The following is a 100,612-nucleotide window of genomic DNA, read 5'->3' as shown; positions in this document are numbered from 1 at the left end:
TCAGTACCCGAATTTCTTGACGACCATAGAGCATTGGAACCACCTGATCCCATCCCGAACTCAGCAGTGAAACGATGCATCGCCGATGGTAGTGTGGGGTTTCCCCATGTGAGAGTAGGTCATCGTCAAGATTAAATTCCGAAACCCCATTTGCGAAAGCAGATGGGGTTTTGTTTTGGGCGCGTGAAAAGCGCGAAGCCTGCACACAAATTTGCACAGTTATTTCTGAACCAGACCACTAGAATAGGCACCTAACCTTTTTTAGAGTCCGAGCCCTAACTATGCCCGATCCGGTTGATGCCCTTGAGGTGTCGGATTTACCGCTGGACGACCTGGTGGCCTGCCATGAGTGTGATTTGCTGATGCGCAAACCTGCGCTCGCCGTCGGCGAAAAAGCGCAATGCCCGCGCTGCGGTTATGAGCTGTACGCTCACCGCCATAACGTCGTAGAGCGCAGCCTGGCCTTGGTGCTCGCCGCGCTGTTGCTGTATATCCCAGCGAACTTTTTGCCCATCATGCAGCTCAATCTACTCGGACAGACCTCCGAAGATACGGTGTGGAGCGGGGTGGTCGGCCTGTTCGACACCGGCATGCAGGGCGTCGCTGCCGTCGTGTTCCTGTGCAGCATGGGCATCCCTCTGCTCAAGCTGCTTTGCCAGTTGGCTGTACTGCTCAGTATCCGCTGGAAGATCGGCCGCAGTTATGGACTGTTGCTCTACCGGATTTACCACCACATGAAAGACTGGGGAATGCTGGAGGTCTACCTGATGGGCGTACTGGTTGCGATCGTGAAACTCGCCGACATGGCCTCCATCAACATCGGCCTCGGTCTGGTCTGCTTTATCAGCCTATTGATGGTTCAGGTGCTGCTTGAGGTGGTGATGTCGCCCCACCAGATCTGGCAGGCGCTGTCGGGGGAGGATGAGCATGCGGGCGATTGATGCGGGCATTCTGATCTGTACTGAATGCCACGAGTTGAACAAACAGGAACCGGATACCGACGAGCAACTCTGCACCCGTTGTGGCGCGCTGATCCATGCACGTCGTCCCAACAGCCTCATCCGCACCTGGGCGTTGTTGATCACTGCTGCCATTTTGTACATCCCGGCGAACATGTTGCCGATCATGACGATCAATTCCCTGGGGCAAGGCGATCCCAGCACCATCATGGCCGGCGTGATCCAGCTTGTTCAGCACGGCATGTACCCCATCGCGGCGGTGGTGTTTATCGCAAGTATCCTGGTGCCGACATTCAAGCTGGTCGGCATCGGTCTGCTACTGTTCTCGGTGCAACGTCACCAACCACTGTCTGCGCGACAACGTATCGTGATGTACCGTTTTATCGAATTCATTGGCCGCTGGTCCATGCTGGATATCTTCGTGATCGCCATCCTGGTCGCGGTTGTAAACTTTGGGCGACTTGCCAGTGTCGAGGCCAATCTCGGCGCTGCGGCGTTCGCCAGTGTGGTGATCTTGACGATGCTTGCCGCAGTAACTTTCGATCCCCGACTGATTTGGGATAACACGGAGTCGGACGACGACCATGAGTGATTTGCCTAAAGCTAAAACCCGCCCGGCCTCCAATTGGTCGGCCATTTGGGTGCTCCCCCTGATTGCCCTGATCATCGGCGGCTGGTTGGGCTGGCGCGCCTATTCCCAGCAGGGCATCGAGATCCAGGTACGCTTCGAAAGCGGCGAAGGCATCCAGGTCAACAAGACCGAAGTGGTCTACAAAGGCATGCCCGTGGGCAAGGTCAAGGCCTTGGCCCTGGACGACGAAGGCAATAACCGTGGGGTGATCGCCACCATCGAGATGAACAAGGATGTTGATCAATACCTCAAGACCAATACGCGCTTCTGGTTGGTCAAGCCGAGTGTCAGCCTGGCCGGTATCACTGGTCTGGAGACCTTGGTGTCCGGCAATTACATTGCCGCCAGCCCTGGCGATGGCGAGCCCACACGCAAGTTCAAGGCGCTCTCCGAAGAGCCGCCCCTATCCGACGCCAAGCCCGGCCTGCACCTGACGATCAAGGCTGACCGTCTCGGCTCGCTGAATCGCGGGAGCCCGGTGTTCTACAAGCAGATTCAGGTCGGTCAGGTCAAAAGCTACCTGCTCTCCGAGGACCAAAGTACCGTCGAGATCAAGGTCTACATTGAGCCGACCTATGCCAGCCTGGTGCGCAAACACACACGTTTCTGGAACGCCAGCGGCATCAGTATCGACGCCAACCTCTCTGGCGTGAAAGTGCGCAGCGAATCCCTCTCCAGCATCGTCGCGGGCGGTATCGCCTTCGCCACCCCGGAGAATCGCAAGGACAGCCCACCCACTGATCCAAGCCTGCCTTTCCGGCTATACGAAGATTTCGACGCCGCTGCGGCCGGTATCCGGATCAAGGTCAAGCTGACGGACTTCGAAGGCCTGCAGGCCGGGCGGACCCCGGTCATGTACAAAGGCATCCAGGTCGGCAGTCTGAAAACCCTGAAGATCGACCCGGACCTGTCCAGTGCCAACGCCGAGTTGACCCTCGACCCGCTGGCCGAAGACTACCTGGTGCAGGATACCCAGTTCTGGGTGGTCAAGCCGTCCATTTCCCTGGCAGGTATCACCGGCCTCGAGGCGTTGGTCAAAGGTAACTACATCGCGATCCGCCCGGGTGACAAAGGCAGCACCCCACAGCGCGAGTTTTTCGCACGGGCCAAGGCCCCGCCTCTGGACTTGCGCTCGCCAGGCCTGCACATGGTGCTGTTTACCGACAACCTCGGCTCGCTCGATGTCGGCAGCCCGGTGTTGTACAAACAGGTCAAGGTCGGCTCGGTGCAGAGCTACCAGTTCTCGCGCAAGAACAAGCAATTGGTGATTGGCGTCCACATCGAGAAGGAATACGAAAACCTGGTCAACGGCTCGACGCGGTTCTGGAACGCCAGTGGCGTCACGCTGACCGGCGGCCTCACGGGCGGCATTCAGGTGAAGAGCGAATCCCTCGCCAGCCTGATGGCCGGGGGTATCGCATTCGAAACCCCGGAGCCCAATGTACCGCTGAAAAAACGTATTCCACGTTTCCGCCTGTTCGCCGACCGAGACGCCGCCAACCAACATGGCACCCTGGTCACCATCAAGGTAGACCGTGCCGACGGCATGCGACCTGGCACACCCATCCGTTTCAAAGGCCTGGATGTGGGCAAGATCGAGAGCGTCGACCTCAGCGCCGACATGCAGTCGGTGCTGCTCAGTGCGCGCATCACTCAGGTGGCTGACCGCGTTGCGCGCGTCGGCAGCCAGTTCTGGGTGGTCAAGCCTGAGTTGGGCCTGATGAAAACCGCCAATCTGGAAACCCTGGTTACAGGGCAGTACATCGAAGTGCAACCGGCGGCGAAAAACGCCGGCCCACAAAAGAACTTCGTCGCCCTGGACCAGCCCCCTGAAGCCGCCCATCGTGAGGAGGGACTGAGGCTGACACTCAGCGCAGCCCGTCGCGGCTCGTTGAAGGAAGGCGTGCCGGTCACCTACCGTGAAGTCACTGTGGGCAAAGTCACCGGCTACGAATTGGGCCAGACCGCCGACCGCGTCCTGATCCATATCCTGATCGAGCCCAAGTATGCGCCGCTGGTTCGCGGTGGCAGTCGTTTCTGGAACACCAGCGGTTTCGGCCTCGACTTCGGCCTGTTCAAAGGCGCGACAGTCCGTACAGAGTCCCTGGAAACCCTGGTAGCCGGTGGTATCGCCTTCGCCACGCCAGACGGCGAACGCATGGGCAATGCCGCGCGGCCACAGCAAACCTTCCCGCTGTTCGACAAGTTCGAGGATGAATGGCTGACCTGGGCGCCTAAAATCCCACTCGGCAAATAGACCGAGGCGCCTTCATCGCGGGCAAGCCCGGCTCCCACATTGGCATGCATGTGCCCGTGGGAGCCGGGCTTGCCCGCGATGGGGCCTTTGGAATCACTCCCCATTCCAAGCCCAAAAAAAGGCCGCGATCCAGAAGATCGCGGCCTTTTGCATTTCAGTCGAAAAAATCAGACCTCATCCAACTCCGGCTCATCGGCCTGCACATTCACCGTCGCCTTCACCACATCGTGCCGACGGATGTACTTCCAATCCGCCTCATCGATGTAGATCCCGTTCGGCCCACTGCCACCTTCCAGGTCGATCGCCACCTGGGCCGACACCTGAGGTTTCACACTGGCCAGGATCGGTACAAAACCCAGCTGCAAGCTGGTTTCCAGCAGCGCGGCCTGGTTTTTCTCGTCGATGTCCGCGGCCTCGTCGAGGTAGTACGGCAAACGCACGCGCCCTGCCTGGTCGCGGTCCATCAGGTGCAGCAACAAATACATGTTGGTCAGCGCCTTGATGGTCATGGTGGTGCCATTGGAGGCGGCGCCGTCGATGTCGGTGTGGATCACCGGTTGGCCGTTCACTTTGGTGATCTCGAACGCCAGCTCGAACAAGTCCTTAAGGCCCAACTGGTTATGGTTGGCGGCCACGAGGCGGGCCAGGTATTCCTTGGCCTCTTCGTTCTTGTTGTCTTGCTCGGCGCTGTGGCTGAGATCGAACACCGACAGGGTTTCGCCTTCTTCATACTGGCCAGCGCTGTGGATGATCTGGTCGATATGCTTGAGGGCTTCCTTGTTCGGTGCCAGCACAATGCGGAAGCTCTGCAGGTTGGACACCTGACGCTTGTTGATCTCCCGGTTGAACAACGCCAGCTGATGCTCAAGGCTGTCATAGTCGCTGCGAATATTGCGCAAGGTCCGCGCGATATCGGTGACCGCCGCACGGCGGGCCTTGCCCAGCGTCAGCGCTTCGTCGGTACGGTGCGCGTAGGCGTTGATCAGCAGTTGCAGGCGACGCTCGACGTCATCCTCGCTGTCGAACTTGGCCACGCCCTTGAGTCGTACCTGTGCGTACAGTGCCTCGATCTGGCCATCGGCGCGCAACAGTCCCTGCCAGCTGTCCTGATAGTCGTTGAGCAGCGGCAGCAGGTTGTCCATCGAGTCGTCCACCGGGTCCATGAACGGCGTACCGAACGGCAAGTCCGCCGGCAGCAGCTGGCGACGGCGCAACGCGTCATCCAGCGTGCGTTGCTTGGCTTCCATGTCACCAATCTGGCGACCCACCAATTGCAGCTTGGCCGACAGTTGCTGCACGCGTTCGGTAAATGCATCACTGGAGCGCTTGAGCTCATCCTGGGCCGCTTCCATCTGCGCCAGGTTTTCCAGTTTCTCGCCTTCTTCCGCACTCAGGGTCTGCGCACGGCGGAAGTCTTCCAACGCTTTTTGCGCGTCCAGCACCTGCTGGTACAACGCTTCGGTCTGGGTCTTGCTCGCCGCACGGTCAGCCGCTACCGCCTGCTGGGTCTTGAGCTGCTTGAGTTCTTTTTCCAGGCGTTCTTTCTGGTCGCGCAACGCGGCGCGATCCGCCAAGGCCTGAAGTGCAGGTGGCTCGATGTGGGAAATGTCGATGGACAACCCCGGCACTTCAAAACGTTCGCCCTTGAAGCCATCGAGGATCTGCTCCAGCGATTTGACCCACTGGCCGTCCTCGTCCAGGGTGATGCCATGCTCGCCCAATGGCAGGCTGAACAACGTACTGTTGAACAGGCGCATCAGACGCTCGACATCCTGCTGTGAGAATTCTTCCCGCAGCTTGGCGTAGCTGTTGTTGTCCGCGTGATCCAGCTGCTGTCGGACCGACTTCAAGCGTTTTTCCAGGTCGCGCAGGCGCTCGTCCAGGTCCTCGGCGCTGAACTGCCGCGACTGCGCCAAAGCGCCCGCCAGTTCATCGTGGGCGTCCTTGGCCGCGAGCAGTTGCTGCTCCAGTACCTTCACGTCGTCCACCAGCGCAAAGCGATGCTTGAGCACCGACAACTCGCCCAGCCAACGCTGGATTCCGCTGATCTCACGCTCCAGGCGCATCAGTTCCTGGGTGCCGCCACGCTGGTCGTTCTGCAGCGCGTCCTGCTCATTGCGGTAGTGCTCAGCCTGGATGGTCAGCTCTTCCTTGCGTGCACTGGCGTAGTCCGACCAGGTGCCGAGCAACGAGTCCAGCAGAGGCGACAGGCGATGCAACTTGCCGCGCAACACGTCGCGCATGCGCACGCCGTTGGCCAACGCTTCGACCAATGGCCCGGCAGCCACCAGCGAGTTGTAGTCCTGCTCCATGCGCCGCACATCGCGGAAGGCTTCTTCGCACGCAGCAATGTAGTCCACGCTGCCTGAACGCAGGCTGTGTTCGAACGCATCAAGGAACAGCTGCTTGAGCTTGGCGGCAGTGATTTCGCGCATGTGCAGCAGGTTGATAAACAGTGCGCGGAAGGTCTTCAGGCTCTGCTCGCTGGTGGAGCGCAGCGGAATCAACGTCAGGTCCAGCGGGATCGACGTGTGGCCGCCCACGAGCAAACGGCGCAGCTCATCCGGCTTGAGTTCGTAGGCCTTGAGGCCTTCGCGCTCAAGGTTGGTGAACAGCTCTTTCTGCCGCAGGCAGGTGTCGTTCTTCTGATAGTGGGCCAGGTCCAGCTTGCCGGCATAGGCAAAGAACTGGTGACCAAAGCCACCGCCCGGACCGCGACCGACCACGCCGATAACGTGTGGGCCGTGGGGCAGGGAAACTTCCACGAGGATATAGCTGGTGTCGCTGGCAAAGTAGAAGCGCCGCGATTGTTCCAGGGTGTACTTGCCGAAACTCATGTCCGACATGCGCGCCAGAATCGGAAACTGCAAGGCGTTGATCGACGCCGATTTGCCCAGGTTGTTCGCGCCGTACACCGACAGCGGCTCTTCCAGCGGAAACAACCCCAGGCTGTAGCCGGCGGTATTCAATAGGGCGAAGCGGCGGATGCCGTAGCGTTCCTTACTCATGCGTCGGTCTCCTGTTCTTCGGCAATGGCGCGGGCCAGGGCGTCTTCTTCGCTTTCTTCATCGAAGTCGCTCAAGTCCAGCGGGTCATCGGTCTTCAGTAATTTTTCATCGCTGTCTTCATCGATGATCACCGGCGCCGGCAGTGGCAACACGCTGTGCACGCTGGCCGCCAGATCGCGGTCCTGCTGCACCGACAGGCACACGTCGAGGAAGCGGTGCATCGGCGGCAGGAAGCGGTAGACGCCATTGTCTTCGCTGGCAAACCCCAACTGGGTCATGCGGCGCATGATCTTTTCTTCGAGTTCTTCCTGGGTCTGCACTTCGGCCTGGATAAACAGGTCGCGGTACTTCTCCAGCAGCGACGGCAATTCATCCCGGCCCAGGCTGCCACCGTCGAGCACGGCGATCGGGTCGCGGCCCTGGTCGGCCAAATGCTCGACGATGATGAAGGTGAACAATGCCAGGCGCTGCGCGGTCTTGTTCACCTGCGCAGCGGCCACGGCGGTGTCCGGCACGAAGTAGTAGAAGCCTCGCGTGTCGCACACCAGCTCGAAGCCCAGGGCCTTGAACAGGGTGCGGTACTGGTCCTGGAAGTTCGACAATTGCGCGTACAGCTCCGGGTCGCGGCGGCTGACGTGGTAACCCTTGAACAGCTCGCGGAAGATCGGCGCCAGCTGGGACAGTTCGGATAGATCAAGATGCATGAGGTGTACTCGCAGAATGCTCGGCGGCATCAGGCGCAGCCGGGAGCAGGGCGAAGGAGCGCAGGCTGACCTGGTGCTCGGTGGTGTGGTAATCGCGGCGTTCCAGGCGTTCGCGCTTGAAGCGCTTCTCGCGGGACAGGCGCGAGAACCAGTACAGCAATTCGTCGGTGGCGCCTTCCGGTTCCTGCTCCAGCAGCCAGGTCATCAGGTCCGGCATCGGCAGCGCCTCTTCGCAGCGTTCGAGCATTTCCTTGACCGTGCGCGGGGCGCGCTGGGCTTCGCCTTTGTGGGATTTGTGCGCCTTGGGGAATTTCGCCGGTTTCGGCTCGAAATTCGCCAAGGCGTACACATAGGCTTCCACCTGGCTGGCACTGCCGAGGAAGGTGCTCTGCGGGCGGGTGAACATCGGCATCGCGGCTTGCGGCACGGCGTCCAGGCCCTTGCGGCGGATCGCCGACAAAGCCAGCGCTGCGCCACGGGTCACGGCATTGTGCCGGCGCGCTTCTTCACGCAGCGGCAACAGCAGCTCCCGTGCATGACGCAGGGTCAACTGGGCGCTGGTCTGCATTTCGAGGATGCGCGCGTGGGTGCGCAGCAGCATGTCGTCGTCCACCAGGTGGCCGAGGCGCTGTTGCTCGGTGAGCAGGCGCAGCAGCACGTTTTCCACCTTGCGCACGCCCTGTTCGAAGGCACCGTCGGCGTTCACCAGTTGGATCATCGGTTCGACGTATTCGTCCCAGGTTGCCAGTACTTCGGCATAACGCTGGCGCAACGGAATCTGCCGGTCGCTGGTCTTGGCGCGATCGGCCACGGCGGCGAGGGCCTGTTCGTCGTTGGCGAGTTTTTTCAGCACGTCCCGCACGCGCATGTCGAGCAGGCGCAGTTGGCGGGCGAGGTCGTGGCCATCACGGATGTCGAAGGCGTCCTGGATGTAACCAGCCAGGCGCTCGAGGTGGCGCAGGTAGGCTTCGATTTCCAGGCACAGGCCAAGCCGGTGCTCCTTGCGAAGATAGGCCAGGAAGTCGTGGATCTGCGCGTTGAGCTCGAAACGGTTCGGGCTCTTGGCGACAGGCACCAGGATGTCCAGGCGAATCCACACGTCCAACAGGCTGGTGATGTCCTGTGGCGTGCTGTCCAGTTGTTGGGCGGCCAATTGCGCGCGCAGCTCGCCAAGGCTCAGGGTGCCTTGGTCGAAGTGTTCGCACAGTGGCTCAAGCAGTGCCCAGTGTTCGGCGAGGGCGCGTAGGACGCGCTTGGGTTCGATCATGGGAATGGCCGGCTGGTTGGCGATGAAAAGTCGCGATTGTACTGCATCAGGCAGGGGATTTATCCACAGCCGGTCAGTACGCAGTGGGCGATTGTTGCCGAACAACGGTAGAATCGCCGCTCTTTAGTTATCCACAAGTGGCCGAGCTGTGCTTATCGAGTCCCGACGTCGCGCTTACTTGACCGCCATGCAGGTGGTCAACTGGCTGCCCCGCACCGAACTGCCGTTTGCCGCGCCGTCGCGGCCTGAGCTGCTGGAAGCGCTTGAGCCGTATGAGGCCTTCGAGGTTTCGGGTGAGGAAGCGGCTGCGCCGGTTGCCGTGGTCAAGCCGGCGGTGCCCGTGCGCCCCGTGGTGGAGCGGGCGAAGATCGAGGTCCCACGCCCATCGGCGGTGACCAAGGCCGCCGTGGTGGCCGAAGAGGCTGCCGCGGTGGTCAAGGCCCCGGTGGTGCCGCCGCCACGCTTTGCCCTGCAATTGCTGCGCGCCGGTCGCTGCTTGTTGCTGGTGGAATTGCCCACCGGCGAACGCTTCCAGGCCCGCGACCCGGCTTATCTTTTGCTCAAGGACATGCTGCGCGCCGCCGGCCTGCCCGACAGCCCGCAAATCATCGGCGATCCGGTGCGCTGGCCGCTGCTGGTGCGCGGCACCATGGACCAGGGCCCGGAAGCTGCACGGGATTTTGTGCAAGGTTTTGTGTCAGCGCGCCTGGAAGACGAGCCCTGCGTGTGCCTGTGGCTGATTGGCCTCCCCGCCGTGCGTTTTGCCGGCGAGGCCAATGCCGAAGCCTGGTACCGCGAGTTGCAGGTCGACAGCCTGGGCTCGGTGTGGGCCCTGCCGGGCCTGGAATTATTAATGGAAGAGCCACAGCGTAAGGCTGATGTCTGGCAAGCCATGCGCCGGCTGATGGCGCGCTGGAAAACAACCGATGAGTGAGGCTTTATCCTTCCGCCCGATGACCGAGGCCGACCTCGACGCCGTGCTGAAAATTGAATATGCGGCGTTCAGCCATCCGTGGACCCGTGGGATTTTTCTCGATGGGCTGGGCAAGTATCAGATTTGGTTGATGTTCGAAGGCGAGCAACAGGTCGGCCACGGCGTGGTACAGATCATCCTCGACGAAGCGCACCTGTTGAACATCACCGTAAAGCCGGAAAACCAGGGCCGTGGATTGGGCTTGGCGTTGCTCGAGCACTTGATGTCCCGGGCGTATGCCGCCAGCGCGCGGGAGTGTTTTCTGGAAGTTCGCGACAGCAATGCCGGCGCGTTTCGCCTGTATGAGCGTTATGGCTTCAACGAAATCGGGCGCCGCCGGGATTACTACCCCGCCGTGGGTGGTCGTGAAGATGCCGTCGTCATGGCCTGCACCTTGGTGGATTAACCTTGGATCCAGGTGAGAGAGCGGGCTTGCCCGCTCTCTCATGTTGAACCGCGCTTTTTCAGCGCTTTTGGTCTAAAGGATCAATATCCGCCAGTTCCGCCTCATCCAGGCCATTGCCGCCGCCAATCTCATCCTCGTCCACGATGCTCAGATCGTAGTCCGCCGGATTATCCTCGCCTTCTTCCCGTGCATCCCGGGCTCCGTCTTCGTGAATCAAGGTTTCCGGGCTCAAATCATCATCGGTCGGCTCATGATCAGCCGTTGAGGCACCCGTGAATCCCGCTTCACGCACCCGTTCGTCGGGCATCAGGTGTTCACGCTCGCGAGACGGGATCTCATCGCCGATTTCAGCGGTTTGATCGGGCTCGTCAAAATCCAGCTCGCGCATCGAACCCATGCGGTCTTCGTTATCATCGATCGGTTCGGGTTGCGTGGCACCGTAGGGGCGTCGTGATTCAGTCATGGCCAATCCTCATACTGTGGGGCTTATAGTGTGTGGACAGGCTCGGCGCTCCAAAGATTCAAGCTAATTTGCGCGCGGCGTGACCCGGACGCGGGGTTGTCAGTCACAAAACTGCGCATCATTCCTGAGGTTTTCCCTGATGAACGAACTACAAGACCTGCTTGATAACAACGAACGCTGGGCGGATGCGATCAAACAGGAAGATCCTGAATTTTTCGCCAAGCTCGCTCGCCAGCAAACACCGGAATACTTGTGGATCGGCTGTTCCGACGCCCGTGTTCCGGCCAACGAAATCGTCGGCATGTTGCCGGGTGATCTGTTCGTCCACCGCAACGTGGCCAACGTGGTGCTGCACACTGACCTCAATTGCCTGTCGGTGATCCAGTACGCCGTCGACGTGCTCAAGGTCAAACACATTCTCGTCACTGGCCATTACGGTTGCGGTGGTGTGCGTGCCTCGATGCAGGACCGTCAGTTCGGCCTGATCGACGGCTGGCTGCGCACCATCCGCGATCTCTATTACGAGAACCGCGATGTGCTGGCGCAACTGCCGACTGAAGAGGAGCGCGTCGACCGCATGTGCGAATTGAACGTGATCCAGCAAGTGGCCAACGTCGGCCATACCAGCATTGTTCAAAACGCCTGGCACCGGGGCCAGAGCCTGTCGATCCACGGTTGCATCTACGGGATCAAGGACGGTCGCTGGAAGAGCCTGAACACCACCATCAGTGGTTTTGAGCAATTGCCGCCGCAATATCGCTTGCGTCCGCTGGGCGAAGCCTAAGGTCGCTGGAGGTTGCAGCCCTTGGCCATGAACGCCAGCCCTTCGGCGTTCAAGTGCTCGTTGCTCCCGGTGATCCAGCGTCGACAGTTCGGGGCGCCGCACGTGCATTCGAACTGACGGAACAACTGTTCCTCGACGCTGGCGTGATCCACGGTCAGCCAGTCACCCGCAGCAATCCTGTGCAGGGTCCAGAGCTCCAGATACTGAAGGTCGAGAAAGACGTTCGGTTGACACGAGTGTGAGAGCCGGCCGCTGAACCAGCTGTCGTACAGATGAATGCGCGACGACAACTGCAAGGTATACCGGCGACGCTCGCTCAGGGCGTACCCGGAGATCTTGGCGATGCACACGCGACCGTCAAAGGCCACGCGCGCCTTGATGCCCGCGCCGGTACTCTTTTCGCCGTGTACCACTTCGAATTGCCGGCTCGTGGGGTAACCCGTCCCAAGCTGGGACTTGAAGGGATACAGGCACTCACTCACAGCGGTTTTAGCCTTATCCATGGCCTGAGTTTTCATGACTCTCCTGGGTAGGCTGCATCGACCTGCGGGTGGTGCCTGACTACCAGTCTTGCAGCTGATGGGCGCTGCTCAAGACTTACTGATGTTGACGCCGAATTCTACTGTCAAAGTTGACAGTAGAAGCGCCGGATTTTCTGTGCGAGCTACAGCGCTGGCGGGGTGCTCTTCAATCGTTTGAGCTGCGTCCTGACCGACGGTGTCGCGCACTTGGCTTTGGCCTGCTCCACCGGCTGCTCGCGCACTGAGGTGTAGAACAACTCACAGGTTTTTTCCCGGCGGGTGCCTTGCCAGGTATTCATGCACGCCTTGAGCAACACATTCGGGTCGCTCGCGGGGTTTTGTCCCATCCCTGCCTGCCAGCACGCGGCGCTCAGGTCCTGGCCCATGACATTCAAACCGACCTCGTCGGCTTTATCCTCGTTGCCGTCATAGGTCTCGGGGTCGGCGGCGTACCAGATGTAACTGGGATGATTGGCGCCCAGCAACGGTACGGTCTTGCCCTCGGCCGGACTGATCCGGACCAGGCCCAGTACGTTGACGGTTTGCCCGTATTGCTGCTTGATCCAGCTGCGCACCGGCGCGCCGAACGCCACCAACGGCAGGGGGCCGTCAGGGCGCAGGCTCAGTTCGTTGACCATGCGTCGCTGGTAGGGCGAGAAGTAGTCATATACGCCTTCCAGGTCTTTGCCTGCGCTGGCAGGCGCGGCGATGGGGGCGATATCGATGATCGTCTGGTAGGCCGGCGTTTCGCTGGCTGCCACGCCATTGTCGATGAGCAGACTGGCCCAGCGATCGGTGGTGGCGGATTCCAGGTAGTCCTGCGCCTGGGTCAGTGAGTAATCCGGCGGGAAGTGCATCAGCTCGATGCTTTTGCGGTTTTCCAGGGCCATGCCCAGTGGCAGGAACAGGTACCAGTTGTAAGCCCACTTACCGTCGCGGTTGAGCTGGCTGGCGGCTTGCCAGGCGAGATCGGCCGTATCGAGCAGGCGGGTCAGGGGTTGTCCGTAGCTGTCTGGCACGCCACTGAACGTCGCCGTGACCTGCCCGTCGCGGGTCTTGACGCTGACTTTCGCACGGCTGTAGCCATCGCGCTGCAGGCTCTGGGCCAGGTAGTGCTCGGCGGTCTGCTCCAGCGTCCATGGCCGGAAACAGATCACGTTGCAATTATTGGGGTATGCGAACAGCTGAGTGACACGCTGCGTGCTCCCCAACGGCACCTCGATGTCAGCCTGTACGACCGCACTGGCGAGCAGTGCGGTCAGGGTGAAGGACAACCTGGTCGGTTTGGACATCCTGGATTCCTTGTCAGCGAACGCCCGTCTGCGCGGGTTGAAAGGCCACTTTGAAACAGTAGCGGCTGACCAGGGGACACGCGTGTTAAATCGCCAGGTGTGTCGTGATTGGATATGTCCCTCAGGCGTTGAACTGCAACGCGTTGCTCAGATCACCCATGGGCTTCTGGCCGCGAGCGATCATTGCGTCATCACGCTGCTTGAGGCCGTCCAGGGTTTCCAATTGGAACACACGGGTGATCAGGCGCAGGATCGACGCGGTGTCGTAGACCGTATGGTCAACCGTGCCCTTGCGTGCAAACGGCGACACCACAATCGCCGGAATCCGCGTGCCAGGGCCCCAGCGGTCGCCCTTGGGCGGCGCTACATGGTCCCACCAGCCGCCGTTTTCATCGACGGTCACCACCACCACCATGTTTTTCCACTGCGGGCTTTCCTGCAGCACCTTCAAGACCCTTGCGATGTGACGGTCGCCCGAGGCCACGTCGGCGTAACCGGCGTGCATGTTCAGGTTGCCCTGGGGCTTATAGAAACTCACCGCGGGCAAGATGCCGGCCTGGGCGTCGGCGAGGAATCGGTTGGTGCTGGACTCGTCGCCCAGGCCGCCGTCGCGCAAGCGTTTTTCACGCTCGGCACGGTTTTCGGGGCCTTGTTTCTTGAAGTAGTTGAAGGGCTGGTGGTGATACTGGAAATTCGGAATCTTCGGGATCCCGCCAGAGTCCTTGAACTGGTCCAGCGTGGCTTGCCAGGCGCCGGCATACCAGGCCCAGTCGACGTTCTTCTTCGACAGCTTGTCGCCGATGTGTTCGTGGCTTTGCGGCACCAGCACATTGGGCAGGTCGGGCTTGGAGTAATCCGGGTTTTGCGGGTCGCGGATCCAGGTCGGCCAGTAGGGAGGCGCCAGGGTGTTCACGCCGTAACCGTCTGGCGTCAACGCGCTGGGACCGAATTGTGGCGCGCCGGTCATGGCGCTGGCCGGTGACTTGTCCAGCGGCTTGAGGCGTGGGTCGGTGGGGTCATCGCTCTGCAACGTGGCAATCTGGGCCTTGGCCACCGACTGTGCGGCGTTTGGATAAAACGGCGCGGTGGCGCTGATCAGGTACTGGTGGTTAAGGAACGATCCGCCGAAGGCACCCTGGAAGAAGTTGTCGCAAAGCACGAACTCCTTGGCCACGTCCCACAAGCGCAGCGAATAGCGGCTCTGCGCGTAATGCCCCATCACCAGGCCGCCGGAGTCTCCCCAGGCGACGAAACCGTCGTTCTTGCCACCGTTGATCTGCATCTGGTTCTGGTAGAACACGTGCCACAAATCCCGGGTGACCAGGCTCAGGGGCAGGTCTTCAGCGTTCGGGCCTTTGAGCGCGAACGGTGCGTTGGGCAGGTTTTCCTGGAATTGCACGTCGCTGGGGTAGGTGACCCCGTCGACGCTTTGCGGGCCGACTTGCAACACGCCGCCCCAGGTCGGGGGCAGGCTGGCCAACAGGCTGCCGTCGCGGTCGCGTTGTTGGGCGTCAGCGCTGCTCAGGGCCGACAGCGGTTTCTCCAGGCCGGGGAAATCCGCGAACAAGTTGTTGAAGCTACGGTTCTCGGCATAGATCACCACCACGGTCTTCACCTGGTCGTGCAGGGCCTTGTCCAATGCCTGCGGCGTGAGCGGTTGCGCTGCGGGCTTGCCCGGTGCCTGGCTGGTATTGCCGCATGCACTCAAGGTCGCGCCCACCCCCAACACCGCCGCGCCGCCGAGGAAGCGTCGGCGGCTCGTGTCTACCGGTGCCTGGGTTGCGGAGTCGGTGGAGGGGCGGTCTTCGTGCTCGTCATTCATTGCGGGAGTCCGTGGCGATTTGTTGCAAGATATTTCGCCAGGACGGTAACAACGCAATGTGACGGAACGAAGACAAGGGGGTGGGTAAGGACGTTACAACAGCCGCAGCGCCAACTGGCTTCCAGCACGCAGGTATTCCACCTGAGCCGTCACCGCGTCCTTGACGATAGCCTCGCCCGTGTCGGTGAGCTTGGCCTTCTTCGCGTCAATCACGCTGGTCTGCAGCAGTTGCATGGCCACGTCCACGGCTTTCTGGAACGCGGTCACGTTGTTGTGCAGGCCAAATTCTTTGACGACGGCCGCCATACGGCGATCGGCATCATCTCGCAACGTTCGGTACTCCGTGACCGAAACGTTGTCGTCCTGGTAAATATCGGTGATCAGCGTTTCCAGTGATTTGGAGAGTGGCGTCATCGGATGTCCTCGGTGTGTTGTGGGTAGCAATCCGAGTCAGGTTAATCAAAGGCGCTGGCGGCGTGAGTCAGGGGTTGCCGTTGCCTGGAGTAGGACAACCCCACGCGCTTGATCAGACAGTGCTTTCAAGGCATCACCGGCGGCAAATACTTCAACGTCGTTCCCAGCGCCCACAGCAGGAACAACACCAGCGGCGTGTGCACCAGCAGCTGCACAAACGAAAACCCGATCAGATCCCGCGCCTTCAACCCCAGCACCCCCAGCAGCGGCAGCATGTAGAACGGGTTGATCAGGTTCGGCAGCGCTTCAGCCGCGTTGTAGATCTGCACCGCCCAGCCCAGGTGGTATTGCAGGTCATTGGCCACTTGCATCACGTAGGGCGCTTCGATGATCCACTTGCCTCCGCCCGACGGGATAAAGAACCCCAGCACCGCCGAGTAAACGCCCATCAGCAGCGCGTAGGTGTCATGGGACGCGATGGAGGTAAAGAACGTGGAGATGTGGTGCGCGAGGGTCTGGCCGTCGTCGCCCTTGACCACGGTCATCAGCGCGGCAATCGAGCCGTACAGCGGGAACTGGATCAGCACGCCAGTGGTGGTCGGCACCGCACGGGCCACCGCATCGAGGAAGCTGCGCGGGCGCCAGTGCAGCAGGGCGCCGACCATGATGAACAGGAAGTTATAAGTGTTCAGGCCCGAGATCGCGCTGATCGCCGGTTTGGTCGAAAACTCATGAAACAGCCATCCCGCCGCCAGCAGTGCAAGCAAAATGGTCAGCAACGGGCTGTGCTCCAGCCATTCACCGGGCCGGGTCGGCGCTTGGGGTTTGGGCAGGTTGAAGGCTGGGTCGACCCCGCATGCCTTGGCATCGCGGGCACTGTTGGGCCCGGGGGCGGTCGAGTAGGCGATGATCAGCGAGACCACGATCAGCGCCAGCAGCAATACGCCGGATTGCCACAGGAAGATGGTGTCGGTAAACGGGATGACGCCCGTGATCGAGAGGATCGACGGTGGCAGACTCCCCGGATTGGCCTGCAACTGCGCAGCCGACGAGGACAGCCCCAGCGCCCACACCGCACCCAGCCCCAGGTACGCTGCAGCGCCGGCCGCACGGTAATCCATGCGCAAATCCGTCCGCCGTGCCAGCGCGCGTACCAACAAACCGCCGAACACCAGGGACAAACCCCAGTTCAACAGTGACGCAACCATCGAGATCAACGCGACCCAAGCCACGGCCGAGCGGCCGTTCTTCGGAATGCGCGCCAGGCGGTCGATCAACTTCACCGCCGGCGGCGAACTGGCGACCACGTAACCACCGATCACCACAAAGGCCATCTGCATGGTGAACGGGATCAGGCTCCAGAACCCGTCGCCAAAGGCCTTGGCGGCATCGGTCGGCGCAGCGCCCATACCCAGGGCCGCCACGGCGACGATGATCACGGCGAGGGCGGCGAATACCCAGGAGTCAGGGAACCAGCGCTCGGCAAAATTGGAGCAGCGCAGGGCAAATCGGGCATAGCGGCTTTCTTCGATAGCATCGGCCACGAGTCTTTCCTCTTGTATTTATTATGGGCAGGCAGTTTTTCCGGCATGTTCCGCCATGGCCATTGATATGGGAATGCAGTTATCTTCATCGATCCATGAGGAAAACAAATATATCCGTCGCGATTGCCATGATCCGGCCCAGCTCATAACCTGCACGCCATTTTGTCTGTCTGCCGAGCCTCACATGACTGCCACCTCTTCTCCACAGGCGCAGCGTTTTTCCCGCTCCGACTACAAAACCCTGGGCCTGGCTGCCCTGGGCGGTGCCCTGGAAATCTACGATTTCATCATCTTCGTGTTCTTCGCGCTGACCTTGAGCCAGCTGTTTTTTCCACCGGAAATGCCCGAGTGGCTGCGCCTGCTGCAAAGCTTCGGGATCTTCGTGACGGGTTATCTGGCGCGTCCGTTGGGCGGCATCCTGATGGCGCACTTTGCCGACCACCTTGGGCGCAAGCGTGTTTTCAGCCTGAGCATATTGATGATGGCGCTGCCGTGCCTGCTGATCGGGATCATGCCGACCTATGCGCAAATCGGTTATTTCGCACCGCTGATCCTGCTGTTCCTGCGTGTTCTACAGGGGGCTGCGGTGGGCGGCGAAGTGCCCAGCGCCTGGACCTTCGTCGCCGAACACGCGCCGACTCATCACCGGGGTTATGCGCTGGGTTTCCTACAGGCAGGCCTGACCTTCGGCTACCTGCTGGGTGCACTCACCGCCACGCTGCTGGCGCAGATCTTCACGCCTGCCGAGATTCTCGATTACGCCTGGCGTTTGCCGTTCCTGCTCGGCGGTGTGTTCGGCGTGATCGGCGTCTGGCTGCGCCGCTGGCTCAGCGAAACCCCGGTATTCCTCGAAATGCAGGCCCGCCGTCAGGCCGCCGCCGAACTGCCATTGCGCACCGTATTGCGCGACCACCGCGCCGTCTTGCTGCCGGCGATGATCCTCACCTGCGTGCTCACCTCCGCCGTGGTGGTGCTGGTGGTCATCACTCCGACCATGATGCAGAAAACCTTCGGCATGACGCCCAGCCACACCTTCGCCCTGAGCGCCCTGGGCATCGTGTTCCTGAACATCGGCTGCGTCCTCGCCGGCCTGCTGGTAGACCGCATCGGCGCCTGGCGCGCGGTGTTGGTCTACAGCGTGTTGCTGCCGGTGGGCATTGCGCTGCTCTACGCCAGCCTGATCAGCGGCGGTATCTGGCTGGGCGCGGCCTATGCCGTGGCGGGCTTGAGCTGTGGCGTGGTCGGCGCGGTGCCGTCGGTGATGGTCGGGCTGTTTCCGGCCCAGGTGCGGGTGTCGGGGATATCCTTCACCTACAACATTGCCTACGCGTTGTGGGCGAGTACCACGCCGTTATTGTTGATTGCGCTGATGCCGACCAGTCCATGGATTTGCGTGGGGTATTGTGTGGTGATGGGGGCGGTGGGCGTGGGGAGTGTGGCGCTGTTTGGCAAGCGCCACACCTTGACAGCCTGAGGCTCAGGTCAAGAAGTGCCACAACACCAACGTGCCGACCAGCCCGACGACTGAAACGATGGTCTGCAAGACCGACCACACCCAAATCGTCTGTTTCAGTTGCAAGCCAAAGTATTCACGCACCATCCAGAAGCCAGCGTCGTTGACGTGGCAGAAGAATACCGAGCCGGCGCCGATTGCCAGGGCCACGAGTGAACTCTGCGTTGCTGCCAGCCCGGCCATCATCGGCGCGAGGATACCGGCTGTCGTGGTGGTGGCCACGGTGGCCGAGCCGGTGGCCTGGCGCAACGCAACCGCAATCAACCACGCCAGCAACAGGTATGGCATGTGAGCGCCTTCGGCGACCTTGCTGATGGTCTGGCTCACGCCTGCATCCAGCAATGTCTGCTTGAGGCCGCCGCCGGCGCCGATGGTCAGCAGCAATACGGCGATGGGGGCGAGGGCCTTGCGCAGGGTGTTGCCGACTTCGGTGCGCGGCATGCCGGCTGACCAGCCCAGGCAGATCACGGCAGCCATTACGGCGAGGCCGAGCGCAATCAAGGGTTCGCCGAGAAATTTGAGGGTCAGGCCCAGGGTGTTTTCCGCCGGCAGCGCGACTTTGGCCAAGGTGCTGCCCAGCATCAGGATCACCGGCAACAAAATGATCAGCAGCGACATCGCGAAACTCGGCTGGCGCGGGGCCTTGGGCGGTGCGCTGAACAGTGCACCGATGTCGGCAGGTTCATCCACCTGCAGGCGTTTGGACAGCCAATTACCGTAGAGCGGCCCGGCCAGGATCACGGCCGGCACCGCCAGGCAGAAGCCCAGCAACATGGTCAGGCCCAGGTCGGCGTGCAACGCGCCCACCGCAATCAGCGGCCCCGGGTGCGGTGGCATCAGGGCGTGCAGGGTGGTCATGCCCGCCAGCGCCGGGATCGCGATTTTCAGCAGCGGCTGGTTCGAGCGTTTAGCCATCACAAAGATGATCGGCACCATCATCACCAGGCCGACTTCGAAGAACAGGGGCAGGCCGATCACCATGGCCACCAGCGCCATGACCCACGGCAATGACTTGCCCTTGCCAAGCCCCAGCAGGGTGGTAGCGATGCGGTCCGCCGCGCCGGATTCGGCCATCAGCGCGCCGAGCATTGCGCCCAAGGCAATGATGATCCCGGCTTCACCGAGGATCGCCCCGGCGCCTTTGCTGAATGCCTTGGCGACCTCTTCCGGGGGCAAGCCGGCGCCGACACCTGCGATAAAGGTACCGATCAAGATCGACAGAAACGGTGGCAATTTGGTCGCGCTGATCAGCACGATGATGCTGGCGATGGCCAGCAGTACGCAAAGCATGAGGCGGGTGTCGTGAACCATCCACGCGGCAGTCGATAACTCCAAGACGGGACTCCTTATCGAACAGGTTGGGGGAAATTGTTTCTTTTTGTTTCCTGTTCGAAAAGCATACCTGATAAGGCTGTACCAGAGCGTTCTTGTGCCTTTTTGGTGCGGCACGCAAAAAAAATCGGAGGTGGCCGCCGATCGCACTTCAGAAATCGCCAGCAGCGCCGATGCAGCACAGATTCGTCCCTCCTCATGACCATCGGTGCGCAATGTTCAACACCCGTTTGAAACAAGAGCTGTCGGCTCTTCGCGAAGAGTTGTCCAGCCTGCAGCAGGTCAAGGAGAGCCTGGAAAGTGAAATGCTGTGCCTGACGCTGGACGCCGAAGGTCGGGTGGAGTGGGCCAATGGCAACTTCCTGCAGGAGTTGGCCTATCAGGCAGGGCAGTTGGAAGGGCGCCCGATCGAAGACCTGGTGCCCGCCTATGTGCGCACGGATGATCACCAGCAGCGCTTCAAGAACGCGCTGGTACGCGGCGAACACTTTGCCGGCACCGTGCGCCTGATGCGCGGCAATGGCCACGAGGCGTGGCTGCGCTCGATCATGCAACCGGTGCGTGGCAGTGACGGGCGAATCCAGCGTTTTTCGATTTACGCCAGCGACCTTACCCGCACCATCGAGGCGTCGCGCGAGCATGAAAACCTGATCACGGCGCTGGTGCGCTCCACGGCGGTGATCGAGTTCGACCTCGGCGGCCATGTGCTCACCGCCAATGAGCGTTTCCTGGGGGGAATGGGTTACAGCCTGGCGCAGATCCAGGGCAAACATCACCGTATGTTCTGTGAGGCGCAGGAGTACAACAGTGCAGAGTACGAGCATTTCTGGAAGCGCCTGAACAACGGCGAGTTCGTCGCGGCGCGTTTCAAACGCGTGGACAGCCGTGGTCGCGTGGTGTGGTTGGAAGCCACCTACAACCCGGTGGTGGATGCCACCGACCGCCTGTACAAAGTGGTGAAGTTCGCCACGGTGATCACCGACCAGGTGAACCAGGAGCAAGCCGTCGCGGACGCGGCCAACATCGCCTACAGCACCTCGTTGCAAACCGACAGCAGCGCCCAGCGCGGTACCACCGTGGTGACGCAGGCGGTGGACGTGATGCGCGACCTGGCCAAGCACATGCAACAGGCGGGTGAGGGTATCGAGGCGTTGAATGCCCAGTCCCAGGTGATCGGCACCATCGTCAAGACCATCAGCGGCATCGCCGAGCAGACCAACTTGCTGGCGCTCAACGCGGCCATCGAAGCGGCGCGTGCCGGCGAACAGGGTCGGGGTTTCGCAGTGGTGGCCGATGAAGTGCGGCAACTGGCTTCTCGCACCAGCAAGGCCACCGAAGAGATCGTCGGCGTGGTGCGGGAGAACCAGGACATGGCACGCGAAGCCGTCGCGCTGATGACCGATGGCCGCCAGCAAGCCGAACAGGGTCTGGCCCTGGCCGCAGAAGCGGGCACGGTGATTGTGGAGATCCAGGACGGTGCGCAGAAAGTGGTCAGCGCGGTGGGGCAATTCGCCAATCAACTGTCGAGCTGACCCGTAGGGCGCGGGCATGCGGTATCGTAGGGTTTTACGTTTGAAGAGCTGACCGCCCATGCGCCCTGCCCACTGCCGCCCCGTTCCACTGCCCAAGGCCTACCGTTTACTCAACCACGGGCCGACCGTATTGGTGAGCGCTGCTCACAACGGCCAGCGCAATATCATGGCGGCCGCCTGGGCCATGCCGCTGGATTTCGAGCCCCCCAAGGTTGCCGTGGTGTTGGACAAGTCCACCTGGACCCGCCAGCTGCTGGAAGGCAGCGGCACGTTCGTGCTCCAGGTGCCGTGCGTGGCCCAGGCCGACCTGGTGCAGACCGTCGGCAATACCACCGGCGCCGAAACGGATAAATTCACCCGCTACGGTGTGCAGGTTTTCGCCGGCGAACACACCGAGGCGCCGTTGCTGGAAGGCTGTGTGGCTTGGTTGGAATGCCGCCTGCTGCCTGAGCCGCACACCCAGCAGACCTACGATCTGTTCCTCGGCGAAGTGGTGGCCGCCTATGCCGACGAGCGTGTGTTCAGCGAAGGGCATTGGCACTTTGAAGGGCAGGACGCATTGCGCACGCTGCACCATGTGGCGGGCGGGCACTTTCTCACGGTTGGCCAGCCTGTCGTCGGCAAAACCTTACCGCTGTAGGCGCGGGCTTACCAACGCGCGTTTGCGAGGGCGTCGGCGAACGCCATCAGCTTCGGTGAGTACTGACGGGACGGCGGGTAGACCAGCGAGATGGCGCGGCTGCGTCCGGCGACGTCCTCCAGTATCGGCACCAGCCGCCCGGCAGCGAGGTCGTCGCGCACGGCAAAATCCATCACCTGGGCGATGCCAAACCCGCCCACCGCTCCGTCCACCAGCGCGTCGCCGATGTCAAAGATCAGCCGCCCTTCGACGCTCACGTCCCGCACCTTGCCATCGTGCATGAACTGCCAATCGACCATGCGTGCGCTGCGCAAATTGCGCACGGTGAGGCAATGGTGGTCCTTGAGTTCGTCGACGTGCTGCGGCGTGCCGAAACGAGCGAGGTAGGCGGGGGCGGCGACGGTCACCCAGCGCAGCGGCGGCAAGGCGCGGGCGATCAGGCGCTGGTCGTGGATCTCGCCAGTGCGCAGCAGGGCGTCGAAGCCTTCGTCGACGATATCCACCAGGCGGTCGGTCATCACCGCTTCGATGCGCAACTCGGGGTAGCGCAGCGTCAGGTCGCCGATCACCGGCATCACCACTTTGCGTCCAAACAACGACGGCGTGCTGATTTTCAACAGGCCCGAAGGGCTGCCGCGCCGGTCGAGCATCAGCTTCTCGGCTTCGGCCAATTCCGCCAGCAGCGGGGCGCTGCGCTCGTAGAGCATCTGCCCGTCGGGGGTCAGGCTTACGCTGCGGGTGTTGCGTTGCAGCAGGCGCACGCCCAGTTGCTGTTCCAGCCGCGAAATGGCACGGGAGAGGCCCGATTGGGTCAGCCCCAGGTCCCCGGCTGCGCGGGTGAAACTGCGGGTTTCGGCGACGCGCACCAGCAAGCGGACGGCGTTCAGATCCATGATTAAAGTCATTACTGAAAGAGTGATATGGCTATTTATCATCTGCTGGGCATAAAAGACACTGAGGGCTCTCATTTTCGGACAGGACGCTGTGATGTCTTCCTCTAAACCTTCCGGCTGGATGCTCGCGTTGCTGGCCACCGCCCAACTGATCATCGCCCTCGATGCCACCATCGTGTTTGTCGCCTTGCCGCAGATCGGCAGCCACCTGGGTTTTTCCGCTCAGCAGTTGCAGTGGGTTGTGAGTGCCTACAGCGTGGCGTTTGGCGGTTTCCTGCTGCTGGGGGGGCGAGCCACGGATTTGCTCGGCAAGCGCCGCTTGTACCGGCTGGGGCAGTCTTTGTATGCGTTGTCGTCGTTGGCGGCGGTGCTCGGCGGCAGTGCGCTGTTACTGGTGCTGGCGCGAGCGGTGCAAGGCGTCGGCGGGGCGCTGTTGTTCCCGGCGACCCTGGCGTTGATCAACACCCATTACGCCCAGGGGCCTGAGCGCAACCGCGCCTTTGCGGTGTGGAGCGCCGCATCGGCGGCGGGCCTGGCGCTGGGGGCGTTGCTGGGGGGAGTGTTGACCCAGGCGTGGGGCTGGGAAGCGGTGTTCCTGGTGAACGTGCCGCTGGCCGGTGGTTGCGCCTGGGCGGCGCGTTACTGGATCCCGGCCGATGGCGAGCGGGCGCGGGGCCGCAACTTTGATATCAGTGGCGCGCTGACCGTGACGGTCGGCGGCACCCTGCTGGTGTTTTCCCTGGTCCAGGGGCCGGAGTGGGGGTGGGCGGCACCGTCGACGCTTGGTTGCCTGGGCTTTGCCGTCGGGCTGCTCGGACTGTTCGTCTGGATCGAACACCGTGGCCGCGACCCGCTGATGCCCTTGCGATTGTTCGCCTATCGCGAGTTGCGCATGGCCATGGTGCTCACGGCCGTGTTCATGAGCAGCTTTGGCGTGCAGTACTACTTCCTGGCGCTGTATTACCAGCAGGTTTATGGCTACAGCGTGTTGCAGGCAGGGCTCGCGTTTTTGCCGGCGACGCTGGTGTGTACGTTCGGGATCTGGCTGGCGGAACGTTCGCTGGCCAGCATCGGCCTGCGCAACACCTTGGTCAGCGGGCAACTGGCGGGCGCGGTAGGGATTGGATTGTTGTGCTGGGCGTTGCCGACGGGCGCGGGGTTCTGGTCACTGCTGCCGGGGATTTTCATCTTGAGTGTCGGCCAGGGCATGACCTGGACGGCGATGTGGGTCGCGGCCGGCCTGGGTATCCGGCCGGGCGAGCAGGGTGTGGCGGCGGGGATGGCGTCCACCAGCCAGCAGATTGGCGGGGCGCTGGGGCTGGCGTTGCTGGTGTCGGTGGCCAATGCCGGGGGCATCGAACTGGCGCTGTGGTGGAGCGCCGCAGTGGCATTGCTGGGGGCAGTGGTGGCGTTGGGGCTGAGCGCGCGCGCGCCCGAGCCGGGCACCGTGCTCAAATCCACTTAGATCAAACGTGGCAGGGGACTGTATTGCCAACGTAGGTTTCAGCGGCCGAGCATCTTTACCCAGCGCGACGGCGGCATGCCGTAGGTGCTGCGAAATTGCCGGGTCATATGGCTCTGGTCGGTGAACCCGGCGGTCATCGCCGCATCTACCAGCGATTGGCCCTGGGCCAGCAAGCCGCGCACCAGGTCCAGCCGGCGCATGGTCAGATAGCGGTAGGGGCTGGTGCCGAACAACAGGCGAAAATCCCGCGACAAGGCCCAGCGGTCGCGGCCGGCGTGGTCGGCCATTTCATCCAGGGTGATGCTGCGGCCCAGTGCGCTGTGGATGAACTCCCGGGCGCGCTCGGCAGCCACGTAGTCGAACGTCTTGCGGCTGATGATCTCCCCGGAGGCAGCACTGAGTGCCTGGGCCAGGTCGAACATCGCGTCTTGTTCCTGCAGTGGGTCGATGGGGCAATCCAGGCCTTGCAACAGTACTTCGCTGGCGCGGAACAGCCGCGGATCGGTGGACAGGCCCGCAGGGATAAACGGCAGCGGCTTGCCACCCAGAATCTGCTGGATCAACGCGGGCTCGACGTAAATCATCCGGTACTTGAAGCCTTCTTCGCTGCCGGCGCGGCCGTCGTGGGTTTCGTCGGGATGAATCACCATAGTGGTGCCGGGCAGGCCGTGGGTCATGCCGCCGCGATAGTGGAAGCTCTGCACGCCGAACAGCGTCCGCCCGATGGCATAGGTGTCATGGCGATGGGGGTCGAAGGCGAAGCCGGCGAAGTACGCCTCGATGCGGTCCAGGCCACTGGCGTGCGGGGCGCGATGCAGCCAATCGAGGGTGGCGGTGGGTTGGCCCATGATCACTTGTCACACAGTAGAGATGGAAACACGTTAACCCAGTCTGTACTGCGTGTCTGCCGAGGTCTTGTACGATTGTGCACGGCGAATCATGACGACAGCGAACGCATGCGCAAGCTGGCGCAGCATGCGGGGCGCAAGGGGTGACGATCAGTCGCTGAGTGCCTTAATCCCCGAGCGCCTCACCTTCACGCCGCGGATCCGCTCCGCCGCTCAGCCTCACCTTTTGCTGGCCATCGCGCGTGAGCACGATGGCCTGGACGCCGCTGGTCATGTCGATCTCGTTCAGCGCATGGCCCTTGTCCACAAGTGCCCTTTTCAAGCCTGGACTGAACAGGCCCTTTTCCAATTCGGTCGCTCCGTTGCGGCTGCCAAAATTGGGCAGATTGATGGCGGCTTGTGGGTCGAGTTTCCAGTCGAGCATGGCCACCAGGGACTTGCTCACGTACTCGATGATCTGTGAGCCGCCTGGTGAGCCTAGGGTGGCCAGCAATTCGCCGCTGTTGCGGTCGAATACCAGGGTGGGCGCCATGGCGGAGCGCGGACGCTTGCCGGGTTCGATGCGGTTGGCCACCGGCTGGCCGTGTTCGTTGGGGATAAACGAGAAGTCGGTCATCTGGTTGTTCAGCAGGAAGCCCTGGACCATCACGTGGGCGCCGAATGCAGCTTCCACCGTGGTGGTCATCGACACGGCGCCACCCAGGTCGTCCACTGCCGTGACGTGTGAGGTGGAGATGCGCAGCGGCGAACGGTCCGGCGCGTACACCACCTGGATGCCCTCAGGATTACCCGGCCTGGCGACCCCCATGCTGCGCTCGCCGATCAGGGCGGCGCGCTTGGCCAGGTAGCCAGGTGCCACGAGGCCGTCGACCGGGACAGGCACGAAGTCGGCGTCGGCGACGTACAGCGCGCGGTCGGCAAAGGCCAGGCGACCGGCTTCGGCCAGCAGGTGCACAGCGTCGGGCGTAGGCTCAAGGCCGGCGGGGGACGCGCTGGGTGTCGGTTGCATCGATGCGATGGCCAAACCAGGACGGCTGGCTTGCACTGCCTGCAAGGTGCCGAGGATCTGCGCGATGGCGATCCCTCCCGACGAGGGTGGCGGCATGCCGCACACCTTCCACTGCCGGTAGTCGGTACACAGCGGCGTGCGCTCTTTGGCGGTGTAGGCCTTGAGGTCGGCCTGGGACAGGCTGCCCGGATTGCGATGGCCCTGGACCTTGCGTGCGATTTCATCGGCAATCGGCCCCTGGTACAGCGCGTCCGGCCCTTCCTTGGCGATGCGTTTGAACACGGCTGCCAGCGCCGGGTTGTGCAACTGAGCGCCGGTGGCCTTGGGCGTGCCATCCGCGTTCAGAAAGTAGGCCGCCATGTCGGGTGATTGCGGGATGTACCGGTCTGCGGCGATCAGGCTGTGTAACCGTGGGGAAATCGCGAAACCTTGCTCTGACAGTCGTATCGCCGGTTCAAACAGCTTGGCCCATGGCAGGCGCCCGGTCTTCTTGTGCGCCATCTCCAATGCCCGCAATACGCCCGGCGTTCCCACGGAGCGCCCGCCAATCTGCGCCTCGGAAAACGCCATTGGCGTGCCGTCGGCCTTCAGGAACATACCTTCGGCTGCCCCGGCCGGTGCGGTTTCACGGCCATCGTACGCGTGCACGTCCTGGCCATCCCACAGCATGATGAACGCACCGCCGCCAATGCCGGAAGACTGCGGCTCCACCAGGGTCAGCACCGCCTGCATCGCAATCGCCGCATCGATCGCCGAACCGCCCTGACGCAACATCTCACGCCCGGCTTCGGCGGCGAGGGGGTTGGCGGCAGCCGCCATGTGGCGCTCGGCGTGGCGGGTGGTCAGGGCGCTGCGGTAGCCCGAGCCCGACTCCGGTGCCGGAGGCTGTTCGGAGATGGCAGGGTGACAGGCAGTGAGCGTGAGCACTGTGGCAAGCACCGACAGGGAACGGCGGGAAATCGAGAACACCTGGAGCACTCCGTGTGGGGAGGCTGGACACTAGCAGCGAGGGCGGTGGGGGTCAAAATACAGCTGGGGCTTTTTGCCAGACAATCACCACACTCTGATTTCCAGGCATAAAAAAACGGCCTACCTTTCGGTAAGCCGTTTTTACTACTTGGTGGCTACACAGGGACTTGAACCCCGGACCCCAGCATTATGAATGCTATGCTCTAACCAACTGAGCTATGTAGCCAAGTGGCGCGCATTATTCGCGGAGAACGACAAAGCGTCAAGCATTTATTTTGAATTTTTTTCTACGCTTTCAACTGTTTAACAAAAACCGGGTGTTGGAGCGACGAGCGGTGGCATCGGTTCGATGCTCTGGAAGGCACGCAAGAAAAGATCATGACCGGATTGGGCGATATCCCTGCCGCCCAACCCGAAGTCTTGCTTACGGATGCATCGAGTTGTGGGTTGCGCGTTTGAGTTGTTCACGTGCCCGTGACAGGCGCGAGCGCACGGTGCCGATCGGGACGTCCAGTACGTCGGCAGTGTCCTGGTAGCTGCCGTCGGTTTCCAGGGAGGCGTACAACGTCCTGCGCATTTCCGTTGGCAGGTGATCGATGGCGTTCAGGGTTTTTTCCAAGCGCCGATTGACCTCGAACTCCCAGTCCAGATTGTGATTGTCATCTTGGCCGTGCCACAGCGACTCATCGAATTCGCAGTGCACGGGTTTGGCATACATACGCCGGAAGTGGTTGCGGATCAGGTTTTGTGCAATGCCGCACATCCAGGTGCTGAGGGTGGCATTGCCGCTGAAACGCTCGCGATTGCGCCAGGCTTCCAGGTAAGTCAATTGCAGGAGATCGTCCGCATCTTCCGGGTTGAGCACACGCTTGTGAATGAAGCGTCGGAGTTTTTTTTGCTGGTCGTCTGTCAGGTGGAGCATGAATTGAGGCGAGCCGCCAACAAGCTGAGCTAAAGCTTCAATAGGGATATTCATGAATTTTTCCTCAGGGTAGACGCAGTCGAAAAGATTTCGACGGAAAGCCCTTTAGCACTGGCTGTGCCAAGCACTATTCACGATTAAGCTATTGATTTTATTGTATAAATATTTTTGTAGAGCGGCGGTTTGCGCGATTTTTTGCAAAAGCCGGTGTATCGCCGTGCAAGTTTTTTCAATAAATGAGTAAACCGGATTTCGATGGAACTGCATCGCCAATGCCTGCCACACAGAGACATAATTTTTCTGTATTGGCCCTCCAATGAAAGTCGAATCCTCCGGCGATGTTCAATCGATTCAGAGCCTGGAACGCCCTACCTTCGATAAACCCGTTGCTCCGGCGGTTTCGAACGGTGTGGACGAGCTCGCTCAGTTGTTCAGCCAGGAAGTGGCGGCCAATAATCGAACGCTTGCTCAACGCGCTATTAGCGTTCGGGTGTCGCCGGCCCAGCAACTCGCGCAGGTCTATGACCAATTGGGTCATCCAGCCCAAGCGACCATGGCGTCCATCGCGCGGCGGATCCGCATGCAGTTGCTGCAGCAGCCTGCTGTCGACAAGTTGCTGGAACTGACCGGCAGTGATCCTGCGCGCACGTTTGTCGTACTCAAATTGGTGGCCGCCGAGGCGCAGGCCGAAGCCCGCAAGATTGAGGCCGCGTTGGCTCGGGATGCGATTGCCAAGCTGGAAATTCGCTTCAAGAAACAGATTCAGGCAGGCCTGAACATCGCCTTGGCCCTGCAGGCCAACTGTGACGACCCGCAGGAGCGCCAGGCGCTGCGATCGCTGTACTACGCCAGCGTGGTCACTCGCCAGTCATTGGCAAGCATGATGCACGCGCTGCTCGGTCTGTACGGGGGCGATCGATTCGCCGCCGGGCTCAAGATCATGCGTGGCGCGCTGGCAGACGATATCGCCGCCAGCACGTCCTCAGTCCCCACCGCGCTGTTACGCACTTTACTGCTCGGCCTGCAAAGCTGTGGGCAACTGAGCGGAGTCCTCGTCAATTGCAAGGACATGATCCAGCGCCTGCAGATCGAGCAGGACGCGGTGGAACTGATGCAGCGCATGCTGGGATACGCCAAAAGCGGTCTCGATGCGGCGGAGGTCCAGCGCCTGGCGAGCGACGTGTGGGGGCGTCGGCCCGCTCACGAACTCGTAGCCCTCAACGCCCTGTATCCGCTCGTGCAGCAATTGCCGCTGGCGGTGTGGCTGGACAGTCGGACGCGTGACGGCGCTCTGCAAAAGATGTTGCTGGTCATGGACGAACTCGCCCGCATCGAACGGGGGCCTGCGCAGTTTGACGCACAGAGGAGCCAGGCGTGACGGCCCTGTCCGCCATCAATGGAGTGCTGCTCAAGATCGCACAGCGCGCCGAAGTACTGGGCGCAGTGGTGGTCATGGCCATCGTGTTCATCTTCATCGTGCCGCTGCCCACCTGGCTGGTGGATATTCTGATCGCGGTCAATATCTGTATCTCCTGCCTGCTGATCGTGCTGGCGTTGTACCTGCCTGGCCCGTTGGCGTTTTCATCGTTTCCGTCGATCCTGCTGTTGACCACCATGTTTCGCCTGTCGCTGTCGATCGCCACCACGCGTCTGATCCTGCTGGAGCAGGACGCCGGTGACATCGTCGAGGCGTTCGGCAACTTCGTGGTGGGGGGCAACCTGGCGGTCGGGATGGTGATCTTCATCATCCTGACGCTGGTCAACTTTCTGGTGATCACCAAGGGCTCCGAGCGTGTGGCCGAAGTGGCGGCGCGGTTCAGCCTGGATGCGATGCCCGGCAAGCAAATGTCCATCGACAGCGACCTGCGGGCCGGCCTGATCGATGGTGCCCAGGCGCGGGACAAACGTGAGCAGTTGTCCCGCGAGAGCCAGTTGTTCGGCGCGATGGACGGCGCGATGAAGTTCGTCAAGGGGGACGCCATTGCTGGCTTGATCATCGTGGTCGTCAACCTGCTGGGCGGGTTCACCACCGGCATGTTCCAACACGGATTGAGTGCCGCCGACTCCATGGCGTTGTATTCGGTACTGACCATCGGCGACGGGCTTATCGCGCAAATTCCCGCGCTGCTCATCTCCCTGACCGCCGGCATGATCATCACCCGTGTTGCGCCCGATGGACGAGCAGGTAGCAATAACATGGGCGCTGAAATTGCCCGGCAAATGACCAGCGAACCCAAGAGCTGGATGATCGCCTCGGTCGGCATGCTGGCCTTCGCTGCCGTGCCTGGCATGCCGACCCTGGTGTTTATCCTGATTGCGATGATGACCGGCGGACTGGGGTATTACCTGCTGCGCCAGCGTCAGCGTGAAGAAAACCCGCCCTCCGAGCCTACCGCCGTCGTGCGCCCGGAAGAGAACGGTGAAGAAGATTTGCGTGGGTTTGATCCTTCCCGGCCTTACCTGCTGCAGTTCAATCCGGCGCTCTACGGGACGCCTGAGGTGATCGCTGTCGTGCAGAAAATCCGCCAGGTCCGGAATACGCTGGTGGCCAACATCGGCTTGACGCTGCCGCCATTCGAAGCCGAGTTCAGTGAGGCGCTGGCCATCGATGAGATGCGTTTTTGCGTGCATGAAGTGCCGGTAATGACCGCGACCCTCAGCGACCGCGTCGCCGTCGAGTTCGACGCATTGGCACACCCTCCCGAGCACGGCGAGCGCGGGCGGGTGGAGCGCGATGAAGCGCATTGGTTATGGCTGGCACCTGACGACGCATTGCTGGATGACTCTCAGGTTGAAAGGGTCACCGCGCAGAACCTGATCATTGAACGCATGCGGCGCGAGATGATGCTCAGCGGGCCGAGGTTCCTGGGGATCCAGGAAAGCAAATCGATCCTCAGCTGGCTTGAACACAACCAGCCGGAGCTGGTGCAGGAACTGCAACGCATCATGCCGCTCTCGCGGTTTTCCTCGGTTTTGCAGCGCTTGGCCAGTGAAGGTGTGCCACTGCGCGCGGTACGGCTGATTGTCGAGTCGCTGGTTGAGTACGGCCAGCATGAGCGTGAGCCGGATGCCTTGGCCGATTACGCGCGTATCGCCCTCAAGTCGCAGATTTTCCACCAGTACAGCGAGCCCGATGGCCTGCATGCCTGGCTGCTCTCTCCCCAGACCGAAAACATTTTTCGCGAAGCCTTGCGCCAGACCCAGAGCGGTGTGTTCTTCGCCCTCGATAACGACAGCAGTGCAGCGCTGGTCAATCTGCTGAACCAGGCATTTACCATACGGGCCAAGACCAAGAGTGTGATGTTGGTAGCTCAGGACTTGCGCAGCCCTTTACGCACCTTGCTGATCGAAGAATTCAACCATGTGCCGGTGTTGTCATTTGCGGAGTTGGGCAGCACCTCCAAGGTCAAGGTGCTGGGGCGTATTGACCTGGGCCAGGATGAGCTGATGCGCGGTACGGTGGCATGAGCCTGCCGGTGTCTCGCGTGCCCGGGAGGGAGCGACCATGTTCGAATTACGAGTCCTGAGTGGCCTGCACCAGGGCGCGGCATTGCCCTTGTTTGGCGAGCAATGGAGCATTGGCGCACACGCGGACGCGGATCTTTTGCTGAGCGATCCGGGGGTTGGCGAACAGCATGCGCGACTGCGCCTGGACGGCGCGAACTGGTCGGTACAGGCCGAAGCCGGGCTCTTGCACGGCGCCGAAGGCCAGGTGCTGGCGCAGATTCCGAGCCTGGTCCCGGGCGTCGCGTTTTCGGTGGGAAGCATTCGATTGTGCCTCGCCCTGGCGGATCAGCCCTGGCCCCAGGCGCCCGTCCCTGAACCCGTTCCACTGGCGCCCGTGCATGAGCCTGCGGGGGCATTGATGTTGTCCTCTATCTCGCCTTCACAGCAAAAGCGCTTGATCAGTCTGGCGCTGGTCGTTGCGGTCTTGATTGTGCTGATCGGCATGGTTTCCAGCGGAGAGCCTGAGGCCCAGGCGTCCTTGATGCCTCCCGAGGTGCGCAAGCACGAACTGGCTTCGCCTTATGAAGTCCGCCAGCAATTATTGAAGATGCTCACTGAGCGTGAGTTGACCCAGCGTGTCAGCGTGCAGGTCGTCAATGAACAGGTGGCCCTCAGCGGCGATGTGTCCCCCGAAGAGGTGGAGTTGGTGGCGCGCATGCTCAGTCGCTTCGGCGAGCAGTTCGACAGCGAAGTGCCGGTGATCAGCCGTGTCCGCGCGCGGGACGCTGCCTTGCCGTTCAAGATTGTGCAGATCGTTGGCGGCCCGAATGGGCATATTGTGCTGGAGGAGGGCAGCCGGTTGTTTCTGGGCGATGAGGTCGATGGCTTGCGCCTGGTGCTGATCGACAACAGCAAAGTGGTCTTTGACGGCGAACAACGCTATGAGGTGCGCTGGTGACCGCCGACCTGCAAGCGCGCCTGGAGGCCTGGCAGGAGCGCCAGGCTCAAGCGTTGATGAGTTTTGCGCCGGTGACGATGCGCGGGCGGATCCAGCGTGTCAACGGCATGTTGCTGCAATGCCGGCTGCCTCAGGCGCGTATCGGCGACCTGTGCCAGGTGGAAAAGAGTCCCGGCGAGAGCATGCTCGCTGAGATCATTGGCTTCGATCAGCAGGATGCGGTGCTCAGTGCCCTTGGCAACCTGGAAGGCGTGCGCGTGGGTGCCAGCGTGGAACGCCTGGGGGTGCCTCATCGGGTGCGGGTCAGTGATCAGTTGCTGGGCCAGGTGCTGGACGGCTTCGGTCGGCCGATAGCGGGCGAAGGCCCCAGTGCATTTGCCGACGCCGATACAGCGGACGCCACCACCGTTTTGTGCGAGGCGCCGCTGCCCACGGAGCGTCCCCGGATCAACCGGGCGCTGGCCACCGGGGTGCGCTCGATTGACGGCCTGATGACCTTGGGGGAGGGGCAGCGCGTTGGCCTGTTCGCCGGTGCCGGTTGCGGCAAGACCACCTTGCTGGCCGAGATCGCCCGTAACGTGGACTGCGATGTGATCGTGTTCGGCCTGATCGGAGAGCGGGGGCGGGAGCTGCGCGAGTTTCTCGACCATGAACTCGATGACCAACTGCGGGCCAAGGCCGTGCTGGTGTGTGCAACGTCTGACCGCTCGAGCATGGAGCGCGCCCGTGCAGCGTTCACGGCCACGGCATTGGCGGAGGGTTTCCGCAGCAAGGGCCAGCGGGTGTTGCTGCTGATCGATTCGCTCACACGCTTTGCCAGGGCCCAGCGTGAAATCGGCCTGGCCGCCGGCGAGCCGCTGGGTCGCGGTGGCCTGCCGCCGTCGGTCTACAGCCTGCTGCCGCGGCTGGTGGAGCGTGCCGGCTTGACTCGCACGGGCGTGATTACCGCGATCTACACGGTGCTGATCGAGCAGGACTCGATGAACGACCCGGTGGCCGACGAAGTTCGCTCGCTGCTCGATGGCCACATCGTGCTGTCTCGCAAACTCGCAGAACGCGGCCACTACCCCGCGGTGGATGTGCTGGCGAGTCTTTCCCGGATCCTCAGCAACGTCGCCGCGCCTGAGGATATCCGCGCCGGTACGGCCTTGCGGCGCTTGTTGTCGGCGTATCAGCAGATCGAGCTGATGCTCAAGCTCGGTGAATACCAGCCGGGCAGCGATGCCCTCACCGATATGGTCGTGGACACCCGCCAGCAGGTCGACAGTTTTCTGCGCCAGGACCTGCGCGAACCCAGTCCGATGCCAAGCACCCTCGACCAACTCAAGGCGCTGACTGCCCATGTCCCTTTCTGAAGGCTTGCTGGGCGAGATCGAGATTCTGCGCCGCCTGCGCCGGCATCGGGCAGACCGCGCAGAACGGGCTTTGCGTGAGGCCAAGCGCGCCCAGCAGACGCTGTTTGCCGATATTCGCCAGGCCGAGGATGCCCTTGAGCAAAGCCGCCAGGAAGAGGTGCGGCAGAGTGCAGACTTGCTTGGCCAGCACACGGGCCAGGTGCTGAGCCTCAAGGAGTTGAAATCCTGGGGTTCCAAGGAGCGCGCCCTGTCCGCCAGCACTCAGCGCGAAGCGGGCCAGTTGCAGACATTGCAGGGCCAGCAGGAGGAGAAACAGCGCCATGTTGGCCGGGCGCAGAAAGACGTCACCGCGTGTTTGCGCCAGGTGGAAAAACTGCAGGAATTATCCCAGCTATTGGTCGAGGAGCCCCTATGAGCCAGGTATCAACCAAGCCTCCCGAACGTCCTCGCGCGCGGGAGCAGCGTGAGGACCGGGAGCCCTCAGGCGCCGGCGTGGTGCCTTGGGAGCACGGGCGCATGTTCGCCCAGCTGTTTGCCCAGGACAACGAAGAGGGTGGCTATGGCACGTCCCTGGACGGGATGAATGCCGCGTCGACTGTGTCCCTGATCGACGCGCTGGCCGAGCAGTTGGCGCCCCGAGTGCTGGCGGCTGCGCAATGGCCACTGCAGGCCACGTTGTACCTGCCACGCCTGGGACGGATCAACGCCAGTGTGCGTCGTGAGCAGAACGCCTGGGGCATCGAACTGGACGCGGAACACGACGCCACCGCGCGTTGGCTCAGCGGGGTGCGGCAGCAGTGCCAGGACCGCTTGTCAGGGGCGCTGGGTCAACCGGTCAGTCTGCATTTGCCTGACACCGGCGCAGCATGATGCTGCCGACGCTCGCGCTGCCGCGACTGGCAGGAAATACGGTGTACGCACGCCGTCGGCTGGGACGCGGCTTGCGCCTGGCCTACGAAGTGGCTGGCCAGGCTGGAGAACTGTTGCTGGAGCCAGGGCGTCCCCCTGCAGCTGCCAAACCGCTGTGCTTTGAAACGGCCTGCGGCGTACTGGGACTCGCAGAGGCCGGGCCGTTGCTGAGCCTGATGGGTGAGTGCCCGGTACCGCTGGCCCAGGCCGGCAATGACCCGGATTCCTGGTTCTGGGCAGTGTTCCAGCACCACCTCAGCCCGCAGCTCCAGGCGTTGCTGGGACACGTGCGATTGCTCGAGACGCAACGTCCGAACGGCTTTGGTTGCCGCCTCACCCTGACGCTGGGCGACGCTCGCGCCTTGGGCTTCGTGTGGCTGGCGCCCGAGACGTTCCTGGCGTTGTGCGATGCCGGCCAGTGGCACTCCACGGCGGCACCGATGCCCCCGCGGTTCCCGCTGGCAATCACCGTAACCCTGGGGCGCGTTCGGTTGGCGAACGCCCAGGTGCGGGGCCTGCGCAGCGGGGATGTAGTGATGCTCGAGCAGGCTTTTTTTCAAGCAGAGGGCAGCGGTCATGTCCAGGTCGGCAGGCAGCGCCTGCAGGGCTGCATCGACGATGACAGCGGTGCCTTGTGCTTCACCCTTGACTCGATAGAGGACACGTCAGTGGACGAAGAAATTTCAATACCCGACTACTCGGACCCTGAGGAGGACCACGCGGTTGTGGACGTCTTCGGCCCGGAGCCTTTCGATGAATTGAGCATGGCCCTGAATGTGCGCTGCGGAACGCTCAACCTCACCCTCGGCGAGCTGCGCAACCTGGCGCCTGGTGCGGTGTTGGGTATCACCGGGTACGCGCCTGGCACGGCGGGTCTGTATTACGGCGATCGGCCCATTGGCCAGGGGCAGTTGGTGGAAGTGGACGGGCGTTTGGGCTTGCAGATGGCGCGAGTGAATTTTTCCCGATGACTTTTCAAGGAATGGACCCGCTCGTCCTCGCGCTGTTTCTTGCCTCGCTGTCGCTGATGCCCATGCTGCTGATCGTGTGCACGGCGTTCTTGAAGATTGTCATTGTGCTGATGATTACCCGCAATGCCATCGGCGTGCAGCAGGTGCCGCCGAGCATGGCGATCAACGGCATCGCGCTGGCGGCGACGCTGTTCATCATGGCGCCGGTGGGCTATGAGATCGCCGAGGGTGTCAAGGCGTCACCCCTGGACATGAGTAATGTACAGACGTTTTTGCAGACAGGCACAGAGGCCATCAAACCCCTGCGCACCTTCATGTTGCGCAACGTTGACCCGGATGTGCTGACCCACCTGCTGGAAAACACTGCCCGTCTGTGGCCGCCGCAAATGGCCCAGGAGGTTCAACGTGAAGACCTGATCCTGCTGGTGCCGGCCTTCGTGCTGTCGCAATTGCAGGCGGGGTTCGAGATCGGTTTCCTGATCTACATTCCCTTTATCGTGATCGACCTGATCGTGTCCAACCTGTTGCTGGCGCTGGGCATGCAGATGGTCTCGCCGATGACCATTTCGCTGCCACTCAAGCTGCTGCTGTTCGTGCTGGTGTCCGGCTGGTCGCGGCTGCTCGACAGCCTGTTCCTGTCCTATCTCTGAGTACCCTATGGAACCGATTGTGCTGTTCAAGCAGGGCATGTTGCTGGTGGTTTTGCTGTCAGCGCCACCGTTGATTGTGGCGGTGGTGGTGGGGGTCATGACGTCGTTGGTGCAGGCGCTGATGCAGGTGCAGGACCAGACGCTGCCCTTCGGTATCAAGCTGGTGGCAGTGGGGATCACATTGATCCTGACGGGCCGCTGGATTGGCGTCGAGTTGATCCAGTTGATCAACCTGACCTTCGACATGATCGGCCGTTCGGCCCTGAACTGAGGCCGACCTTTGCTGCCGTATCTGGAATACCTGCCCAGTCTGATCATCGGCATGGCGCGCATCTACCCCTGCGCGTTCCTGGTGGCGGCATTCTGTTTTCAACACATCCGTGGCATGCCCCGGCACGTCATCGTGATGGTCATGGCGCTGTTGCCGGCGCCTGGGATTCATGCAGCGCTGGCTGGCCAGGAGTTGTCCACGCTGATGGTCAGCGGGCTGATCATCAAGGAGGCGATCCTGGGCGTGTTGCTGGGGGTGCTGCTGTCGATGCCGTTCTGGATGTTCGAGTCGGTGGGCGCACTGCTGGATAACCAGCGCGGTGCCCTGGCCGGTGGTCAGCTCAACCCGTCACTGGGCCCGGATGCAACGCCACTGGGGCATCTGTTCAAGCAGTTGGCGATTTACCTGCTGATGATCACCCTGGGCCTGGGCGCGTTGACCCAGGTGATCTGGGACAGCTACCTGATCTGGCCGCCCACCGTGTGGTTCCCGTTGCCTGGGCCCAACGGGCTTGGTCTGTTCCTGGGATTGCTCAGCGACACCTTCATGCACATGATGCTCTACGCCGCGCCCTTTATCGCGGTGCTGTTGCTGCTGGAATTCGGTATCGCGCTGTTGGGCGTCTACAGCCAGCAACTGCAGGTGAGTACCTTGGCACCGCCGGTCAAATGCCTGGCGGGCATCGGTATCCTGCTGCTGTACTTCGCGCTGCTGCAGGACTTGATCGTCGGCCGCATGGACCTGCTCGGCGATCTCAAGCACTCGCTGGGGCTGATGTTCAAGGGGCCGACGCCATGAGTGATTCAGGCGAAAAAAAGCACCCGGCCTCGGCCAAGAAACTGCGCGATCAACGCAAGAAAGGTCAGATTTCCCAAAGCCAGGATGTAGGCAAGTTGCTGGGCTTGACCGCCATCAGCGAGATCGCCCTGTGGAGCGCCGAGACCAGCCTGCAACGCTTTCAGCAACTGATGACACTGCCAATGTCCCGTCTGTCCCAGCCCTTTGCGCGAGCGTTGGAAGAGGTGCTGGTGGAGGGGCTGACAGTGTTTTTCTCGTTCGCCCTGCTGATGGCAGGCGTAGCGATTGCCATGAAGCTGATCAGCAGCTGGATGCAGTTCGGTTTTCTGTTTGCGCCGGAGGTGTTGAAGCTCGACTTCAACCGCCTCAACCCCATGAGTCAACTCAAGCAGATGTTTTCTGCCCAGTCGGTGATGAACCTGTTGATGAGTATCGCCAAGGCACTGCTCATCGGTTTGATTCTGTTTGTCGTGATCAAGCCATCGTTGGGCACGCTGATCAACCTCGCTACCAGTGACCTGCAAACCTATATCTCGGCCTTGATCGAACTCTTCCGGTACCTGTTGCATGCCTGCCTGGGATTGCTGCTGGTGCTGGCGCTGATCGACATGGCCATGCAAAAGCACTTCTTCGCCAAACGCATGCGCATGACCCAGGTGGAGGTCACCAAGGAGTACAAGGACATGGAGGGCGACCCCCATGTCAAAGGCCAGCGGCGCTCGTTGGCCTATCAACTGGCCAACGAAGAACCCAAGGTCAAGTTGCCCAAGCTGGAGGAGGCCGACATGCTGGTGGTCAACCCCACGCACTTTGCGGTGGCCTTGTATTACCGCCCAGGCAAGACGCCGTTGCCCCTGTTGGTGTGCAAAGGTACCGATGACGACGCGCGCGCGCTGATCCACAGGGCAAAGGTCGCCGACGTGCCCGTGATCCAGTGCGTATGGCTGGCTCGTACCCTGTACACCAAAAAGCTGGGCGCCAGTATTCCGAGGGAAACCCTGCAGGCCGTGGCGATCATCTACCGGACCCTGCGCGAACTGGATGATGAGGCCAAGCGCGAGACGCTGGAGTTGCCGGAGCTCGAACAGCGTTGATCAGCGGCTCGAAAGTGGGATTAGAGCGTCGAGGTTGGCCAGCGATAGCAGGCGGTCCAGCACGTGTTCGAGCGCATCGCGCTGTGTAGGGAGTGCATGCCAGATCACCAGGGTGCCCTCGGCATCGAGGTAGACGTAACAGCCATCGAAGATCACGGCGTGTTCGAAGCGCCGCTCCAACACCCGCTGGAGTTGTCCCGTCTGGACTGATTCCCGGGCAACCTGCAGGGCCAGCCCTGGCCGATTGCCGGCCATCAATGAGCAGGCTTGAATACCGGGGTGGAGCACCTGGCGAGCAGGAATACCGCTCACCAGGTTGTCCAGGAATGCCCCCATGCCATCGTCGGGCAGCCCATGCGGATTCATCGTTCCAGCGACACCGTTTGATAGTCCGCGCGCTCGCCGGCCGGGCCGGGCTCCACGCGCATCTGCGGTGGCCACCAGATCACCAACTTATCCGTGGACGATTGTGGGCGAGAGCAGGAGTCGCCCTTGCAGGTAGGCGTACACCCGACGACCAGCAGCGCTGCGCCCATCAGGGTGATACTCAATAGGCGATGTTTCATGGCGTGGCCTTCTTGGCAGGGGTGATCAGGGAAGGGCGGGGTGTACCGATGTGCTCATCCTTCACGACAGGGCGCATCGCGATAAACACTTCGGCCTCCTCGCCAGGCTTGAGCCACGCCCGTGGCCAGATGCTGACGGCGAGGGTCTGGGCGTTGCTGCATTCCTTTTCGTCGATACGCACATTGCGCTTGAACTGGTTGCGCACCACCACCACGGCCACGTTGTATTGCGGGCCGGCGTACCATTGGCTGCGTTCTGTATTCACCGCCAGCAAGTCGCGGGTGCTGCACAGGGTGTTCAAGCCCAGGGGCATCGGCGCCGACTTGAACGCCTTGGGGACCTCGCCGCTGACCAGGTGAGCCAGGGTGCTGGTGATGTCGCTGCGTTTGATCACCGGCTGATGCGGCTCATAGCGCCTGGCCAGTGGGGCAAGGGCGGCCTGCAGTTCAGCCTGGTCGGCCTGGGGCAGGTAGCGCGATGGGTCTGCCTGGTCGCCGATCACCCGTGGCGTCAGGATGAACAGGCGTTCACGGCGATTGCTCTTGCGTTCGGTGGAGGAAAACAGTGCCTTGCCCAGCAAGGGGATATCGCCCAGCAGAGGCACCTTATTCTGTCGGTCAGTGCTTTCGGTGACGTGGAAACCGCCGACTACCATCGAACGTTTTTCCTCCATCACCGCCTGCGTACTGACCTTGCCTCGGCGGACATCGAGGTTGCCGGGGCTGTTGTTGGAATCGTCGAAATTACCGTCCTCGATGTCGACCACCAAATGAATCTGGTGCCCACCCCGGCTGGTGATGACCCGAGGTACCACCTGGAAACTGGTGCCCACAGTAACGGGCAGGATGGTCGCGTACTCGCTGCCGGCCGTCAGGTATTGGGTGCGGTTGAAGTCGATCACGGCGGGCTGGTTTTCCAGGGTCAGCACCGAAGGGTTGGAGACCATGGTTGCCAACCCTTTGGCTTCCAGTGCCCGGATATCGGCATTGAAGCTTTCGCGCTTTTCGATCGACAACTGTGACGTGCCCGGCGACACATCGGCACCCCCGCTGAAACGGCTGTTCTGGAAGCCCCACTTGATCCCGAACTCGCGTAACTGCGTGCGCTCGATATCGAGGATGATCGCGTCGATTTCCACCAGCTTGCGCGCGACGTCGAGTTGGGTGATCAACTCGCGGTACATCGCCTGACGCTCGGGGAGGTCGTAGATCAGTACGGCGTTGTTGCGTACATCGGCTTCTACGCGTATTCGACTGTTGGATAAGGGGGCGCGTGGGACCGACGTCGAGCCCATGCCCAGCTGGCTTGTATTGCCATTCGCACCGAGCATTTGGCCCAGCAACGGGTTGCCCAGTCGGGGCACGTTCGGTGTAAGGGGTGCAGGTTGGGAGGCGGGTTGTTGGCCCAGCCCAGGGAGTTGCGAAAGGGCGCGTGGCTCCAACAGCTGCCGTAAAATACTGGCGACGCCGGGAACGTTGTATTTTTCTCCGCGGTAATCCACCTGGCGATCCGCAGCATTGGCGAACTTCAGCGGGTAGCTCAGTACGCTCTGCTTTTCATCCTGCGAACGGCGTTTGCTGCTGAACTGCTTGATCTGCTCGATGTAGCGCTTGGGGCCAGAGACCAGTACCACACCGTCCTCCGCCAATTCGCCCCAACCGAAACGGCTGTCGAGCAAGCCGATATCGGTGAGGGCCTGCTTGAGGTCGGCAATGGTATCGGAGGACACCTCAAGGCGTGCTGACTCCTGCTGATCCAGCGTGCTGACATAGAGCGTGTTGTTGTACAGGTACCACTGGAAACGGTGCTCAACGCCCAGCCTGTCCAGCATTGACTGCGGGGTGTTCGCGCGGATTTTACCGTTGACGTTGCCTTCCAGCAGGCCCTCGATTTGCAGTTGGGTGCCGAAAGTCTGGGCGAAGTCTTCAAGTACGTCGCGTAGAGGCTTGTGTTCGGCCTCATAAGCGTAGGCGGTGTTTTTCCATTCGGCGGGGATGGCCGCCAGGCTGCTGTGCAGCGGCAACAGCAGCAAGGGCAGGGCGAGCAGGCTGTGCCAGCGTGCGCGCGTCGTAACGATAACGGGCAGGCTTGAGTGCAAGCCGGAGCGCTGGTGGTTTTGGGTAGACATGGCAGGATCTCTATTTCAGTGCAGTCGCTGGCGCAACGCGACAGGTTGGAGCTTGCTGGCAGGACTCGCCTGGCGAGCGACGACACTGCGCCAGGTGTCGCGTTGGGTGAGGAGTGCTTCGACGGCGCTCAACGGTTGGTACTGACTGCAGCCCCGTGGCAGGCCTTGCACCAGCCACAGATGGCCTGTCGCGGGACACAGAGCAAGTGCACCCTTGAAATGCGCCAGGCTGGCTTCTCCGAGGCGTTGCCAGACCTGCAAGGGGTAATTTGCAAGACCAGGACGAGTCAGTTGGATACGCAGCAGCAGATGATTTTCATGGCAATGCAGATTCAGTTCGTCGTCGCTTTCACACAGTTGGGCCTGTGGTTGATGGCCATGCAAGCAATCGAGCAAGGGGTTGAGCCAGTCGCTAGCTGCTGTGTGCGAGAACATAGTTGATCGTCTCGTGTTTCAAGCTGTTCCAGGCTGAGGCCATTGATGATTTCCTGGCCATGTCGAGGGATTGCTGGGTCATCTGGCTGAACACCGCTCCCAGCTCTTCCAGGTCTTGCACGTCATTGCCGAGCTTCTTGAAGTTTATTTCGTCCTGGGCCATTTCCCGGTAGAGCCTTGGGAGTAGCCGGTCTTCACCAATCATGGGTTTTCTCCAGTAGGTCGATACCCCATGTGTGGCGGCGAATGTGTAACAGGTTCCATCGTCCGGGGTATTTGGTCGAAAAAACTGCACGCTTCGATATCAGGGGTTACTTGAGGGTGAGACTGGCGGTGGAAGGTGTCAGGTGGTCAAGGGCATCGACCCAATTGATATGAAAACCACCGTCTTCTGTCTCGAGCAACAGTGACTGGGCGCTGACTTCATGTTCGACCCGCAGTGTCCACGGCACATCGTCCAGGCAGGCGAGCCAACGCTCGACGGTTTCCCGGTCTTGGGGATGACACAGCAGGGTCGCCCTGACAGGCGGCAGTTGAGCTGCCAGCAGTTGGTTGAGTAGAGCCCTGACACGTTGAGCGGGCAGGGTCTCATCCAGCAGCCCCCTGATGGCGTTGTTGATCACCGAAGTGGCGACATGCTCCAGGCTGTCATGCATCGCCTGACGTTCCGACTCCCAGCGCTGCAGCAGGGGGGTGGCGCGTTGCCAGAATTGCTGGCCGGCAGCCTCCATTACATGCTCGCACTGGGCTTGAGCTTGTTGAAGGAGCGTGTTTGCCTGGGCTTGAGCGTACTCGATCAACTCGCTGGCCTGGGTGAAGTCGGCAAGCATCTCCCTAGGGATCAACACGGACGGCAGCTGAGTGTTAACGGTATGCAACTCGATTTTCTTGGAGCAGAACATACTGGGTATCTCACGAGGGCTGGCGCAGGGTTTCGCTTCCAATGGATGACGTTGCACGCCACAGCGCGGCTTGCCATATGGTGTCCAGGCGACCGTGGGTATTGAGTAGCCTGGGATGTGATTCCAGCTCAAGCACTCGCTGACGGGCAAAGCTCAGGCGCAACCTCTGCCAGATGGCGGGTGACACCCAGGCGCGCAGGTAATGCAGCGGGTCGTCAACATTCGCCGGGAACAGTACGTCTGTTGTCAGTGCCTTGGTCAGGCGCTGGCACCAGAGGTGCTGCTCCCGGTTCAGGCGGTTGTCGTGGCTGGGATTGTCAATTTCCTTGACCAACAAAAGGGCGAGGTCTTGTTGTGGCGCACTACAGGTCAGCACCCATTGCACTATAGGGTCGCAAGGGCGGGAAGGAAGCTCGGGCTCGATTTCGAACAAAAGGCTCACCCGGTGATGATGAGTGCGTGAAAGCATCGCTGTTTCCACAAAGCCGCTGTGCATGTACCAATCGTGGTGCGCGTCTTTCCATGGAAAAAACCACCATTGAACCCACATGAGATCTTTATTCATGCGGGGAAACGATTGCAGGCTTTGTCGGCTGAATGTGCGTGTCTCGTCGGCGCCAGACTAACCAGGCAATGCCTCCCAGCATTAAGACGACAAAGGGTGCCAGGATACTGTTACGCCAGAATACGAGGTCCTGCTCCGGAACCAGAAAGGGCCCGAGATAGGTCAGTTGCTGCTTTTCTTGATAGGTGGTGGCCGGTACGAAGACGACGGTCAGTTTTTGCGTGTTTTCTATCGCTGACGCCATACCGGGAATACTGCTTGCAACCATCCTTCGCACACGTGGTTGAATGTTGTCAGGTTCCAGTCGCGGATCATGCTTTATGAACACTGAAGCGGACGCCGGTTGTACCGGTTCTCCGGGCGCGACTCGTTCGGGCAGGACAACATGTACCCGAGCAACAATCACGCCATCGATATTCGACAGCGTGGCTTCCAGTTCTTGGGACAATGCATAGATATAGCGTGCCCGTTCTTCCAGCGGGGTTGAAATTACACCCTCCTTGCGAAAGATGTCTCCCAAGGTGGAGCGACCGGCTTTGGGTAGCCCGACAGCCTCCAGCGTGCGAACCGCTCGGCTGATGTCGTTTGTCCGAACGCGCACTACCACACCGTCTTTCGCCGGGATCTTCTGGGCGCGGATCTGCTTGTCGGCCAACTCGGCAATGACCTCGTTGGCTTCCTGCTCTGAGAGCTTGCGATGGAGTTCTACATTATCGCCGCATCCGGCGAGCATCACTGTCGAAAAACACAAGACCGCGAAGTAAAGATAGCGATGCATGTGGCTATCCCAGGTTCGAAACTTTATCGATGCCCTTCACCAGCATGCCAAGCACCTTGACTCGACTCACTACTTCAAAGTTCGCGAGGGCCAATGTTTGTGGCAGTGCGTTGGACTCCTTGGTCGACTTGTTCCGCAGCCTGTCATCTATGCCTCTTCTCACTCTTCTGAACGACGACTCAGGAACGCCCAGGTTGAAGCTGTTGTCAGCTGTCGAAGGGGAGGTTTTTTTGTAGTTCTCTGCGGTGAGATTGAGTTGCGCGCTGAAAAAATTGCTATCGGTCGTATCGTTGAACGCAGCGGGAGATTCAACATCTTCTGCGTTTGACCTTTTTTTCAAGAGTTCTGCATGGGTGATGTACATAGGGAGCTCCCTTGAACCTGACGATAGCAGCACTGGGGATGACAATAGCACCCCCCCAGCACAAGCTGGGGAGGTCAGTATCGATTAAGAGGGATACCGTACTTTGCCGGCTGTTGTTTGTTTCGAGGTATTGCTGTCGATTAGTTGGTTTGTTTTCGCGTCCTGAACGCCCTCAACTAATTTTTGCATAGCAATTTTTTCGTTTTCTTGCCTGGCCCATGCTGCCACAGCGTCTGCCGAACCTGTACCTGATGGAATCATAACGTCACCTTTAAATAGATAAGCGGGTGTTCACAGCCGTTTATTCTGCGACTGCGATGTTTTGATCAGTCGTAACTGCTCGTATCCTAAGTGGCTTAAAGGTTGAGATTCGTTCCAGCCCTAAACAATGTATATGTATGTAGATGTTTCGGGGGTGTTTAAAGTCTCAGGTAACGGCTTCGAATAAATTTACAGTGCTATAGTTGATTTCAACGAAGTAATATTTCCAGCTGATTAATTCGATAGTAAAGCGTGCGGCGGGCCAGTCCGAGATCTGTCGCTGCACTGTCGACGCTATATTCATGACGCTGCAGCGACTCTTCGATCAATGCTTTTTCAATCTGTTGCAGGCGCGCCTTCAAATTCATCTCGGTGTACGGTGCAAGGCTGGTAGTGAGCGGGGTCAGGCCCAAAATGTAGCGTTTGGCAGATGAGCGAAGCTCGCGAACATTACCCAGCCATCGGTGGCAGAGCAGTTGCTGCAGCAATGAGCCTGCGGGCGGCTGTACGGGTAGCTTGAAGGCCTCCGCTTCCTGTCTGATCATATTCAGGAACAGCGGAATGATGAGCTCGCGTCGATCCCGCAGAGGAGGAAGCCGGATATTGACGACATTGAGTCGGAAGTAAAGGTCTCGTCTGAACGTACCCTCTTCGACCATCTTGTCGAGTGAATGCTGTGCCGATGCGATAACACGCATGTCGACCGGGATGAATCGGGTTGAACCTAATCGTTCTACACCTCGGGACTCCAGTGCCCGGAGCAGCTTGGCTTGCAGGACAAGTGGCATGCTGTCGATTTCATCAAGGTAAAGGGTGCCCAAGTGTGCCGCTTCGATAAATCCGGCGCGGGACTGTACGGCGCCAGTGAACGCACCGCTGTTTACACCGAACAACTGGCTTTCTGCGAGGCTCTCTGGGATAGCGGCGCAGTTCACTGCGACAAAGTTTCCACGTCGACCAGACAATCGGTGGAACCGCTCTGCCAGTGTGTCTTTCCCAGTACCGGTTTCTCCGAGCAACAGGACGTCAACATCGAGTGTGGCGGTAGCGTTGAGTGTGCTTTCAACGTCGAGATCCTCAATGAAAAATAGGTCAGCTCTGATGGGTTGATGGCACACGTCCGTCATAAGTATTGCTGCTCGACTATTGCGGGATAAGCGCTTTTGGTGCGGATCAGTAGAGTGAGATTTTTGGGCTTGTCCTCGTGATTGTAAGTAAGGCATGGGGCAAGATGATGTAGGAGAATTTGCTGAGAAACAGCGTTTTTTCAATCCTGTTGTTATTCAGCTAAGTATTCCTGTTTTGATGTAGGCATGGGCTTAATGTTTGGTTTGAACGTAGCGTTAAAAGTGAGCAGGCACAAAAAAGCCGATGCAGGGCATCGGCTTTTTAGCAACTCTAGCGGTTACACGTTAAAACGGAAGTGCATCACATCACCGTCTTTCACGATGTATTCCTTGCCTTCCAAACGCCACTTGCCTGCCTCTTTCGCACCGGCTTCACCCTTGAACTGGATGAAATCGTTATAGGCGATCACTTCTGCACGGATAAAGCCTTTTTCGAAGTCGGTGTGGATCACGCCGGCGGCCTGTGGCGCGGTGGCGCCGACCTTGACGGTCCAGGCGCGAACTTCTTCGACACCGGCGGTGAAGTAGGTCTGCAGGTTGAGCATTTCGTAGCCGGCGCGGATCACGCGGTTCAGGCCAGGCTCTTCCAGGCCCAGGGCCTCGAGGAACATGTCTTTCTCTTCGCCGTCATCGAGCTCGGCAATTTCCGCTTCGATCTTGTTGCACACCGGTACCACGATCGCGCCTTCTTCGTCGGCGATGGCCTTGACCACGTCCAGCAGCGGGTTGTTTTCGAAGCCGTCTTCAGCAACGTTGGCGATGTACATCACCGGCTTGGTGGTCAGCAGGTGGAAGCCCTTGATCACGGCCTTCTCGTCAGCGCCCATGTTCTTCATCAGGCTGCGTGCCGGCTTGCCTTCGGTGAAGTGTGCGATCAACTGCTCCAGCAGGCCTTTCTGGACCACTGCGTCCTTGTCACCGCCCTTGGCGTTGCGTGCGACTTTCTGCAGTTGCTTTTCGCAGCTGTCGAGGTCGGCGAAGATCAGTTCCAGGTCGATGATCTCAATGTCGCGTTTCGGGTCAACGCTGTTGGAGACGTGAATCACGTTCTCGTCTTCAAAGCAGCGGACCACGTGGGCGATGGCATCGGTTTCGCGGATGTTGGCCAGGAACTTGTTGCCCAGGCCTTCACCTTTCGACGCGCCGGCGACTAGGCCCGCGATGTCGACGAATTCCATGGTGGTTGGCAGGATGCGCTTGGGATTGACGATGGCCGCCAGGGCGTCCAGGCGTGGATCCGGCATCGGCACGATACCGCTGTTGGGTTCGATGGTGCAGAAGGGGAAGTTCTCCGCCGCAATACCGGACTTGGTCAGGGCGTTGAACAGGGTGGATTTGCCGACGTTGGGCAGGCCGACGATGCCGCAATTGAATCCCATGGTGTTTCCCCTCGGTAAGAGTCAGGCCTTCTGGCTGTGCAGGTTTTTCATCGCGCGGTTCCATTCACCGGCGAAGATATCCGGCAGCACGCCGAGGGCAAAGTCGATGCTGGCATCGAGTTTTTCCTGTTCGGCGCGTGGCGCACGACCCAGGACGAAATTTGAAACCATACTGGCAACGCCTGGGTGGCCAATGCCGAGCCGCAGACGGTAGAAATTATTCTGATTGCCCAACTGCGCGATGATGTCGCGCAGGCCATTGTGCCCGCCATGCCCGCCGCCGAGCTTGAGCTTGGCTACGCCGGGTGGCAGGTCCAGTTCGTCATGGGCCACCAGGATTTCCTCGGGTTTGATCCGGAAGAAATTCGCAAGCGCCGCGACGGCCTGGCCGCTGCGGTTCATGTAGGTGGTGGGAATCAGCAGACGAACATCCTGACCCTGATGCGAGAAGCGCCCGGTCAGGCCGAAATATTTGCGATCGGCCACAAGGTTCACACCTTGCGCGTGGGCGATGCGCTCAACAAAAAGGGCCCCCGCGTTATGCCGGGTCTGTTCGTATTCGGCGCCTGGATTTCCCAGGCCAACGATCAGTTTAATGGCAGTCACGACAGGGGCCCTTCCTTTGGAGTTGTGGATAACATCGCCGACAAGCGTGCGGCGAAAGTGGACGACTCTACATCATTTACTCAAGAGTAAACGCCGCGTTATCGCCCGCTTTCTCGCTACGTTCCGGTCCGCGATGTTTCCTCAAGCTCCGGCAATACAGAGTGAATTACTCTGCAGCGCCTTCTTCAGCTTCTGGAGCAACGCGTGGAGCGTGTACGTTTGCAACAGCTTTGTCGTCACCGTGAGCCAGTGCAACGAACTCAACGCCTTTAGGCGCTTTGAGGTCGGACAGGTGAACGATCGCGCCGATTTCCAGAGCCGACAGGTCGACTTCGATGAACTCAGGCAGATCTTTCGGCAGGCAAGATACTTCGATTTCGTTCAGGACGTGCGAGATCTCGCCGCCTTTCTTGACCGGAGCTTCTTCACCAACAAAGTGCACAGGCACGATAGCGGTCAGTTTCTGGCCAGCTACGACGCGGACGAAGTCAGCGTGCAGTACGTGACCCTTGGACGGGTGACGTTGCAGAGCCTTGATGATTACGTTCTGCTTCTTGCCGCCAACGTTCAGTTCGATAACGTGGCTGTAGGCAGCATCGTTTTCGAGCAGTTTGGCAACTTCTTTAGCCAGCATGCTGATGGATTCAGGGGCTTTGTCGCCACCGTAAACTACAGCTGGAACCAGGCTTGCGAGACGACGCAGGCGGCGGCTCGCACCTTTCCCCAGGTCGGAACGCACTTCAGCATTCAGAGTAAAATCGTTCATGTTGTATCTCCAAAATAACCACATTCGCCCCAGCGTTTGCGACCAGCGCTAAAGGCGATATGGGCAAAAAAGCCCCGCCCCAACAGAATGCTGGGGCGGGGCGCTTTTCGTCAGTGAGGTGTTCCGAAGGTTTGACCCTTAACGGAACATCGCGCTGATCGATTCTTCATTGCTGATGCGGCGGACCGCTTCGGCAACGACCGGTGCGATATCCAGTTGACGGATACGCGCACAGGCTTGAGCAGCGGCGGACAACGGGATGGTGTTGGTCACCACCAGTTCGTCCAGCACGGAATTCTCGATGTTCTCGATCGCTCGGCCCGACAGCACAGGGTGTGTGCAGTAGGCGAAGACTTTAGCCGCACCGTGCTCTTTCAAGGCTTTTGCCGCGTGGCACAGGGTGCCGGCGGTGTCGACCATGTCATCAACCAGAATACAGGTACGCCCTTCGACATCACCGATGATATGCATCACTTCAGAGTGATTGGCTTTCTCACGGCGTTTGTCGATGATCCCGAGGTCCACGCCCAGGGATTTGGCAACAGCCCGTGCACGCACGACGCCACCAATGTCCGGGGACACGATCATCAGGTTTTCAAAGCGCTGGTCTTCGATGTCATCCACCAATACGGGGGAGCCGTAGATGTTATCTACCGGAATATCGAAGAACCCCTGGATTTGGTCAGCGTGCAGGTCAACCGTGAGAACACGGTCGATGCCTACCACGGTGAGCATGTCAGCAACGACTTTCGCGCTGATAGCCACACGTGCGGAACGCGGACGGCGATCCTGACGGGCATAACCAAAGTAAGGGATTACAGCTGTGATTCGAGTCGCTGAGGAGCGGCGGAAGGCATCAGCCATCACGACGAGTTCCATCAGGTTATCGTTGGTCGGAGCGCAGGTCGGCTGAATAATGAAGACGTCTTTACCGCGGACGTTTTCATTGATCTCGGCTGTAATTTCGCCGTCGGAGAATTTACCGACAGAGATGTCACCGAGAGGGATATGCAGCTGACGTACGACACGCCGAGCCAGATCGGGGTTAGCATTCCCCGTAAAGACCATCATCTTGGACACGCGCAGTACCTAGAGGCTGAGGGTAACCTGGATGAGTATAGAAAATGGCAGGGGCGGCTGGATTCGAACCAACGCATGGCAGGATCAAAACCTGCTGCCTTACCGCTTGGCGACGCCCCTGTATCTGTTGCAACGAGTGCCTAACACTCGGTTCCTTTAGAGCAGACTTTGCAGCTTGCGATGCAACATCGAAACGTTGCTTCCCTTTGCTACAAACCCTGTAAGGGTCTCTGTAAGAAGGGCCGAGACTTTATCAGCTTCAGCTTTGCTTGGGAAGCCCCCAAACACACAACTTCCAGTTCCGGTTAATTTTGCTTCGGTAAATTTACCTAACAAATTCAAAGCGTTACGTACCTCTGGATAACGCCTTGCTACAACCGGTAAGCAGTCATTTCGACTGTTTCCCTTGGGAACGGGGCGCACTTTAATGGGAGAAGAGTTACGTGTCAACAACGGATCTGAAAAAATTTCTGCTGTACTTACAGATACTTGCGGGACAAGCACGACATACCACGGCTCTTCGGGCTCTACAGGGGTCAGTTTCTCGCCGACACCCTCAGCAAATGCGGCGTGTCCGCGCACGAAAACCGGGACATCGGCGCCCAGCGTCAGGCCCAGCGCCGCCAGGCGATCAGCGTCCCAGCCCAGCTGCCACAAGTGATTGAGACCCAGCAAGGTGGTCGCGGCATTCGAGCTGCCGCCGCCGATACCACCGCCCATGGGCAGGATTTTATCGATCCAGATGTCGATGCCCTGCGAACAGCCGGATTGTTCCTGAAGTTTTTTCGCGGCCCTCACGATCAGATTGCTGTCGTGGGGTACGCCTTCGAATTCGGTGTGCAGTTGGATCACGCCATCGTCGCGCACGGCGAACGTGAGTTCATCGCCGTAATCGAGAAATTGAAACAGTGTCTGCAGTTCGTGGTAGCCGTCTTCACGGCGCCCCAGGATGTGCAGCATCAGATTGAGCTTGGCGGGGGAGGGCAGGGTCAGTTTTTGTGCGGACACGTCATTGCCCCAGCTTGCGTGGTTGCCAGTCCTTGATCACCAGGGTGACGTCAAGGTCGGTGCCATGCAGTTTGATGCGCTCGGGCAACCAATAACCCCCTTGCTCCACGTAGCTCAGGTACTCGACCTGCCAACCATCCTGCTCCAGCGTCGCCAGGCGACTGTCGCCGTTGAGGGTCAGCCGACTCTTGCTGTCGGGCGCGGGCAGGCCACGTACCCACCAGACCAGATGGGACACCGGCAATTTCCAGCCAATCTGTTCTTCCAGCAGCGCTTCCGGCGAAGCGGCTTCATAGCGCCCCTGGTTGGCCACTTCGAGGCTGACCTGTCCCGGGCGGCCGGTCAGGCGTGCCGCACCACGGCCCAGTGGGCCCGACAGGCGAATGTCGTAATAGTCCTGGCGTTGCAGCCAGAACAGGGTGCCGCTGCCGGAATCCTTCGGCGCGCGAACCCCGACTTTGCCCTCGATCTGCCAGCCATCGATGCTGGCGAGCTGGTCCTTGTGCTGTTTCCATTGCGCCGGGTTGCCCTGGCCTTCAACGGATTCACGGGAACCGAAGCCCGCGCAACCGGCGAGCAGGGCGATGAGACTGAACACTACAACGTGGCGCAAGAACATATGCTTAAAGGGTCTCGGATCCGGTCAGGCGCTTGATGGTGCTGCGCAGGATGGGGCTTTCGGGTTGTTCCTTGAGGAATTTTTCCCAGATTTGACGGGCCTCGCGCTGCTTGCCATTGGCCCACAGCACTTCGCCCAGGTGCGCGGCGACTTCCTGGTCGGGGAAACGGTCCAGGGCCAGGCGCAGCAAGCGCTCGGCTTCGTCGAGGTTGCCCAGGCGGTAATTCACCCAGCCCAGGCTGTCCAGGACGGCCGGGTCTTCCGGGTTGAGCTTGTGGGCCTGTTCGATCAGGTCCTTGGCTTCGGCATAACGCGTGGTGCGGTCGGACAAGGTGTAACCCAGGGCGTTGAGTGCCATGGCGTTGTCCGGGTCGCGCTTGATGATCAGGCGCAGGTCTTTTTCCATCTGCGTCAGGTCATTGCGCTTTTCCGCCTGCATGGCGCGGGTATAGAGCAGGTTCAAGTCGTCGGGGAACTGCAGCAACGCTTGTTGCAACAGCTTCCAGGCGCGGTCGCCTTGGTTATTGGCCGACAAGGTCTCGGCCTGGATCAGATAAAGCTGGATGGCGTAGTCCGGCTCGGCATCCCGTGCGGCGGTCAGGCGTTTTTCCGCTTCGTCGGTGCGGCCGTTGCTCATCAGGATATCGGCCTGGCGCAACTGCGCCGGCAGATAATCATTGCCGGGGCCGACCTGGGCATATTCAAGCAGGGCGGCCTGCGGGTCGTTGCGTTCCTCGGCGATGCGGCCGAGGTTCAAGTGCGCCGAATCCACATGGCTCTCCCGTGCGATCAGCTCCTCCAGGTAGCCCTTGGCCTCGTCCCAGGCCTTGGCTTCCAGGCACACCAGCGCCAGGGAATAACGCAGTTCGTCATCGTCCGGGTATTGCTGGACCAGATTGGCGAACTGCACCTTGGCGTCCTCCATGCGGTCCTGCTCGACCAGCATGCGCGCGTAGGTCAGGCGCAGGCGTTTGTCGTCCGGGTATTTCTTGATGCTTTTTTCCAGCAGGGGAATCGCTTCCTTGCCGCGATTCAAACTTTGCAGCAGGCGTGCGCGCAACAGGATCGGCGCGATCTCGCCTTCTTCCGGCGGATTTTGCTCCAACAGCTTCAGCGCGGCGTCGGACTCGTCGTCCTGTTGCAGCAGCAAGGCCTTGCCAAAAATCAGCTGGCTGTTCTTCGGATGTTTTTGCAACAGGCGGTCGAAACTCTTCATCAGGCCATTGCGAGTGTCCTGGTCGGTGTCGGCAGCCGACAGCGCGAGGAAGTCGAAATGGGTGTCGCCCTTGCCCTGCAAGACTTTCTCCATATACACCATGGAGTCGTCATAGCGGCCTGCCCGCGCCAACTGCACAGCCGCCGCGCGTTGCGCTTCGAGATCGTCCGGTGCGTTTTTCGCCCAGATCAGCGAGGTATCCAGCGCAGCCTGATCGGCGCCCAGGTACTCGGCAATGCGAAACGCCCGCTCCGAAATCCCTGGATCCTGGGTGTTGATGGCCTGGGTTACGTAGTTATCCAGCGCAATGTCGAAGCGATTACGCTGGCCGGCCAGCTCCGCGCTCAGCAGGCTGAACACCGTTTCTTCACTGAACGAGGAATAAACCTTGGGCTTTTCAGGGGCGGGGGTGCTGTCTTCCACCGGCGGCGTACCGTCCGGCGACACGGGGGCCATAGCCTGGCAGCCGCTGAGGAAGACAAAAGCAAGGAGCAACGCGGAAGATCTATTCATATAGGAAGAGGACGACTAACCTGCGGTCGGATCATCATGACACAAGCCTTCGGCCAAACATAACCGAGTCTCAGTGGGTGCCTTTATAGACACAAGGCATTAGGACAATAGACGACGGTGGTTGTTCTGAATCTTTCGAAGTAGGACAATTGTCGGCTTCCCGACATCATCAGCGATATTGAATGGCCTTCCTCGCACTCGGTATTAACCACAAGACTGCCTCCGTAGACGTACGCGAGCGCGTGGCGTTCACGCCGGAGCAGTTGGTTGAGGCCTTGCAGCAGCTCTGCCGGCTTACCGACAGTCGCGAAGCTGCGATCCTTTCGACCTGCAATCGCAGCGAGCTCTATATAGAGCAGGAGCATCTGTCAGCGGATGTCGTCCTGCGCTGGCTGGCCGATTACCACCATTTGAGCCTCGACGACCTGCGCGCGAGCGCTTATGTGCACGAAGAGGATGCGGCAGTTCGTCACATGATGCGGGTGGCCGCCGGTCTCGACTCGTTGGTGTTGGGCGAACCCCAGATTCTCGGCCAGATGAAATCCGCTTACGCCGTGGCGCGTGAGGCCGGTACCGTCGGCCCGTTGCTGGGCCGGCTATTCCAGGCCACGTTCAACTCCGCCAAGCAGGTGCGCACCGACACCGCCATCGGGGAAAACCCGGTGTCCGTCGCGTTTGCCGCGGTCAGCCTGGCCAAACAGATTTTCAGCGACTTGCAACGCAGCCAGGCCCTGCTGATCGGTGCCGGCGAGACCATCACACTGGTCGCCCGCCATCTGCACGACCTGGGGGTCAAGCGTATCGTGGTCGCCAACCGCACCCTGGAACGCGCCAGCATTCTGGCCGAGCAGTTCGGCGCCCACGCCGTGTTGCTGGCCGATATCCCGGCCGAACTGGTGCGCAGCGATATCGTCATCAGCTCCACCGCCAGCCAATTGCCGATCCTGGGCAAGGGCGCTGTCGAGAGCGCGTTGAAGCTGCGCAAGCACAAACCCATCTTCATGGTGGATATCGCCGTACCACGGGATATCGAGCCTGAAGTCGGCGAGTTGGACGACGTTTACCTCTATAGTGTCGACGACCTGCACGAAGTGGTCGCCGAAAACCTCAAGAGTCGCCAAGGCGCTGCCCAGGCGGCCGAGGAAATGGTCAGCACCGGCGCCGAAGATTTCATGGTGCGCCTGCGGGAACTGGCGGCGGTGGACGTGCTCAAGGCGTATCGTCAGCAAGGCGAGCGCCTGCGCGACGAGGAGCTGCTCAAGGCCCAGCGGCTGCTGGCCAACGGCGGCAGCGCCGACGATGTGCTGATGCAATTGGCCCGCGGCCTGACCAACAAGCTGCTCCACGCGCCCAGCGTACAGCTTAAAAAATTGACTGCCGAAGGCCGCCTCGATGCGCTGGCCATGGCCCAGGAACTCTTTGCCCTCGGTGAGGGCGCGTCAGATAGCTCTTCGGATAAAAAATCGCAATGAAAGCGTCACTGCTCAATAAACTGGACGTGCTCCAGGACCGTTTCGAAGAACTGACCGCCTTGCTCGGCGACGGCGAAGTCATTGCCGATCAGACCAAATTCCGCGCGTATTCCAAGGAATACGCCGAAGTTGAGCCGGTGGTGGCCACTTATAAAAACCTGCTGAAGGTGCAGGCCGACCTGGAAGGCGCCCAGGCGCTGCTCAAGGACAGCGATCCGGACATGCGTGAAATGGCCGTGGAAGAGGTCCGCGAAGCCAAGGAAAAACTCGCCGAGCTCGAAGGCGACCTGCAACGCATGTTGCTGCCCAAGGACCCGAATGACGGGCGCAACGTGTTTCTCGAAATCCGCGCCGGCACTGGCGGTGACGAAGCGGCGATCTTCTCCGGCGACCTGTTCCGCATGTATTCGCGCTACGCCGAGCGTCGCGGCTGGCGTGTGGAAATCCTGTCCGAGAACGAGGGCGAGCACGGCGGCTATAAAGAAGTCATCGCGCGGGTCGAGGGTGACAACGTCTACGGCAAGCTCAAGTTCGAGTCTGGCGCCCATCGAGTCCAGCGTGTTCCGGCTACCGAGTCCCAAGGCCGTATCCATACGTCAGCGTGCACCGTGGCGGTGTTGCCCGAGCCGGACGAACAGGAAGCCATCGAGATCAACCCGGCGGACTTGCGGGTGGACACCTACCGCTCGTCGGGTGCTGGCGGCCAGCACGTCAACAAGACCGACTCCGCAATCCGCATCACTCACTTGCCCACCGGCATTGTGGTGGAGTGCCAGGAAGAGCGTTCCCAGCACAAGAACCGTGCGCGGGCGATGGCCTGGCTGTCAGCCAAGCTCAACGACCAGCAGACCAGCGCCGCCGCCAACGCGATTGCCAGCGAGCGCAAGTTGCTGGTGGGTTCGGGCGACCGTTCCGAGCGTATCCGTACCTACAACTTTGCCCAGGGCCGGGTCACCGACCATCGGGTCAACCTTACCCTGTATTCCCTGGACGAAATCCTCGCCGGTGGCGTCGACGCGGTGATCGAGCCTTTGCTGGCCGAGTACCAGGCCGACCAACTGGCAGCGATAGGTGAATAAATGACCATCATCGCCAGCCTGTTGCGCGCCGCCGACCTGCCCGACTCGCCCACTGCGCGGCTGGACGCCGAATTGCTGCTGGCCGCTGCCCTGGGCAAGTCCCGCAGCTACCTGCACACCTGGCCCGAGAAAATCGTCAGCAGCGAAGACGCGCTGACCTTTGCCAAGTACCTGCAACGCCGTCGTGGCGGCGAGCCGGTGGCCTACATTCTCGGCCAGCAGGGCTTCTGGAAACTCGACCTGGAAGTCGCGCCCCACACGCTGATTCCGCGCCCGGACACCGAGCTGCTGGTGGAGGCCGCGCTGGAATTATTGCCGGCCACGCCGACCACGGTGCTGGACCTGGGCACGGGCAGCGGCGCCATCGCCCTGGCCCTCGCCAGCGAACGTCCGGCCTGGCGGGTCACCGCCGTCGACCGTGTGCTGGAGGCAGTGGCCCTGGCCGAGCGCAATCGCCAGCGCCTGCACCTCAATAACGCCACGGTGTTGAACAGTCACTGGTTCAGCGCCCTTGCCGGTCACACCTATGACCTGATCATCAGCAACCCGCCCTACATCGCCAGCAACGATCCCCATCTGGTCGAAGGCGACGTGCGTTTCGAACCGGCCAGCGCGCTGGTGGCGGGTCACGATGGGCTGGACGATTTGCGCCACATCACTGCCGAGGCGCCCGTGCACCTGAATGCCGGCGGCTGGTTGCTGCTCGAACACGGTTACGACCAGGCCGCGGCCGTGCGTGACCTGTTGCTGAGCCAGGGGTTCGAAGAGGTCCACAGCCGTGTCGACCTCGGCGGCCACGAACGCATTACAGTGGGACGTCGCCCGTGCTGACCGATCAGGAGCTGTTGCGCTATAGCCGCCAGATTCTGTTGCAGCATGTCGACATCGACGGCCAATTGCGCCTCAAACACAGCCGCGCCTTGATCGTCGGTCTGGGCGGCCTGGGTGCGCCGGTTGCGCTGTACCTGGCCGCCGCCGGCGTCGGCGAGTTGCACCTGGCGGACTTCGATACCGTCGACCTGACCAACCTGCAACGCCAGATCATCCACGACACCGACAGCGTCGGGCAGACCAAGGTCGATTCGGCCCTGCGCCGCCTGGGCAGTATCAACCCCGAGGTCACGCTGATCGCCCATCGCACTGCGCTGGATGCCGATTCGCTCGCCGCCGCGGTAGCCGCGGTGGACGTGGTACTCGATTGCAGCGACAACTTTTCCACCCGCGAAGCGGTCAACGCCGCCTGTGTCGCCGCCGCCACGCCGTTGATCAGCGGTGCGGCGATTCGCCTGGAAGGGCAATTGTCGGTATTCGACCCGCGTCGTGCCGAAAGCCCTTGTTACCACTGTCTGTACGGGCACGGCAGCGACACCGAACTGACCTGCAGCGAAGCCGGCGTGGTCGGCCCGCTGGTGGGTCTGATCGGTAGCCTGCAAGCGCTGGAAGCCTTGAAGCTGCTGGCCGGTTTCGGCGAACCCCTGGTGGGCCGCTTGTTGCTGGTGGATGCCTTGACCACCCGCTTCCGCGAACTGCGCGTCAAGCGTGACCCAGGGTGCGGTGTGTGTGGGCCCCGGCATGGTTAAGGACGCGCCCATCGGTGTGTTCGATTCCGGCGTCGGCGGCTTGTCGGTGCTGGATGAAATCAAGCAACTGCTGCCCAACGAATCACTGCTGTACGTGGCCGATTGCGGGCACATTCCCTATGGCGAGAAAACCCCTGCATTCATTCGCGAACGTTCGCGCCGGGTGGCGGAGTTTTTCCGCGAGAAAGGCGCCAAGGCGTTCGTGATTGCCTGCAATACCGCGACCGTCGCGGCGGTCGCCGAGCTGCGCCAGGATTATCCCGACTGGCCGCTGGTGGGCATGGAGCCTGCCGTCAAACCGGCGGCTGCCGCCACGCGCAGCGGCGTGGTTGGTGTGCTGGCCACCACCGGTACCTTGCAAAGCGCCAAGTTCGCCGCCTTGCTCGACCGCTTCGCCACGGACGTCCGGGTGATTACCCAGCCTTGCCCTGGGCTGGTGGAGTTGATCGAAACCGGTGACCTCACCAGCCCGGCCTTGCGCCACTTGCTGCAAGGCTATGTCGAGCCGCTGGTGAGTGCTGGTTGCGACACCATCATCCTCGGCTGCACCCACTATCCCTTCCTCAAGCCCCTGTTGGCAGAGATGCTTGCGCCCAGCATCATCCTCATCGACACCGGCGCCGCCGTGGCGCGCCAGCTCAAGCGCTTGCTGGGCGAGCGCGACCTGCTGGCAAGCGGCAATCCGCAGCTGGCGCAGTTCTGGACCAGCGGCGATCTGTATCACCTACGAAATATCCTACCGACACTCTGGAAATATCCGGGCGTTGTGCAAAGCTTGGGTGCGTGAAAAATTCGTGAAATACCGGCGTTATAAGCTGGAACTTCTGACTACGCGCCAGCTTCTATAGCGAGATAGCCTGTCTATAAACCTATAACTTTGTTGGAAGGGATGTTTCTTATGAAGCGTTTGTTCTGTTTGGCTGCGATTGCGGCCTTCGTGGTAGGGCACTCCGTTTCAACCCAGGCTGCCGGCCTGGAAATGGGGGTGGGGAGCACCAGTGATTCAGACATGACCTTTCGGCTGGGGCTGACATCGGATTGGGACAAAAGCTGGTGGCAGAGCGAAACCGGGCGATTGACCGGTTATTGGAGCGGCGCCTACACCTATTGGGACGGTGACACGCGTTCCAGCGTGAGCAGCCTGTCGTTTTCGCCGGTGTTTGTGTATGAGTTTGCCGGGGAGAGGGTCAAGCCGTATATCGAGGCCGGGATCGGCGTAGCGGTGTTCTCACGCACCAAAGTGGAAAGCAACAACATCGGCCAGGCCTTCCAGTTCGAAGACCGTCTGGGGTTTGGCCTGCGCTTTACCGGCGGGCATGAAGTGGGCATTCGCGCCACGCACTATTCCAACGCGGGGCTGAGCAGCAACAACGACGGTGTGGAAAGCTACTCGCTGCACTACACCCTGCCGTTGTAACGCCGAAGCCCCCTGTGGGAGCGGGTTTGCTCGCTCCCACTGTTAGAACGCCACTCACCTGACTATCAGCGGTAAGCAGTCGCAATCCCTTGCCGCTCTTCCAGGCACTCCGGCGCGCCCATTTCGAACTCGCGGCAGATCAGCGGGCGACGCTCGTAGATCGTGCACATCATGGTGTCCCGGTCCAGCGCCGCGCACCAGCCGTCATCCAGGCGCAGCATCACTTCGCCGCCCCATTCGTCGGTATCGATATAGCGCTCCGGCACGCCGGTGTCGGTGATCAGCATCACTTCCAGCTGACAGCAGCAGGCCGCGCAGGTCGAACAGGTGACCGCGGGTTCGGCGATTTGGGTGTGGGGAATGTTGGTCATAGGCGTGCAGTGTAAGGCAAGCCGGTGCTGGGCGTATGAATGCTCTGACGGACGTCAATGGCTTAACTGGGCGGCGATCCAGTGCAATAACGGAAACACCAGGGCCCACAGCAGGCCCAGGCCGATCATGGTGGGCGTCAGGCCGTAGCCGAACGTCACCCCGGCCAACTGGCTACCGGCGTAATACGACAAGGGCCCGCCCACCGCGCCCAGCAGGCTCGCGCGCCACCAGGGTTGGGCGCTCCACGCCAGGCAGTGGCGTAATGTGGTGGCCAGCACCGCCCACAGCAGCATCAGCCAATACGGGATCAGCGGCCCTGGCAGACTGAAATGGAACACACCAAAGGCCCGCAGCGACGTATCGATCACCGTGCCCAGCAAGGTGACGGCGATAATCGTCTGGCCTTCCCGGGACCAGCTACTGATCCACACAAAGTGGATCGCCAGCACCGCCACGCCCACCAGCAGCCAACGCCCATCGCCTCCCAGTACGCAGGCGAACCAGCCGCACTGGAAGAGCAGGGCATTGGCCAGTGTCTTAAGCATTGAAGCGGCCTAGCAACGGCTCGGTGATGGCCGACGGCTTGGCCAACAGCAACTGCGCGGTGCCGATGGTGCGCTCCATGAAGCCGCCCTCGCAGTAACACAGGTAAAACTCCCAGAGCCGCAGGAAATATTGGTCGTAGCCCAGTTCCGTGAGACGACTGTGGGCGCGGCGAAAATTCTCGTGCCACAGACGCAGGGTCTTCGCGTAATGCAGGCCAAAGTCTTCCATGTGCAGCAGGTTCATGTCGGTGTCGCGGCTGACGATCTCGAGCATCTTCTGCATGCAGGGCAGGGCGCCGCCGGGGAAGATGTAGCGCTGGATGAAGTCGACGTTGGTCTTGGCCTGCTCGTAGCGCTGGTCACGAATGGTGATGGCTTGCAGCAGCATCAGCCCATCGCTCTTGAGCAGGTGCGCGCACTGCTTGAAGTAAGTCGGCAGGAAACGATGACCCACGGCTTCGATCATCTCGATGGACACCAATTTGTCGTACTGGCCGCTGAGGTCGCGGTAGTCCTGCAACAGCAGCGTCACCCGATCGCCAAGGCCCAGTGCGGCGATGCGTTTTTCGGTGTAGGCAAACTGCTCTTTGGAGAGCGTCGTGGTGGTGACGGTGCAACCGTAATGCTGCGCCGCGTACAGCGCCATGCTGCCCCAGCCGGTGCCGATTTCCAGGAGGTGGTCGCTCGGCTTGAGCGCCAGTTTCTGGCAGATCCGCTCCAGTTTGTTCAGTTGCGCCTGTTCCAGGGTGTCGTCGGGGCTCATGAACTGCGCCGCCGAATACATCATGGTCGGGTCGAGGAATTCTTCGAACAGGTCGTTGCCCAGGTCGTAGTGGGCGGCAATGTTTTTCTGCGAGCCCTTGCGCGTATTGCGGTTGAGCCAGTGCAGGCCTTGGGTGACCGGCCGCGCCAGACGGGCGAGGCCGCCCTCCATGGCGTCAAGCACATCGAGGTTGCTGACCATCACGCGCACCACCGCCGTCAGGTCGGGGCTGCTCCAGTAGCCATGGATAAACGCCTCGCCGGCACCGATGGAACCGTTGGCCGCCACCAGGCCCCACACCGCCCCATCGAGGATGTGGATTTCCCCCAGTAGCTGCGCTTCGCGCGCGCCAAACACCCGGCGCTCGCCGTCCTCGATCAGCACCAACTGACCATGACGCAATTGACTGAATTGACGCAGCACGGCCTTGCGCAACAGAGCACTGGTCATGCCGTTGACGTTCAGGCGGCTGGCTTTGACCGATAAGCTAGGGGATTTCATGGCGGCGATCCTTGGTGTAACCGACGGCTGTACGAGAGGCCCCATCGGCGGCCCGGTGGGAAAAAATCGGTGTGCGTTTAATCAATAGGCGCAGCGCCTGCCAATAAATGGCCAGGCAGGTCTTGGCGGTCATCCACGGGAAGCGTCGCAGGTAGCGGTGCAGGCTGGCGCGGTTGAGCGCCTCCCGTTCAAGGTTCAGGGTGGCGTCGAACACTTTGGCGTCGCCCTGCCAGTCGGCCATGTGCACGCCGAGCCTGGCGGCCGGTGGGCTGAAACTCATGCGGTATTCCAGGTCGCGAGGCAGAAACGGCGACACGTGGAACGCCTTGGCCACGGCAAAGTGCTGGTGCTCCTCCGCGCCCAGGTCCTGGGCGGGCAGCACGTAGTGATAGCGCTCGCGCCATGGGGTGTTGGTCACTTCACACAGGATCGCGGCCAGTTGTCCGTCAGCCTCGAAACAGTAGAAGAAACTCACCGGATTAAAAGCCAGGCCCCAACTGCGGGCCTGGGTCAGTAGGCAGATAACGCCCTGGGGTGTACGCCCCAGTGCCTTGCCGACTTCCTGGCGCACGGCATCGCTCAAGCTCATGCCGGTACGCGTGAATTCACGCAGGTAATCCTGCTGGCGAAAACCAAAAGGCGCGAAACGGCTGCGCCCGGCCAGGGGCGACAACCCCAGCACGTCGTGTTCTTCGCTCAAGTCCAGGTACAGCAGGCCGATGCGGTAGCGGAAGGCGTGAGCCTTGGGTGCAAAACGGCGATGGGCAATCCAGCCGCTGTACAAGGCGCTGTTCATAGGGTTTCCCCGAACGCCTGGGCCACTCGCAGGGCGCTGACAACACCGTCCTCGTGAAAGCCGTTGGCCCAGTAGGCGCCGCAGTAGAAGGTATTGCGCACGCCGCTGATATCGTCCCAGCGCGCCTGGGCGGCCACCGCTGCCAGGCTGTATTGCGGGTGGGCGTAGGTGTAGCGGGCGAGCACCTTCAGTGGGTTGATCTTCGATGTCTGGTTGAGGCTGACGCAAAACGTGGTGGCGCTGTCGATGCCTTGCAGGATGTTCATGTCATAAGTGACCGCCGCCTGGGCCTGGCCGTTGCCGCTCAGTCGATAATTCCAGCTGGCCCAGGCCAGCTTGCGGTCGGGCAGCAGGCGGGTGTCGGTGTGCAGCACCACGTCGTTGTTGGCGTAGGGCAGGGCGCCGAGGACCTCGCGTTCGGCCTGGCTGGGGTCGGCGAGCAACGCCAGCGCCTGGTCGCTGTGGCACGCGAACACCACACGGTCGAAGATCTCGCGACCGGCTGGGCTGTGGATAACCACGCCGTCATCGCTGCGTTCGACTTTATCCACAGGGCAATCAAGGCGAATGTGCTCACGAAAGCTGCGGGTCAGTGGCTCGATGTAGCGGCTGGAGCCACCCTCGATCACGCACCATTGCGGGCGATTGCTCACCGACAGCAACCCGTGGTTCTTGAAAAACCGCACAAAAAACTGCAGTGGAAAACCCAGCATGTCCGCCAGGGACATCGACCAGATCGCCGCGCCCATCGGCACGATGTAGTGCCGGATAAACCGCTCACCGTAGCCGCCCGCCTCGAGGTAATCGCCCAGGGTCATCTCAACACTGATGCGTTGCTCCTGCAAGTCCAGCGGTGCCTGGCGGTTGAAGCGCAGGATATCGCGCAGCATGCCCCAGAATCCCGGCGACAGAATGTTGCGGCGCTGGGCAAACAGGCTGTTGAGGTTATTGCCGTTGTACTCAAGGCCGGTGCTCTCGTCGCACACCGAAAAGCTCATCTCGGTGGGTTTGAACGTCACCCCGATCTGCCCCAGCAGGCGGATGAAGTTGGGGTAGGTCCAGTCGTTGAACACGATGAAACCGGTGTCCACCGCGTAGCTTTCACCCTCGACACTGACGTTGACCGTGTGGGTATGCCCACCGATGCGGTCGCCGGCTTCGAACAGGGTGATGTCATGGCGCCGGCTGAGCAGGTAGGCGCTGGTCAATCCGGCAATGCCGCTGCCGATAATGGCGATCTTCACAGGTCGTCCTTCTTCGGTGGCGGGCTGCGCAGCATGCGCTTGCCAATGATCAGCTGCGCGCGGCTGGGCAGTTTCGACAGTGGCCACAGGGTGGCGATGAACAGCGCGGGAAAGGCGATTTCCAGCGGGCGTTTTTCCAGCTTGGCGAAGATATGCCGCGCAGCTTTGTCAGCGGGCCAGCTCAGGGGCATCGGGAAGTCATTGCGCTCGGTCAGGGGGGTGTCGACAAAGCCCGGGCTGATCACGGTCACGTCGATGTTTTCCGGTGAGAGGCTGATGCGCAGCGCTTCGAACAGGTAGCGCAAGCCGGCCTTGGACGCGCCGTAGGCTTCGGCGCGTGGCATCGGCAGGTAGGTCACCGCGCTGGCCACGCCCACCAGGTGCGGCGTATTGCCGGCGCGCAACAGCGGCAGTGCGGCCTCGATGCAGTAGCTGCTGGCGAGCAGGTTGGTGCGCACCACATGCTCGATGATCGACGCGTCGAATTGCTTGGCGTCCACATACTCGCAGGTGCCGGCGTTGAGGATCACCGTGTCCACCGCGCCCCAGGCTGCGGCAATCCGTTCGCCGATTTCGCGCACGGTCTGGCTGTCGGTCAGATCCCCAGGGACCACCAGCACTTGCCCGGGATAACGCCGGGCGAAGTCGTCCAGGGGTTCTGTCGAGCGCGAACTGAGCGCCACGTGGGCGCCGCTGTCGAGCAGCTCGATGGCCAGCGCGGCTCCGATGCCACTGCTGGCGCCGGTCAGCCAGTAGCGGCGGGGCAATGTACGGCTCATCCCATTCTCCTTTTCAGCCATTTGACTGCGCTGCCCAGTACGGGCAGGTGTTCGTAGAGCAGGGCGCCGGCGTCGAAGTAGTCGCGATGGCGATACACCTTGTCGTCACGCCACATCAGGTGTGAACAGCCCTCTACGCGGATCTCCTTGCCGTTGGCCAGGCGCGGGTGGCAGAAGCGCATGGTCCAGCGCAGGTAGCCTTCGCCTTCTGCCACGTCGTCAACGCCGTGGAAATCGAAGTTCAACGCGCTCACATTGCTGTACAGCTCGGCGAAGTAGCGGTGCACTTCGCTCAGGCCATGAACGTCATGCAGCGGGTCGGTGAACGCGATGTCCTGGCTGTACAGGCTGTCGAGCAGGTGCAGGTTGTGCTTGTCCAGCGCGGCGAACGACTGGGAGAAGCGCCGCAGGAAATCACTCATGCACGCCTCCCGCCGCTTCCCGCGAAGGCAGGCTGCGGAATGCAGCCAAGGCGCGTTCCCGGGATTTTTTCAGGTCGACGATGGCGCGCGGGTAATCCGCCACGCCGAACAGCCCGCCGGCGGCTTCAGGGTTGTGCACGTCCTTTTTGTTCAGTGCGGCCAGCTCCGGCAGCCAGCGCTTGATGAACACGCCTTCACCGTCGAATTTCTCCGACTGGCTCAAGGGGCTGAAAATCCGGAAGTACGGCGCCGAGTCGGTGCCAGTGGATGAACTCCACTGCCAGCCGCCGTTGTTGGCAGCCAGGTCGCCGTCGATCAGGTGGCGCATGAAGAACCGCTCGCCTTCGCGCCAGTCGATCAGCAGGTTCTTGGTCAGGAACATCGCTACCACCATGCGCAGGCGATTGTGCATCCAGCCGGTTTCCAGCAACTGGCGCATGGCGGCGTCGATGATCGGCAGGCCGGTACGTGCCTCTTGCCAGGCGGCGAGGTCCTTGGGGGCATTGCGCCAGGCCACCGCTTCGGTTTCGGGGCGGAAAGCACGGTGGCGCGAGACCCGGGGGTAACCCACGAGGATGTGTTTGTAGAACTCACGCCACAGCAATTCGTTGATCCAGGTGATCGCGCCGGTGTCGCCGCTTTCGAACTCACCCTGGTTGGTTTGCAGCGCGGCGTGCAGGCACTGACGTGGTGAAATCACACCGGCAGCGAGGTAGGCGGAGAGCTGGCTGGTGCCGGGCTTGGCGGGGAAGTCGCGCTCATCCTTGTAGTAGCTGATCTGCTCGTCGGCGAATGCGTCGAGGCGGCGGCGCGCTTCGTCTTCGCCGGCAGGCCAGAGGGCGCGCAGGCTGTCGCTCGGCGCTTCGAAGCCTTCGACCTGTTGGGGAATCGGGTCACTGTTGAGAGCGAGCGTCGCCTGAGCCTTGGGGGTGGCGACCAGGCGTGGCAGTGAGCTGTGCAGGCGCGTGTAGCACACCTTGCGGAACTGGCTGAACACCTGAAAGTAAGTGCCGGTCTTGGTCAGCACGCTGCCTGGCTGGAAAAACAGTTGGTCCAGGTAGCTGTGGAAGGTCACACCGTCGGCCTCGAGCGCGTCGGCGACGGCAGCATCGCGACGGCTTTCGTGGATGCCGTATTCCTCGTTAACGTGCACCGATTCCACCGACAACTCGCGGCATAGTTTGCCGAGTACGGCCGGCGCCTGGTCCCAAGTGGCGGCGTGGCGGATCAGCAGCGCAATGTTCAACTCGCCCAGCGCGGTGCTCAGTTCCTTCAAGTTGCGCAGCCAGAAATCGACCTTGCACGGCGCATCATCGTGGGCCAGCCACTGCTCCGGGGTGATCAGGAATACCGCCGCCACAGGGCCGCGCTGGCTCGCGGCGGCCAGGGCGGTGTTGTCGTGAACGCGCAAGTCGGTGCGCAGCCAGATCAGGTGCATTTAAAGAAGTCCACGCTGGATCAATAACTGGTGGGCCGCCAACGGGTCTTCGGCGACGAGCAGTTCAGGGATGTCTTGGGTTAATACGGCCAACTCGGCCTGGTGGATGCACACCGTTGGTCCGACGATCAATGTTGGGCAATCGACGCCGCCCACCAGTTTCGCGAAGGCGGACAAGTGCAAGGCCTTGCTGGAGTACAACAGCACCGCGCGCGGTTGCAGGTGCTCCACCGCCAGGGCCAGTTCGCCGGCGGGCAGTGGCCAGTCGAACACTTCCACCGGGCAGTCGGCGCTGCTGGCCAGCCACGCGCTGAGCCACAGGTGCGGCTCCAGCGGCAGGTCGGACTGGTTGACCAGCAACAGTGGCGCACCGTGCAGTTGGCGATTGTTGTGGTAAATGCGTGCGCCAAACTTACTGCGCAGCCAGGACAGGAAGAACACCCGCTCCATCTGCGCGCCAAATTGGCCCTGCCAGCGTTGTTCCAGTTCTTGCAGCAGGGGCAGCAGCAATTGTTCGCACAGCGTGCGCGGCGGGTACAGGGCCATGGCCTGGTTGAAGGCGTCGTCGACGCGCCGTTCGTTCAACTCGCTGATGGCTTGCACCAGGTTCAGGCGCAGGCTGTACCACTCGTTTTCCACCGCGTCGGGGACGGTCAGTGCGGAATCGATCAGGCCTTTGACCTGGCTGACCGGCACGCCGCGATTGAGCCAGGTGAGGATGGTGTGGATGCGTTGGACATGCTCGGCGCTGAACAGCCGATGGCCCTTGGGCGTGCGCTGCGGCACGATCAGGCCATAGCGGCGCTCCCAGGCGCGCAGGGTCACGGCGTTCACGCCGGTCTGGCGCGCCACTTCGCGAATCGGCAGCCAGCCGTCTTCCAGGGCTTGGGCGATGTCTTCGCCGGGGTCGTCTTGCAGGGCAACTTTCATGATTTAGATCGCATTACGCAGGCTGAGATTTTCCGGGTGCGGTTGCAGGTAGGCCTGCTGCGCGATGTAGCGGTCCGGGTGTTGGCGGAAGTGATGCTTGAGCAGGGTCAGCGGCACCACCAATGGCACGATGCCGTGGCGGTATTGGCCGATGACGGTCTGCATTTCCTGCTTGTCGTCGGCGCTGATGACTTGCTTGAGGTAGCCGCTGATGTGCTGCAGCACGTTGGTGTGGGTGCCCCGGGTGGCGCACTTGGTCAGGCCTGTCATCAATTCGCTGAAGTAACAGTCGGCCAGTTCTTCCAGCGCGGTGGCCTTGCCCATGCTGCCCAGCAAGTGGCCGAGGCTTTTGTAGTGCGCGGGGCTGTGGGCCATCAGCAGGTATTTGTAGCGCGAGTGGAAGGCCAGCAGGCGGTGGCGGCTCAAGCCTTCGGCCAGCAACTGTTGCCAGCTGGCGTAGACGAACACCCGGGTGAGGAAATTTTCCCGTAGCACCGGGTCATTCAGCCGACCGTCTTCCTCCACCGGCAGGTTGGGGTGGCGTGCGCAAAACGCCTGGGCGTAGATGCCACGCCCGCCACCGTCCACCGGCGTGCCGTTATCGCGGTACACCTTGACCCGTTCAAGGCCGCAAGACGGTGACTTTTGCATGAAGATGTAACCGCACAGGTCAGTGTGCGCCTCGGCCATCTGTTGGCCGTAATCGTTCAGGGGCTGGGTGACATTCAGCTCGCGGTGCACGGTGCCGACCGCTTGCGGGTGAGCAGGGTCGCCCACCAACCGGATCGGTTCGCGGGGGATTCCCAGGCCGATTGCAACTTCCGGGCACAGCGGCACGAAGTCGAAATAGTCGGCAAGGGTCTGGCTGCACAGCAGGGATTGTTTATGACCGCCGTTGAAGCGCACGTTCTCGCCCAGTAGGCAGGCGCTGATGGCGATCTTCGGTTTGGAGGGGCTGGACATACACGAACCTCAGCAAGATTCCTGTACAAGCTTCATGACTTGTACAACTAAATCTCATCATAGGTTCGATGCTGTACAAGTCAATTTTTTTGTACAGGTTTTTGCGAAAGGGTTATTTCCAGCCGATTTTCCAGCGCTCGGCGTCTTGCAAGGTTTGCCAGGCCAGGCGCTCGACGCGGCGGGTCATGACTGCTTGCAGCTCGATGTCCAGCACCGTGCCTTCGTCGTCACGAAACAGCTCGGTGACGAGGAAGTGTTTTTCCTTGTTGCGAGGGTGCGCTGCTGTCCACTTCGACAGCAGCAATTTGGCGGGGTTGATGCGGTTCATTGCAGGTGCTCGATCAAGCGCCGTGCGGCTTCCTGGCCGCTGAGCCAGGCACCTTCCACCCGGCCCGACAGGCACCAGTCGCCACACACGTACAGGCCCAGGTCGGCATCGGCGAGCACGCCGAACTCGTGGCCGCTGGACGGTCGCGCGTAGAGCCAACGGTGCGCCAGGCTGAACGACGGTGCGGGCATGGCGCTGTGCAGCAATTCGGCAAAGGCGCCGTGCAGGTGTTCGATCACGGCTTCTTTGGGCAGGTCCAGATGGGCCCTGCTCCAGGCGCTGGTGGCGTGCAAGACCCAGGTATCCAGCGTGGTGTCGCGCCCGGGTTTGCTGCGGTTGCGCGCCAGCCAGTCAAGGGGGCTGTCCTGGACGAAGCAGCCTTCCATCGGTGTATCCAGGGGTTTGTCGAAAGCCAGGGCAACCGCCCAGGTCGGGTCCATCTTGACCCCGGCGGCGGCACTCGCCAACTTCGGCGCAGCGGCCAGCAGCGCGGTAGCCTGGGGGGCCGGCGTGGCAATGATCACGTGGCTGAACGGGCCATGGTGCTCGCCATCGGCATCCAGCAGGTTCCAGTGTTGGGTGCCCTGGAACACGTCGGTGATACGGCACCCAAAGTGCACCGGCAGGTCGTCGAGCAAGGCGCGGGTGATGGCGCTCATGCGCGGCGTGCCGACCCAGCGCACTTGCTCGTCGGGGGAGGGCGTGAGTTGGCCGGACTTGAAGTTGTACAGCTGTGGCTTCCACTGCTCGGCCCAGCCGTTGGCTTGCCAGCGCTGCACTTCGTTGACGAAGCGCCGGTCGCGGGCGGTGAAATATTGAGCGCCCATGTCCAGTGAGCCGGCATCGCTGCGCTTGCTGGACATACGGCCACCACTGCCGCGGCTTTTATCGAAGAGTTGTACAACGTGCCCCGCGTCTCGTAACGCTTGGGCGGCGGAGAGACCGGCAATGCCGGTGCCGATGATCGCGATGGGAACAGTCATGGGAGGCCTCGTTTTACCGTTGGGTACAGACTACGCCGACACCAATACCTGTACAATATTGTTTTTTGGTATAAGTTCTTGGGCGCCTGATCCTGTGGCATGACCTATGGTTAAAGCACTGGCTTTAATCAACGTTACGCCCGATTTTCAAATGGCTCCCTGCTAATAAAATAGACCAGTGATCGACGGCGAACGTTACATGAGGAGTGTCCCATGCACATTTTGCTGACCGGCGGTACTGGCCTGATCGGCCGTCAACTTTGCCAACACTGGCTCGCGCAGGGCCATCGCCTGACCGTGTGGAGCCGCCACCCGGAACAGGTCGCCAAGGCATGCGGCGCCCAGGTGTCAGGGGTCGGCCGCCTGCAACAGGTTATCGGCCCGGTGGACGCGGTCATTAATCTCGCCGGTGCGCCAATCGCCGATCGACCCTGGACCCACAAGCGCAAGGCGCTGCTGTGGAGCAGCCGGATCGCGCTGACCGAAACCCTGCTGGCGTGGCTGGAAACGCTGGAGCAAAGACCGGCGGTGCTGGTGTCCGGGTCGGCGGTGGGTTGGTACGGTGACGGCGGCGAGCGTGAACTCACCGAAGCCAGCGGCCCGGTGCAGGACGACTTCCCCAGCCAACTGTGCATCGCCTGGGAAGAGACCGCCCAGCGCGCCGAAGCCTTGGGGCTGCGTGTGGTGCTGGTGCGCACCGGCCTGGTGCTGGCAGCCGAGGGCGGCTTTTTGTCGCGCCTCTTGCTGCCGTTCAAACTGGCGCTGGGCGGGCCTATCGGCAATGGTCGGCAGTGGATGCCGTGGGTACACATCCAGGATCAAATCGCCTTGATTGATTTTCTTCTGCACAAGGAAGACGCCAGCGGTCCTTATAATGCCTGCGCGCCACACCCGGTGCGTAATCGTGAGTTTGCCAAGACGTTGGGTCAGGTGCTGCACCGCCCGGCGTTCATGCCGATGCCGGCCTTTGCCTTGAAGGTCGGGCTGGGCGAATTGTCCGGCCTGTTGCTGGGCGGGCAGAAGGCGGTGCCCGAACGCTTGCTGGCCGCCGGTTTCACTTTCCGGTTCACTGAGTTGCGTGCGGCTCTGGATGACTTGTCCAGCCGCCTCTAGAAATAGGATGTTGCATGACCGATCACGCGTTGTTACTGGTCAACCTGGGCTCACCCAAGTCCACCTCGGTGGCCGATGTGCGCAGTTATCTCAATCAGTTTCTGATGGACCCCTACGTCATTGACCTGCCGTGGCCGGTACGCCGCCTGCTGGTGTCGCTGATCCTGATCAAGCGTCCCGAACAGTCGGCCCATGCCTATGCGTCCATCTGGTGGGACGAGGGGTCGCCGCTGGTGGTGTTGAGTCGTCGCCTGCAACAGCAGATGACCACGCAGTGGACCCACGGCCCGGTGGAATTGGCGATGCGCTACGGCGAGCCGTCCCTCGAAACCGTGCTGACCCGCCTGGCTGCGCAGGGCATTCGCAAGGTCACACTGGCGCCGCTGTACCCGCAGTTTGCCGACAGCACTGTGACCACGGTGATCGAAGAGGCCAAGCGGGTCGTGCGCGACAAGAAGTTGAGCGTGCAATTTTCGACCTTGCAGCCGTTCTACGACCAGCCGGAATACCTGGATGCCCTCGCGGCGAGTGTCCGCGCTTACGTGGAGCAGGATTACGATCACCTGCTGCTGAGTTTCCACGGCCTGCCAGAGCGTCACCTGACCAAGCTCGACCCGACGGGCCAGCATTGCTTCAAGGATGCCGACTGCTGCAAGAACGCATCGCCGCAGGTGCTGAAAACCTGCTACCGCGCGCAATGCTTCAGCGTTGCCCGTGACGTTGCCGCGCGCCTGGGCTTGCCGGACGATAAATGGTCGGTGGCGTTCCAGTCGCGCCTGGGCCGGGCCAAGTGGATCGAACCCTACACCGAAGCCCGTCTGGAAGCCCTGGCCCAGCAAGGCGTGAAAAAGCTGCTGGTGATGTGCCCGGCGTTTGTGGCCGATTGCATCGAGACCCTGGAAGAGATCGGTGACCGCGGGCTGGAGCAGTTCCGCGAGGCCGGGGGCGAGGAGTTGGTGCTGGTGCCGTGCCTGAATGATGATCCGCAGTGGGCGAAGGCACTGAATACCCTGTGCGAGCGGGCGCCGACAGCGCTGTAAGCGGACCCCGTGAAGATCAAACGGTGGGAGTGGACTTGTCGGGTCGCTCCCACATGGTTTGAGCGTATTTACAGGTTCAGCGTCAGGCTGACCGTGAGGTTGCGCGGCTCGCCGGGGCTGATCCAATAGTTGCTGTAGGACCGCTCGTAATACTTCTCATCAAACAGGTTGTTGAGGTTCAGGCCCACGGTGACATTCTCCGTGGCCTTGTAATGGGCCAGCAGGTCGACGGTGTGGTACGCCGGCAGTTCGAACTGCGTGCCCGCTTCACCCGAGCGATCGCCCACATACGTGAACGCGGCCCCCAGGTCCGATCCGCGCAACACGCCATCCTGGAACTCATACACCCCCAACAGGCTGCCGCTGCGCTTGGCCACGCCTAAAATGCGGCTGCCGGCAGGAATGGCTCTATCGCCCTTGGTCACTTCGGCATCGATGTAGGCGAAGGCACCGATCACGCGTATGGCATCGGTCACCTGACCGGTCAGTTGCAGGTCAAGTCCCTGACTGCGCGCCTTGCCCATGGCGCGGCTGGTGTTGGTGGCCGGGTCCAGCGCCAGCACGTTTTCCTTTTCGATATGGAACGCGGCGAGGGTGGTGCTGAGGCGGTCGTCGAACAACTCACTCTTGATCCCCACTTCATAACCCACGCCTTCTTCGGGCTTGAAGGTTTTGCCATTGGCGTCCAGGCCACTGTTGGGCTTGAACGAGGTGGAGGCGTTGGCGAAGACGCCGACCTCGGGCGTGAGCTGGTAGAGCAGCCCGGCGCGCTGGGTGAGGGCGTCGTGGGTCTGGCGGCTCTTGGCGCTGTTGCGGGTGAAGTCTTCGGTGCTCTGTTCGAAGTGCTCGAAGCGTGCGCCCACCATGCCGCGCAGGCGGTCGGTGAAGATGATCTGGTCTTGCAGGTTCAGCGCGTGGCTTTTGGTCTGTTCGAAGAAGTCGGTGCCGGAGCGCGTCCCGTTGGGTTTGGGCTGGCCGTAGACCGGGTTGTAGAGGTCGATGGCGTAGGCGCTGCCTGCGATGGCGGTCACCCGTTCCTTCTTGCGGTAGTCCTCGTATTCGGTGCCGATCAGCAGTTCGTGCTGCCAGCTGCCAATGTCGAACAGACCGCGCAGTTCCAGCTGGGTGATGCTGTCGTGCCAACCCATGGAACGTTCGCGATAGCGGCGGTTGAGGGTATGGCCGTCGGTGTTCAACGCGCGGTTTTCCGACGCGTCGCCCCACAGCGTGCCCTGCTTGTAGTGGCTGGCCAGGCGCAGTTTCCACGCGTCATTCAGGTGATGCTCGAGGGTGGCCTGCAGGCGGTTGTTATGGTTGTCGATATCGCCGTCGTTGGGCTCGCCAAGGAAGGTGGAGCGCGATACACCGGGGGCGTCGACGATTCCGCGGTCGAAGGTGGAGCTGTGGCGCACGAATTCGCTTTCCACCAGCAGGCTGGTGTCGGGGTCCAGTTGCCAGCTGAACGAAGGCGCGACGAACACGCGCTTGCTCTGCACGTGGTCGCGGAAGCTGTGGTTGTCCTCCACGGCCAGGTTGACCCGCGACAGCATGCTGCCTTCGCTGTCCAGCGGAGTGTTGACGTCCAGCGCGGTGCGGTAGCGGTCCCAACTGCCAGCGCTGGTTTGCAGGGTGGTGAAAGCCTCTGGCTGGGGCTTCTTGGTGACGATATTCACCGTGCCGCCTGGATCACCGCGGCCATACAGGCTGGCCGCAGGGCCCTTGAGTACTTCTATGCGTTCGATATTGGCCGCGTCAGGCGTGCTCGGGTAGCCGCGGTTGGCGCTGAAACCGTCCTGGTAGAACTCGGACGTGGTGAAGCCGCGCACGCTGTATTCGTACAGGGTCAGGCCGCCAAAATTGTTTTGTTTGGACACACCGCCGGCGAATTCCAGCGCCCGTTCCACGTTGGTACTGCCCAGGTCTTTCAGGACAGTGGCGGGAATCACGCTGATGGATTGTGGGATGTCGCGAAGTGCGGTGTCCGTCTTGGTCGCGCTGGCAGAGCGGGTGGCGCGGTAGCCGGTGACCGGGCCGGTGGCGGATTCATACGCGTCGGTGGTGACGCTGATGGTGTCCAGTTCCACGGTGTTTTCTTCGGCGAAGGCGGGATCAAGCAGCAGACCCAGGGCCAGGCCAGCCATGGGGGCAATTCTTCGAGACGGCATGATAGAGCGTTCCAATAGCGATATTGAAACAATATAACATGACTAATGAGAATGAATTGCTTGGAAATATAAACTTACAGGTACCCGCGAGCGAGTACCTGCCTGACAGCGTTTATTCCTCTTCTTTCACCGGTGCCGGCGGTGGACGCAAGCCGATTTCGGCCATCAACTTGATCTCCTTGCCGTTGCGCATCACCTGGATCGCCACCTTGTCGGTGGGTTTGATCCGCGCCACCTGGTTCATCGACTTGCGCCCATCACCTGCGGGCTCGCCGTTGATGCTGAGGATCACGTCCCCCAGTTGCAGGCCGGCTTTCTGTGCCGGGCCGTCGCGGAAAATCCCGGCGACCACGATGCCAGGGCGGCCGGTCAAGCCAAACGACTCGGCCAGTTCCTTGGTCAGCGGCTGCACTTCAATCCCCAGCCAGCCACGGATCACCTGGCCGTGCTCGATGATGGACTTCATCACTTCCATTGCCAGCTTCACCGGGATCGCAAAACCGATGCCCTGGGAGCCGCCGGACTTGGAGAAAATCGCCGTGTTGATACCGGTCAGGTTGCCATTGGCATCCACCAGCGCACCGCCGGAGTTGCCTGGGTTGATCGCCGCATCGGTCTGGATGAAGTCTTCGTAACTGTTGAGGCCCAATTGGTTACGCCCGGTGGCGCTGATGATGCCCATGGTCACCGTCTGGCCCACCCCGAACGGGTTGCCGATGGCCAGCGCCACGTCACCTACCCGCAGCCCGTCGGAACGGCCGAGGGTGATCGCGGGCAGGCTTTTGAGGTCGATCTTGAGCACCGCGAGGTCGGTTTCCGGATCGCTGCCCACTACGCGGGCCAAGGTTTCACGACCGTCGCGCAGGGCCACCACAATCTGGTCGGCGCCGGTGGTCACGTGGTTGTTAGTGAGGATGTAGCCTTCCGGGCTCATGATCACGCCGGAACCCAGGCTCGACTCCATGCGGCGCTGCTTGGGCCCGTTATCACCGAAATAGCGACGGAACTGCGGGTCTTCGAACAACGGGTGCGCCGGTTTATTGATGACCTTGGTGGTGTACAGGTTGACCACCGCCGGGGCGGCAATCACCACCGCGTCTGCATACGTCACCGGGCCTTGCACCACCGCGCTGGTTTGCGGGGCCTGTTGCAAGTTCACGTCCAGGCTCGGCAAGCCCACCAACTGGGGATAACGCTGAATAATCAGCATCGCGATCAGCACGCCAGCCAACAATGGCCATCCAAAAAAACGCAGTGCCTTGAGCATCAAGTAAGTCCTGACAGGTTGCAGGGGGCGGGAGAGCGCCCATAATGTCGCGCATTATACGAGGCTGCGAGCGCCTCTGAACGGGATATTTAGGAGTCTTTTATGGCCGTTGCCCTGAGCACCCTCGTCGAGGAAGCGGACCGCTACCTCGGCAGCGCAAAAATTGCCGATTACTGCCCCAACGGCCTGCAAGTGGAGGGGCGCCCGCAAGTGATGCGCATCGTCAGCGGCGTTACCGCCAGCCAGGCGCTGCTGGACGCTGCCGTCGACGCCCAGGCCGATCTGGTGCTGGTGCACCACGGCTATTTCTGGAAAGGCGAAAACCCCTGCATCACCGGCATGAAGCAGCGTCGCCTCAAGACCCTGCTCAAGCACGACATCAGCCTGTTGGCCTACCACTTGCCGCTGGACCTGCACCCGGATGTGGGCAACAACGTGCAACTCGCCCGCCAGTTGGACATCACCGTCGAAGGCCCGCTGGACCCGAGCAACCCCAAGATCGTCGGCCTGGTCGGCTCCCTCGCCGAGCCGTTGTCGCCGCGCGATTTTGCCCGCCGCGTGCAGGAAGTCATGGGGCGCGAACCGCTGCTGATTGAAGGCAGCGAGATGATCCGCCGCGTTGGCTGGTGCACAGGCGGCGGCCAAGGCTACATCGACCATGGCATTGCCGCCGGAGTCGACCTGTTCCTCAGCGGCGAAGCGTCCGAGCAGACCTTCCACAGTGCGCGGGAAAACGACATCAGCTTCATCGCCGCCGGTCATCACGCCACCGAGCGTTATGGCGTGCAGGCCTTGGGTGATTACCTGGCGCGGCGCTTTGCCCTGGAACACCTGTTCATCGATTGCCCCAACCCGATCTGATTAACAATTGGGTTCAAGTGTGGGAGGGGGATTGCCCCCGATAGCCGGCTTTCAGTCGATACATGTGTCGCTGATACAGCGCGATCGGGGGCAAGCCCCTTCCCACAAAGAGCCAAACTCCGAGGCATATTCATATACCGTTTCGATCTAGCCAGCTCCCTGAATAGAAGCAGGTGCTGTGCTAGCATGCCCCGCTCGAACACGGCCCGCTGGCCGTCCATAAGATCGTTTTTCCGTGAGTAACCATGGTCGACAAACTGACGCATCTGAAACAGCTGGAGGCGGAAAGCATCCACATCATCCGCGAGGTCGCCGCCGAGTTCGATAACCCGGTGATGCTCTACTCGATCGGTAAAGACTCCGCCGTGATGCTGCATCTGGCCCGCAAGGCATTTTTCCCGGGCAAGCTGCCATTCCCGGTAATGCATGTCGACACCCGCTGGAAATTCCAGGAGATGTACACGTTCCGCGACAAGATGGTCGAGGAACTGGGCCTGGACCTGATCACCCACGTCAACCCGGACGGCGTTGCGCAGGGCATCAACCCTTTCACCCACGGCAGTGCCAAGCACACCGACATCATGAAGACCGAAGGCCTCAAGCAGGCCCTGGACAAGCATGGTTTCGACGCAGCCTTTGGCGGTGCCCGTCGCGATGAAGAGAAATCCCGCGCCAAAGAGCGCGTTTACTCGTTCCGCGACAGCAAACACCGCTGGGACCCGAAGAACCAGCGCCCGGAGCTGTGGAACGTCTACAACGGCAACGTCAACAAGGGTGAGTCCATCCGTGTGTTCCCGCTCTCCAACTGGACCGAGCTGGACATCTGGCAGTACATCTACCTGGAAGGCATCCCGATCGTGCCGCTGTACTTCGCCGCCGAACGTGAAGTGATCGAGAAGAACGGCACGTTGATCATGATCGACGACGACCGCATCCTCGAGCACTTGTCCGACGAAGACAAAGCCCGAATCGTCAAAAAGAAAGTACGTTTCCGTACCCTTGGCTGCTACCCGTTGACGGGCGCGGTGGAGTCCGAAGCCGAGACGCTGACGGACATCATTCAGGAAATGCTCCTGACGCGAACTTCCGAGCGCCAGGGCCGGGTCATCGACCACGATGGCGCAGGCTCGATGGAAGACAAAAAACGTCAGGGTTATTTCTAAGGGGCTGTCACCAATGTCGCATCAATCTGATTTGATCAGCGAGGACATCCTCGCCTACCTCGGCCAGCACGAGCGCAAGGAAATGTTGCGCTTCCTGACCTGTGGCAACGTCGACGACGGCAAGAGCACCCTGATCGGGCGCCTGCTGCACGACTCCAAGATGATCTACGAAGATCACCTGGAAGCCATCACCCGCGATTCGAAAAAATCCGGCACCACCGGCGATGACATCGACCTGGCCTTGCTGGTCGACGGCCTGCAGGCGGAGCGTGAGCAGGGCATCACCATCGATGTTGCCTACCGCTACTTCTCCACCGCCAAGCGCAAATTCATCATCGCCGACACCCCCGGCCATGAGCAGTACACCCGCAACATGGCCACCGGTGCATCCACGTGTGACCTGGCGATCATCCTGATCGACGCCCGTTACGGCGTGCAGACCCAGACCCGTCGCCACAGCTTCATCGCCTCGTTGCTGGGCATCAAGCACATCGTGGTGGCCGTCAACAAGATGGACATCAACGGCTTTGACCAAAGCGTATTCGAGCAGATCAAGGCCGATTACCTGAAGTTCGCCGACGGTATCGCCTTCAAGCCGAGCACCCTGGCCTTCGTGCCAATGTCCGCACTCAAGGGCGACAACGTGGTGAACAAGAGCGAGCGTTCGCCCTGGTACACCGGGCAGTCGCTGATGGAAATCCTCGAGACCGTCGAGATCGCCAACGACCGCAACTACACCGACCTGCGTTTCCCGGTGCAGTATGTCAACCGCCCGAACCTGAACTTCCGTGGTTTCGCCGGCACCCTGGCCAGCGGCATCGTGCACAAGGGCGACGAAGTCGTGGTGCTGCCGTCGGGCAAGAGCAGCCGCGTCAAATCCATCGTCACCTTCGAGGGTGAACTGGAGCACGCCGGCCCAGGCCAGGCCGTGACCCTGACCATGGAAGACGAGATCGATATCTCCCGTGGCGACCTGCTGGTTCACGCCGACAACGTGCCGCAAGTGACTGACGCCTTCGACGCCATGCTGGTGTGGATGGCTGAAGAACCGATGCTGCCGGGCAAGAAGTACGACATCAAGCGCGCCACCAGCTACGTGCCGGGCTCCATCACCAGCATCGTGCACCGTGTGGACGTGAACACCCTGGCCGAAGGCCCGGCGAGTTCGCTGCAACTGAACGAGATTGGTCGGGTCAAGGTCAGCCTCGACGCCGCCATCGCGCTGGACGGTTACGACAGCAACCGCACCACCGGTGCGTTCATCGTCATCGACCGGTTGACCAATGGTACCGTGGCCGCAGGCATGATCATCGCGCCGCCGGTGACCCACGGCAGTTCGGCGCAGCACGGCAAGCTGGCTCACGTGGCCACTGAAGAGCGTGCCCAGCGTTTCGGCCAGCAGCCGGCCACCGTGCTGTTCAGCGGTCTGTCGGGCGCTGGCAAGAGCACCTTGGCCTACGCGGTTGAGCGCAAGCTGTTCGACATGGGCCGTGCGGTGTTTGTACTGGATGGCCAGAACCTGCGTCATGACCTGAACAAGGGCTTGCCCCAGGACCGTGCCGGGCGCACCGAGAACTGGCGTCGTGCTGCTCACGTGGCGCGTCAGTTCAACGAGGCGGGCCTGCTGACCCTGGCGGCGTTCGTCGCCCCGGACGCCGAAGGCCGTGAACAGGCCAAGGCGCTGATCGGCAGCGATCGTCTGCTGACGGTCTACGTGCAGGCTTCGCCGCTGGTGTGCGCCGAGCGTGACCCGCAAGGCCTGTACGCTGCCGGTGGGGATAACATCCCTGGCGAATCCTTCCCATACGACGTGCCGTTGAATGCCGATCTGGTGATCGACACCCAGGCGCTGTCACTGGAAGAAAGCGTCAAGCAAGTGCTGGAACTGTTGCGTCAGCGCGGCGCGATCTAAAGCCCGTAGCAATCAAATGTGGGAGGGGGCCTGCCCCCTCCCACATTTCGATCATCGTTTGACCGGGAAATCGTTGTGCAACTGCTCTAGCAGCGCATCCTTGTCTTCCCACAACTGGTTGATCCAGCCCTGGAACGCCGTCCGATACTCCCCATCCTGCTCATAATTCTTGCCAATGAACGCGGCCGGGATCTGCACCTCTTCAAACTGCACCACCACGTCCTGCACATTCCCGCACAACAAATCCCAGTACCCAGGCCGCCCGGCAGGGTAGTGGATGGTCACGTTCACCAGTGACTTCAATTGCTCGCCCATGGCGTCCAGCACAAACGCAATCCCACCGGCCTTAGGCCTGAGCAAGTAGCGAAACGGCGACTTCTGCTGTGCGTGTTTGCCGGGGGTAAACCGCGTGCCTTCGGCAAAGTTGAAAATGCCTACCGGATTGTCGCGAAACTTCGCACAGGTCTTGCGGGTGGTTTCCAGGTCCTTGCCTTTCTTCTCCGGGTGCTTTTCCAGGTACGCCTTGGTGTAGCGCTTCATGAACGGAAAGCCCAGGGCCCACCACGCCAGGCCAATCACCGGTACCCAGATCAGCTCTTGCTTGAGGAAGAATTTCAGCGGGCGAATCCGGCGGTTGAGTACGTATTGCAGCACCATGATGTCGACCCAGCTCTGATGGTTGCTGGTCACCAGGTACGAGTGTTGATAATCCAGCCCTTCAAGCCCGGTGATATGCCAGCGCGTGCGGCGCACCAGGTTCATCCAGCCCTTGTTGTTGGTCACCCAGGCTTCGTGGGTGTGGTTCATCAGCCATTCACTGAAGCGCTTGGCGAACGGCAGTGCCTTGAACAGCGCGACGACGAACAGGAACGAACACAGCAGGATCGTGTTGAGCGCCAGCAACAGCGACGCGATGACCCCGCGCACGGCGGCAGGTAGAAAATCCAGCATTTAAATATCCATTGGTCGGTTGGCGGCTTGGATCGCGGTGAGTGCGATGGTGTACACGATGTCGTCCACCTGGGCACCGCGCGGCAGGTCGTTGACCGGTTTGCGCAGGCCTTGGAGCATCGGGCCCAGGCTCACGCAGTCGGCGCTGCGTTGCACGGCCTTGTGGGTGGTGTTGCCGGTGTTCAGGTCGGGGAACACGAACACCGTGGCCTTGCCGGCGACCTGGCTGTCGGGCGCCAACTGGCGGGCCACGGTTTCGTTGGCGGCGGCGTCATATTGCAACGGGCCGTCGATCAGCAGCGAGCTTTGCTGCTCGTGGGCGAGCAGGGTGGCTTCGCGGACTTTCTCGACTTCCTCGCCGCTGGCCGAATCGCCACTGGAATAGCTGATCATCGCCACACGCGGGATGATGCCGAACGCCGCGGCAGAGTCGGCGCTTTGCAGGGCAATCTCTGCCAGTTCGGCGGCGCTCGGGTGCGGGTTCATCACGCAGTCGCCGTACACCAGCACCTGTTCGGGGAACAGCATGAAGAATACCGACGACACCAGGGTGCAGCCCGGCGCGGTCTTGATCAGTTGCAGGGCTGGGCGGATGGTATTGGCGGTGGAATGGATCACCCCGGAAACCAGGCCGTCCACTTCATCCAGCGCCAGCATCATGGTGGCGATCACCACGGTGTCTTCCAGTTGCTGCTCGGCCATGGGCGCGTTGAGGCTCTTGCTCTTGCGCAGGGCCACCATGGGTTCGACGTAGCGTTGGCGAATCAGGTCCGGGTCGAGAATCTCCAGGCCTTCCGGCAATTCGATGCCTTGGGCGCGCGCCACGGCTTCTACATCCGCCGGTTTGGCCAGCAGCACGCAACGGGCGATGCCACGGGCCTGGCAGATCGCGGCGGCCTGCACGGTGAGCGGCTCGCTGCCTTCGGGCAGCACGATGCGCTTGTTGGCGGCCTGCGCGCGCTGGATCAACTGGTAGCGGAACACCGCCGGCGACAGGCGCATCTCCCGAGGCGTGCCGCAGCGCTGGTGCAGCCAGCGTGCGTCCAGGTGGCTGGCGACGAAGTCGGTGATGATCTCCGCGCGCTCGCGGTCATCGATGGGGATTTCTTTATTGAGGCTGTTGAGCAGGTTGGCGGTGTCGTACGAGCCGGTGCTCACCGACAATACCGGCAACCCGGCCTGGAACGCGCCACGGCACAGATCCATGATGCGCGGGTCGGGCAGGGTGTCGCTGGTCAGCAGCAGGCCGGCCAGCGGCACACCGTTGATCGCGGCGAGGCTGACGGCGAGGATGATGTCGTCGCGGTCGCCCGGGGTCACCACCAGCACGCCGGGCTTGAGCAGCTCAACGGTGTTGCGCATGGTGCGGGCGCAAATAATGATGTTGCTCATGCGCCGGGTTTCGTAGTCGCCGGCATTGAGAATTTGCGCGCCCATCAGGTCGGCCACGTCACGGGTGCGCGGGGCGTTGAGTTCGGGGCGGTAGGGGATGCAGCCGAGCAGGCGGAAGTCACCACTGCGCAACAGGGGCGAATGTTCCTTGAGGCGTGCGGCGAAGGCTTCCATGCTTTCGTCAGTGCGCACCTTGTTGAGGATCACGCCGAGGACTTTCGGGTCTTTCGGGCCGCCGAACAACTGGGCCTGCAATTCCACGCGGCCAGAGAGTTCGGTGAGCACTTCGTTTTCCGGGGCCGAGACCAGGATCACTTCAGCATCCAGGCTCTTGGCCAGATGCAGGTTGACCCGTGCCGCATAGCTGGCGTTGCGGGTCGGCACCATGCCCTCGACGATCAGCACGTCCTTGCCCACGGCGGCCTGCTGGTACAGCGTGATGATTTCTTCCAGCAACTCGTCGAGCTGGCCGTCGCCGAGCATGCGCTCCACATGGGCAAGGCCCAGCGGTTGTGGCGGCTTGAGGCCATGGGTGCGCGCCACCAGTTCGGTGGATCGCTCGGGGCCGGTGTCGCCCGGGTGCGGCTGGGCAATCGGCTTGAAAAAACCGACTTTCAGCCCGGCCCGTTCAAGGGTACGCACCAGCCCAAGGCTGATGGAGGTCAGACCCACACCAAAATCGGTGGGCGCGATAAAAAAAGTCTGCATGCGGATTCTCTGGAGGTGCATGGCTTGGGCGGCGCTCTATGGCTGAGCGTCTACCGCGAATCAGGTACCAAGGTTATCGTTATTCGTGGTCTTGCGCACACCAGCCGCAGGCAAAGGGCTGGCCTATTTTTTCCAGGCGCTGTGCGGGGTCCAGTACCCAGGCGCGGGACTGCCAGGGTGGCTGGTGGCGCAGGTGCTGGGTGTGGCCGCAGGACAGCTCGGCGACCCAGTGCTGGTCATCGTCCTGGTGGAAACCGGTGACCGTCGAGTCGCGTGTGCGACCCCGTCTGTCCGGGTTGTGTTCGCTTTCGGGCAAATCCTTGTTTAGACTTGTCCGTTCTTCATTCTTATGCAAAAGGTCTCGCCCCATGACGATCGCCGCTAACAAGGCTGTCTCCATCGACTATACCCTGACCAACGACGCTGGTGAGGTCATCGACAGCTCCGCCGGCGGCGCGCCGCTGGTCTACCTGCAAGGCGCAGGCAACATTATCCCGGGCCTGGAAAAGGCGCTGGAAGGCAAGAACGTCGGTGACGAACTGACGGTCGCCGTAGAACCTGAAGATGCTTACGGCGAGTACTCGGCCGAACTGGTCAGCACCCTGAGCCGCAGCATGTTCGAAGGCGTTGACGAGCTGGAAGTGGGCATGCAGTTCCACGCTTCCGCGCCGGACGGCCAAATGCAGATCGTCACCATCCGTGACCTGGACGGCGACGACGTCACCGTTGACGGCAACCACCCACTGGCTGGCCAGCGCCTGAACTTCCAAGTGAAGATCGTTGCCATCCGCGACGCTTCCCAGGAAGAAGTGGCTCACGGCCACGTTCACGGTGAAGGCGGTCACCAGCACTGATTGATGCACTGATCAGTTGCTAGCAAAAACGCCCCGACTGGTTCGGGGCGTTTTTTTGTGCCCAGAGAATGCATACAGTCTAAATGTGGGAGGGGGCTTGCCCCGGATTGCAGTGTGTCAGTTAGAGTATTTCTCACTGATCCACCCATCGGGGGCAAGCCCCCTCCCACATTTTGATCTGCGTACTCCGAATATTAGACACAAACAAAAATGCCCCGGACCTTTCGGTACGGGGCATTTTTTAACTGTTTCGCAGCCTGGGCTGCTCGGCAGTTGTTACCACTTAGGCTGCAGCAGCGACGCTCAGAGCCTTGATGTGGCCATTCAGACGGCTCTTATGACGAGCGGCCTTGTTCTTGTGGATGATGCCTTTATCGGCCATACGGTCGATAACAGGCACAGCCAGAACGTAAGCTGCTTGAGCTTTTTCAGCGTCTTTGGTGTCGATGGCTTTAACTACATTCTTGATGTAGGTACGAACCATGGAACGCAGGCTGGCGTTGTGGCTGCGACGCTTCTCAGCCTGTTTTGCACGTTTTTTGGCGGAAGGTGTGTTGGCCACCGTCGAGCTCCTCGAAAGACTTTTTAGGAAATAGCAAACAAAATAGGCCGCGAATCATGCCGATGACTTGATGGGTTGTCAAGGGCGGCTGATGCGAACTGCTGAGTGGTCGATCTGAAGAGGCGGGTGATTTATTTCCGGCGCTTGACCTGTAAACTCGCGAGCTTTGGCTCTGTGCTGTTTTGCAGGCGCGCAGTATCGCATAAGTAGGCGCGTTGTTCGCCTGCTGTTTATCTAATAGGCGCAAACTCTTTCAATGAACCTCCTCAAATCGTTGGCCGCCGTCAGCTCTATCACCATGATCTCCCGGGTTTTAGGGTTCGTGCGCGACACCCTGCTGGCGCGTATTTTTGGCGCCAGCATGGCCACGGATGCCTTCTTTATAGCCTTCAAACTGCCCAATCTGCTGCGGCGGATCTTCGCCGAAGGCGCATTTTCCCAGGCGTTCGTGCCGATCCTGGCCGAATACAAGACTCAGCAGGGCGAAGAAGCCACCCGCACCTTTATTGCCTACGTCTCGGGTCTGTTGACCCTTGTTTTGATGCTGGTGACCGTCCTTGGCATGCTCGCCGCGCCCTGGGTGATCTGGGCGACTGCCCCTGGCTTTGCCAATACCCCGGAAAAGTTTGCGCTGACCACCGACCTGCTGCGGGTAACCTTTCCTTATATATTGCTGATCTCCCTCTCATCCCTGGCCGGCGCGATCCTCAATACCTGGAACCGCTTCTCGGTGCCGGCCTTCGTGCCGACCCTGTTGAACGTCAGCATGATTATCTTCGCGCTGTTCCTCACCCCGTACTTCGACCCACCGGTGATGGCGCTGGGCTGGGCCGTTCTGGCCGGCGGGCTGGCGCAGTTGCTCTACCAACTGCCGCACCTGAAAAAGATCGGCATGCTCGTGCTGCCGCGCCTGAACCTCAAGGACACCGGGGTCTGGCGGGTAATGCGCAATATGTTGCCGGCGATCCTCGGCGTCTCCGTCAGCCAGATTTCCCTGATCATCAACACCGCGTTCGCGTCATTGCTGGTCTCCGGCTCGGTGTCGTGGATGTACTACGCGGACCGTTTGATGGAATTGCCGTCCGGCGTACTCGGCGTGGCCCTCGGCACGATCCTGCTGCCAACGCTGTCGCGCACCTACGCCAGCAAGGACCGCCAGGAATACTCGCGCATCCTCGATTGGGGCCTGCGCCTGTGCTTTGTGCTGGTGCTGCCGTGTGCGCTGGCCCTGGGCATCCTGGCCGAGCCATTGACCGTGGCGCTGTTCCAATACGGCCAGTTCAGCGCGTTTGACGCCTCGATGACCCAGCGCGCGCTGATTGCCTATTCAGTGGGCCTGCTCGGCATTATCGTGATCAAAGTGCTGGCACCAGGCTTCTATGCGCAGCAAAACATCCGTACACCAGTGAAAATCGCTATCTTCACGCTGATCGTCACCCAACTCCTCAACCTGGTGTTCATCGGCCCCTTGGCTCACGCCGGTTTGGCCCTGGCAATCAGTGCGGGCGCGTGTATCAACGCCGGCCTGCTGTTTTATCAATTGCGCAAGCAGCAGATGTTCCAGCCGCAGGCAGGCTGGGGGCTGTTCGCACTGAAGTTGCTGGTGGCGGTGGCAATGATGTCCGCCGTATTGCTGGGCCTGATGCACTTCATGCCGGCCTGGGACCAGGGCAACATGCTGGAGCGCTTCCTGCGCCTGGGCGTGTTGGTGGTGGCTGGCGTGGTGGTGTACTTCGGGATGTTGCTGCTACAGGGCTTCCGCCTGCGGGATTTCAATCGCAAGTCGCTGGGTTAGCGAGATTCCAGCGATAAAACCGTTGTTTTATCGATTCGATCCATTTGGCCTGTTCTGTTGCCTGTCGTCCGGGGCCGGGTGTGGTTATAATCGACCACTTTATGAGCAAGAAGCGCGTTATGCAGCTGGTTCGAGGTCTCCACAACCTGCGCCCCGAGCATCGGGGCTGCGTCGCCACTATTGGCAACTTTGACGGTGTTCACCGTGGCCACCAGGCTATCCTGGCCCGGCTGCGCGAGCGTGCGGTCGAGTTGGGCGTGCCCAGCTGCGTGGTGATTTTCGAGCCACAGCCGCGGGAGTACTTTACGCCCGAGACCGCGCCGGCCCGGCTGGCCCGCTTGCGGGACAAGCTGCAGCTGCTGGCGGAAGAGGGCGTGGACCGTGTCCTCTGCCTGGCCTTCAACCAGCGGTTGCAAAGCCTCAGCGCCGCCGAGTTCGTCGACCGTATCCTGGTCGATGGCTTGGGCGTGCAGCATTTGGAGGTCGGTGACGACTTCCGGTTTGGTTGCGACCGCGTCGGGGATTTCGATTTCCTGCAACAGGCCGGCGTCAACCAGGGGTTTACCGTCGAAGCCGCGCAAACCGTCGAACTGGACGGCCTGCGCGTGAGCAGTACCCAGGTGCGTAACGCCCTGGCCGCTGCCGACTTCGCCTTGGCCGAGCGTTTGCTCGGTCGCCCGTTCCGCATTGCCGGGCGGGTCCTGCACGGCCAGAAGCTGGCGCGCCAACTGGGCACGCCAACCGCCAACGTGCAACTCAAGCGCCGTCGTGTGCCGCTGACCGGGGTCTACCTGGTCAGCGTCGACATCGATGGCCAACCGTGGCCGGGAGTCGCCAACATAGGCGTCAGGCCCACGGTTGCAGGTGATGGCAAGGCCCACCTGGAAGTTCACCTTTTGGATTTTGCCGGTGATCTGTATGACCGGCGTTTGACGGTGGTTTTCCACCAGAAGCTGCGTGAAGAGCAGCGTTTCGCCTCCCTCGAGGCGTTGAAAACGGCGATCAATGCGGATGTCGCCGCCGCCCGTGCACTAGCCGCACCTAGCGCCCATCGCTAACCGAAGAGCCTTAAATGACCGACTATAAAGCCACGCTAAACCTTCCGGACACCGCCTTCCCAATGAAGGCCGGCCTGCCACAGCGCGAACCGCAGATTCTGCAGCGCTGGGACAGTATTGGCCTGTACGGAAAGTTGCGCGAAATTGGCAAGGATCGTCCGAAATTCGTCCTGCACGACGGCCCTCCTTATGCCAACGGCACGATTCACATCGGTCATGCGCTGAACAAGATCCTCAAGGACATGATCCTGCGCTCGAAGACCCTGTCGGGCTTCGACGCGCCATACGTGCCGGGTTGGGACTGCCACGGCCTGCCGATCGAACATAAAGTCGAAGTGACCTACGGCAAGAACCTGGGCGCGGATAAAACCCGCGAACTGTGCCGTGCCTACGCCACCGAGCAGATCGAAGGGCAGAAGTCCGAGTTCATCCGCCTGGGCGTGCTCGGCGAGTGGGACAATCCGTACAAGACCATGAACTTCAAGAACGAGGCCGGTGAAATCCGTGCCTTGGCCGAAATCGTCAAGGGCGGTTTCGTGTTCAAGGGCCTCAAGCCCGTGAACTGGTGCTTTGACTGCGGTTCGGCCCTGGCTGAAGCGGAAGTCGAGTACGAAGACAAGAAGTCCTCGACCATCGACGTGGCTTTCCCGATCGCCGACGACGCCAAGCTGGCCGAGGCCTTTGGCCTGGCATCGCTGGCCAAGCCTGCCGCCATCGTGATCTGGACCACCACCCCGTGGACCATCCCGGCCAACCAGGCGCTGAACGTGCACCCGGAGTTCACCTACGCTCTGGTAGACGTCGGCGACCGCCTGCTGGTGCTGGCTGAAGAGATGGTTGAAGCCTGCCTGGCCCGTTATGAGCTGCAAGGTTCGGTCATCGCGACTACCACCGGTAGCGCGCTGGAATTGATCAACTTCCGTCACCCGTTTTATGACCGTCTGTCGCCGGTGTACCTGGCTGACTACGTCGAGCTGGGCTCGGGTACCGGCATCGTTCACTGCTCGCCTGCCTACGGCGTAGACGACTTTGTCATCTGCAAAAAGTACGGCCTGGTCAACGATGACATCATCAATCCAGTGCAGAGCAACGGCGTCTACGTGCCGTCGCTGGAATTCTTCGGTGGCCAGTTCATTTTCAAGGCCGACCAGCCGATCATCGAAAAGCTGCGTGAAGTCGGTGCGTTGATGCAAACCGCCGCCATCCAGCACAGCTACATGCACTGCTGGCGCCACAAGACCCCGCTGATCTACCGCGCCACCGCGCAGTGGTTCATCGGCATGGACAAAGAGCCAACCCGTGGCGACACCCTGCGCAACCGCGCGATCAAAGCCATCGAAGACACCAAGTTCGTCCCGGCCTGGGGCCAGGCGCGCTTGCACTCGATGATCGCCAACCGCCCGGACTGGTGCATCTCCCGCCAGCGTAACTGGGGCGTGCCGATCCCGTTCTTCCTGAACAAGGAAAGCGGCGAGCTGCACCCACGTACCGTCGAACTGATGGAAGAAGTGGCCCTGCGCGTTGAGCAGGAAGGCATCGAGGCCTGGTTCAAGCTGGACGCCGCCGAACTGCTCGGCGATGAGGCGCCGCAGTACGACAAGATCAGCGACACCCTCGACGTGTGGTTCGACTCGGGCACCACCCACTGGCACGTCCTGCGCGGCTCGCACCCGATGGGCCATGAGACCGGCCCGCGTGCCGACCTGTACCTTGAAGGTTCGGACCAACACCGTGGCTGGTTCCACTCGTCCCTGCTGACCGGTTGCGCCATCGATGACCACGCGCCGTACCGCGAACTGCTGACCCACGGCTTTACCGTCGATGAGACGGGCCGCAAGATGTCCAAGTCGCTGAAAAACGTGATCGAGCCGAAAAAGATCAATGACACCCTGGGCGCCGACATCATGCGTCTGTGGGTCGCGTCGACCGACTATTCGGGTGAAATCGCCGTCTCGGACCAGATCCTGGCCCGCAGCGCCGATGCCTACCGCCGTATCCGCAATACCGCACGCTTCCTGCTGTCGAACCTGACCGGTTTCAACCCGGCCACCGACATCCTGCCAGCCGAGGACATGCTTGCCCTCGACCGCTGGGCCGTGGACCGGACCCTGTTGCTGCAACGCGAGTTGCAGGAAAACTACGGTGAGTACCGCTTCTGGAACGTGTACTCGAAGATCCACAACTTCTGCGTGCAGGAGCTGGGTGGTTTCTACCTCGACATCATCAAGGACCGCCAGTACACCACCGGCGCCAACAGCAAGGCACGCCGTTCGGCGCAGACCGCGCTGTACCACATCTCCGAAGCGCTGGTGCGCTGGATCGCTCCGATCCTGGCGTTCACCGCCGACGAACTGTGGGAATACCTGCCGGGCGAGCGCAACGAGTCGGTGATGCTCAACACCTGGTACGAAAACCTGGCCGAACTGCCGGCCGACTTCGAACTGGGCCGCGAGTACTGGGAAGGCGTGATGGCCGTCAAGGTAGCGGTGAACAAGGAGCTGGAAGTGCAGCGGGCGGCCAAGGCCGTCGGTGGCAACCTGCAAGCCGAAGTCACCCTGTTTGCCGAGGAAGGCCTGACCGCCGACCTGGCCAAGCTGAGCAACGAACTGCGTTTCGTGCTGATCACCTCCACCGCGAGCCTGGCACCGTTTGCCCAGGCCCCGGCGGACGCCGTTGCCACCGAAGTACCGGGCTTGAAGCTCAAAGTGGTCAAGTCGGCCTTCCCCAAGTGCGCCCGTTGCTGGCACTGCCGTGAAGATGTTGGCGTGAACCCTGAGCATCCGGAAATCTGTGGTCGTTGCGTCGACAACATCAGCGGTGCCGGTGAGGTTCGCCACTATGCCTAATGCCGGCCGTTTCGGACGTCTGGGCTGGCTCGTGCTGAGTGTGCTGGTCCTGGTCATCGACCAGGTCAGCAAGGCTCATTTCGAAGGCTCCTTGCAGATGTTCCAGCAGATCGTGGTAATCCCGGATTACTTCAGCTGGACCCTGGCTTATAACACCGGCGCCGCTTTCAGCTTTTTGGCTGATGGCGGTGGCTGGCAGCGCTGGCTGTTCGCCCTGATCGCCGTGGTGGTCAGTGCGGTGCTGGTGGTGTGGCTCAAGCGCCTTGGCCGCGATGACACCTGGTTGGCTGTCGCCCTCGCCCTGGTACTGGGCGGCGCGCTGGGCAACCTGTACGACCGCATTGCCTTGGGCCATGTGATCGATTTCATTCTGGTGCATTGGCAGAACCGCTGGTATTTCCCGGCGTTCAACTTTGCCGACAGCGCCATCACCATCGGTGCAATCATGCTGGCGCTGGATATGTTCAAGAGCAAGAAAACCGGAGAGACCGTCAATGACTGATCAGGTATTGGCTGAGCAACGCATCGGCCAGAACACGGAAGTCACTTTGCACTTTGCACTGCGCCTGGAGAATGGCGACACGGTCGACAGCACGTTCGACAAGGCCCCAGCCACCTTCAAGGTCGGCGACGGCAATTTGCTGCCGGGTTTCGAAGCGGCCCTGTTCGGCTTCAAGGCCGGCGACAAGCGCAAACTGCAGATCCTGCCGGAAAACGCCTTTGGCCAGCCCAACCCGCAAAACGTGCAGATCATCCCGCGCTCGCAATTCGAAGGCATGGACCTTTCGGAAGGCCTGCTGGTGATCTTCAATGATGCCGCGAACACCGAACTGCCCGGTGTGGTGAAAACCTTCGATGACACCCAGGTGACCATCGACTTCAACCACCCGTTGGCCGGTAAAACCTTGACCTTTGATGTCGAAATCATCGACGTTAAAGCGCTCTGATCAACGACACACGATCAATTGTGTGAAGTGGGCTTGTGTGGGAGGGGGCTTGCCCCTCCCACCTTTGATCTTCATTGTCAGTTGGGTTGGCGTCACGCCTGACCCAGATAGCTGCAAGACACGAGGCACAGCATGCAAATCAAACTCGCCAACCCCCGTGGCTTCTGCGCCGGCGTGGATCGGGCGATCGAAATCGTCAACCGCGCCCTGGAGGTCTTCGGGCCGCCGATTTATGTGCGCCATGAAGTCGTCCACAATAAATTCGTGGTTGAAGACCTGCGTGCACGCGGTGCCATCTTTGTCGAAGAGTTGGAGCAGGTGCCGGACGACGTGATCGTCATCTTCAGCGCCCACGGTGTTTCCCAGGCCGTACGCACCGAAGCGGCGGGCCGTGGCCTGAAAGTCTTCGATGCCACCTGCCCGCTGGTCACCAAGGTGCACATCGAAGTTGCGCGCTACAGCCGTGATGGCCGCGAGTGCATCCTGATCGGCCACGCCGGCCATCCGGAAGTCGAAGGCACCATGGGTCAGTACGATGCCAGTAACGGCGGCGCCATTTACCTGGTGGAAGACGAAAAAGACGTTGCCAACCTGCAGGTGAATAACCCTGAGCGCCTAGCATTCGTGACGCAGACCACCTTGTCCATGGACGACACCAGCCGCGTCATCGATGCCTTGCGTACGCGCTTTCCAGCCATCGGTGGCCCGCGCAAGGACGACATCTGCTACGCCACGCAAAACCGCCAGGACGCGGTCAAGCAATTGGCCAACGAGTGTGACGTGGTACTGGTGGTGGGCAGCCCTAACAGTTCCAATTCCAACCGCCTGCGCGAGTTGGCCGAGCGCATGGACACCCCGGCGTACCTGATCGACGGTGCCGAAGACATGCAGCGCAGTTGGTTCGACGGCGTGGAACGGATCGGCATCACTGCCGGGGCCTCGGCTCCGGAAGTGTTGGTACGTGGCGTCATCCAGCAGTTGCACGCCTGGGGCGCTACCGGTGCCGATGAGTTGGCCGGTCGTGAAGAGAACATCACGTTTTCCATGCCCAAGGAGCTGCGGGTCCGCTCGCTGCTCTGAGCCCCTGTGTGCCGGAGCCGCTCCGGCACAGCGCCTGCTCGGCACTCTCGCTGCGCAGGCTGATGCGTCCGCTGGGCGCCAGCACAATCTGATACAGGCTCTGCGCCTGGTCCGTGGCGCACACATGCACGGTGCCCGCGCGGAAACCGCCGCCTGAAAACACCGGTTCGCCCAACCCGCTGAAGCGCACCTGGGTCTTGACCGGCCCGTTACCCATGATGGGGACCCGGCCACTGTCCGGGTGCTCCAGCAGTACGGGATTGTCATCGTCCAGGTGACCGCGACCGCTGACATCCACAATGACCCGCCAACCCTGGCTCCAGTTGTCGCCCAGAGCATGAATGATCACTGCGCGGTTGCGTGCGATGGCTTCGAGGCGGGCAAAGCGCAGCCCGCCGGCGAGGGCCTGTGCCGCATTCTGTCGGCTCTGTGACTCCAGCAATTGCTTGAAGCCAGGTACGGCCAGGTGCGCCAGGATGGCGCTCACGATCAGTCCCAGCAGCAGTTCTATCAGGGTGAAACCTCGTTGATGCATGCCTTGTTCCTCCTTGGATGCAGGCCAATGTCCGGGGGTGTCCCTAGGTATAGCGTCCAGGCAGGGGGGGCGATTGATGGCCTTTATGTCCAAAGTATTTCCCTTTGTTCCGGGAGCAGCGCGCAGTAAAAACCGGCGCTAGTCTTGGCTCGCACAGCAGATGACATCTGCTTTTTTCGGCCTTCGACACGGATGACGACGGGAATGCCTGCTTGCCCGAACACCTGCTTTTCCCTCCCGTTGACACCACCGCAAACCGGCATGACGTTCGTTGAGGTGCTGGTGGCGGTGCTGGTTCTATCCGTCGGCCTGTTGGGCGCGGCGATGCTCCAGCTCAATGCGCTCAAGTACACCGACAGCTCCAGGATCACCAGCCAGGCGAGCTTCATCGCCTATGACATGCTGGACCGGATACGTGCCAGCACCACGGTGCGCGACCTGGACCTGCACGATTTTCACGCCAATGTCCGCAGTTTTGCCGGGGCGCACGCCAAGGGATCGGTCGTGCTCAGTGCCGAGGAGGTGACCGTCAGCATCAGCTGGGACGACAGCCGTGGCAGCAACACGGCGGATGCCCGTGAAACCTTCACCCTGACCAGCCGTATCGGCCATGAGCCGGGAGCATTGCAATGAGGGGGCGTGTGCAAGGCTTCAGCCTGCTGGAGGTCTTGCTGGCCCTGGCTGTCGGGCTTGTGCTGGTGCTTGGCGCCGGCCAGGTACTGATCAGCGCCCGCGCAACCCAGGCCAGCCAGCAGTCAGCGATGCTGCTGCAGGATGACGCGCGATTTGTGCTGGGCAAGATGCTCCAGGATATCCGCCAGGCCGGGATGTTCGGGTGTCTGTCCACGGCGGTTATCGAAAACGCCCCACCCGCGTTCGATCAGCCTGTGAGTTGGAATGCGTCGTCAAAGGCACTGACGCTGATGACGGCGGATGTCGGGGACGCAGGCGGCAAACCAGACTGGACGGTGCTGTCCGACTGCACCGGTACCGCACAGGCGTATGCCGGCAGCGTACCGGCCTTATCGCCGGGCCAGGTTCGTTTTGCTGTACGCCGAGTCACCTACACCTTCGAGGCCGGGCAGTTGAAGGTCAGCACCCCGGCTGCTCCGGCCAAGGCGGTGCTGGCGGACAACGTGCAGGCTTTCGATATCAGTTTCGGCGTGGCGGCCGTGCCAGGGTCACCCGAGGTGGTGCGCTACGACGCCAACCCGGCCAATGAGGCGTTGATCCGCAGTGTGCGCATCCAGATGACGCTGCAAGATCCGGCCAGTCGGGTCAAGGCGCAAACCTACAGCGTCGTGGCGGCGCTGCGAAATCGGTTGGAGTAGTCGGTCATGGAAATGGCACGAGGATTCTACGCAAGGCAGGCAGGCATGGTGCTGCTGGTCAGCCTGGTGTTTCTGCTGCTGTTGTCGTGGGTGGGTGTGTCGTCGATGCAGGGGGCGGTGGCTCAGCAGAAGATTGCCAGCAGCCTGTGGCACCGAAACCAATCGTTTCAACGCGCTGAAAACGGTTTGCAGCTTGGCGAGCAACGCATTCAGCGCACCTTCGCGGCTTTGCCGCTGTGCCGCTCGATTGCGACCTGTGCACCGCCTGAGGAAGCGTTTTCGGTATCGGGGCCTGGAACCAACCCGGTTCCGGCCGTTACCTGGGTGGCCTTCGAGGACGGAGTCTTCGGCATTCAGTCATTAGGGCCAGCCATGGGGGTGGCTCATTTACCGCCACACACCCCGGCGGCGTTGTACCGCGTGACCGCGGTCGGGTTGAGCGGCCAGTTGCGCACGGTGCTGGAGAGCGTCTATGCGCGGGTGGAGGAGGGAGGCTCGCCTTTCAGGCGGGTGGTTTGGCGACAACTTCAATAAGGAGCAATGGGATGGGCAAGGATAGCCGAGGTTTTACCCTGATCGAGTTACTGATCGCTGTGGCGATCATCGCGGTGCTGGCTGGAATCGCCTACCCGGGTTATGCCGGGCAGATGAAAAAAGTGCACCGCGCGCAAATCGTCGCGCTGCTGAACGAGCAGGCGCAGTACCTGGAGCGGTTTTATACCCGGAACGGAAGTTTTATTGACGCCAGTGGCGTCAGTGAGGGCAATGATCACTATAGAATCTCCCCTGCACTGAACCCTCAGGATTTCCAGCTGGTGGCCACGCCTGCCGTCGATTCGGTCATGGCCGGCGACCCGTGTGGCGACTTCAGCCTGACCAGCACCGGCACGCGAACCAATCCGGGAGCGGCCCCCGGCATGTCGCGCAAGCTGTGCTGGGGGCAATGATGGGGGTGCTGGATGATTGGGCGCCGGGCGCGCTTGTCCCTATTTATCGGCTGGATCGAATAATGGCAAAGCAACAGCAGGTAGTGATTGTCGGTGGCGGAGTCATCGGCTTGTTGACGGCGTTCAACCTGGCGAGCGAGGGGCGCAACGTTGTACTGCTGGAGAGGGCAGGGGTAGGGCAAGAGTCTTCGTGGGCTGGCGGCGGTATTGTTTCGCCGCTGTACCCGTGGCGCTACAGTCCGGCAGTCACGGCGCTGGCCCACTGGTCCCAGGACTTCTATCCACAGCTGGCAGAGCGCTTGTTTGCCGCCACCGGTGTCGACCCCGAAGTCCACACCACTGGCCTGTACTGGCTGGACCTGGACGACGAAGCCGAGGCGCTGGCCTGGGCGAAGCGTGAGGGAAGGCCCCTGAGCAAGGTGGATGTGTCGGCGGCACACGACGCGGTGCCGGTGCTCGGCGGCGGTTACTCGCAGGCGATCTACATGGCCGATGTGGCCAATGTGCGTAACCCGCGCCTGGTCAAGTCCCTCAAGGCTGCGTTGCTGGCTTTGCCAGGCGTGACCCTTCGCGAGCAGTGTGAAGTGCGCGGATTCATCCTTGAGGCTGGCACTGTGGTGGGCGTAAATACGACTGAAGGCCCGATTCATGGTGACCAGGTGGTGCTGGCGGCCGGCGCATGGAGCGGCGAGTTGCTGGGGAGCCTGGGCTTGTCATTGCCGGTAGAGCCGGTCAAGGGGCAGATGATCCTGTACAAATGCGCCTCGGACTTCCTGTCGAGCATGGTGCTGGCCAAGGGGCGTTACGCGATTCCCCGGCGAGACGGTCACATCCTGATCGGCAGTACCCTGGAGCATGAAGGTTTCGACAAGACCCCTACTGAATCAGCGCTGGAAAGTCTCAAGGCGTCGGCGGTCGAGTTGATCCCCGCGCTGGCGGACGCTGAAGTGGTGGGGCATTGGGCTGGCCTGCGCCCAGGCTCGCCCGAGGGTATTCCCTATATTGGCGAAGTGCCGGGTTTCAGGGGGTTGTGGCTGAACTGCGGGCATTACCGCAATGGCCTGGTACTGGCGCCGGCTTCCTGCCAGTTGTTTGCCGACCTGCTCCTGGCGCGCGCACCGATCATTGACCCTACGCCGTATGCGCCCGCGGGGCGGATCAACGCTGGATAGATTTCGGGCCTTGCTCGAGGTGCGCCTGGGTGCAATACCACTCCTGGCGTGAACTCAACGCTCGATCCTGCGGCAAGTGCACGCCGCAGTGGGCGCAACGTACCATCAGCGCTGCACCGGGTTCGCTGGTGCGGTGCTGCTTGGCGGCCGGGCTTTTGAATTTGCGCCAGAACCATACTGCGGCGGCAATGACGGCAATCCAGAACAATAGACGAAGCATGATGGGTGGTTTCTCGACAAGGAATGCGCCAGTTTAGCCAAGGTCATGCCAGGCGCACAGCGCAATAATGCTTGCCCATGAAAAAGGGAGCCCCGTGGGGCTCCCTTTTTTGCGATGCGCCGACAGGTCAGTCGAACACGCCGAAGGTCATGTAGCTGAACCACGAACGGTCCTGGTTGTTGCCCAGGGCTTGCGGTTCTTCCTCTTCGATCACGTCGCCGTTCTCATCGTGAGGCTTGAGCTCCGATGGAATGGCTTCCTTGGCGTCCTGGAACTGCTTGATCACGTCCTGGTTGGCGCGGGTTTCGCCCGGCGGCAGTGGTGGACGGGACTCGATCAGGCCCAGGGTGTACTTGCTCAGCCACGAACGGTTGTCGGCTTCGGCCACCTGAGGCACGAACTGGCCGTCTTTGAGGCTTGGGTGATCCGGGTAGTTGAGCTTCAGGGTTTCCAGGCTGGTGCTGGCCAGTTCGTCCAGGTGCAGGCGCTGGTACGCTTCGGTCATCACGGCCAGGCCGTCACCCACGGAAGGGGTTTCCTGGAAGTTTTCCACCACATAGCGACCACGGTTGGCGGCCGCTACATAGGCCTGACGGGTCAGGTAGTAGTGGGCCACGTGGATCTCGTAGGACGCCAGCAGGTTGCGCAGGTAGATCATGCGCTGCTTGGCATCGGGCGCGTAGCGGCTGTTGGGGTAGCGGCTGGTCAGCTGGGCGAACTCGTTGTAGGAGTCGCGGGCAGCGCCCGGGTCACGCTTGGTCATGTCCAGCGGCAGGAAGCGCGCCAGCAGGCCGACGTCCTGGTCGAACGAGGTCAGGCCCTTCATGTAGTAGGCGTAGTCGACGTTCGGATGCTGCGGATGCAGGCGGATGAAACGCTCGGCGGCGGACTTGGCAGCTTCCGGCTCGGCGTTCTTGTAGTTGGCGTAGATCAGCTCAAGCTGTGCCTGGTCAGCGTAGCGACCGAACGGATAGCGCGACTCCAGGGCCTTCAGCTTCGCTGTGGCGCTGGTGTAGCTATTATTGTCCAGGTCTTTCTGAGCCAGTTGGTACAACTCGACTTCGCTCAGGTTTTCGTCGACGACGTCCTTTGTTGACGAGCAAGCAGCAGTCATGGCGAGGATGGCGATCAGCAGCAGGTGTTTCACTTGCATGGCGGCTTGCGTCCCTATGACGGCCGCTGTCTTGGGCGGGGCCGTCCTGTTATGATGAGCGCCCCGTTGAAAGCCTCGGGGCAAAAGACGCCGTATTTAACCACAAGCGCGCAGCCGAAACCAAAGGCTGTGCCACGCCTAGTCTGAGCATGTCCGATAAAATTGAACTTCGCGCAGAGGTGCCGTCCGAATTGGGCGGCCAACGCCTCGATCAAGTCGCCGCACAATTATTCGCTGAGCACTCGCGCTCGCGCCTTTCCGCCTGGATCAAAGACGGCCGCCTGACTGTGGATGGAGCGGTTATCCGCCCGCGAGACATAGTCCATGGTGGTGCGATTCTTGAGCTGACTGCCGAGCAGGAATCCCAGGGAGAGTGGGTCGCCCAAGACATCGAGCTGGATATCGTCTACGAAGACGACGACATCCTGGTGATCAACAAACCCGCAGGCCTGGTAGTTCACCCGGCGGCCGGGCACGCTGATGGCACCTTGCTCAATGCCTTGCTGCACCACGTGCCGGACATCATCAATGTCCCGCGCTGCGGCATCGTGCACCGTCTGGACAAGGACACCACCGGTCTGATGGTGGTGGCCAAGACCATTCAGGCGCAGACACAACTGGTTACGCAGTTGCAGAGCCGCAGCGTCAGCCGTATCTACGAATGCATCGTGATCGGTGTGGTAGTGGCCGGCGGCAAGATCAACGCGCCGATCGGTCGTCACGGCCAGCAGCGCCAGCGCATGGCGGTGATGGAGGGTGGCAAGCAGGCCGTCAGCCATTACCGTGTACTGGAGCGTTTCCGTTCCCACACCCATGTGCGGGTCAAGCTGGAAACCGGGCGTACCCACCAGATTCGTGTGCACATGGCCCACATCAACTTCCCGTTGGTCGGCGATCCGGCCTACGGTGGTCGTTTCCGCATTCCGCCGGCGGCGAGTGTGACCATGGTCGAATCGCTGAAGAGCTTTCCGCGCCAGGCACTGCACGCGCGCTTCCTGGAGTTGGATCATCCGACGAGCGGTAAGCGCATGAGCTGGGAATCGCCTCTGCCAGACGATCTGGTCTGGCTGCTGTCGCTGCTCAAGCAAGATCGCGAGGCGTTCATCGGATGAGTGACTGGCTGATGCCTGACTGGCCCGCGCCGGCTCGGGTTAAAGCCTGTGTCACCACCCGTGCGGGCGGCGTCAGTGTGGCGCCGTTCGACAGCCTCAACCTCGGTGATCATGTCGAGGACAGCTTGGAGGCGGTGCTTGAAAATCGCCGTCGTCTCAGCGATGCCTTCGATATCCAGCCGGCCTGGCTGCGCCAGGTCCATGGTGTGACTGTGGTCGAGGCTGACCCAGACCGTATCGCCGAAGCCGACGCCAGCTGGACCAGCACCCCTGGCATCGCATGTACCGCAATGACTGCCGATTGCCTGCCCGCGTTGTTTTGCAACCGGGCTGGCACCCGCGTCGCAGCGGCCCATGCCGGCTGGCGTGGATTGGCAGCGGGCGTGCTGGAGGCGGCGTTTGAAAGTCTGGATACGGCGCCTGGCGAAGTGCTCGTCTGGCTCGGCCCGGCCATCGGCCCGCAAGCCTTTGAAGTCGGCCCGGAAGTGCGTGAAGCCTTCATGCAGCAACTGCCGATCACCGTCGAAGCCTTCATGCCCAGCCGCAACCCCGGCAAGTTCATGGCCGACATCTATCAGTTGGCCCGTCTGCGCCTTGCCGCACGGGGCGTCACGGCTGTGTATGGTGGCGGTTTCTGCACCGTGAGCGATCCGCGCTTCTTTTCCTACCGCCGCAGTCCTCGCACCGGTCGGTTTGCCTCCCTTATCTGGCTGGAACGCTAGACTCTCCTGACTTGGGTCAACTGTCCGACGCTTGAAACTTCCAGAATCCACCCCATCTATAAGGGTATCTGGCAGGTTTCTTCATTCAGGATGTTTTATAGCTCCGGCCTGCTCAAAAGGAAGGTGACTAATGCGTATTGATCGTTTAACCAGCAAATTACAGTTGGCATTGTCTGACTCTCAATCGTTGGCGGTGGGCCTCGACCATCCGGCCATCGAGCCTGCGCACTTGATGCAGGCGCTCCTGGAACAGCAAGGTGGTTCTATCAAGCCCTTGCTGATGCAGGTGGGCTTTGACGTCAACAGCCTGCGCAAGGAGTTGAGCAAAGAGCTCGACCAACTGCCAAAAATCCAAAACCCGACCGGCGACGTGAACATGTCCCAGGACCTGGCGCGCCTGCTTAATCAAGCAGACCGCCTGGCCCAGCAAAAGGGCGACCAGTTCATCTCCAGCGAACTGGTGTTGCTCGCCGCCATGGACGAGAACAGCAAGCTCGGCAAGTTGTTGCTGGGGCAGGGCGTGAGCAAGAAAGCCCTGGAAAATGCCATCAACAACCTGCGTGGCGGCGATGCGGTCAACGACCCCAACCATGAGGAGTCGCGCCAGGCCCTGGATAAATACACCGTCGACCTGACCAAGCGTGCCGAAGACGGCAAACTTGACCCGGTGATCGGCCGTGACGATGAAATTCGTCGCACCATCCAGGTGCTGCAACGTCGCACCAAGAACAACCCGGTGCTGATCGGTGAGCCTGGCGTGGGTAAAACCGCGATTGCCGAAGGCCTCGCCCAGCGCATCATCAATGGCGAAGTGCCGGACGGCCTTAAAGGCAAGCGCCTGTTGTCCCTGGACATGGGGGCGTTGATCGCCGGCGCCAAGTTCCGTGGCGAGTTCGAAGAACGCCTGAAATCCCTGCTTAATGAATTGTCGAAGCAGGAGGGGCAGATCATTCTGTTTATCGACGAACTGCACACCATGGTCGGCGCCGGTAAAGGCGAAGGCTCGATGGATGCGGGCAACATGCTCAAGCCTGCGTTGGCACGGGGCGAGTTGCACTGCGTCGGTGCCACCACGCTCAATGAGTATCGCCAGTACATTGAGAAGGACGCGGCTCTTGAGCGGCGCTTCCAGAAAGTGTTGGTGGAAGAACCGAGCGAAGAAGACACCATCGCGATCCTGCGTGGCCTGAAAGAGCGTTATGAGGTCCACCATAAAGTGGCGATCACTGACGGCGCGATCATTGCGGCGGCCAAATTGAGCCATCGCTATATTACTGACCGTCAGTTGCCCGACAAGGCCATCGACTTGATCGACGAAGCGGCCAGCCGCATCCGCATGGAGATCGACTCCAAGCCGGAAGTGCTCGACCGTCTGGACCGTCGCCTGATTCAGTTGAAAGTGGAGTCCCAGGCTCTTAAGAAGGAAGAAGACGACGCGGCGAAGAAACGCCTGGAAAAACTCCAGGAAGAAATCGTCCGTCTGGAACGCGAGTATTCGGACCTGGAAGAAATCTGGACTTCGGAAAAAGCCGAAGTGCAGGGTTCTGCGCAGATCCAGCAAAAGATCGAGCAGTCCCGCCAGGAACTGGAAGCCGCGCGCCGTAAAGGCGACCTGAACCGCATGGCCGAGTTGCAGTACGGGGTGATCCCGGACCTGGAGCGCAGCCTGCAGATGGTCGACCAGCACGGCAAGCCGGAAAACCAGTTGCTGCGCAGCAAGGTGACCGAGGAAGAAATCGCCGAAGTCGTCTCGAAGTGGACCGGTATTCCGGTGTCGAAAATGCTCGAGGGCGAGCGCGACAAGCTGCTGAAGATGGAAAGCCTGTTGCACCAACGTGTGATTGGCCAGGAAGAAGCCGTGGTGGCCGTGTCCAACGCCGTGCGGCGTTCGCGGGCCGGGTTGTCCGACCCGAACCGTCCGAGCGGCTCGTTCATGTTCCTCGGCCCGACCGGTGTGGGTAAGACCGAGCTGTGCAAGGCCTTGGCCGAGTTCCTCTTTGATACTGAAGAGGCGATGGTGCGGATCGACATGTCCGAGTTCATGGAGAAACACTCGGTGGCGCGCCTGATTGGCGCACCACCAGGCTATGTGGGCTACGAGGAGGGCGGTTACCTGACCGAAGCCGTGCGGCGCAAGCCTTACTCGGTGATCCTGCTGGATGAGGTCGAGAAGGCGCACCCGGATGTGTTCAACATCCTGTTGCAAGTGCTGGAAGACGGCCGCCTGACGGACAGCCACGGGCGCACCGTGGACTTCCGCAACACGGTGATCGTGATGACCTCCAACCTGGGCTCGGCGCAGATACAGGAGTTGGTGGGCGACCGTGAAGGCCAGCGCGCTGCTGTGATGGATGCGCTGACCAGCCACTTCCGTCCGGAGTTCATCAACCGGGTCGATGAAGTGGTGATCTTCGAGCCCCTGGCGCGGGATCAGATCGCGGGCATCACCGAGATCCAGCTGGGCCGCCTGCGCAGCCGCCTGGCCGAGCGCGAGCTTGACCTGGTGCTGAGTAGCGAGGCGTTGGACAAGCTGATCGCGGTCGGCTACGACCCGGTGTATGGCGCACGCCCTCTGAAGCGTGCAATCCAGCGCTGGATCGAGAACCCGCTGGCACAGCTGATCCTGTCGGGCAGCTTCATGCCTGGCACCAGCGTCGAAGCAACCGTGGAAAACGACGAAATCGTCTTCCACTGAGCCCCGACACTGGCGTAATAAAAGAGGGCCCCGCACTGCGGGGCCTTTTTTTTTTCGATAGGGCGTTGAACTGTAAGGAAAAGGCTTGTAAAGTGCGCCCCGCAACAACGTCAGCCCACGGGTTTCTTCTCCCCAAGAAGAAATCAGAAACAAGCGCAAATCATTGTCTTAAAAGCAATTTAAAGGGTTGACAGGGGTTTTTAAGATTGTAGAATAGCGCGCCTCAGACATGACAACGTAGCGATACGGAAGACTCGAAGAGAAGGTTGCACCGCAGTAGAAGTTGTACTTTGAAATATGTAGTTCCGTGATAGCTCAGTCGGTAGAGCAAATGACTGTTAATCATTGGGTCCCAGGTTCGAGTCCTGGTCACGGAGCCAATTTCAAACCGGGGTATAGCGCAGTCCGGTAGCGCGCCTGCTTTGGGAGCAGGATGTCGGGAGTTCGAATCCCCCTACCCCGAC

Annotated in this window: 99 protein-coding genes, 4 tRNA genes, 1 rRNA gene and 1 pseudogene; 51 read left to right on the top strand and 54 right to left on the bottom strand. The window is 61.2% G+C overall.

Annotation, left to right across the window (positions count from 1 at the left end):
- Positions 1-15: 15 nt before the first annotated feature.
- The 4 genes from rrf (at position 16) to CQ041_RS21755 (ending at position 3,847) form a co-directional block, all read left to right on the top strand.
- Positions 16-131, top strand: a 5S ribosomal RNA gene (gene rrf, locus CQ041_RS21770).
- A 150-nt stretch (positions 132-281) separates the two neighbouring features.
- Positions 282-941: a paraquat-inducible protein A gene (locus tag CQ041_RS21765; protein WP_105524379.1), complete on the top strand. Its 660-nt coding sequence runs from the start codon at positions 282-284 to the stop codon at positions 939-941.
- Positions 928-1,551: a paraquat-inducible protein A gene (locus CQ041_RS21760; protein ID WP_105524378.1), complete on the top strand. Its 624-nt coding sequence runs from the start codon at positions 928-930 to the stop codon at positions 1,549-1,551. Before CQ041_RS21765 ends, CQ041_RS21760 begins: the two co-directional genes overlap by 14 nt.
- Positions 1,544-3,847, top strand: coding sequence for a PqiB family protein (locus CQ041_RS21755; RefSeq protein WP_105524377.1), 2,304 nt, complete (start codon positions 1,544-1,546; stop codon positions 3,845-3,847). Before CQ041_RS21760 ends, CQ041_RS21755 begins: the two co-directional genes overlap by 8 nt.
- 167 nt (positions 3,848-4,014) lie before the next feature.
- Here the strand turns inward: CQ041_RS21755 and mksF are convergent, their stop codons facing one another.
- The 3 genes from mksF to mksB are packed head-to-tail and all read right to left on the bottom strand — an operon-like array spanning position 4,015 to position 8,826.
- Positions 4,015-6,855, bottom strand: coding sequence for an Mks condensin complex protein MksF (gene mksF / locus CQ041_RS21750; protein WP_105524376.1), 2,841 nt, complete (start codon positions 6,853-6,855; stop codon positions 4,015-4,017).
- Positions 6,852-7,559 (bottom strand): Mks condensin complex protein MksE, encoded by a 708-nt coding sequence (mksE, locus tag CQ041_RS21745; RefSeq protein ID WP_105524375.1) that lies wholly within the window; start codon positions 7,557-7,559, stop codon positions 6,852-6,854. The genes mksF and mksE overlap by 4 nt, the downstream gene beginning before the upstream one ends.
- Positions 7,549-8,826: an Mks condensin complex protein MksB gene (gene mksB, locus CQ041_RS21740; protein ID WP_105524382.1), complete on the bottom strand. Its 1,278-nt coding sequence runs from the start codon at positions 8,824-8,826 to the stop codon at positions 7,549-7,551. The genes mksE and mksB overlap by 11 nt, the downstream gene beginning before the upstream one ends.
- Before the next feature lie 187 nt (positions 8,827-9,013).
- On the opposite strand from mksB, the gene CQ041_RS21735 reads away from it, so the two are divergent.
- Positions 9,014-9,760: an energy transducer TonB gene (locus tag CQ041_RS21735; protein WP_105524374.1), complete on the top strand. Its 747-nt coding sequence runs from the start codon at positions 9,014-9,016 to the stop codon at positions 9,758-9,760.
- Entirely contained in the window at positions 9,753-10,205 is a 453-nt protein-coding gene (rimI, locus tag CQ041_RS21730; RefSeq protein ID WP_105524373.1) for a ribosomal protein S18-alanine N-acetyltransferase, read from the top strand. Before CQ041_RS21735 ends, rimI begins: the two co-directional genes overlap by 8 nt.
- A gap of 58 nt (positions 10,206-10,263) precedes the next feature.
- Here the strand turns inward: rimI and CQ041_RS21725 are convergent, their stop codons facing one another.
- Positions 10,264-10,668: a serine kinase/phosphatase gene (locus tag CQ041_RS21725; protein WP_105524372.1), complete on the bottom strand. Its 405-nt coding sequence runs from the start codon at positions 10,666-10,668 to the stop codon at positions 10,264-10,266.
- A gap of 139 nt (positions 10,669-10,807) precedes the next feature.
- On the opposite strand from CQ041_RS21725, the gene can reads away from it, so the two are divergent.
- Positions 10,808-11,452 carry a carbonate dehydratase gene (gene can / locus CQ041_RS21720; RefSeq protein ID WP_003188288.1) on the top strand — a complete coding sequence of 215 codons (645 nt, stop codon included), beginning with the start codon at positions 10,808-10,810 and terminating at the stop codon, positions 11,450-11,452.
- On the opposite strand, the gene CQ041_RS21715 is transcribed toward can, so the two are convergent.
- The 5 genes from CQ041_RS21715 to CQ041_RS21695 form a co-directional block, all read right to left on the bottom strand.
- Positions 11,449-11,970 (bottom strand): SET domain-containing protein-lysine N-methyltransferase, encoded by a 522-nt coding sequence (locus CQ041_RS21715; protein ID WP_105524371.1) that lies wholly within the window; start codon positions 11,968-11,970, stop codon positions 11,449-11,451. The two genes, can and CQ041_RS21715, sit on opposite strands and share 4 nt — an antisense overlap.
- Positions 11,971-12,116: 146 nt before the next feature.
- Positions 12,117-13,265, bottom strand: a complete 1,149-nt coding sequence (locus CQ041_RS21710) for a hypothetical protein (protein WP_105524370.1) — start codon at positions 13,263-13,265, stop codon at positions 12,117-12,119.
- 121 nt (positions 13,266-13,386) lie between these two features.
- A complete protein-coding gene (acpA, locus tag CQ041_RS21705; RefSeq protein ID WP_105524369.1) occupies positions 13,387-15,087 on the bottom strand; it encodes an acid phosphatase in 1,701 nt (566 codons plus the stop codon).
- Positions 15,088-15,180: 93 nt separating this feature from the next.
- Positions 15,181-15,501 carry a hypothetical protein gene (locus tag CQ041_RS21700; protein ID WP_105524368.1) on the bottom strand — a complete coding sequence of 107 codons (321 nt, stop codon included), beginning with the start codon at positions 15,499-15,501 and terminating at the stop codon, positions 15,181-15,183.
- Between the two features lie 125 nt (positions 15,502-15,626).
- Positions 15,627-17,045: a short-chain fatty acid transporter gene (locus CQ041_RS21695; RefSeq protein ID WP_105524367.1), complete on the bottom strand. Its 1,419-nt coding sequence runs from the start codon at positions 17,043-17,045 to the stop codon at positions 15,627-15,629.
- Positions 17,046-17,229: 184 nt separating this feature from the next.
- Between CQ041_RS21695 and CQ041_RS21690 the strand changes: the two genes are divergently transcribed.
- A complete protein-coding gene (locus CQ041_RS21690) occupies positions 17,230-18,519 on the top strand; it encodes an MFS transporter (protein ID WP_105524366.1) in 1,290 nt (429 codons plus the stop codon).
- A gap of 3 nt (positions 18,520-18,522) precedes the next feature.
- Here CQ041_RS21690 and CQ041_RS21685 read toward each other — a convergent pair whose 3' ends face one another.
- Positions 18,523-19,893, bottom strand: a complete 1,371-nt coding sequence (locus tag CQ041_RS21685; RefSeq protein WP_105524365.1) for a gluconate:H+ symporter — start codon at positions 19,891-19,893, stop codon at positions 18,523-18,525.
- Between the two features lie 170 nt (positions 19,894-20,063).
- Between CQ041_RS21685 and CQ041_RS26925 the strand changes: the two are divergent.
- The 3 genes and pseudogenes from CQ041_RS26925 to CQ041_RS21675 form a co-directional block, all read left to right on the top strand.
- Positions 20,064-20,882: pseudogene (locus tag CQ041_RS26925) on the top strand (PAS domain-containing protein); the annotation flags it as partial.
- Positions 20,883-20,990: 108 nt separating this feature from the next.
- Positions 20,991-21,422: a methyl-accepting chemotaxis protein gene (locus CQ041_RS26920; protein ID WP_371923032.1), complete on the top strand. Its 432-nt coding sequence runs from the start codon at positions 20,991-20,993 to the stop codon at positions 21,420-21,422.
- A gap of 58 nt (positions 21,423-21,480) precedes the next feature.
- On the top strand, positions 21,481-22,062 hold the full coding sequence (locus CQ041_RS21675; protein ID WP_105524363.1) for a flavin reductase family protein: 582 nt from the start codon (positions 21,481-21,483) through the stop codon (positions 22,060-22,062).
- An 8-nt stretch (positions 22,063-22,070) separates the two neighbouring features.
- Here the strand turns inward: CQ041_RS21675 and CQ041_RS21670 are convergent, their stop codons facing one another.
- Entirely contained in the window at positions 22,071-22,955 is an 885-nt protein-coding gene (locus CQ041_RS21670; protein WP_105524362.1) for a LysR family transcriptional regulator, read from the bottom strand.
- 121 nt (positions 22,956-23,076) lie between these two features.
- Here CQ041_RS21670 and CQ041_RS21665 point away from each other — a divergent pair, with 121 nt between their 5' ends.
- A complete protein-coding gene (locus CQ041_RS21665; protein ID WP_218276520.1) occupies positions 23,077-24,420 on the top strand; it encodes an MFS transporter in 1,344 nt (447 codons plus the stop codon).
- A 38-nt stretch (positions 24,421-24,458) separates the two neighbouring features.
- On the opposite strand, the gene CQ041_RS21660 is transcribed toward CQ041_RS21665, so the two are convergent.
- The 4 genes from CQ041_RS21660 to CQ041_RS21645 form a co-directional block, all read right to left on the bottom strand.
- On the bottom strand, positions 24,459-25,268 hold the full coding sequence (locus CQ041_RS21660) for an AraC family transcriptional regulator (RefSeq protein ID WP_105524381.1): 810 nt from the start codon (positions 25,266-25,268) through the stop codon (positions 24,459-24,461).
- A 166-nt stretch (positions 25,269-25,434) separates the two neighbouring features.
- Positions 25,435-27,246 carry a gamma-glutamyltransferase gene (gene ggt, locus CQ041_RS21655; protein WP_105524360.1) on the bottom strand — a complete coding sequence of 604 codons (1,812 nt, stop codon included), beginning with the start codon at positions 27,244-27,246 and terminating at the stop codon, positions 25,435-25,437.
- A 149-nt stretch (positions 27,247-27,395) separates the two neighbouring features.
- A tRNA-Met gene (locus CQ041_RS21650) sits at positions 27,396-27,472 on the bottom strand.
- A gap of 198 nt (positions 27,473-27,670) precedes the next feature.
- Positions 27,671-28,222, bottom strand: a complete 552-nt coding sequence (locus CQ041_RS21645; protein WP_105524359.1) for an RNA polymerase sigma factor — start codon at positions 28,220-28,222, stop codon at positions 27,671-27,673.
- A 262-nt stretch (positions 28,223-28,484) separates the two neighbouring features.
- On the opposite strand from CQ041_RS21645, the gene sctW reads away from it, so the two are divergent.
- From sctW to sctU, 11 genes are read left to right on the top strand one after another with little or no spacing between them, the layout of a single operon-like run.
- Positions 28,485-29,546 (top strand): type III secretion system gatekeeper subunit SctW, encoded by a 1,062-nt coding sequence (gene sctW / locus CQ041_RS21640; protein WP_105524358.1) that lies wholly within the window; start codon positions 28,485-28,487, stop codon positions 29,544-29,546.
- Positions 29,543-31,636: a type III secretion system export apparatus subunit SctV gene (gene sctV / locus CQ041_RS21635; RefSeq protein ID WP_105524357.1), complete on the top strand. Its 2,094-nt coding sequence runs from the start codon at positions 29,543-29,545 to the stop codon at positions 31,634-31,636. Before sctW ends, sctV begins: the two co-directional genes overlap by 4 nt.
- A gap of 37 nt (positions 31,637-31,673) precedes the next feature.
- Positions 31,674-32,573, top strand: coding sequence for an FHA domain-containing protein (locus tag CQ041_RS21630; protein WP_105524356.1), 900 nt, complete (start codon positions 31,674-31,676; stop codon positions 32,571-32,573).
- Positions 32,570-33,928, top strand: coding sequence for a FliI/YscN family ATPase (locus CQ041_RS21625; protein ID WP_105524355.1), 1,359 nt, complete (start codon positions 32,570-32,572; stop codon positions 33,926-33,928). Before CQ041_RS21630 ends, CQ041_RS21625 begins: the two co-directional genes overlap by 4 nt.
- Positions 33,915-34,343: a YscO family type III secretion system apparatus protein gene (locus CQ041_RS21620; RefSeq protein WP_105524354.1), complete on the top strand. Its 429-nt coding sequence runs from the start codon at positions 33,915-33,917 to the stop codon at positions 34,341-34,343. The genes CQ041_RS21625 and CQ041_RS21620 overlap by 14 nt, the downstream gene beginning before the upstream one ends.
- A complete protein-coding gene (locus CQ041_RS21615; protein ID WP_105524353.1) occupies positions 34,340-34,798 on the top strand; it encodes a type III secretion system HrpP C-terminal domain-containing protein in 459 nt (152 codons plus the stop codon). Before CQ041_RS21620 ends, CQ041_RS21615 begins: the two co-directional genes overlap by 4 nt.
- Positions 34,795-35,808: a FliM/FliN family flagellar motor switch protein gene (locus CQ041_RS21610; protein ID WP_105524352.1), complete on the top strand. Its 1,014-nt coding sequence runs from the start codon at positions 34,795-34,797 to the stop codon at positions 35,806-35,808. The genes CQ041_RS21615 and CQ041_RS21610 overlap by 4 nt, the downstream gene beginning before the upstream one ends.
- Positions 35,805-36,458, top strand: coding sequence for a type III secretion system export apparatus subunit SctR (gene sctR, locus CQ041_RS21605; RefSeq protein ID WP_105524351.1), 654 nt, complete (start codon positions 35,805-35,807; stop codon positions 36,456-36,458). The genes CQ041_RS21610 and sctR overlap by 4 nt, the downstream gene beginning before the upstream one ends.
- A gap of 7 nt (positions 36,459-36,465) precedes the next feature.
- Positions 36,466-36,729: a type III secretion system export apparatus subunit SctS gene (sctS, locus tag CQ041_RS21600; RefSeq protein ID WP_105524350.1), complete on the top strand. Its 264-nt coding sequence runs from the start codon at positions 36,466-36,468 to the stop codon at positions 36,727-36,729.
- Positions 36,730-36,738: 9 nt separating this feature from the next.
- Positions 36,739-37,527 carry a type III secretion system export apparatus subunit SctT gene (gene sctT / locus CQ041_RS21595; protein ID WP_105524349.1) on the top strand — a complete coding sequence of 263 codons (789 nt, stop codon included), beginning with the start codon at positions 36,739-36,741 and terminating at the stop codon, positions 37,525-37,527.
- The gene (sctU, locus tag CQ041_RS21590; protein WP_105524348.1) at positions 37,524-38,621 is read left to right on the top strand and encodes a type III secretion system export apparatus subunit SctU; all 1,098 of its coding nucleotides are present in this window, start codon (positions 37,524-37,526) and stop codon (positions 38,619-38,621) included. The genes sctT and sctU overlap by 4 nt, the downstream gene beginning before the upstream one ends.
- On the opposite strand, the gene CQ041_RS21585 is transcribed toward sctU, so the two are convergent.
- From CQ041_RS21585 to CQ041_RS21500, 18 genes are all read right to left on the bottom strand, one after another.
- Positions 38,622-38,987, bottom strand: coding sequence for a transcriptional regulator (locus tag CQ041_RS21585; RefSeq protein WP_105524347.1), 366 nt, complete (start codon positions 38,985-38,987; stop codon positions 38,622-38,624).
- Entirely contained in the window at positions 38,984-39,187 is a 204-nt protein-coding gene (gene hrpT / locus CQ041_RS21580; protein ID WP_105524346.1) for an HrpT family type III secretion system protein, read from the bottom strand. The genes CQ041_RS21585 and hrpT overlap by 4 nt, the downstream gene beginning before the upstream one ends.
- Entirely contained in the window at positions 39,184-41,316 is a 2,133-nt protein-coding gene (gene sctC / locus CQ041_RS21575) for a type III secretion system outer membrane ring subunit SctC (RefSeq protein WP_105524345.1), read from the bottom strand. The genes hrpT and sctC overlap by 4 nt, the downstream gene beginning before the upstream one ends.
- A 15-nt stretch (positions 41,317-41,331) precedes the next feature.
- Complete coding sequence (locus tag CQ041_RS26250; protein ID WP_146116088.1) at positions 41,332-41,751, bottom strand: type III secretion protein; 420 nt, start codon at positions 41,749-41,751, stop codon at positions 41,332-41,334.
- Positions 41,729-41,956, bottom strand: a complete 228-nt coding sequence (locus CQ041_RS21565) for a hypothetical protein (protein WP_105524343.1) — start codon at positions 41,954-41,956, stop codon at positions 41,729-41,731. Before CQ041_RS21565 ends, CQ041_RS26250 begins: the two co-directional genes overlap by 23 nt.
- 106 nt (positions 41,957-42,062) lie before the next feature.
- On the bottom strand, positions 42,063-42,653 hold the full coding sequence (gene sctL, locus CQ041_RS21560; protein ID WP_105524342.1) for a type III secretion system stator protein SctL: 591 nt from the start codon (positions 42,651-42,653) through the stop codon (positions 42,063-42,065).
- A 10-nt stretch (positions 42,654-42,663) separates the two neighbouring features.
- Positions 42,664-43,218 (bottom strand): type III secretion protein, encoded by a 555-nt coding sequence (locus tag CQ041_RS21555; protein WP_105524341.1) that lies wholly within the window; start codon positions 43,216-43,218, stop codon positions 42,664-42,666.
- Positions 43,211-43,996 carry a type III secretion system inner membrane ring lipoprotein SctJ gene (gene sctJ, locus CQ041_RS21550; RefSeq protein ID WP_105524340.1) on the bottom strand — a complete coding sequence of 262 codons (786 nt, stop codon included), beginning with the start codon at positions 43,994-43,996 and terminating at the stop codon, positions 43,211-43,213. Before sctJ ends, CQ041_RS21555 begins: the two co-directional genes overlap by 8 nt.
- Before the next feature lie 4 nt (positions 43,997-44,000).
- Positions 44,001-44,360 carry a hypothetical protein gene (locus tag CQ041_RS21545; protein ID WP_105524339.1) on the bottom strand — a complete coding sequence of 120 codons (360 nt, stop codon included), beginning with the start codon at positions 44,358-44,360 and terminating at the stop codon, positions 44,001-44,003.
- Between the two features lie 470 nt (positions 44,361-44,830).
- On the bottom strand, positions 44,831-45,748 hold the full coding sequence (locus CQ041_RS21540) for a sigma 54-interacting transcriptional regulator (RefSeq protein WP_105524338.1): 918 nt from the start codon (positions 45,746-45,748) through the stop codon (positions 44,831-44,833).
- A 278-nt stretch (positions 45,749-46,026) separates the two neighbouring features.
- Positions 46,027-47,127 carry a redox-regulated ATPase YchF gene (ychF, locus tag CQ041_RS21535; RefSeq protein ID WP_003171595.1) on the bottom strand — a complete coding sequence of 367 codons (1,101 nt, stop codon included), beginning with the start codon at positions 47,125-47,127 and terminating at the stop codon, positions 46,027-46,029.
- A 21-nt stretch (positions 47,128-47,148) separates the two neighbouring features.
- On the bottom strand, positions 47,149-47,733 hold the full coding sequence (gene pth, locus CQ041_RS21530; protein WP_017735148.1) for an aminoacyl-tRNA hydrolase: 585 nt from the start codon (positions 47,731-47,733) through the stop codon (positions 47,149-47,151).
- 166 nt (positions 47,734-47,899) lie between these two features.
- Positions 47,900-48,499, bottom strand: a complete 600-nt coding sequence (locus CQ041_RS21525; protein ID WP_105524337.1) for a 50S ribosomal protein L25/general stress protein Ctc — start codon at positions 48,497-48,499, stop codon at positions 47,900-47,902.
- Positions 48,500-48,637: 138 nt separating this feature from the next.
- Complete coding sequence (locus CQ041_RS21520; protein WP_003171603.1) at positions 48,638-49,579, bottom strand: ribose-phosphate pyrophosphokinase; 942 nt, start codon at positions 49,577-49,579, stop codon at positions 48,638-48,640.
- A gap of 45 nt (positions 49,580-49,624) precedes the next feature.
- Positions 49,625-49,699 (bottom strand) — tRNA-Gln (locus tag CQ041_RS21515).
- A gap of 36 nt (positions 49,700-49,735) precedes the next feature.
- A complete protein-coding gene (gene ispE, locus CQ041_RS21510; protein ID WP_231501210.1) occupies positions 49,736-50,539 on the bottom strand; it encodes a 4-(cytidine 5'-diphospho)-2-C-methyl-D-erythritol kinase in 804 nt (267 codons plus the stop codon).
- A 49-nt stretch (positions 50,540-50,588) separates the two neighbouring features.
- On the bottom strand, positions 50,589-51,206 hold the full coding sequence (gene lolB, locus CQ041_RS21505; RefSeq protein ID WP_105524335.1) for a lipoprotein insertase outer membrane protein LolB: 618 nt from the start codon (positions 51,204-51,206) through the stop codon (positions 50,589-50,591).
- 4 nt (positions 51,207-51,210) lie between these two features.
- The gene (locus tag CQ041_RS21500; RefSeq protein WP_105524334.1) at positions 51,211-52,935 is read right to left on the bottom strand and encodes a tetratricopeptide repeat protein; all 1,725 of its coding nucleotides are present in this window, start codon (positions 52,933-52,935) and stop codon (positions 51,211-51,213) included.
- A gap of 182 nt (positions 52,936-53,117) precedes the next feature.
- Between CQ041_RS21500 and hemA the strand changes: the two genes are divergently transcribed.
- The 6 genes from hemA (at position 53,118) to CQ041_RS21470 (ending at position 58,483) form a co-directional block, all read left to right on the top strand.
- Positions 53,118-54,407: a glutamyl-tRNA reductase gene (gene hemA / locus CQ041_RS21495; protein ID WP_105524333.1), complete on the top strand. Its 1,290-nt coding sequence runs from the start codon at positions 53,118-53,120 to the stop codon at positions 54,405-54,407.
- Positions 54,404-55,486, top strand: coding sequence for a peptide chain release factor 1 (gene prfA, locus CQ041_RS21490; RefSeq protein ID WP_105524332.1), 1,083 nt, complete (start codon positions 54,404-54,406; stop codon positions 55,484-55,486). The genes hemA and prfA overlap by 4 nt, the downstream gene beginning before the upstream one ends.
- The gene (prmC, locus tag CQ041_RS21485) at positions 55,487-56,317 is read left to right on the top strand and encodes a peptide chain release factor N(5)-glutamine methyltransferase (protein WP_105524331.1); all 831 of its coding nucleotides are present in this window, start codon (positions 55,487-55,489) and stop codon (positions 56,315-56,317) included.
- Positions 56,311-57,066 (top strand): molybdopterin-synthase adenylyltransferase MoeB, encoded by a 756-nt coding sequence (locus CQ041_RS21480; RefSeq protein WP_105524330.1) that lies wholly within the window; start codon positions 56,311-56,313, stop codon positions 57,064-57,066. Before prmC ends, CQ041_RS21480 begins: the two co-directional genes overlap by 7 nt.
- Positions 57,059-57,853, top strand: coding sequence for a glutamate racemase (gene murI, locus CQ041_RS21475; RefSeq protein ID WP_105524380.1), 795 nt, complete (start codon positions 57,059-57,061; stop codon positions 57,851-57,853). The genes CQ041_RS21480 and murI overlap by 8 nt, the downstream gene beginning before the upstream one ends.
- A 111-nt stretch (positions 57,854-57,964) precedes the next feature.
- Positions 57,965-58,483 carry an acyloxyacyl hydrolase gene (locus CQ041_RS21470; protein WP_105524329.1) on the top strand — a complete coding sequence of 173 codons (519 nt, stop codon included), beginning with the start codon at positions 57,965-57,967 and terminating at the stop codon, positions 58,481-58,483.
- Between the two features lie 65 nt (positions 58,484-58,548).
- Here the strand turns inward: CQ041_RS21470 and CQ041_RS21465 are convergent, their stop codons facing one another.
- From CQ041_RS21465 to CQ041_RS21410, 12 genes are all read right to left on the bottom strand, one after another.
- Positions 58,549-58,854 (bottom strand): YkgJ family cysteine cluster protein, encoded by a 306-nt coding sequence (locus CQ041_RS21465; protein WP_105524328.1) that lies wholly within the window; start codon positions 58,852-58,854, stop codon positions 58,549-58,551.
- A gap of 54 nt (positions 58,855-58,908) precedes the next feature.
- The gene (locus tag CQ041_RS21460; protein WP_105524327.1) at positions 58,909-59,400 is read right to left on the bottom strand and encodes a DUF2878 domain-containing protein; all 492 of its coding nucleotides are present in this window, start codon (positions 59,398-59,400) and stop codon (positions 58,909-58,911) included.
- On the bottom strand, positions 59,393-60,664 hold the full coding sequence (locus CQ041_RS21455; protein ID WP_105524326.1) for a cyclopropane-fatty-acyl-phospholipid synthase family protein: 1,272 nt from the start codon (positions 60,662-60,664) through the stop codon (positions 59,393-59,395). Before CQ041_RS21455 ends, CQ041_RS21460 begins: the two co-directional genes overlap by 8 nt.
- Positions 60,651-61,460 (bottom strand): DUF1365 domain-containing protein, encoded by an 810-nt coding sequence (locus CQ041_RS21450; protein ID WP_105524325.1) that lies wholly within the window; start codon positions 61,458-61,460, stop codon positions 60,651-60,653. The genes CQ041_RS21455 and CQ041_RS21450 overlap by 14 nt, the downstream gene beginning before the upstream one ends.
- A complete protein-coding gene (locus CQ041_RS21445; protein WP_105524324.1) occupies positions 61,457-62,704 on the bottom strand; it encodes an NAD(P)/FAD-dependent oxidoreductase in 1,248 nt (415 codons plus the stop codon). Before CQ041_RS21445 ends, CQ041_RS21450 begins: the two co-directional genes overlap by 4 nt.
- Entirely contained in the window at positions 62,701-63,483 is a 783-nt protein-coding gene (locus CQ041_RS21440) for an SDR family oxidoreductase (protein ID WP_105524323.1), read from the bottom strand. Before CQ041_RS21440 ends, CQ041_RS21445 begins: the two co-directional genes overlap by 4 nt.
- Positions 63,480-63,905 carry a nuclear transport factor 2 family protein gene (locus CQ041_RS21435; protein ID WP_105524322.1) on the bottom strand — a complete coding sequence of 142 codons (426 nt, stop codon included), beginning with the start codon at positions 63,903-63,905 and terminating at the stop codon, positions 63,480-63,482. Before CQ041_RS21435 ends, CQ041_RS21440 begins: the two co-directional genes overlap by 4 nt.
- The gene (gene phrB / locus CQ041_RS21430) at positions 63,898-65,343 is read right to left on the bottom strand and encodes a deoxyribodipyrimidine photo-lyase (protein ID WP_105524321.1); all 1,446 of its coding nucleotides are present in this window, start codon (positions 65,341-65,343) and stop codon (positions 63,898-63,900) included. The genes CQ041_RS21435 and phrB overlap by 8 nt, the downstream gene beginning before the upstream one ends.
- The gene (locus CQ041_RS21425) at positions 65,344-66,273 is read right to left on the bottom strand and encodes a MerR family transcriptional regulator (protein WP_105524320.1); all 930 of its coding nucleotides are present in this window, start codon (positions 66,271-66,273) and stop codon (positions 65,344-65,346) included.
- A gap of 3 nt (positions 66,274-66,276) precedes the next feature.
- Positions 66,277-67,236, bottom strand: a complete 960-nt coding sequence (locus CQ041_RS21420) for a DUF523 and DUF1722 domain-containing protein (protein ID WP_105524319.1) — start codon at positions 67,234-67,236, stop codon at positions 66,277-66,279.
- A 112-nt stretch (positions 67,237-67,348) separates the two neighbouring features.
- The gene (locus tag CQ041_RS21415) at positions 67,349-67,564 is read right to left on the bottom strand and encodes a TIGR02450 family Trp-rich protein (protein ID WP_105524318.1); all 216 of its coding nucleotides are present in this window, start codon (positions 67,562-67,564) and stop codon (positions 67,349-67,351) included.
- The gene (locus tag CQ041_RS21410) at positions 67,561-68,547 is read right to left on the bottom strand and encodes an NAD(P)/FAD-dependent oxidoreductase (RefSeq protein WP_105524317.1); all 987 of its coding nucleotides are present in this window, start codon (positions 68,545-68,547) and stop codon (positions 67,561-67,563) included. Before CQ041_RS21410 ends, CQ041_RS21415 begins: the two co-directional genes overlap by 4 nt.
- 213 nt (positions 68,548-68,760) lie before the next feature.
- Here CQ041_RS21410 and CQ041_RS21405 point away from each other — a divergent pair, with 213 nt between their 5' ends.
- Positions 68,761-69,660: a TIGR01777 family oxidoreductase gene (locus CQ041_RS21405; protein WP_105524316.1), complete on the top strand. Its 900-nt coding sequence runs from the start codon at positions 68,761-68,763 to the stop codon at positions 69,658-69,660.
- A gap of 14 nt (positions 69,661-69,674) precedes the next feature.
- Positions 69,675-70,700: a ferrochelatase gene (gene hemH, locus CQ041_RS21400; protein WP_105524315.1), complete on the top strand. Its 1,026-nt coding sequence runs from the start codon at positions 69,675-69,677 to the stop codon at positions 70,698-70,700.
- A 68-nt stretch (positions 70,701-70,768) separates the two neighbouring features.
- Here the strand turns inward: hemH and CQ041_RS21395 are convergent, their stop codons facing one another.
- On the bottom strand, positions 70,769-72,865 hold the full coding sequence (locus tag CQ041_RS21395) for a TonB-dependent siderophore receptor (RefSeq protein ID WP_105524314.1): 2,097 nt from the start codon (positions 72,863-72,865) through the stop codon (positions 70,769-70,771).
- Between the two features lie 112 nt (positions 72,866-72,977).
- On the bottom strand, positions 72,978-74,132 hold the full coding sequence (gene algW, locus CQ041_RS21390; protein WP_105524313.1) for a Do family serine endopeptidase AlgW: 1,155 nt from the start codon (positions 74,130-74,132) through the stop codon (positions 72,978-72,980).
- Positions 74,133-74,234: 102 nt separating this feature from the next.
- On the opposite strand from algW, the gene CQ041_RS21385 reads away from it, so the two are divergent.
- The 3 genes from CQ041_RS21385 (at position 74,235) to cysN (ending at position 78,068) form a co-directional block, all read left to right on the top strand.
- Positions 74,235-74,993 (top strand): Nif3-like dinuclear metal center hexameric protein, encoded by a 759-nt coding sequence (locus CQ041_RS21385; RefSeq protein ID WP_105524312.1) that lies wholly within the window; start codon positions 74,235-74,237, stop codon positions 74,991-74,993.
- Positions 74,994-75,238: 245 nt separating this feature from the next.
- A complete protein-coding gene (gene cysD, locus CQ041_RS21375) occupies positions 75,239-76,156 on the top strand; it encodes a sulfate adenylyltransferase subunit CysD (protein WP_033896984.1) in 918 nt (305 codons plus the stop codon).
- 13 nt (positions 76,157-76,169) lie between these two features.
- Positions 76,170-78,068 (top strand): sulfate adenylyltransferase subunit CysN, encoded by a 1,899-nt coding sequence (gene cysN / locus CQ041_RS21370; RefSeq protein WP_105524310.1) that lies wholly within the window; start codon positions 76,170-76,172, stop codon positions 78,066-78,068.
- Positions 78,069-78,119: 51 nt separating this feature from the next.
- On the opposite strand, the gene CQ041_RS21365 is transcribed toward cysN, so the two are convergent.
- The 3 genes from CQ041_RS21365 to CQ041_RS21355 all read right to left on the bottom strand — a co-directional run bounded on the left by CQ041_RS21365 (position 78,120) and on the right by CQ041_RS21355 (position 81,489).
- Entirely contained in the window at positions 78,120-79,019 is a 900-nt protein-coding gene (locus tag CQ041_RS21365) for an acyltransferase (protein WP_105524309.1), read from the bottom strand.
- Positions 79,020-81,119, bottom strand: a complete 2,100-nt coding sequence (pta, locus tag CQ041_RS21360) for a phosphate acetyltransferase (protein WP_105524308.1) — start codon at positions 81,117-81,119, stop codon at positions 79,020-79,022.
- Between the two features lie 79 nt (positions 81,120-81,198).
- Entirely contained in the window at positions 81,199-81,489 is a 291-nt protein-coding gene (locus CQ041_RS21355) for a DUF3565 domain-containing protein (RefSeq protein WP_105524307.1), read from the bottom strand.
- Here CQ041_RS21355 and CQ041_RS21350 point away from each other — a divergent pair.
- Complete coding sequence (locus tag CQ041_RS21350; protein ID WP_016976314.1) at positions 81,488-81,973, top strand: peptidylprolyl isomerase; 486 nt, start codon at positions 81,488-81,490, stop codon at positions 81,971-81,973. The genes CQ041_RS21355 and CQ041_RS21350 overlap by 2 nt on opposite strands.
- 283 nt (positions 81,974-82,256) lie before the next feature.
- On the opposite strand, the gene rpsT is transcribed toward CQ041_RS21350, so the two are convergent.
- A complete protein-coding gene (rpsT, locus tag CQ041_RS21345; RefSeq protein ID WP_016976313.1) occupies positions 82,257-82,535 on the bottom strand; it encodes a 30S ribosomal protein S20 in 279 nt (92 codons plus the stop codon).
- A 256-nt stretch (positions 82,536-82,791) separates the two neighbouring features.
- Between rpsT and murJ the strand changes: the two genes are divergently transcribed.
- From murJ to ispH, 6 genes are all read left to right on the top strand, one after another.
- Positions 82,792-84,330 (top strand): murein biosynthesis integral membrane protein MurJ, encoded by a 1,539-nt coding sequence (murJ, locus tag CQ041_RS21340; RefSeq protein WP_105524306.1) that lies wholly within the window; start codon positions 82,792-82,794, stop codon positions 84,328-84,330.
- Between the two features lie 119 nt (positions 84,331-84,449).
- On the top strand, positions 84,450-85,388 hold the full coding sequence (ribF, locus tag CQ041_RS21335; RefSeq protein ID WP_163002024.1) for a bifunctional riboflavin kinase/FAD synthetase: 939 nt from the start codon (positions 84,450-84,452) through the stop codon (positions 85,386-85,388).
- Between the two features lie 14 nt (positions 85,389-85,402).
- A complete protein-coding gene (ileS, locus tag CQ041_RS21330) occupies positions 85,403-88,234 on the top strand; it encodes an isoleucine--tRNA ligase (protein ID WP_105524304.1) in 2,832 nt (943 codons plus the stop codon).
- On the top strand, positions 88,227-88,736 hold the full coding sequence (lspA, locus tag CQ041_RS21325) for a signal peptidase II (RefSeq protein WP_105524303.1): 510 nt from the start codon (positions 88,227-88,229) through the stop codon (positions 88,734-88,736). The genes ileS and lspA overlap by 8 nt, the downstream gene beginning before the upstream one ends.
- Positions 88,737-88,743: 7 nt before the next feature.
- On the top strand, positions 88,744-89,181 hold the full coding sequence (locus tag CQ041_RS21320) for a peptidylprolyl isomerase (protein WP_177429409.1): 438 nt from the start codon (positions 88,744-88,746) through the stop codon (positions 89,179-89,181).
- A gap of 132 nt (positions 89,182-89,313) precedes the next feature.
- Positions 89,314-90,261 (top strand): 4-hydroxy-3-methylbut-2-enyl diphosphate reductase, encoded by a 948-nt coding sequence (ispH, locus tag CQ041_RS21315; RefSeq protein ID WP_105524301.1) that lies wholly within the window; start codon positions 89,314-89,316, stop codon positions 90,259-90,261.
- Here the strand turns inward: ispH and CQ041_RS21310 are convergent.
- Positions 90,215-90,796, bottom strand: a complete 582-nt coding sequence (locus CQ041_RS21310) for a GspH/FimT family pseudopilin (protein WP_105524300.1) — start codon at positions 90,794-90,796, stop codon at positions 90,215-90,217. The genes ispH and CQ041_RS21310 overlap by 47 nt on opposite strands.
- A gap of 204 nt (positions 90,797-91,000) precedes the next feature.
- Here CQ041_RS21310 and pilV point away from each other — a divergent pair, with 204 nt between their 5' ends.
- From pilV to thiO, 5 genes are all read left to right on the top strand, one after another.
- Positions 91,001-91,429: a type IV pilus modification protein PilV gene (pilV, locus tag CQ041_RS21305; RefSeq protein WP_105524299.1), complete on the top strand. Its 429-nt coding sequence runs from the start codon at positions 91,001-91,003 to the stop codon at positions 91,427-91,429.
- A complete protein-coding gene (locus CQ041_RS21300) occupies positions 91,426-92,127 on the top strand; it encodes a PilW family protein (RefSeq protein ID WP_105524298.1) in 702 nt (233 codons plus the stop codon). Before pilV ends, CQ041_RS21300 begins: the two co-directional genes overlap by 4 nt.
- Positions 92,128-92,133: 6 nt before the next feature.
- Positions 92,134-92,661: a PilX N-terminal domain-containing pilus assembly protein gene (locus CQ041_RS21295; protein WP_256586851.1), complete on the top strand. Its 528-nt coding sequence runs from the start codon at positions 92,134-92,136 to the stop codon at positions 92,659-92,661.
- A gap of 11 nt (positions 92,662-92,672) precedes the next feature.
- Complete coding sequence (locus CQ041_RS21290) at positions 92,673-93,074, top strand: type IV pilin protein (protein WP_105524296.1); 402 nt, start codon at positions 92,673-92,675, stop codon at positions 93,072-93,074.
- Between the two features lie 62 nt (positions 93,075-93,136).
- A complete protein-coding gene (gene thiO, locus CQ041_RS21285; protein ID WP_105524295.1) occupies positions 93,137-94,246 on the top strand; it encodes a glycine oxidase ThiO in 1,110 nt (369 codons plus the stop codon).
- Here the strand turns inward: thiO and CQ041_RS21280 are convergent.
- Together CQ041_RS21280 and CQ041_RS21275 are read right to left on the bottom strand one after the other, a co-directional pair.
- The gene (locus tag CQ041_RS21280) at positions 94,233-94,466 is read right to left on the bottom strand and encodes a PP0621 family protein (protein WP_105524294.1); all 234 of its coding nucleotides are present in this window, start codon (positions 94,464-94,466) and stop codon (positions 94,233-94,235) included. The two genes, thiO and CQ041_RS21280, sit on opposite strands and share 14 nt — an antisense overlap.
- Positions 94,467-94,593: 127 nt before the next feature.
- Positions 94,594-95,619 (bottom strand): outer membrane protein assembly factor BamD, encoded by a 1,026-nt coding sequence (locus CQ041_RS21275; RefSeq protein ID WP_105524293.1) that lies wholly within the window; start codon positions 95,617-95,619, stop codon positions 94,594-94,596.
- Between the two features lie 149 nt (positions 95,620-95,768).
- Between CQ041_RS21275 and rluD the strand changes: the two genes are divergently transcribed.
- From rluD to CQ041_RS21250, 5 genes are all read left to right on the top strand, one after another.
- Positions 95,769-96,731, top strand: coding sequence for a 23S rRNA pseudouridine(1911/1915/1917) synthase RluD (gene rluD / locus CQ041_RS21270; RefSeq protein WP_105524292.1), 963 nt, complete (start codon positions 95,769-95,771; stop codon positions 96,729-96,731).
- Positions 96,728-97,453: a peptidoglycan editing factor PgeF gene (gene pgeF, locus CQ041_RS21265; protein ID WP_105524291.1), complete on the top strand. Its 726-nt coding sequence runs from the start codon at positions 96,728-96,730 to the stop codon at positions 97,451-97,453. The genes rluD and pgeF overlap by 4 nt, the downstream gene beginning before the upstream one ends.
- A 130-nt stretch (positions 97,454-97,583) precedes the next feature.
- Complete coding sequence (gene clpB, locus CQ041_RS21260; RefSeq protein ID WP_105524290.1) at positions 97,584-100,148, top strand: ATP-dependent chaperone ClpB; 2,565 nt, start codon at positions 97,584-97,586, stop codon at positions 100,146-100,148.
- 304 nt (positions 100,149-100,452) lie between these two features.
- Positions 100,453-100,528 (top strand) — tRNA-Asn (locus CQ041_RS21255).
- A gap of 9 nt (positions 100,529-100,537) precedes the next feature.
- A tRNA-Pro gene (locus CQ041_RS21250) sits at positions 100,538-100,611 on the top strand.
- The last annotated feature ends 1 nt before the right edge of the window (position 100,612 follow it).

The organism is Pseudomonas sp. MYb60 (assembly GCF_002979555.1).
GTDB lineage: Bacteria > Pseudomonadota > Gammaproteobacteria > Pseudomonadales > Pseudomonadaceae > Aquipseudomonas.
This window is presented reverse-complemented; position numbering and strand designations above follow the sequence as displayed.

What these genes read in the sequence shown, in the direction of transcription:
- lspA (WP_105524303.1), top strand. Translation starts at nt 88,227, where the DNA reads ATGCCTAATGCCGGCCGTTTCGGACGTCTGGGCTGGCTCGTGCTGAGT.
- CQ041_RS21290 (WP_105524296.1), top strand. Translation starts at nt 92,673, where the DNA reads ATGGGCAAGGATAGCCGAGGTTTTACCCTGATCGAGTTACTGATCGCT.
- CQ041_RS21585 (WP_105524347.1), bottom strand. Translation starts at nt 38,987, where the DNA reads ATGAATCCGCATGGGCTGCCCGACGATGGCATGGGGGCATTCCTGGAC.
- cysN (WP_105524310.1), top strand. Translation starts at nt 76,170, where the DNA reads ATGTCGCATCAATCTGATTTGATCAGCGAGGACATCCTCGCCTACCTC.
- CQ041_RS21350 (WP_016976314.1), top strand. Translation starts at nt 81,488, where the DNA reads ATGACGATCGCCGCTAACAAGGCTGTCTCCATCGACTATACCCTGACC.
- CQ041_RS21395 (WP_105524314.1), bottom strand. Translation starts at nt 72,865, where the DNA reads ATGCCGTCTCGAAGAATTGCCCCCATGGCTGGCCTGGCCCTGGGTCTG.
- CQ041_RS21470 (WP_105524329.1), top strand. Translation starts at nt 57,965, where the DNA reads ATGAAGCGTTTGTTCTGTTTGGCTGCGATTGCGGCCTTCGTGGTAGGG.
- CQ041_RS21440 (WP_105524323.1), bottom strand. Translation starts at nt 63,483, where the DNA reads ATGAGCCGTACATTGCCCCGCCGCTACTGGCTGACCGGCGCCAGCAGT.
- CQ041_RS21500 (WP_105524334.1), bottom strand. Translation starts at nt 52,935, where the DNA reads ATGAATAGATCTTCCGCGTTGCTCCTTGCTTTTGTCTTCCTCAGCGGC.
- sctU (WP_105524348.1), top strand. Translation starts at nt 37,524, where the DNA reads ATGAGTGATTCAGGCGAAAAAAAGCACCCGGCCTCGGCCAAGAAACTG.
- CQ041_RS26920 (WP_371923032.1), top strand. Translation starts at nt 20,991, where the DNA reads ATGCGCGACCTGGCCAAGCACATGCAACAGGCGGGTGAGGGTATCGAG.
- CQ041_RS21425 (WP_105524320.1), bottom strand. Translation starts at nt 66,273, where the DNA reads ATGAAAGTTGCCCTGCAAGACGACCCCGGCGAAGACATCGCCCAAGCC.
- CQ041_RS21675 (WP_105524363.1), top strand. Translation starts at nt 21,481, where the DNA reads ATGCGCCCTGCCCACTGCCGCCCCGTTCCACTGCCCAAGGCCTACCGT.
- can (WP_003188288.1), top strand. Translation starts at nt 10,808, where the DNA reads ATGAACGAACTACAAGACCTGCTTGATAACAACGAACGCTGGGCGGAT.
- CQ041_RS21450 (WP_105524325.1), bottom strand. Translation starts at nt 61,460, where the DNA reads ATGAACAGCGCCTTGTACAGCGGCTGGATTGCCCATCGCCGTTTTGCA.
- CQ041_RS21760 (WP_105524378.1), top strand. Translation starts at nt 928, where the DNA reads ATGCGGGCGATTGATGCGGGCATTCTGATCTGTACTGAATGCCACGAG.
- CQ041_RS21455 (WP_105524326.1), bottom strand. Translation starts at nt 60,664, where the DNA reads ATGAAATCCCCTAGCTTATCGGTCAAAGCCAGCCGCCTGAACGTCAAC.
- CQ041_RS21645 (WP_105524359.1), bottom strand. Translation starts at nt 28,222, where the DNA reads ATGAATATCCCTATTGAAGCTTTAGCTCAGCTTGTTGGCGGCTCGCCT.
- pilV (WP_105524299.1), top strand. Translation starts at nt 91,001, where the DNA reads ATGCCTGCTTGCCCGAACACCTGCTTTTCCCTCCCGTTGACACCACCG.
- sctJ (WP_105524340.1), bottom strand. Translation starts at nt 43,996, where the DNA reads ATGCATCGCTATCTTTACTTCGCGGTCTTGTGTTTTTCGACAGTGATG.
- ychF (WP_003171595.1), bottom strand. Translation starts at nt 47,127, where the DNA reads ATGGGATTCAATTGCGGCATCGTCGGCCTGCCCAACGTCGGCAAATCC.
- sctW (WP_105524358.1), top strand. Translation starts at nt 28,485, where the DNA reads ATGAAAGTCGAATCCTCCGGCGATGTTCAATCGATTCAGAGCCTGGAA.
- CQ041_RS21385 (WP_105524312.1), top strand. Translation starts at nt 74,235, where the DNA reads ATGGCCGTTGCCCTGAGCACCCTCGTCGAGGAAGCGGACCGCTACCTC.
- CQ041_RS21710 (WP_105524370.1), bottom strand. Translation starts at nt 13,265, where the DNA reads ATGTCCAAACCGACCAGGTTGTCCTTCACCCTGACCGCACTGCTCGCC.
- CQ041_RS21355 (WP_105524307.1), bottom strand. Translation starts at nt 81,489, where the DNA reads ATGGGGCGAGACCTTTTGCATAAGAATGAAGAACGGACAAGTCTAAAC.
- ribF (WP_163002024.1), top strand. Translation starts at nt 84,450, where the DNA reads ATGCAGCTGGTTCGAGGTCTCCACAACCTGCGCCCCGAGCATCGGGGC.
- CQ041_RS21525 (WP_105524337.1), bottom strand. Translation starts at nt 48,499, where the DNA reads ATGAACGATTTTACTCTGAATGCTGAAGTGCGTTCCGACCTGGGGAAA.
- CQ041_RS21415 (WP_105524318.1), bottom strand. Translation starts at nt 67,564, where the DNA reads ATGAACCGCATCAACCCCGCCAAATTGCTGCTGTCGAAGTGGACAGCA.
- sctC (WP_105524345.1), bottom strand. Translation starts at nt 41,316, where the DNA reads ATGTCTACCCAAAACCACCAGCGCTCCGGCTTGCACTCAAGCCTGCCC.
- clpB (WP_105524290.1), top strand. Translation starts at nt 97,584, where the DNA reads ATGCGTATTGATCGTTTAACCAGCAAATTACAGTTGGCATTGTCTGAC.
- cysD (WP_033896984.1), top strand. Translation starts at nt 75,239, where the DNA reads ATGGTCGACAAACTGACGCATCTGAAACAGCTGGAGGCGGAAAGCATC.
- CQ041_RS21725 (WP_105524372.1), bottom strand. Translation starts at nt 10,668, where the DNA reads ATGACTGAATCACGACGCCCCTACGGTGCCACGCAACCCGAACCGATC.
- prmC (WP_105524331.1), top strand. Translation starts at nt 55,487, where the DNA reads ATGACCATCATCGCCAGCCTGTTGCGCGCCGCCGACCTGCCCGACTCG.
- acpA (WP_105524369.1), bottom strand. Translation starts at nt 15,087, where the DNA reads ATGAATGACGAGCACGAAGACCGCCCCTCCACCGACTCCGCAACCCAG.
- CQ041_RS21660 (WP_105524381.1), bottom strand. Translation starts at nt 25,268, where the DNA reads ATGGGCCAACCCACCGCCACCCTCGATTGGCTGCATCGCGCCCCGCAC.
- CQ041_RS21670 (WP_105524362.1), bottom strand. Translation starts at nt 22,955, where the DNA reads ATGGATCTGAACGCCGTCCGCTTGCTGGTGCGCGTCGCCGAAACCCGC.
- CQ041_RS21755 (WP_105524377.1), top strand. Translation starts at nt 1,544, where the DNA reads ATGAGTGATTTGCCTAAAGCTAAAACCCGCCCGGCCTCCAATTGGTCG.
- rimI (WP_105524373.1), top strand. Translation starts at nt 9,753, where the DNA reads ATGAGTGAGGCTTTATCCTTCCGCCCGATGACCGAGGCCGACCTCGAC.
- sctR (WP_105524351.1), top strand. Translation starts at nt 35,805, where the DNA reads ATGACTTTTCAAGGAATGGACCCGCTCGTCCTCGCGCTGTTTCTTGCC.
- CQ041_RS21420 (WP_105524319.1), bottom strand. Translation starts at nt 67,236, where the DNA reads ATGTCCAGCCCCTCCAAACCGAAGATCGCCATCAGCGCCTGCCTACTG.
- CQ041_RS21615 (WP_105524353.1), top strand. Translation starts at nt 34,340, where the DNA reads ATGAGCCAGGTATCAACCAAGCCTCCCGAACGTCCTCGCGCGCGGGAG.
- CQ041_RS21295 (WP_256586851.1), top strand. Translation starts at nt 92,134, where the DNA reads ATGGAAATGGCACGAGGATTCTACGCAAGGCAGGCAGGCATGGTGCTG.
- CQ041_RS21545 (WP_105524339.1), bottom strand. Translation starts at nt 44,360, where the DNA reads ATGTACATCACCCATGCAGAACTCTTGAAAAAAAGGTCAAACGCAGAA.
- algW (WP_105524313.1), bottom strand. Translation starts at nt 74,132, where the DNA reads ATGCTCAAGGCACTGCGTTTTTTTGGATGGCCATTGTTGGCTGGCGTG.
- hemA (WP_105524333.1), top strand. Translation starts at nt 53,118, where the DNA reads ATGGCCTTCCTCGCACTCGGTATTAACCACAAGACTGCCTCCGTAGAC.
- CQ041_RS21465 (WP_105524328.1), bottom strand. Translation starts at nt 58,854, where the DNA reads ATGACCAACATTCCCCACACCCAAATCGCCGAACCCGCGGTCACCTGT.
- CQ041_RS21365 (WP_105524309.1), bottom strand. Translation starts at nt 79,019, where the DNA reads ATGCTGGATTTTCTACCTGCCGCCGTGCGCGGGGTCATCGCGTCGCTG.
- CQ041_RS21300 (WP_105524298.1), top strand. Translation starts at nt 91,426, where the DNA reads ATGAGGGGGCGTGTGCAAGGCTTCAGCCTGCTGGAGGTCTTGCTGGCC.
- CQ041_RS21435 (WP_105524322.1), bottom strand. Translation starts at nt 63,905, where the DNA reads ATGAGTGATTTCCTGCGGCGCTTCTCCCAGTCGTTCGCCGCGCTGGAC.
- CQ041_RS21275 (WP_105524293.1), bottom strand. Translation starts at nt 95,619, where the DNA reads ATGCAAGTGAAACACCTGCTGCTGATCGCCATCCTCGCCATGACTGCT.
- CQ041_RS21700 (WP_105524368.1), bottom strand. Translation starts at nt 15,501, where the DNA reads ATGACGCCACTCTCCAAATCACTGGAAACGCTGATCACCGATATTTAC.
- CQ041_RS21280 (WP_105524294.1), bottom strand. Translation starts at nt 94,466, where the DNA reads ATGCTTCGTCTATTGTTCTGGATTGCCGTCATTGCCGCCGCAGTATGG.
- CQ041_RS26250 (WP_146116088.1), bottom strand. Translation starts at nt 41,751, where the DNA reads ATGTTCTCGCACACAGCAGCTAGCGACTGGCTCAACCCCTTGCTCGAT.
- CQ041_RS21460 (WP_105524327.1), bottom strand. Translation starts at nt 59,400, where the DNA reads ATGCTTAAGACACTGGCCAATGCCCTGCTCTTCCAGTGCGGCTGGTTC.
- CQ041_RS21410 (WP_105524317.1), bottom strand. Translation starts at nt 68,547, where the DNA reads ATGACTGTTCCCATCGCGATCATCGGCACCGGCATTGCCGGTCTCTCC.
- hrpT (WP_105524346.1), bottom strand. Translation starts at nt 39,187, where the DNA reads ATGAAACATCGCCTATTGAGTATCACCCTGATGGGCGCAGCGCTGCTG.
- ispH (WP_105524301.1), top strand. Translation starts at nt 89,314, where the DNA reads ATGCAAATCAAACTCGCCAACCCCCGTGGCTTCTGCGCCGGCGTGGAT.
- rluD (WP_105524292.1), top strand. Translation starts at nt 95,769, where the DNA reads ATGTCCGATAAAATTGAACTTCGCGCAGAGGTGCCGTCCGAATTGGGC.
- thiO (WP_105524295.1), top strand. Translation starts at nt 93,137, where the DNA reads ATGGCAAAGCAACAGCAGGTAGTGATTGTCGGTGGCGGAGTCATCGGC.
- CQ041_RS21310 (WP_105524300.1), bottom strand. Translation starts at nt 90,796, where the DNA reads ATGCATCAACGAGGTTTCACCCTGATAGAACTGCTGCTGGGACTGATC.
- CQ041_RS21565 (WP_105524343.1), bottom strand. Translation starts at nt 41,956, where the DNA reads ATGATTGGTGAAGACCGGCTACTCCCAAGGCTCTACCGGGAAATGGCC.
- CQ041_RS21735 (WP_105524374.1), top strand. Translation starts at nt 9,014, where the DNA reads ATGCAGGTGGTCAACTGGCTGCCCCGCACCGAACTGCCGTTTGCCGCG.
- CQ041_RS21715 (WP_105524371.1), bottom strand. Translation starts at nt 11,970, where the DNA reads ATGAAAACTCAGGCCATGGATAAGGCTAAAACCGCTGTGAGTGAGTGC.
- mksB (WP_105524382.1), bottom strand. Translation starts at nt 8,826, where the DNA reads ATGATCGAACCCAAGCGCGTCCTACGCGCCCTCGCCGAACACTGGGCA.
- CQ041_RS21630 (WP_105524356.1), top strand. Translation starts at nt 31,674, where the DNA reads ATGTTCGAATTACGAGTCCTGAGTGGCCTGCACCAGGGCGCGGCATTG.
- CQ041_RS21665 (WP_218276520.1), top strand. Translation starts at nt 23,077, where the DNA reads ATGCTCGCGTTGCTGGCCACCGCCCAACTGATCATCGCCCTCGATGCC.
- sctS (WP_105524350.1), top strand. Translation starts at nt 36,466, where the DNA reads ATGGAACCGATTGTGCTGTTCAAGCAGGGCATGTTGCTGGTGGTTTTG.
- prfA (WP_105524332.1), top strand. Translation starts at nt 54,404, where the DNA reads ATGAAAGCGTCACTGCTCAATAAACTGGACGTGCTCCAGGACCGTTTC.
- CQ041_RS21540 (WP_105524338.1), bottom strand. Translation starts at nt 45,748, where the DNA reads ATGACGGACGTGTGCCATCAACCCATCAGAGCTGACCTATTTTTCATT.
- hemH (WP_105524315.1), top strand. Translation starts at nt 69,675, where the DNA reads ATGACCGATCACGCGTTGTTACTGGTCAACCTGGGCTCACCCAAGTCC.
- CQ041_RS21610 (WP_105524352.1), top strand. Translation starts at nt 34,795, where the DNA reads ATGATGCTGCCGACGCTCGCGCTGCCGCGACTGGCAGGAAATACGGTG.
- ileS (WP_105524304.1), top strand. Translation starts at nt 85,403, where the DNA reads ATGACCGACTATAAAGCCACGCTAAACCTTCCGGACACCGCCTTCCCA.
- lolB (WP_105524335.1), bottom strand. Translation starts at nt 51,206, where the DNA reads ATGTTCTTGCGCCACGTTGTAGTGTTCAGTCTCATCGCCCTGCTCGCC.
- sctL (WP_105524342.1), bottom strand. Translation starts at nt 42,653, where the DNA reads ATGTTCTGCTCCAAGAAAATCGAGTTGCATACCGTTAACACTCAGCTG.
- murI (WP_105524380.1), top strand. Translation starts at nt 57,059, where the DNA reads ATGGTTAAGGACGCGCCCATCGGTGTGTTCGATTCCGGCGTCGGCGGC.
- phrB (WP_105524321.1), bottom strand. Translation starts at nt 65,343, where the DNA reads ATGCACCTGATCTGGCTGCGCACCGACTTGCGCGTTCACGACAACACC.
- mksE (WP_105524375.1), bottom strand. Translation starts at nt 7,559, where the DNA reads ATGCATCTTGATCTATCCGAACTGTCCCAGCTGGCGCCGATCTTCCGC.
- mksF (WP_105524376.1), bottom strand. Translation starts at nt 6,855, where the DNA reads ATGAGTAAGGAACGCTACGGCATCCGCCGCTTCGCCCTATTGAATACC.
- CQ041_RS21690 (WP_105524366.1), top strand. Translation starts at nt 17,230, where the DNA reads ATGACTGCCACCTCTTCTCCACAGGCGCAGCGTTTTTCCCGCTCCGAC.
- CQ041_RS21765 (WP_105524379.1), top strand. Translation starts at nt 282, where the DNA reads ATGCCCGATCCGGTTGATGCCCTTGAGGTGTCGGATTTACCGCTGGAC.
- CQ041_RS21405 (WP_105524316.1), top strand. Translation starts at nt 68,761, where the DNA reads ATGCACATTTTGCTGACCGGCGGTACTGGCCTGATCGGCCGTCAACTT.
- pta (WP_105524308.1), bottom strand. Translation starts at nt 81,119, where the DNA reads ATGCAGACTTTTTTTATCGCGCCCACCGATTTTGGTGTGGGTCTGACC.
- CQ041_RS21555 (WP_105524341.1), bottom strand. Translation starts at nt 43,218, where the DNA reads ATGAATAAAGATCTCATGTGGGTTCAATGGTGGTTTTTTCCATGGAAA.
- CQ041_RS21620 (WP_105524354.1), top strand. Translation starts at nt 33,915, where the DNA reads ATGTCCCTTTCTGAAGGCTTGCTGGGCGAGATCGAGATTCTGCGCCGC.
- ispE (WP_231501210.1), bottom strand. Translation starts at nt 50,539, where the DNA reads ATGCTGCACATCCTGGGGCGCCGTGAAGACGGCTACCACGAACTGCAG.
- pgeF (WP_105524291.1), top strand. Translation starts at nt 96,728, where the DNA reads ATGAGTGACTGGCTGATGCCTGACTGGCCCGCGCCGGCTCGGGTTAAA.
- murJ (WP_105524306.1), top strand. Translation starts at nt 82,792, where the DNA reads ATGAACCTCCTCAAATCGTTGGCCGCCGTCAGCTCTATCACCATGATC.